This window comes from Mesorhizobium sp. AA23 (assembly GCF_001672435.1).
Lineage (GTDB): Bacteria > Pseudomonadota > Alphaproteobacteria > Rhizobiales > Rhizobiaceae > Mesorhizobium.
In genome coordinates, this window is sequence record NZ_LYTP01000003.1 from 56905 (window position 1) to 170440 (window position 113536).

The 113536-nt window shown below is 60.9% G+C and carries 111 protein-coding genes and 1 riboswitch (2 of these 112 running past the window's edge); of the genes, 45 read left to right on the top strand and 66 right to left on the bottom strand.

Translation table 11 applies throughout. The annotated features are described in order from the left end of the window. Positions 1-717, bottom strand: the 5' portion of a protein-coding gene (locus tag A9K66_RS04755) for a Gfo/Idh/MocA family oxidoreductase (protein ID WP_067320331.1). It extends 420 nt beyond the left edge of the window; only the first 717 of its 1137 coding nucleotides appear in the window; it begins with the start codon at positions 715-717; its stop codon lies off the left edge, out of view. Between the two features lie 455 nt (positions 718-1172). Here A9K66_RS04755 and A9K66_RS04760 point away from each other — a divergent pair, with 455 nt between their 5' ends. Next, entirely contained in the window at positions 1173-2057 is an 885-nt protein-coding gene (locus A9K66_RS04760; RefSeq protein WP_067320334.1) for a sugar phosphate isomerase/epimerase family protein, read from the top strand. A 548-nt stretch (positions 2058-2605) separates the two neighbouring features. After that, the gene (locus A9K66_RS04765; RefSeq protein WP_067320336.1) at positions 2606-3262 is read left to right on the top strand and encodes a GntR family transcriptional regulator; all 657 of its coding nucleotides are present in this window, start codon (positions 2606-2608) and stop codon (positions 3260-3262) included. 169 nt (positions 3263-3431) lie between these two features. Here the strand turns inward: A9K66_RS04765 and A9K66_RS04770 are convergent, their stop codons facing one another. From A9K66_RS04770 to A9K66_RS04800, 7 genes are all read right to left on the bottom strand, one after another. Next, complete coding sequence (locus A9K66_RS04770; protein ID WP_067320340.1) at positions 3432-4478, bottom strand: pyridoxal-phosphate dependent enzyme; 1047 nt, start codon at positions 4476-4478, stop codon at positions 3432-3434. A gap of 48 nt (positions 4479-4526) precedes the next feature. After that, a complete protein-coding gene (locus tag A9K66_RS04775; protein ID WP_067320342.1) occupies positions 4527-5615 on the bottom strand; it encodes an ABC transporter ATP-binding protein in 1089 nt (362 codons plus the stop codon). Between the two features lie 179 nt (positions 5616-5794). Beyond that, positions 5795-6703, bottom strand: a complete 909-nt coding sequence (gene kdgD / locus A9K66_RS04780; protein ID WP_067320345.1) for a 5-dehydro-4-deoxyglucarate dehydratase — start codon at positions 6701-6703, stop codon at positions 5795-5797. Between the two features lie 40 nt (positions 6704-6743). Then, positions 6744-7676: a zinc-binding dehydrogenase gene (locus tag A9K66_RS04785; RefSeq protein WP_197507449.1), complete on the bottom strand. Its 933-nt coding sequence runs from the start codon at positions 7674-7676 to the stop codon at positions 6744-6746. 8 nt (positions 7677-7684) lie between these two features. Continuing rightward, entirely contained in the window at positions 7685-8839 is a 1155-nt protein-coding gene (locus A9K66_RS04790) for a Xaa-Pro peptidase family protein (RefSeq protein ID WP_067320348.1), read from the bottom strand. Then, positions 8836-10323: a M81 family metallopeptidase gene (locus A9K66_RS04795; protein ID WP_067320708.1), complete on the bottom strand. Its 1488-nt coding sequence runs from the start codon at positions 10321-10323 to the stop codon at positions 8836-8838. Before A9K66_RS04795 ends, A9K66_RS04790 begins: the two co-directional genes overlap by 4 nt. 26 nt (positions 10324-10349) lie before the next feature. Then, the gene (locus A9K66_RS04800) at positions 10350-10895 is read right to left on the bottom strand and encodes a flavin reductase family protein (protein ID WP_067320712.1); all 546 of its coding nucleotides are present in this window, start codon (positions 10893-10895) and stop codon (positions 10350-10352) included. 210 nt (positions 10896-11105) lie between these two features. On the opposite strand from A9K66_RS04800, the gene A9K66_RS04805 reads away from it, so the two are divergent. From A9K66_RS04805 to alr, 10 genes are all read left to right on the top strand, one after another. Then, on the top strand, positions 11106-12458 hold the full coding sequence (locus A9K66_RS04805; RefSeq protein ID WP_156751008.1) for an ABC transporter substrate-binding protein: 1353 nt from the start codon (positions 11106-11108) through the stop codon (positions 12456-12458). Between the two features lie 114 nt (positions 12459-12572). Beyond that, complete coding sequence (locus A9K66_RS04810) at positions 12573-13511, top strand: sugar ABC transporter permease (RefSeq protein ID WP_067320351.1); 939 nt, start codon at positions 12573-12575, stop codon at positions 13509-13511. Further along, the gene (locus tag A9K66_RS04815; protein ID WP_067320354.1) at positions 13498-14382 is read left to right on the top strand and encodes a carbohydrate ABC transporter permease; all 885 of its coding nucleotides are present in this window, start codon (positions 13498-13500) and stop codon (positions 14380-14382) included. The genes A9K66_RS04810 and A9K66_RS04815 overlap by 14 nt, the downstream gene beginning before the upstream one ends. A 78-nt stretch (positions 14383-14460) precedes the next feature. Then, a complete protein-coding gene (locus A9K66_RS04820) occupies positions 14461-16059 on the top strand; it encodes a GMC family oxidoreductase N-terminal domain-containing protein (RefSeq protein WP_197507450.1) in 1599 nt (532 codons plus the stop codon). Between the two features lie 179 nt (positions 16060-16238). Then, on the top strand, positions 16239-16715 hold the full coding sequence (locus A9K66_RS04825; protein ID WP_067320360.1) for a heme-binding protein: 477 nt from the start codon (positions 16239-16241) through the stop codon (positions 16713-16715). Positions 16716-16772: 57 nt separating this feature from the next. Further along, positions 16773-18032, top strand: a complete 1260-nt coding sequence (locus A9K66_RS04830) for an acyl-CoA dehydrogenase family protein (RefSeq protein WP_067320363.1) — start codon at positions 16773-16775, stop codon at positions 18030-18032. Continuing rightward, entirely contained in the window at positions 18029-19180 is a 1152-nt protein-coding gene (locus tag A9K66_RS04835) for a Xaa-Pro peptidase family protein (protein WP_067320367.1), read from the top strand. Before A9K66_RS04830 ends, A9K66_RS04835 begins: the two co-directional genes overlap by 4 nt. Continuing rightward, on the top strand, positions 19177-19926 hold the full coding sequence (locus A9K66_RS04840) for an SDR family oxidoreductase (RefSeq protein ID WP_067320370.1): 750 nt from the start codon (positions 19177-19179) through the stop codon (positions 19924-19926). Before A9K66_RS04835 ends, A9K66_RS04840 begins: the two co-directional genes overlap by 4 nt. 37 nt (positions 19927-19963) lie before the next feature. Next, positions 19964-21193 carry an amidohydrolase family protein gene (locus tag A9K66_RS04845; RefSeq protein WP_067320373.1) on the top strand — a complete coding sequence of 410 codons (1230 nt, stop codon included), beginning with the start codon at positions 19964-19966 and terminating at the stop codon, positions 21191-21193. 106 nt (positions 21194-21299) lie between these two features. Next, on the top strand, positions 21300-22463 hold the full coding sequence (alr, locus tag A9K66_RS04850; protein ID WP_067320376.1) for an alanine racemase: 1164 nt from the start codon (positions 21300-21302) through the stop codon (positions 22461-22463). A 168-nt stretch (positions 22464-22631) separates the two neighbouring features. Here alr and A9K66_RS04855 read toward each other — a convergent pair whose 3' ends face one another. After that, a complete protein-coding gene (locus A9K66_RS04855; protein WP_067320718.1) occupies positions 22632-23645 on the bottom strand; it encodes a Gfo/Idh/MocA family oxidoreductase in 1014 nt (337 codons plus the stop codon). Between the two features lie 425 nt (positions 23646-24070). Between A9K66_RS04855 and A9K66_RS04865 the strand changes: the two genes are divergently transcribed. The 4 genes from A9K66_RS04865 to A9K66_RS04880 all read left to right on the top strand — a co-directional run bounded on the left by A9K66_RS04865 (position 24071) and on the right by A9K66_RS04880 (position 28034). After that, entirely contained in the window at positions 24071-25330 is a 1260-nt protein-coding gene (locus tag A9K66_RS04865) for an ABC transporter substrate-binding protein (protein ID WP_067320387.1), read from the top strand. Positions 25331-25453: 123 nt separating this feature from the next. Continuing rightward, positions 25454-26356 (top strand): sugar ABC transporter permease, encoded by a 903-nt coding sequence (locus A9K66_RS04870; RefSeq protein ID WP_067320721.1) that lies wholly within the window; start codon positions 25454-25456, stop codon positions 26354-26356. Further along, the gene (locus A9K66_RS04875; protein ID WP_067320391.1) at positions 26346-27230 is read left to right on the top strand and encodes a carbohydrate ABC transporter permease; all 885 of its coding nucleotides are present in this window, start codon (positions 26346-26348) and stop codon (positions 27228-27230) included. Before A9K66_RS04870 ends, A9K66_RS04875 begins: the two co-directional genes overlap by 11 nt. 93 nt (positions 27231-27323) lie before the next feature. Further along, the gene (locus A9K66_RS04880; RefSeq protein WP_067320394.1) at positions 27324-28034 is read left to right on the top strand and encodes a cytochrome b561 domain-containing protein; all 711 of its coding nucleotides are present in this window, start codon (positions 27324-27326) and stop codon (positions 28032-28034) included. A gap of 109 nt (positions 28035-28143) precedes the next feature. On the opposite strand, the gene A9K66_RS04885 is transcribed toward A9K66_RS04880, so the two are convergent. Genes A9K66_RS04885 through A9K66_RS04895 form a run of 3 tightly spaced genes read right to left on the bottom strand, consistent with a single transcriptional unit; the run spans position 28144 to position 32642 of the window. After that, a complete protein-coding gene (locus A9K66_RS04885) occupies positions 28144-28869 on the bottom strand; it encodes a ribonuclease activity regulator RraA (RefSeq protein WP_067320397.1) in 726 nt (241 codons plus the stop codon). A gap of 13 nt (positions 28870-28882) precedes the next feature. After that, entirely contained in the window at positions 28883-30526 is a 1644-nt protein-coding gene (locus tag A9K66_RS04890) for a hydantoinase B/oxoprolinase family protein (RefSeq protein ID WP_067320399.1), read from the bottom strand. Further along, positions 30510-32642: a hydantoinase/oxoprolinase family protein gene (locus A9K66_RS04895; protein WP_067320402.1), complete on the bottom strand. Its 2133-nt coding sequence runs from the start codon at positions 32640-32642 to the stop codon at positions 30510-30512. Before A9K66_RS04895 ends, A9K66_RS04890 begins: the two co-directional genes overlap by 17 nt. A gap of 318 nt (positions 32643-32960) precedes the next feature. Here A9K66_RS04895 and A9K66_RS04900 point away from each other — a divergent pair, with 318 nt between their 5' ends. Continuing rightward, positions 32961-34457, top strand: a complete 1497-nt coding sequence (locus A9K66_RS04900) for an aldehyde dehydrogenase family protein (protein WP_067320404.1) — start codon at positions 32961-32963, stop codon at positions 34455-34457. Positions 34458-34470: 13 nt separating this feature from the next. After that, positions 34471-36123: a choline dehydrogenase gene (locus tag A9K66_RS04905; protein WP_067320413.1), complete on the top strand. Its 1653-nt coding sequence runs from the start codon at positions 34471-34473 to the stop codon at positions 36121-36123. Here A9K66_RS04905 and A9K66_RS04910 read toward each other — a convergent pair. Beyond that, positions 36116-36568 carry a RidA family protein gene (locus A9K66_RS04910; RefSeq protein WP_082953710.1) on the bottom strand — a complete coding sequence of 151 codons (453 nt, stop codon included), beginning with the start codon at positions 36566-36568 and terminating at the stop codon, positions 36116-36118. The genes A9K66_RS04905 and A9K66_RS04910 overlap by 8 nt on opposite strands. Before the next feature lie 194 nt (positions 36569-36762). On the opposite strand from A9K66_RS04910, the gene A9K66_RS04915 reads away from it, so the two are divergent. The 4 genes from A9K66_RS04915 to A9K66_RS04930 all read left to right on the top strand — a co-directional run bounded on the left by A9K66_RS04915 (position 36763) and on the right by A9K66_RS04930 (position 41181). Further along, positions 36763-37500, top strand: coding sequence for a FadR/GntR family transcriptional regulator (locus A9K66_RS04915; RefSeq protein WP_067320416.1), 738 nt, complete (start codon positions 36763-36765; stop codon positions 37498-37500). Positions 37501-37649: 149 nt separating this feature from the next. Continuing rightward, the gene (locus tag A9K66_RS04920) at positions 37650-38741 is read left to right on the top strand and encodes an ABC transporter ATP-binding protein (protein ID WP_067320419.1); all 1092 of its coding nucleotides are present in this window, start codon (positions 37650-37652) and stop codon (positions 38739-38741) included. Positions 38742-39090: 349 nt separating this feature from the next. Further along, positions 39091-40089 (top strand): Gfo/Idh/MocA family oxidoreductase, encoded by a 999-nt coding sequence (locus A9K66_RS04925; RefSeq protein WP_067320422.1) that lies wholly within the window; start codon positions 39091-39093, stop codon positions 40087-40089. Positions 40090-40143: 54 nt separating this feature from the next. Then, positions 40144-41181 (top strand): pyridoxal-phosphate dependent enzyme, encoded by a 1038-nt coding sequence (locus A9K66_RS04930; RefSeq protein ID WP_067320429.1) that lies wholly within the window; start codon positions 40144-40146, stop codon positions 41179-41181. 11 nt (positions 41182-41192) lie between these two features. On the opposite strand, the gene A9K66_RS04935 is transcribed toward A9K66_RS04930, so the two are convergent. The 3 genes from A9K66_RS04935 to A9K66_RS04945 all read right to left on the bottom strand — a co-directional run bounded on the left by A9K66_RS04935 (position 41193) and on the right by A9K66_RS04945 (position 44074). After that, entirely contained in the window at positions 41193-41942 is a 750-nt protein-coding gene (locus A9K66_RS04935; RefSeq protein ID WP_067320431.1) for a FadR/GntR family transcriptional regulator, read from the bottom strand. 304 nt (positions 41943-42246) lie between these two features. Further along, the gene (locus A9K66_RS04940; RefSeq protein ID WP_067320435.1) at positions 42247-42912 is read right to left on the bottom strand and encodes an SGNH/GDSL hydrolase family protein; all 666 of its coding nucleotides are present in this window, start codon (positions 42910-42912) and stop codon (positions 42247-42249) included. A gap of 79 nt (positions 42913-42991) precedes the next feature. Next, the gene (locus A9K66_RS04945; protein ID WP_082953711.1) at positions 42992-44074 is read right to left on the bottom strand and encodes an extracellular solute-binding protein; all 1083 of its coding nucleotides are present in this window, start codon (positions 44072-44074) and stop codon (positions 42992-42994) included. Positions 44075-44613: 539 nt separating this feature from the next. Here A9K66_RS04945 and A9K66_RS04950 point away from each other — a divergent pair. From A9K66_RS04950 to A9K66_RS04960, 3 genes are all read left to right on the top strand, one after another. Further along, positions 44614-45696: an ABC transporter ATP-binding protein gene (locus A9K66_RS04950; RefSeq protein ID WP_067320728.1), complete on the top strand. Its 1083-nt coding sequence runs from the start codon at positions 44614-44616 to the stop codon at positions 45694-45696. Continuing rightward, entirely contained in the window at positions 45693-46574 is an 882-nt protein-coding gene (locus tag A9K66_RS04955; protein WP_082953713.1) for an ABC transporter permease, read from the top strand. The genes A9K66_RS04950 and A9K66_RS04955 overlap by 4 nt, the downstream gene beginning before the upstream one ends. A gap of 77 nt (positions 46575-46651) precedes the next feature. Next, positions 46652-47362, top strand: coding sequence for an ABC transporter permease (locus A9K66_RS04960; protein ID WP_082953728.1), 711 nt, complete (start codon positions 46652-46654; stop codon positions 47360-47362). Positions 47363-47567: 205 nt separating this feature from the next. On the opposite strand, the gene A9K66_RS04965 is transcribed toward A9K66_RS04960, so the two are convergent. Continuing rightward, positions 47568-48437, bottom strand: coding sequence for an NmrA/HSCARG family protein (locus A9K66_RS04965; protein ID WP_067320441.1), 870 nt, complete (start codon positions 48435-48437; stop codon positions 47568-47570). A gap of 119 nt (positions 48438-48556) precedes the next feature. On the opposite strand from A9K66_RS04965, the gene A9K66_RS04970 reads away from it, so the two are divergent. Continuing rightward, the gene (locus tag A9K66_RS04970; protein WP_067320736.1) at positions 48557-49450 is read left to right on the top strand and encodes a LysR family transcriptional regulator; all 894 of its coding nucleotides are present in this window, start codon (positions 48557-48559) and stop codon (positions 49448-49450) included. Between the two features lie 1280 nt (positions 49451-50730). Here A9K66_RS04970 and A9K66_RS04975 read toward each other — a convergent pair. From A9K66_RS04975 to A9K66_RS05025, 11 genes are all read right to left on the bottom strand, one after another. Further along, positions 50731-51480, bottom strand: a complete 750-nt coding sequence (locus A9K66_RS04975) for a hydroxymethylpyrimidine/phosphomethylpyrimidine kinase (protein ID WP_067320444.1) — start codon at positions 51478-51480, stop codon at positions 50731-50733. Beyond that, positions 51471-52076, bottom strand: coding sequence for a thiamine phosphate synthase (locus A9K66_RS04980; RefSeq protein WP_067320447.1), 606 nt, complete (start codon positions 52074-52076; stop codon positions 51471-51473). Before A9K66_RS04980 ends, A9K66_RS04975 begins: the two co-directional genes overlap by 10 nt. Beyond that, positions 52073-52846, bottom strand: coding sequence for a thiazole synthase (locus A9K66_RS04985; protein WP_067320450.1), 774 nt, complete (start codon positions 52844-52846; stop codon positions 52073-52075). Before A9K66_RS04985 ends, A9K66_RS04980 begins: the two co-directional genes overlap by 4 nt. Positions 52847-52849: 3 nt before the next feature. After that, positions 52850-53047, bottom strand: a complete 198-nt coding sequence (thiS, locus tag A9K66_RS04990) for a sulfur carrier protein ThiS (protein ID WP_067320453.1) — start codon at positions 53045-53047, stop codon at positions 52850-52852. After that, the gene (gene thiO, locus A9K66_RS04995) at positions 53044-54012 is read right to left on the bottom strand and encodes a glycine oxidase ThiO (RefSeq protein ID WP_067320455.1); all 969 of its coding nucleotides are present in this window, start codon (positions 54010-54012) and stop codon (positions 53044-53046) included. The genes thiS and thiO overlap by 4 nt, the downstream gene beginning before the upstream one ends. Further along, on the bottom strand, positions 54009-55829 hold the full coding sequence (thiC, locus tag A9K66_RS05000) for a phosphomethylpyrimidine synthase ThiC (RefSeq protein ID WP_067320460.1): 1821 nt from the start codon (positions 55827-55829) through the stop codon (positions 54009-54011). Before thiC ends, thiO begins: the two co-directional genes overlap by 4 nt. Positions 55830-55941: 112 nt before the next feature. Continuing rightward, a riboswitch (TPP riboswitch) is annotated at positions 55942-56053 on the bottom strand. Between the two features lie 281 nt (positions 56054-56334). Next, complete coding sequence (locus A9K66_RS05005) at positions 56335-58470, bottom strand: beta-galactosidase (RefSeq protein ID WP_067320463.1); 2136 nt, start codon at positions 58468-58470, stop codon at positions 56335-56337. 28 nt (positions 58471-58498) lie between these two features. Continuing rightward, entirely contained in the window at positions 58499-59644 is a 1146-nt protein-coding gene (locus tag A9K66_RS05010) for an ABC transporter ATP-binding protein (protein WP_067320467.1), read from the bottom strand. A gap of 49 nt (positions 59645-59693) precedes the next feature. Continuing rightward, positions 59694-60545, bottom strand: a complete 852-nt coding sequence (locus tag A9K66_RS05015) for a carbohydrate ABC transporter permease (RefSeq protein ID WP_067320470.1) — start codon at positions 60543-60545, stop codon at positions 59694-59696. Then, positions 60545-61429 (bottom strand): sugar ABC transporter permease, encoded by an 885-nt coding sequence (locus A9K66_RS05020; RefSeq protein WP_067320472.1) that lies wholly within the window; start codon positions 61427-61429, stop codon positions 60545-60547. The genes A9K66_RS05015 and A9K66_RS05020 overlap by 1 nt, the downstream gene beginning before the upstream one ends. A 65-nt stretch (positions 61430-61494) precedes the next feature. Continuing rightward, entirely contained in the window at positions 61495-62763 is a 1269-nt protein-coding gene (locus tag A9K66_RS05025; RefSeq protein ID WP_067320739.1) for an ABC transporter substrate-binding protein, read from the bottom strand. A gap of 114 nt (positions 62764-62877) precedes the next feature. Between A9K66_RS05025 and A9K66_RS05030 the strand changes: the two genes are divergently transcribed. After that, entirely contained in the window at positions 62878-64077 is a 1200-nt protein-coding gene (locus tag A9K66_RS05030; protein ID WP_067320474.1) for an ROK family protein, read from the top strand. Between the two features lie 218 nt (positions 64078-64295). Here A9K66_RS05030 and A9K66_RS05035 read toward each other — a convergent pair whose 3' ends face one another. The 5 genes from A9K66_RS05035 to A9K66_RS05055 all read right to left on the bottom strand — a co-directional run bounded on the left by A9K66_RS05035 (position 64296) and on the right by A9K66_RS05055 (position 69540). After that, the gene (locus tag A9K66_RS05035; protein ID WP_067320477.1) at positions 64296-64757 is read right to left on the bottom strand and encodes a phasin; all 462 of its coding nucleotides are present in this window, start codon (positions 64755-64757) and stop codon (positions 64296-64298) included. Between the two features lie 365 nt (positions 64758-65122). After that, a complete protein-coding gene (gene otnK, locus A9K66_RS05040; protein WP_067320480.1) occupies positions 65123-66400 on the bottom strand; it encodes a 3-oxo-tetronate kinase in 1278 nt (425 codons plus the stop codon). Further along, on the bottom strand, positions 66397-67206 hold the full coding sequence (otnI, locus tag A9K66_RS05045) for a 2-oxo-tetronate isomerase (RefSeq protein WP_067320483.1): 810 nt from the start codon (positions 67204-67206) through the stop codon (positions 66397-66399). The genes otnK and otnI overlap by 4 nt, the downstream gene beginning before the upstream one ends. Positions 67207-67234: 28 nt before the next feature. After that, on the bottom strand, positions 67235-68194 hold the full coding sequence (ltnD, locus tag A9K66_RS05050) for an L-threonate dehydrogenase (RefSeq protein ID WP_067320485.1): 960 nt from the start codon (positions 68192-68194) through the stop codon (positions 67235-67237). A 32-nt stretch (positions 68195-68226) separates the two neighbouring features. Beyond that, complete coding sequence (locus tag A9K66_RS05055; protein WP_067320488.1) at positions 68227-69540, bottom strand: MFS transporter; 1314 nt, start codon at positions 69538-69540, stop codon at positions 68227-68229. Between the two features lie 220 nt (positions 69541-69760). Between A9K66_RS05055 and A9K66_RS05060 the strand changes: the two genes are divergently transcribed. Further along, the gene (locus A9K66_RS05060) at positions 69761-70762 is read left to right on the top strand and encodes a LacI family DNA-binding transcriptional regulator (RefSeq protein WP_067320491.1); all 1002 of its coding nucleotides are present in this window, start codon (positions 69761-69763) and stop codon (positions 70760-70762) included. Then, a complete protein-coding gene (locus A9K66_RS05065) occupies positions 70759-71424 on the top strand; it encodes an aldolase (protein ID WP_067320494.1) in 666 nt (221 codons plus the stop codon). Before A9K66_RS05060 ends, A9K66_RS05065 begins: the two co-directional genes overlap by 4 nt. A gap of 181 nt (positions 71425-71605) precedes the next feature. Here A9K66_RS05065 and A9K66_RS05070 read toward each other — a convergent pair whose 3' ends face one another. Beyond that, the gene (locus A9K66_RS05070) at positions 71606-72124 is read right to left on the bottom strand and encodes a MarR family transcriptional regulator (protein WP_067320497.1); all 519 of its coding nucleotides are present in this window, start codon (positions 72122-72124) and stop codon (positions 71606-71608) included. A 146-nt stretch (positions 72125-72270) separates the two neighbouring features. Between A9K66_RS05070 and A9K66_RS05075 the strand changes: the two genes are divergently transcribed. Then, positions 72271-74010, top strand: a complete 1740-nt coding sequence (locus A9K66_RS05075) for a hypothetical protein (RefSeq protein ID WP_197507452.1) — start codon at positions 72271-72273, stop codon at positions 74008-74010. Positions 74011-74204: 194 nt separating this feature from the next. Here the strand turns inward: A9K66_RS05075 and A9K66_RS05080 are convergent, their stop codons facing one another. From A9K66_RS05080 to A9K66_RS05100, 4 genes are all read right to left on the bottom strand, one after another. Then, complete coding sequence (locus tag A9K66_RS05080; protein ID WP_067320502.1) at positions 74205-75575, bottom strand: TRAP transporter large permease subunit; 1371 nt, start codon at positions 75573-75575, stop codon at positions 74205-74207. 3 nt (positions 75576-75578) lie between these two features. Beyond that, positions 75579-76679: a TRAP transporter small permease subunit gene (locus A9K66_RS30045; protein WP_067320504.1), complete on the bottom strand. Its 1101-nt coding sequence runs from the start codon at positions 76677-76679 to the stop codon at positions 75579-75581. A gap of 60 nt (positions 76680-76739) precedes the next feature. Then, positions 76740-77858 carry a TRAP transporter substrate-binding protein DctP gene (dctP, locus tag A9K66_RS05090; protein WP_067320507.1) on the bottom strand — a complete coding sequence of 373 codons (1119 nt, stop codon included), beginning with the start codon at positions 77856-77858 and terminating at the stop codon, positions 76740-76742. Between the two features lie 581 nt (positions 77859-78439). Then, entirely contained in the window at positions 78440-79012 is a 573-nt protein-coding gene (locus A9K66_RS05100) for a DUF1003 domain-containing protein (protein WP_067320513.1), read from the bottom strand. Positions 79013-79194: 182 nt separating this feature from the next. On the opposite strand from A9K66_RS05100, the gene A9K66_RS05105 reads away from it, so the two are divergent. Together A9K66_RS05105 and A9K66_RS05110 are read left to right on the top strand one after the other, a co-directional pair. Beyond that, the gene (locus tag A9K66_RS05105) at positions 79195-79827 is read left to right on the top strand and encodes a hypothetical protein (protein ID WP_067320519.1); all 633 of its coding nucleotides are present in this window, start codon (positions 79195-79197) and stop codon (positions 79825-79827) included. 256 nt (positions 79828-80083) lie between these two features. Continuing rightward, positions 80084-81058, top strand: coding sequence for a nucleoside hydrolase (locus A9K66_RS05110; RefSeq protein ID WP_067320522.1), 975 nt, complete (start codon positions 80084-80086; stop codon positions 81056-81058). Between the two features lie 160 nt (positions 81059-81218). On the opposite strand, the gene A9K66_RS05115 is transcribed toward A9K66_RS05110, so the two are convergent. The 10 genes from A9K66_RS05115 to A9K66_RS05160 all read right to left on the bottom strand — a co-directional run bounded on the left by A9K66_RS05115 (position 81219) and on the right by A9K66_RS05160 (position 87434). Continuing rightward, positions 81219-82118, bottom strand: a complete 900-nt coding sequence (locus A9K66_RS05115; RefSeq protein ID WP_067320525.1) for a DUF3618 domain-containing protein — start codon at positions 82116-82118, stop codon at positions 81219-81221. Next, on the bottom strand, positions 82115-82507 hold the full coding sequence (locus A9K66_RS05120; protein WP_067320528.1) for a phage holin family protein: 393 nt from the start codon (positions 82505-82507) through the stop codon (positions 82115-82117). The genes A9K66_RS05115 and A9K66_RS05120 overlap by 4 nt, the downstream gene beginning before the upstream one ends. Beyond that, complete coding sequence (locus A9K66_RS30650; protein WP_197507453.1) at positions 82504-83340, bottom strand: hypothetical protein; 837 nt, start codon at positions 83338-83340, stop codon at positions 82504-82506. The genes A9K66_RS05120 and A9K66_RS30650 overlap by 4 nt, the downstream gene beginning before the upstream one ends. Then, the gene (locus A9K66_RS05130; protein ID WP_067320531.1) at positions 83306-83635 is read right to left on the bottom strand and encodes a hypothetical protein; all 330 of its coding nucleotides are present in this window, start codon (positions 83633-83635) and stop codon (positions 83306-83308) included. Before A9K66_RS05130 ends, A9K66_RS30650 begins: the two co-directional genes overlap by 35 nt. A gap of 2 nt (positions 83636-83637) precedes the next feature. Then, positions 83638-83997 carry a hypothetical protein gene (locus tag A9K66_RS05135; RefSeq protein ID WP_067320534.1) on the bottom strand — a complete coding sequence of 120 codons (360 nt, stop codon included), beginning with the start codon at positions 83995-83997 and terminating at the stop codon, positions 83638-83640. Then, a complete protein-coding gene (locus A9K66_RS05140) occupies positions 83997-85217 on the bottom strand; it encodes a divalent metal cation transporter (protein WP_067320536.1) in 1221 nt (406 codons plus the stop codon). Before A9K66_RS05140 ends, A9K66_RS05135 begins: the two co-directional genes overlap by 1 nt. Beyond that, positions 85214-85645: a hypothetical protein gene (locus A9K66_RS05145; RefSeq protein ID WP_127239686.1), complete on the bottom strand. Its 432-nt coding sequence runs from the start codon at positions 85643-85645 to the stop codon at positions 85214-85216. Before A9K66_RS05145 ends, A9K66_RS05140 begins: the two co-directional genes overlap by 4 nt. Positions 85646-85738: 93 nt before the next feature. Next, positions 85739-86713 (bottom strand): alpha/beta hydrolase, encoded by a 975-nt coding sequence (locus A9K66_RS05150; RefSeq protein ID WP_067320539.1) that lies wholly within the window; start codon positions 86711-86713, stop codon positions 85739-85741. 89 nt (positions 86714-86802) lie between these two features. Continuing rightward, positions 86803-87057: a hypothetical protein gene (locus tag A9K66_RS05155; protein WP_067320542.1), complete on the bottom strand. Its 255-nt coding sequence runs from the start codon at positions 87055-87057 to the stop codon at positions 86803-86805. A 113-nt stretch (positions 87058-87170) separates the two neighbouring features. Then, positions 87171-87434, bottom strand: coding sequence for a hypothetical protein (locus A9K66_RS05160; RefSeq protein WP_245307389.1), 264 nt, complete (start codon positions 87432-87434; stop codon positions 87171-87173). Between the two features lie 230 nt (positions 87435-87664). On the opposite strand from A9K66_RS05160, the gene A9K66_RS05165 reads away from it, so the two are divergent. After that, a complete protein-coding gene (locus A9K66_RS05165) occupies positions 87665-87904 on the top strand; it encodes a hypothetical protein (protein WP_067320547.1) in 240 nt (79 codons plus the stop codon). A gap of 56 nt (positions 87905-87960) precedes the next feature. Here the strand turns inward: A9K66_RS05165 and A9K66_RS05170 are convergent, their stop codons facing one another. The 3 genes from A9K66_RS05170 to A9K66_RS05180 form a co-directional block, all read right to left on the bottom strand. Further along, entirely contained in the window at positions 87961-88353 is a 393-nt protein-coding gene (locus A9K66_RS05170; protein ID WP_067320551.1) for a low affinity iron permease family protein, read from the bottom strand. 276 nt (positions 88354-88629) lie between these two features. Beyond that, positions 88630-89151: a ferritin-like domain-containing protein gene (locus A9K66_RS05175; protein ID WP_067320554.1), complete on the bottom strand. Its 522-nt coding sequence runs from the start codon at positions 89149-89151 to the stop codon at positions 88630-88632. 109 nt (positions 89152-89260) lie between these two features. Beyond that, positions 89261-89563, bottom strand: a complete 303-nt coding sequence (locus A9K66_RS05180; RefSeq protein ID WP_066994825.1) for a DUF982 domain-containing protein — start codon at positions 89561-89563, stop codon at positions 89261-89263. Positions 89564-89964: 401 nt separating this feature from the next. On the opposite strand from A9K66_RS05180, the gene A9K66_RS05185 reads away from it, so the two are divergent. From A9K66_RS05185 to A9K66_RS05195, 3 genes are all read left to right on the top strand, one after another. Continuing rightward, positions 89965-90954: an SDR family oxidoreductase gene (locus A9K66_RS05185; protein WP_067320745.1), complete on the top strand. Its 990-nt coding sequence runs from the start codon at positions 89965-89967 to the stop codon at positions 90952-90954. Positions 90955-91154: 200 nt separating this feature from the next. Next, on the top strand, positions 91155-91337 hold the full coding sequence (locus tag A9K66_RS05190; RefSeq protein WP_067320556.1) for a hypothetical protein: 183 nt from the start codon (positions 91155-91157) through the stop codon (positions 91335-91337). After that, on the top strand, positions 91334-91561 hold the full coding sequence (locus tag A9K66_RS05195; protein WP_067320559.1) for a DUF768 domain-containing protein: 228 nt from the start codon (positions 91334-91336) through the stop codon (positions 91559-91561). The genes A9K66_RS05190 and A9K66_RS05195 overlap by 4 nt, the downstream gene beginning before the upstream one ends. 39 nt (positions 91562-91600) lie before the next feature. On the opposite strand, the gene A9K66_RS05200 is transcribed toward A9K66_RS05195, so the two are convergent. Further along, on the bottom strand, positions 91601-91909 hold the full coding sequence (locus A9K66_RS05200; RefSeq protein WP_067320562.1) for a hypothetical protein: 309 nt from the start codon (positions 91907-91909) through the stop codon (positions 91601-91603). Between the two features lie 196 nt (positions 91910-92105). Between A9K66_RS05200 and A9K66_RS31000 the strand changes: the two genes are divergently transcribed. Next, positions 92106-92696 (top strand): KTSC domain-containing protein, encoded by a 591-nt coding sequence (locus A9K66_RS31000; RefSeq protein ID WP_245307390.1) that lies wholly within the window; start codon positions 92106-92108, stop codon positions 92694-92696. A 94-nt stretch (positions 92697-92790) separates the two neighbouring features. Here A9K66_RS31000 and A9K66_RS05210 read toward each other — a convergent pair whose 3' ends face one another. Beyond that, positions 92791-92976, bottom strand: a complete 186-nt coding sequence (locus A9K66_RS05210) for a DUF3606 domain-containing protein (RefSeq protein WP_067320751.1) — start codon at positions 92974-92976, stop codon at positions 92791-92793. A 973-nt stretch (positions 92977-93949) separates the two neighbouring features. On the opposite strand from A9K66_RS05210, the gene A9K66_RS05215 reads away from it, so the two are divergent. Further along, on the top strand, positions 93950-94177 hold the full coding sequence (locus tag A9K66_RS05215) for a hypothetical protein (RefSeq protein ID WP_067320564.1): 228 nt from the start codon (positions 93950-93952) through the stop codon (positions 94175-94177). A 332-nt stretch (positions 94178-94509) separates the two neighbouring features. On the opposite strand, the gene A9K66_RS29080 is transcribed toward A9K66_RS05215, so the two are convergent. Continuing rightward, entirely contained in the window at positions 94510-94833 is a 324-nt protein-coding gene (locus A9K66_RS29080) for a hypothetical protein (protein ID WP_082953717.1), read from the bottom strand. Between the two features lie 1407 nt (positions 94834-96240). Between A9K66_RS29080 and A9K66_RS05220 the strand changes: the two genes are divergently transcribed. Both A9K66_RS05220 and A9K66_RS30655 read left to right on the top strand, forming a co-directional pair. After that, on the top strand, positions 96241-96450 hold the full coding sequence (locus A9K66_RS05220; protein ID WP_066994857.1) for a hypothetical protein: 210 nt from the start codon (positions 96241-96243) through the stop codon (positions 96448-96450). A gap of 358 nt (positions 96451-96808) precedes the next feature. Then, positions 96809-96913 (top strand): putative RiPP precursor, encoded by a 105-nt coding sequence (locus tag A9K66_RS30655; protein WP_197507455.1) that lies wholly within the window; start codon positions 96809-96811, stop codon positions 96911-96913. 705 nt (positions 96914-97618) lie between these two features. Here A9K66_RS30655 and A9K66_RS05225 read toward each other — a convergent pair. Together A9K66_RS05225 and A9K66_RS05230 are read right to left on the bottom strand one after the other, a co-directional pair. Beyond that, a complete protein-coding gene (locus A9K66_RS05225; RefSeq protein WP_067320567.1) occupies positions 97619-97831 on the bottom strand; it encodes a hypothetical protein in 213 nt (70 codons plus the stop codon). Positions 97832-98229: 398 nt separating this feature from the next. Beyond that, positions 98230-98673 carry a hypothetical protein gene (locus A9K66_RS05230; protein WP_245307392.1) on the bottom strand — a complete coding sequence of 148 codons (444 nt, stop codon included), beginning with the start codon at positions 98671-98673 and terminating at the stop codon, positions 98230-98232. Positions 98674-99037: 364 nt separating this feature from the next. Here A9K66_RS05230 and A9K66_RS05235 point away from each other — a divergent pair, with 364 nt between their 5' ends. Next, positions 99038-99952, top strand: a complete 915-nt coding sequence (locus A9K66_RS05235) for a YihY/virulence factor BrkB family protein (RefSeq protein ID WP_067320570.1) — start codon at positions 99038-99040, stop codon at positions 99950-99952. 225 nt (positions 99953-100177) lie between these two features. On the opposite strand, the gene A9K66_RS05240 is transcribed toward A9K66_RS05235, so the two are convergent. Continuing rightward, positions 100178-100615, bottom strand: coding sequence for a CBS domain-containing protein (locus A9K66_RS05240; RefSeq protein ID WP_067320757.1), 438 nt, complete (start codon positions 100613-100615; stop codon positions 100178-100180). A 325-nt stretch (positions 100616-100940) separates the two neighbouring features. Between A9K66_RS05240 and A9K66_RS05245 the strand changes: the two genes are divergently transcribed. From A9K66_RS05245 to A9K66_RS05260, 4 genes are all read left to right on the top strand, one after another. Continuing rightward, positions 100941-102041 (top strand): chemotaxis protein CheB, encoded by a 1101-nt coding sequence (locus A9K66_RS05245; protein ID WP_082953718.1) that lies wholly within the window; start codon positions 100941-100943, stop codon positions 102039-102041. A gap of 28 nt (positions 102042-102069) precedes the next feature. Beyond that, positions 102070-105588, top strand: a complete 3519-nt coding sequence (locus tag A9K66_RS05250; RefSeq protein WP_067320573.1) for a CheR family methyltransferase — start codon at positions 102070-102072, stop codon at positions 105586-105588. Continuing rightward, the gene (locus tag A9K66_RS05255) at positions 105585-105989 is read left to right on the top strand and encodes a response regulator (protein WP_067320576.1); all 405 of its coding nucleotides are present in this window, start codon (positions 105585-105587) and stop codon (positions 105987-105989) included. The genes A9K66_RS05250 and A9K66_RS05255 overlap by 4 nt, the downstream gene beginning before the upstream one ends. Positions 105990-106351: 362 nt before the next feature. After that, positions 106352-106915 (top strand): sigma-70 family RNA polymerase sigma factor, encoded by a 564-nt coding sequence (locus A9K66_RS05260; protein WP_067320579.1) that lies wholly within the window; start codon positions 106352-106354, stop codon positions 106913-106915. A 9-nt stretch (positions 106916-106924) separates the two neighbouring features. On the opposite strand, the gene A9K66_RS30660 is transcribed toward A9K66_RS05260, so the two are convergent. The 9 genes from A9K66_RS30660 to A9K66_RS05300 form a co-directional block, all read right to left on the bottom strand. Beyond that, positions 106925-107101, bottom strand: coding sequence for a hypothetical protein (locus tag A9K66_RS30660; RefSeq protein WP_082953720.1), 177 nt, complete (start codon positions 107099-107101; stop codon positions 106925-106927). A gap of 183 nt (positions 107102-107284) precedes the next feature. Next, positions 107285-107503: a hypothetical protein gene (locus tag A9K66_RS05265; protein WP_067320582.1), complete on the bottom strand. Its 219-nt coding sequence runs from the start codon at positions 107501-107503 to the stop codon at positions 107285-107287. A 64-nt stretch (positions 107504-107567) separates the two neighbouring features. Beyond that, positions 107568-108422 (bottom strand): methyltransferase domain-containing protein, encoded by an 855-nt coding sequence (locus A9K66_RS05270; RefSeq protein WP_245307396.1) that lies wholly within the window; start codon positions 108420-108422, stop codon positions 107568-107570. 50 nt (positions 108423-108472) lie between these two features. Beyond that, positions 108473-109465, bottom strand: coding sequence for a GNAT family N-acetyltransferase (locus A9K66_RS05275; RefSeq protein ID WP_082953721.1), 993 nt, complete (start codon positions 109463-109465; stop codon positions 108473-108475). Then, positions 109462-110526, bottom strand: a complete 1065-nt coding sequence (locus A9K66_RS05280) for a glycosyltransferase (protein ID WP_067320587.1) — start codon at positions 110524-110526, stop codon at positions 109462-109464. The genes A9K66_RS05275 and A9K66_RS05280 overlap by 4 nt, the downstream gene beginning before the upstream one ends. Positions 110527-110548: 22 nt before the next feature. Then, on the bottom strand, positions 110549-111481 hold the full coding sequence (locus tag A9K66_RS05285; RefSeq protein ID WP_067320763.1) for a beta-xylosidase: 933 nt from the start codon (positions 111479-111481) through the stop codon (positions 110549-110551). Further along, positions 111474-112235, bottom strand: coding sequence for a TIGR04290 family methyltransferase (locus tag A9K66_RS05290; RefSeq protein WP_067320589.1), 762 nt, complete (start codon positions 112233-112235; stop codon positions 111474-111476). Before A9K66_RS05290 ends, A9K66_RS05285 begins: the two co-directional genes overlap by 8 nt. Before the next feature lie 2 nt (positions 112236-112237). Beyond that, positions 112238-113041: a sugar phosphate nucleotidyltransferase gene (locus A9K66_RS05295; protein ID WP_067320592.1), complete on the bottom strand. Its 804-nt coding sequence runs from the start codon at positions 113039-113041 to the stop codon at positions 112238-112240. Beyond that, on the bottom strand, positions 113041-113536 hold the end of the coding sequence (locus tag A9K66_RS05300; RefSeq protein ID WP_067320593.1) for a glycosyltransferase. Its footprint extends 605 nt past the window's final position; the window shows 496 of its 1101 coding nt (coding positions 606-1101); its start codon lies off the right edge, out of view; it ends in the stop codon at positions 113041-113043. Before A9K66_RS05300 ends, A9K66_RS05295 begins: the two co-directional genes overlap by 1 nt.

Genomic DNA, 113536 nt, shown 5'->3' on the forward strand with positions numbered 1-113536 from the left:
CAGCAACATATTGACGTGGTCGTCGAGCGGATTGCGCAAGCTGGCCAGATCCGCAGCGAGCGCTTCGACGCGAAGCCCGCTGACATATTCGGCCAAATGGAAGGCGTGCGTCCCAAGTGACGCGACAACACCGAGCGCCCCTGCCTTGGTCTGGTCGTGCTGCCATTCCTTCTTGCCGAAGGCCTGCGTCTGGTACTGATGGGCGTATTCCACCTGGACGGATAAGACCTGGCCCAGTCTCCCCTCGGCTATCATGTCTCTTGCCATCCGCACCATGGGATAGCCCGAGTAGGTGTATGTTACGGCAAGAACTCGGCCGGTCTCGGCCACTCTTGCGCTCAGCGCACTGGCATGCTGTCGGCTGACCACCAAAGGCTTGTCGCAGATTACGTGGATGCCCTTGGCTAGGAACGCATCGGCAATTTCATAATGGGTTTCGTTGAACGTGCAGATCGTGACAGCGTCGATGCCGTCCGGGCGCTCGGCCTCGCGCGCAGCCATTTCCGCATGGTCTGAATAGGCCCTTTGAGGATCGATGAAGTGGTCTCTCGCGACCTGTCTGCTCCGCTCAGGATCGCGCGAGAACACGCCGGCGACCAGCTCCCAACGACCGTCCAGGCGCGCTGCCGAGGCATGGCTGGGACCGATCGAATTGGTGCCGCCACCGCCCACCATGCCAAGCCGCAGCCTTCGGCCTGCTGCATTCGTATTCGCCATCGGGACCTCTCCAGTTGGATTTGCTATCGCGATTTCTTGAGAATGGTCACCGGCGCTTGCGCCGGTGACGGATCGCCTTGACTAGTCAGGACCGCGGCTATCACATCTATCAAGCCCGCAATGGCCCTTTCCAACCCTGCGGCACTCGAAGTGCTTTAGCGTGAGAACTCACTATCGGCTTGTGGCGTCAGAAGATGCAACGGAGCCGCAGCATGTGAATTCAGTATTCAATCGCATCCGGCGCTTCTGTCAAGCCGCAGTTTAATCGGACACTCTCTTTCGGTACGCTAAATAGGGGATTTACGGGCATTTCAATCGCGTATGCGAGTGTTGACAGTGGGAATCAACAAATTGCATACTGAATACCACATAAGATCGCTGATCAGATATGCGAGCTACGTGGTGCGACCCGAATGAGGGCGCTCCCGCCGAATTCTGGAGTTTATGGGAGCGACATGACCAAGAAGAAGAACAGGCTAATCTTGCATTCGTCAGTGGCCTGGGACGTGCCCCTGATAATGGATATCGATGTCGCGCGAACGATCGGTTTCGACGGCATAGATCCGTCGACCAGGAAGCTGCAGGGCTTCCTGGATGCCGGGTTCACCGAAGAGGAGCTGGTCGCCAGGCTCAACGGAATCGACATACCGGGGTTCGGCGCCGTCTTCGATATTGAGAGGCGAGGCGCGTCAGAAGCCGATTTAATGACGGAGGCAGAGTCTACCTTCAGCCTGGCACATCTCGTCGGAGCAAGGGGCATCCAGGTGATGACGGGCCCGGTGGATGTCCGGGCAACGATCGCGCACGCCAAGGGTGAGCACACCGATCTCTACAAAGGGATGCTTGGCTTCCCTCGCCAAGAGCAGATCGCGGTCACCGTGAAGAACCTTTCTCGCATCGCCGACTTGGCCGCGCAGTTCGATCTGCTTCTCTATCTCGAGCCGATGTCATGGACGCCGTTGAACAGAATAGCCGACAATGTGGAGCTCATCGACCGATCCGGCCGCGACAATATTCGATTGATTGTCGATTATTGGCATTGCTTTACAGCCGGGGACACGCCTGACGTAGTCGCCAACCTGAGCAAGGATCTGCTCTACGGCGTTCACATAAGCGACTCGCGTCCATTCGCCGGTGGCATCCCGATCGAGGACGATCTGCGCGACATTGAATTGGGATCTGGTGTCATCGATCTGAAATTGTGGACGGATGCTGTTAAGGCGACAGGATATGACGACTGGTGGGGCTGCGAGTCCTTCAGCCGGAAATGGCATCAGGAAAATGCCTACGAGATCGGACGAAAGGTGCACAGGCAGATGAAGCAACTGGTGCAAGGCTAGCGCTGTGTGGCTCCGTATGGAATCTCCCTTCCGCGACCAGCCATTCCCCCACAATCAGGTGACTGCGCTGCGGAGTAAAGGTCATCTCGTTCCTCCATCTGTGAGGTGGCTCCCAAACCGACCTGCGCATTGGCTAGACCGCAGTGAGCGCGCGGCGAAGCCAAATTCTGAATGCTGCCGTCTGGATGCAATCTGATCGTGGTGGTAATGTCGCTCCGACCAGGTTTTGGAGGCAGAAATGTCGAGGCTGCTGGTAACAATGGCCTTCGTCCCGGGATCATACGATTTCGATAATTACGGCCATGAAAGGCTCTGGGATGAAGTTCCGGCGCGTTGGAAGGCGTCTTTGTCCGCGATTTTCGCGATTTTTCGATATCGCCGTGGAAAGGCTTAGTGGACGACTTTTGAACGGCGCTGCTCGGCTGATCGCGAATTGCGCATTGCCTCGCCACGTGATCAACAAGTGCATCAACCAGGACCTTGCCAGTATTCTCTAGCCTCACCATTATTCTTCGAACGATTCGAGGCTTCGACCGAAAAGGAAAATCATGCAGGAGGTTGAGCGCAATATACCCTTGGGCGAGCGGGTCTACGACATCATAAAGAAGATGATCACCGATGGCGAACTACCCCCCAACCAGGTGGTGCCTGAGAGTGTTTTGGCAAAGCAACTCGGCGTGAGTCGCTCCCCGGTCAAGGCTGCACTGACGCGTCTGCAGGAAGACGGGCTAGTTGTAGGAGAGGCATGGAAAGTACCTTACGTCGCTCCGCTTGACGCGAAATATGTCAGCAACGCCTATCAAGTCCGTAAAGCTTTGGATTCCCAATGTGCGATTCAGGCTATAGGCAACATACCGGCCGCGCGAATCGATGAATTCGGCGTTTTGCTCGACAAGGCGCAGCAATCGTTAGAAACCGATCCTTCGCCAGTGAGGGACGCTTTTTTCTTTCTGCAGAGTATGTTGCGTGAATACTGCGACAATGATCTGCTCCGAAGCATGCAGGGTAAGTTGAATGATCATCTGACCCGCATCCGCAAGGTCATCCATTCGACGAATGATGGCGAATGGTTGAAGATTGAATATTGGATGCTCAAGGATCAACTCGAAGCGTTGAGATCCCGAGACTCCGCTCGTCTCGTGGCAGCCTTGAACAACCAGCATGATCAGTTCGTGCGGTGGCTGTTCAAGAATTGGAGCCTTTAACGGAGGTGTCGGGCGATTGCTGGCGTGGCTCACATCGTCTAACATGCCGTTGCTGCTGGCTCATCCCTTCAGGCGAGCTTTTCCCGCGCCGGGCTCGACGTCATAAACACTTGCCTTGCTCTTGAGCGCGGTCGGCTGTTCGCAGCGCCACAACTAAGTGAATTACGCTTTAATCACTTTGCCCAATATCATGGTAACTTGAAGCATATGAGAATATTGCTGGCAATCCGCCCGTGTGCAGGAAAATGACCCGGTCGGATTTGTCGAGGCGCCCGCTTTGAATGTCGCTCACAAGGCCGGAAAAGCCCTTTCCTGAATAGATAGGATCGACGAGAATACCCTCTGTTCTGGCAAGCAACGCGGCGGCATACTGCGCGGCCGCCGCGGGTTTGCCGTAGTCCTCTCCGACGAATTCTGTAGAGTTGCTGATGCGCTCCGGACCGAGGTCCAGCTTGAAGCCGAGGAATTCGGCAGCCGCGCGGCATCTGCTGGCGATTTCATCGGGGGTTTCATAGGCCTCGTTACGTGCATCCATCGGATTGATGCCGCAGATCTTCACGCCATGGCCCAACAATTCGGCGCCTGCTTGAAGGCCGGCTTGGGTGCTGACTTGAGAAGTGACGTATATATGGGTGGGCAGAGGTTCGCCCAGAGTTTCGAACTGTTCTACGAGCTCAAGATAAGCTCCGATATAGGCGACCGCCGCAAGGGTCAGTGCGCGCTCGGCACCCATGCCGAGGATCATCGGCCTGCGGCCGCTGGCCTTGAGCCGCTCGGCCATGTCCTGCTTGGCCTGCTTGGTCGATGCGCTGGCTTCGATCGGGATAATCGTTGCTCCGAACTGACGCGCGATCAATTGATTGCCCTGCACATGCTCGAATTGCGTGTCTTTGCGCGGCATCAATATGCATTCAATTCCAAGGCGAGCCGCAGCGGCAGCCAACTGGCGCGACTGGTTCGACTGTGAGGCTGCCCCCTGGATAACCACGTCCACGCCGCGGCTCTCCGCGTCGCCCAGGATGTATTCGTGCTGTCGGACCTTGTTGCCGCCAAAGGCCAGGCCCGTACAGTCGTCGCGCTTGAGCCAGATTTTTGGGCCGCCCAGTTCGGCCGCCAGTCTCGGGCAAGGATCCAGCGGCGTGGGGAGATGCGCAAGGCGGGCGCGCGGCAGTTGCGCCAGCGCTTTGGCGATATCGTCTCTTGAGACAGTCGGCATCGGTTGAAACCCCAATCGAGAAACGGAAAATCGGTGGTGATCAGCAGGTCACGAAAGCCGGACGCCGGTCGCGGGGTCAAAAAGACTCAAGCGCGATGCGTCGATGCGCAGTCGCGCCGGACCAGGCTGCGGGATCGAGCCCGCGCCAAGAAGTGCTGACTGTTCGACGCCACCATGGTGGAAGATCACAACGTCATGGGCGCCAGTGGGCTCGATCAGAGTGACATCGACTTCTATGTCAATTTCCGCGTCCCCGACGTCGCCGATCGCGAGCGCAATGTGCTCGGGCCGAAATCCGACGGTCACCTGGCGTTGCTGCGCCCTGGCCGCAGCGCGGAACTCTTCGGGAACCGGAAGCTGGGAATTGGCGCCTTCAAGCAGAAGTCGTCCACCGCCTATGACAGCGGGCGCCAGGTTGATTTTTGGGCTGCCGATAAAGGTCGCAACAAAAAGGTTTGCGGGTTTGTTGTAGACCTCGCTGGGCGTGCCGAGCTGCTGAACAGTTCCCTTTTCCAGAATGGCAATCCGCGTGGCCAGGGTCATCGCCTCTATCTGATCGTGAGTTACATAGACAGTGGTTCGACCCATGCGTTGGTGCAGCTTCTTCAGCTCAGTTCGCATCTCCACCCGCAGCAGCGCATCGAGGTTGGACAACGGCTCGTCGAACAGGAAGAGCGCCGGGTCGCGCACCAGCGCGCGGCCGATTGCAACGCGTTGGCGCTGACCGCCCGACAGTTGGCCCGGTTTGCGATCGAGCAAATGGCCAATCTGTAGCAGGCGTGCGACTTGCTCTACCGCATCCTCGCGCCCACGGCGCGGCAGCCTGCGCATCTCCAAGGGAAAGGCGATGTTCTGGCGCACCGTCATCGACGGATAGAGCGCGTAGGACTGAAACACCATGGCGATGTCACGGCTCTGACACGGCACGTCGTTGAGTACGCGAGAGCCAAGCCTGATCTCGCCGGAGTTGATCCTGTGGAGTCCGGCGATGGCATGCAGCAAAGTCGACTTGCCACAGCCTGACGGTCCAAGCAGGACCAGAAACTCGCCCGAGGCTACCTCGATGTTGATGTCCCGCAGGACATGCAACTGAGTGCCATAGTGCTTGTTTACCTTGTCGAGAGTGAGCGAAGACATCGGCCGTTCCTCAAATTGGGCCATGACGATGATCGTACGAGAGGCCGGGCTTCAGCCTCAACCCAGGCGCGACCCGCTCAAGCGGGCGCCGTTGCCTCGATAGGCTGAAACGCGTCGGCAACCGTGAGAACGTGGCGCCGGCGCTGGATTGTTGCTGACGGCACATCCTTTCAGGTTCGTCACTGCAAGGTCTGTCTGGCGATCAGCGACGCAAGCATGTCTTGCTCTTCGCCGGATAAATCGGTCAGTGGCGGGCGAACCGCCCCTGCATCGAAACCTTTCAACCGGACCCCGGCCTTGATCGCCGCTACCGCATAGCCTTTGACGCGATTGCGGATTGCCATGAACGGATAGAAGAAGTCGTTGAGCAGGGCTTCGCATCGGGCGCGTTCGCCGGCGCGCAGGGAGCGGTAGAAATCTTGCGCGAGGGCCGGAACGAAGTTGAATACCGCGGAAGAGTATGTCGTGAAGCCCGCGCCAAGATAGGCTTCCGCAAAAAGTTCTGCCGTGGGCATGCCGCCAAGGTAAGTGAGCCGGTCCCCCAGCCTTGCGGTGATCTGCCGGATTGCGCCGATATCGCCGGTGCCATCCTTGAAGCCGATGAGGTTGGGACAGGCATCGCAGAGCCGCGCCAGCGTGTCGGCCTGAATGACGGAGTTGTCACGGTTATAGACCATCACACCAATATCGACCGACTGACAGACCCTGCGAACGTGGTCATACAGTCCTTGCTGTGGCGCATCGATCAGGTAGTGCGGCAAGAGCAGGATGCCATCCGCGCCCGCCTTCTGTGCGGCCTTGGCGATGGTGAGGGCGATCTCGGTGCCATAGCCGCATCCTGAAACAATGGCGGTGTCGCCCGCCGCTTCTTTGGCTGCTCGAACGACTTGGGGGATCTCGTCAGGCGTCAGCGAGAAGAACTCGCCGGTGCCGCCTGCGGCGAAAAGCACCGGTGCGTTGAAGCTCGAGAGCCAAGATACATGCGATTTGTAGCTTTCGGGAGCGAAGCGGCCCTGAGCGTCGAAGTGGGTGACTGGAAAGGACAGCAGACCTGAACCCAGGGCAGCCTTGATCTCGATTGGCCTCATTGCATTCCTCTTTTTAGATCGCTGGTGTTGAAGAAGATGGTTATGGAAGCGGCCAGTGGGCCGCATCGGCGAATCCTGTGACGTCGAGCACGGCCTTGCCGTGGAAGCCGGGCCGCAAAACGGCCGCGGCCGCAGCAGGCAGGCTCTCCCATGGTTGACGCATCTGGATGGAAGTCTTGAGTTCGCCGCGCTCTAGCAGCGCGAGCAATTGTGTGAGCAGCATCCCGACGCGGCGTTCGCCAATGGCGAAACCCTGAATGGTGCCGCCGGTTCTCATCAGATCGTCGAAATTGGCAAAAACCGCAGCCTGACCTGCGCTCCAACCCACGGATTGCAAACTCCCGCCCGCATTAAGCAGGCTCGCTGCCTCCACCAGCGACGGGCCGCCCAAGGTTTCGATGATCAGATCTGCGCCTTTGATGTTGCCAAGGTCGGTGAAAACATCATGGGCGCCCAGCGAGACAAGAAGCGCGCGATCGGCTTCAGAGCGCGTTACGGCGTTGACCTTGGCGCCCGCCAGGCGGGCCAGTTGAGTAGCAAATTGTCCGACGCTGCCCGATGCGCCGGTGATCGCCACCGTTCGCCCCAAGAGGGAACCGCCGCGCGATAGAACGGCTAAGGCAGTCGTCGCAGCAGTGGCCAGCGTTGCGGCATGACCAAGATCGACGTCGGTAGGAATAATGGCGACATCCCTGCAATCAGCGATGCGACATTGCGCCCAGCCGCCGCAGAGAGCGCGGGCAACGACTCGCGCCCCAATCGGCAGGCCTTCTACCCCAACCCCAACCTGGCTGATCACGCCTGCCGTATCCCAACCGGGGACAAAGCCTTCTACAAATCCCCCATGAACCGCGCGGCGCGATTCACCGCGATTGAGGGCGATTGCGCCAACATCGATGACGACTTCGACCGGACCCGGACGGCTTCGATGCGACAATCTCAACCCGGTTGGTGTCGCTTCATAGGCGAGCATGGGGCGCATCACTCCGACAGGATGGCCCGGGGCAGCCACGAGAGGCGCTCAGGGCCGGCTTCAGTCACGACGATTGTTTCGCTGAGAGCCAACTGCGGCGTGTGCAGGACGACATGGAAAACCATGTTGGGCTCGAACGCCCAAGTCTGGCCCGGCGCCATGATCCTGGTGTGGTCGCTGACTCGGGGCACAGCCTGATAGCCAAGCGTATAGCCGGTGATCTGGGTAAAGACGGCCTTGAGCCCTTGTCGCAGCACCTCACGGCGGCAAATGGCGTCCACATCGCCCCCCTTTGCGCCTGGAACCATTGCGGCAATCTGGCGGTCCTGGATCTCGACCATTTGCCTGGCCAGTTCCAGGTCCGCGGCGGTCGTCTTGCCGACCAATGCTGGCCGGACAAGGCGTGCGCTATAGCCGCGAAATTGCGGCGTGGCCTCTACAAACACCCGCTCGCCCTCGGCCCACGGTGCTCCCGTCACCCCGCCTATCAAGGCGTCCACGCCGGTCATGCGCCCCAGGATGGCGGCCCGGGTATTGTCGGCCCCGTGATGAATGGAGGCCTCGCACATGGCGGCGAGGCTGTCGCGGTCGCTCACTCCGGCTTTGATCGAGCCGGCGCCGGCGGTCACAATGTGATCGGCGATGTCGGCAGCGCGGCGGATATAGGCCAATTCGGCGGGCGACTTGATCAATCGCTGTTGCCAGATCACGCCGGAGAAATCGACTATCTCCATGCCCGGATTGCCGGCACGGATCTGGTGCAGCCGAGCGATCGTCAGGATGTTGCTGTCTTTCTCCACCGCCAGGCTTTTCGGGGCCAGCCGGGCGATGGCGCTGGTCACCCGAGCGTGCGAATCCTCGTCGTCGGCGAATGTTTCGTAGGACCTTGACCAGGACTGGTCGAGGAAGGTGCCAAGATCGAGTTCGCGAATTATCAGCCAGGGCTCCCCTTTCACCGGGATCAGGGCAGCTTGGTAGCGGGCCGCGGTCGCGAGATAGCCAAACAGATAGGCCAGATGATCTATCTGGTCGACAAGGAGCAGCTCTGCGCCGCGCAACTCCATCTCAGACTGTATCGCACGCATGCGGGCGTGGTACTCAGCCTGGTCAAAATCCAGGGGTCCGCGCGTCGCGTAGGCCGGCCCGGCCGCCTGCTTGTTCATGCGGGCTCCTGTCTAGATCGATGCTCAGCTTGATAGTCCACGTCCGCAATGATGGGCCACATTGGCCGTTGCAAACGACGGCGATGCAACTTTCTCACGTCGACGGGCGAGAGCCCCGGTGGGTCTGCGGTGATGATGCGGTCGAATCGCGGCTCGAACCAGGCCTTGAAATGCTGGCTCGATTTCAGCGCCACGATTGGAAATTGCGCGAGATCGACTCCGGCTTTGATAAAGGGGCCGTCATCAAGTGTCTGGCGGCGCCCACTGGACACGACGACGTCGACACTGCCAATGCGCAATGTCGCCAGCAAACCAAGATCTATCGTCTCCCCGGTTCCCATCGGGCTCTTTACCCGGAAGAGCCCGTTGTTGAGGCCAAGAACCTCTGCCACGGCTCTTATTGGGAGGCCGAGAAGCGTATTGGTGTGTCCACCTAGCTCGACATTGATGTGCGCGCCGACCCCGGCGGCGGCGGCCCGCGCTACCGTGCCAGGGTCGAAAATGTGTGAAAAGCAGGACCGCGCGCCCGCGGCGATGAGAGCCGACAGAAGGTGAGTCCCATCCCCTGGGCTGCCGGCTCCGGTGTTATCTGAAAACTCATTGAGGACGACAGTGCGCCCATCTCGCATTGCTTCTTGGATCGCACCTTCAGGCGGTAGGCTGTCCACCTTGATCTGGTGCCTTCGCTCCCAAAGGGCGCCGGCGATCCGCTGCGCCAGTCGGTGGGCATCATTGGCTCCATTGCGGCGAGTCACCACGACCACCGATGCTCCAATGTGAGGCACGTCTACATAGGGGAAGCCGTGCATGATGCGGGCGCACGCGACGCCCTCCAGCTTTTCGATTTCGGTGCAGAGGCGGTCGAGTTCGACAAACGCCGGCAAGCTGGTTGGAACGGGCGGGAACAGCATCGGCACCTGTTCGATGGCCGTTTCGAAGTCAGCTCTCGAGAGCACGATGTCGCAAAGGCATCGCGCCGCTTCCACTCCACGCTCATACTGGTCGACGTGGGGATTGAGCCGCACCGGAAACAGCGCCGAGCAAAAATCGCCTAGGCGCTGGCGGACGTTGCCGTGGAGATCCAACGTGGCCACGATCGGAATTCTTTCGCCGAGACGCTGGCGTAGCGCGGCACACAAGTCCTCCTCGAGACTGTCGATGCCCTCCACGATGCCCGCGCCATGAAGTGACAAAAGAAGCGCGTCCAGATCCGAAGCCGCCGCCTGCTCGACCAATTCCTCACGCAACGCGACATAAACCTCGCGCCGGATCGTGCCCGATGGTGTGGCTTCAGCGTAGAGCAACGGGACGGCATCGAAACCGAGCGCGCCGGTCTCATCAATCAGACCAGCAAGATAGGTGCGGGCGCCGTGGCTGAACGAAGATATCTCAACGCCGCGCAGCACCTGAAAACCGGTAAGCCCCGTGGGAACAGCAAATGTATTGGTTTCATGAAAAATTCCGCCGATGCCGACCCGAGCCATGCTGGCCATCCCTCGTTGCGACCAACTCAGCTGGCGAGTTTGTAAACGAGGTCGACGTGCTGGCGACTGCAGTAGGTCAAAGGACGATCCTCTGTCACCGCGCCCGACAAGATGCGACCCACAATGATCGGATGGTCTCCGGTCTCGATGACGCGAAAGACGCTGCATTCGGCGTGGGCGCGAACGTCTTCAAGCACAGGCGCCTCCACATGCGGGCTCTTGCCCCAAGCAACGGCAGAAAACTTGTCCTGGTTGCCGAATGCGAAGCTGTCGGAAACGTCAGACTGGCTGCTCGCCAGAAAGTTAACTGGGAAGGCGCCGCGAGACGGAATTGCCTCCAATGTATGATTTGCGTTCGGTGGGCAAACGGCCAGCGGGGGTGGCGCGAGCGAAGCCGACATCACGGCGCTCACTGTGAGGCCCACCGGGACATCTGTTTCATCCAGTGTGGTCACCACTGTTACGCCGCTTGGAGGCCCTGAGAACATGTCCCGGAACATGGCTGGATCGAGGCATGGCTGCGGCGAAGGCTCGGTCGGGATAGCCGCATCGGCTTGAAGCTCGAGGCTCACGGGTCGCTCCTCAGATTGCATACTGAACACAATATCGCGAAGCCGCCGGCTTGCCAATGGCCATTCTGGGTTTGGGGGCTGGATTTGGGGCGGCATGGCTAGAGATCAGCGAAATTTTCAAAAAAACAGCCATTCTGCAAGGAAACCGAGCCGTTCTCGTGCGAGATAAATAAGAGAGGGACTTGACAAGCTCGCAGCCAACTCGACAAAGTGTCGCCTGAACGCTGTCGCCACTTTGGTTGCGAAACAGCCGTGCAGCATCACTTGAGCAAAGCAAAAAAGGGGAATGCTATGACCAAAAACAAGCAGGGCTACATGGCGCGCGCGCTTCTGGCCGCAACGGTGTTGTTCTCCGCGGTTACGACGAGCCTCGCGGAGGAAAAGAAGCTTGAGGTGCTGCACTTCTTCACGGCAGGGTCGGAGGCCGCCGCCATCGGCGTCATCAAGGATGCCTTCACGGCCAAGGGATATGGCTGGGTGGACCTGCCTGCGACGGGAACAGACACGCTCAATCAGGTGCTGCGTTCCCGCGTCACGGCAGGTTCGCCGCCGAACGCGGTGCTGATGCATTCAAACGAGGTCAAGCAGTGGGTCGACCAGGGCGCGCTCGTTGACCTGTCGCCAATCGCCACCAAGGGAGACTGGGATAAGGTGATGTCAAAGGGCCTCATTCCCCATCTGAAGCTCAACGGCGCATTCTACGGCGTCCCGACCACGGTGGAGCGCACGAACTGGCTTTGGTACAACAAGAAGGTGTTCGACAAGCTTGGTCTTGAGCCGCCGACCACCCTCGACGAGTTCCACGCCGCGGCCGACAAGCTCAAGGCCGCCGGTGTGATCCCGCTGGCGATCGGCGGCGTCAACTGGCAGGAGGCCACCCTTTTCGAGACGGTGCTGGTAGCTGTTGGTGGCCCCGACTTCTATCGCAAGGCGATCGTGGAGCAGAACGAAGATGCGCTGAAAAGCGACACCATGATCAAGGTCTTCGATGAATTCCGCAATATGAACAAGTATGTCGACCCGAACTACCCCGGCCGCGACTGGAACATCGCCGCCAAGATGGTGATGACCGGTGAGGCCGGCATGCAGGTGCTTGGCGACTACGTAAAAGGCGAGATGGTGCTGGCGAATCTGAAGCCGAACGTCGACTATGGCTGCGCACCGCCTCCCGGCAACGCGCAGACCTATCTGACCGTGTCCACCGCGTTCGTCTTCTTCAAAAGCAAGGACGCCTCCGTCGAGGCCGCGCAGGATGCTTTGGCCGAGACCACGTTCGATCCCAAGGTTCAGCTCGGGTTCAACTTGAAGAAGGGGGCCACGCCCGCACGCAGCGACGTCGACGCCGCCGCGCTCGATTTTTGCGCGCAGGCTTCCTACAAGGCCCAGGTGGACGCGGCCTCTCGCGGCCAGTCATTCCCCGCCATTTCGCATTTCGAGGCATGGAGCCCGGCCAAGAGCGGCGTTTTCATGGACGTCGTCTCGACCTTCTTCGAGCAGCCCTCAATGACCTCGAAGGCCGCAGTCGATCAGCTCGTCAACGGCCTGAAGACGATCTCTGAATAATCGACGCGCTCCCAAGCGGTCGTGCCGCGGCTGTTGGCCCCACGGGTCCGGCCGCGGCATGGGTATCGGCCAGGTACAAACTTCTCATCTGGAGTGGCGGCAAGGCGAATGGGAATGCTATCGCTGAAGTCGGAAGTTTTTACGGCGCGCCCGTCTCTCGAGACCGGGCGTGCGCGGACGTTCATCGGCAGATATGCATCGCAAATCGCCCTCGCGCCTTCGGTCGCGATAGCCTCGATATTCGTCTATGGCTTCATGCTGTGGACGGCCTACATATCGTTCAGCGCGTCAGGGATGTTGCCAGACTATCACTGGGTCGGTCTGCGGCAATACTACAGTCTATGGTCCAACCCGATCTGGGTTCAATCGGCCAAGAATATCGTGGTTTTCACGTTCTTTTACATCATGCTGACGACCTTGGTTGGTCTGTTTCTGGCCATCCTTCTTGACCAGAGAATAAGAGCGGAAGGGGCCTTGCGGCTCATCTACCTCTATCCGATGGCCCTTTCATTCATCGTCACCGGAACGGCGTGGAAGTGGATCCTCAATCCCGGCCTTGGCATAGAACATGTCATGCGAAACTGGGGCTGGGAGGATTTCCGGTTCGATTGGCTGGTGAACCCGCGCTTTGCCCTCTACACCGTCGTGCTGGCGGGTGTCTGGCAGGCATCCGGCTTCGTCATGGCCTTGTTCCTTGCCGGGTTGCGCGGGGTAGACGAAGATCTGATAAAGGCCGCCCGACTGGATGGGGCAGGCGGCCCCTCGATCTATCGCCGCATAATCATACCGCTTCTTGGCCCGACCTTCGTGACCGTTGCGGTGGTGCTGGTTCAGCAGGCGCTGCGGACCTTCGACCTTGTCGTCGCCCTGACCAACGGCGGGCCTGCCAACAGCACGCAGTTGCCGGCGACCTTCATGTACAAGCAGACTTTCGAACGCTCGCAGCTTGGCGTCGGGGCGGCGAGCGCAGTGATGATCTTCATGACACTAGTGGCGATCGTGGTGCCCTATCTCTACACCTCAACCAGAAAGGCCTCCGATGAGCACGCATGAGGTGGTGCTGGGAAACGGCCTGGCGCATAGGATCACCCGTATTGTCATCTATGGCGCACTTTTGTTCATGGCCGCCATCTATGTCTTTCCGCTTCTGGTCGTCGTGCTGACCTCGCTGAAACCCTTGGAGGAATTGCGCTCCGGCACAATCATCGACTTTCCCGCCGCTCCGACCATGCAGCCCTGGTATCAGGCCATGTTCGCTGCCTGCATAGGAACGAGTTGCAACGGATTGGCACCATACTTCGTGAACTCGGTAATGATGGTCGTACCGGCAGTGTTGCTGTCGACCCCGATTGGGGCGGTCAACGGTTTCGCCCTGACGCATTTCAAGTTCCCGGGCCACAATTGGGTCTTCGCGTTTCTCTTGTTTGGCGTCTTCATCCCGCTGCAGATCGTGCTCATCCCGTTGGCATATGTGATGGGTTCGCTCGGCATAGCCAACAGTGTCATGGGTCTCATCCTGGTCCATGTGATCTATGGCATTGCCTTCACGACTTTGTTCTTTCGCAACTTCTTCATCACTGTGCCGCACGAGATCGTTGATGCAGCCCGCATGGATGGCGCCAGGTTCCTCCAGATTTTCCGTCGTATCGTGCTTCCGGTCGCCATTCCAACAATGGTGGTGTCGGTCATCTGGCAATTCACCCACATCTGGAACGACTACCTGTTGGCAACCACCTACACCTCCGGCCTGACCTCGCCGGTAACCGTCGGGCTTTACAACATGGTCGCATCGACCACCGGAACGAAGGAATACAACGTGAATATGGCCGCGGTGTTCTTGACCGCTCTGCCAACCCTTTTGGTCTACGTCTTTGCCGGCCGTTATTTTCTGCGCGGGCTTGTCGCGGGATCCGTCAAGGGTTGATCGGGCCAGACCATACGAGAACGACTGCCATGAACTTGACCCCGCCGGGTGTCAGATTTGCTTGCCGTGAGAAATGTCGTGACTGGAATATTTGATTTCATCATCGTTGGTGCAGGATCGGCCGGTTGTGTTTTGGCAAACCGATTGAGCGCCGATCCGGCGGTCAAGGTGCTGCTTCTGGAAGCCGGGCCGAGGGATTGGAATCCCCTGATCCGCATACCGATTGGCGTGAATTACACCGTGGGCAGCCATCTTGATTGGCGGCTGACGAGCGAGCCGGAGCCTGGCGTCGACAACAGGCGCATCAACCTTCCGCGCGGCAAGGTGCTCGGTGGTTCGTCGGCGATAAACGGCATGATCTTTGTCCGCGGCCATGCCGAGGACTTCAACGACTGGCAAAGGGCAGGCGCCACGGGCTGGGACTGGAATGGTGTCTTGCCCTACTTCAAACGCATGGAGACCTGGCAGGGGCCAGCCTCCCAGGATCGCGGCTCATTCGGACCGATAACCGTCAGCTACGGCAACTACCGCACGCCTCTGTTCGAAGCCTTCCTCGAAGCCGGGCGGCAGATGGGCATGCCGGTTGTCGAGGATTACAACACCGGAGACCATGAGGGCTTCGACTGGGTCCAGTACAACATTGACAAGAAGCGCGGCGTCCGCTGTTCGGCTGCGCACGGCTATCTGCGGCCGATCCGCCACCGCAAGAACCTGACCGTCCTCACGAACGCCAATGTCACCGGTCTCATCCTGCAAGGCGCGCGCTGTACTGGGGTGCGCTTCACCATCAAGGGGGGCCAGCACTCGGCCGTGGCCGCGGAGACGATACTGTCGGCCGGCGCCTATATGTCTCCCCATCTCCTGATGCTGTCGGGAATCGGCCCCGCCGAAGGATTGCGCGCAGCCGGCGTCCACCCGATCCTCGATCTTCCAGGCGTGGGCGAGAACCTTCAGGATCACTGCGGCAGTCTTGTGCAATTCGCCTGCACCAAGCCTCTGACCTACTATTCGTTGAAGCATCCTGTGCGTGGACTCAAGGCGGCGGCCGAATATGCTTTCAGGCGCTCCGGACCGATAGCCGTTTTCCCGATGTCGGCTCAGGCGTTCCTGCGCACCAACCCTGCCGAGGAACGTCCGAACCTGCAGGTTCAATTCTATCCCGTGAGCCGCGACCTGAAATCACCCAAGGGCGAGATCGCAACGTTCAACGCCTACACGCTGCAGTTTGGCCTGATGCGGCCGAAGTCGCGGGGCCGGCTCTTCCTGCAATCGAGCGACCCTTTCGTCGCCCCAAAGATCCAGCACAACCTGCTTACCGATCCGGCCGACATCCAAACGTTGACCGAAGGCCTGCGGCTGGCGCGTGAAATCAATGCCCAGGAAGCGTTGCGCGACTTCACCGGGCAAGAGCTAGACCCGGGCCTTCACGTCCAGTCCGACCGCGAAATCCAGGCCTATAATCGCCGCAACCTTTTGAACGAATATCATCCATCCGGCACCTGCAGGATGGGGACCGACGACATGGCGGTGGTCGACCCCGAGCTCAAGGTGCGCGGCATGGCAGGCCTCAGAGTTGCCGATGCTTCGGTGATGCCTGTGGTGACCTCGGGAAACACCAACGCGCCGGCAATGATGATCGGTGAGAAGGCCGCGGCACTCATTCTAGGGGAATATTAACTGCATGCGCTCCGTCCGCACCGGTGACCTGTCGCGGACGAGATATGGCAAGCCAGAACAGGCTTCAAGGCACTGGAATATTTAGGAAATGCTGGCGTGAACGGCGTCGCGCCATACGCTCTTGCTGTGCCTGCGGATAGACCATCTGCATACAATGGAACTGTCAGGGATTGGACCCCATGCACGATATTCGAGACCAGATCGCGGAAATTCAGCGGGAGACGGAGGGCCATGCTTTCTCGGCGTTCAGCCAGGCTGATGCGCTGCGCGTTGGCAAGACGTTGCTCGGTCTGGCGGAAGACGAAGGATTGCGTGTGGCGGTAGGCGTCGACCTCGGCGAACAGGTGATCTTCCGTGCGGCGCTGCCTGGTACGAGCGCCGACTACCAGCATTGGATTGAAAGGAAATTTGCCGCGGTGAGACGCTTTGCCAAGGCTTCGATGCAGCTCGAGCTGCAAGCCAGGCTGGAGCCCGACTTCGCCACTGAGCGCGCGCTCGATCCCAGCCGCTACGTTCTGTGTGGGGGCGCCGTGCCGATCTGCGTGGGGACCGCCATGGTTGGTGCGATCGGCTGCGCGGGCCTCGCCTCCATCGACGACCACCGGCTGGTCATTCGTGCCATCGAAACCTATCGAAAGGCCATTGACGGAAGCTGAGCTGCATTGCATACTGCATGCACTAAAGATTGCAGCCAGCAAGAAGGAAGGGATGCAATGTATCCATTCAAGTCGAACCCCGAAGACGCTCAATGGATCGAAAAGGCTAGAGCCCTCAAGGAGGTCTTTGCCCAGCGCGCCAGACAGGTCGACGAGGCTGGCGGCTGGCCGCAGGAGAACTGGCAAGACATCATCGACGGCGGCTTCCTGAAGCTGGGCGTGCCGAAAGAATATGGCGGGTATGCCAACGAGGATGCCGGCTTCAGCAACCTGTGCCACGCCGTGGTCGAGATCTTCGCCTCTGCCTGCGGCAGCACCGGCTGGATCATCCAAAACCAGTATCACTGCTTTGGACTGGTAGCCGCGCTCGGCAATGAAGAGCAGAAGCGGCGCATCCTGGGCGATGTGGCCCAAAACGGAGTGGGTGTGGCCTCGGTCGGCAGCGAGGTCCAGCCGGGCCGTTCCCAGGTGGTGCCGCACAAGGACGGCAAGATCTCCTTCGCCTCGGATTTGACTCCTACAGAGGGCGGTTTCCTCGCGAACGGCTTCAAGGGTTTCACCAGCGGTGGTGCGGCGTCGAAATATCTCTTGTTTTGGGCATTGGCTCCCGGAACAGATGATCCCGATGTCGGCGCGAGCGTCTTCGTCATCGAGTTGCCCAATCCCGGCGTCGAGTTCGTCTCGGGCTGGGAAGAAGCGATCGGCATCCGCGCATCGCTGTCGGGCGGTGCCAAGTTCACCAATGTCTTCATTCCCTGGAAAAACGTTCTTGGCGAGCCTGGTGATTTCAACCAGAGCCATCCCTACACCTTCGAGCTTGCCTATGCTGCGCATTCGCTTGGTTCGGCGCAAGGCATCTACGAGGAAGTGCGCGATGCAGTCGCGGCAAGAGCTTTCCTGCAGCAGGACGACACCAACATGTACTCGCTGGGCGAGATGGCCTCTGCGATTGCAGCGACCCGTTCGCAGCTATGGTACGCGCAACATCTCTACGACCAGAAGATGTGGGGCGAGGCCTCGCACGCCACTCTCATGGGCCTCCACATGGCCAAGACGACTGTGGGGTTGGTTTCGACCAAGGCCTTCGAGATAGTCGGCACGAGAGCGGTGTTCCGCTGGAGTTCCATTCCGCGGCTGATGCGCGACGCACGCGTCGCCACGCTTCACACGCGTGAAAGCATGATCATGAAGACTGTCGCCAAGACCGAACTGTCGCGGGATTATCACCCCAAGGCGAAATATGGTCGTCGGCTTCCCGAGAGCGAGCGCAAGACCTGGGCCGATCTGGGCTTCCATTTCGACCGGGATGCGGCATGACGGGCAATGCCGCCAAGGCTGACGCGCCGCCCGCTGTGCTGCCCTTCGACCGGGGGGAATTTGGGCGGCGGGTGAGCCGTGTTCTTGCGGAAATGGCTGATCGCGGCGCCGACCTGCTGCTCGTCGACCAGATCGACAGTCTGGCCTACCTGACAGGCTACGCACATTCGGGAGCCCGCTACCAGGGTGCGCTGATCTCACCCTCGGGCGCCGTGACACTGCTGATCCGCTCGGCCGATCAGTTCGGGGCCCAGCGGCAGGCCACAGCGGACGCGTTTGTCACCTTTGACGATCAAGAGGACGAAGTCGCGCTCTTGGCGGGGCTGATCAGTGACAGCGGCGCGAAAGCCTTGGCCGTCGAGACGGACAGCCATTTTCTCACGATCGAGCGATACGAGCGCGTTCAGGCGAGAAATCCCGGACTGACATTCATCGATTTCGGCAAGGTGATTTGGGAACACCGCTTGATCAAGTCCCCAGCCGAGATCGAGGCGCTGCGCCGCGCCTGCGCCATAGCCGACGCGGCGATCCAAGCCGGAACCGACGCGATCGCCGTTGGCCGATCAGAACGCGAACCCGCCATTGCAACATATCGCAAGGCAATCAGTCTTGGGGCCGACAATGGTCGTGTCGCCGTTTTCGGCTACGGCAGCACAGTCGCCAATATGCATGGTCGGCTGGGCGAGCGGATCATGCAGGCGGGCGAACTCTATTTCATCGAGGCTGTGCCCCAGGTCTACGGCTACTCGGGACGCATTGCCCGGCCGATGGCGGTGGGCCACGTCTCTGATCGGCAACGCGCGATTGCGCGGCGTGTGGTCGAGATCCAGGACGAATTCATCGCCGCCATGGTTCCCGGCGCCGTTTCGGGCGAGATCGACCGCGTCGCCCGCGAGACCATGCTTCGCGAGGGCCTCAAGAAGAGCTACCCCCAGGTTTCGGCCTACACGCTCGGTTATCACGCCGTGCCCCGCACGTCCGATCATACCCGCATCTTCATGCCCAACCAGACCTGGGCGCTCGAACCGAACATGGTTTTTCACGTCATCCATTATTCCGAAGGCATGCCCTTCAGCGAGACGGTTCTGGTCACGCAAAACGGACCGGTCCGTCTCACCCGGACTGCCAGGGAGATTGCCGTCAGATGAGCCAAGTCGGACAGCGTGTTCTGGTTATAGGTGGTTCGAGCGGCATGGGCGAGGCAGGCGTTCGCGCGCTTGCCGCCTGCGGCGCCCGCGTCGTCATGGCCGACAGGAAAGCCGCGCCGGACAATCTGGGCGCTGTGCGGGTTCTCGCAATCGACATTGGCGACGACGCGCGTATCGCCTCTGTAGTGGCCGAGGCCGGTGAAATCCTCGGCGGTCTCGATGCTGTTTGGAACAATGCCGGTGTTTGCCACGTCGGCACGCTCGAAAGCATGGAATTGGGTGCCTTCGATCTCAGCTTCGCCCTAAACGTTCGCGCCAATGCTGTGCTGGCACGTGCAGCGCTTCCGCTGCTGCGTAAGGTTGGAGGCGGCAGCTTGCTTTTCACGGCATCGGCAGCATCCATCATGGTGGCCAAGGGTTCACTGCCCTACATCGTTTCGAAGTCGGCGCTGCTGACGATGACCCGGCAACTCGCGCTGGAATATGCCAGCGACAATATCCGGGTGAACGCCCTTTGCCCGGGTTGGGTGGACACGCCCTTCAACGCGCCGGTCTGGGAGATATTTGGCGGGCGGGAATCCTTCCTCCAAAAGGTGCCGGAGCTCGTCCCCTTGCATCGCATGGGGACCGTCGAGGAGTTCGGCGCCATCGTGCGCTTCATTCTCTCGGCCGATGCACGCTTCATGACCGGCCAGGCGGTCGTGGTCGATGGCGGGGAGTCGTTGATAAAAGGCCCGACCCGCTGATGGGTGCGTATGGCCGGCCACACCTGCAGGAGCAGTCATGAGCGATATCGTCATCACCAACGCCAGCTTGCTTGATCCACGAGCCGCAACGTTGCGCTCAGCCCAGCAGATCCGGATCGAGGGTCAAAAGATTGTCGAGGTTGGAGGCTCGGTTGGCGTGCCCCAAGGGGCGACCAGGATCGACGCCGCAGGCCGCGTCGTGATGCCCGGTCTTATCGATGCTCATGTCCACGCGATGGCCTATGTCAACAACCAGATGACGCTGGCCAACACGGCACCCTACCTCGTTGCGGCGCACGCCTCGAAGATCCTTGCCGACTACCTGCGACGCGGCTTTACCACCGTACGCGATTCCGGCGGCGCGGATGCGGCGCTCGCCGATGCCACACGCCTCAACCTCTTTCCTGGTCCACGCCTGTTCGTGCCGGGGCTGGCGCTGGCGGTCACCGGCGGATTGGGCGATTTCCGGGTACGGACCGAACATGAGCAAGGCTGTCCGCATTGTCGCAGCACGCGCAACATCAGCCGTGTCGTGGATGGCGTGGACGCAGTCCGCCGCGCGGTGCGCGAGGAGATCGCGGCCGGTGCTCATCAGATCAAGTTGATGGCCGGCGGGGGCAACTCGGGGAAATCTTCTATCTATTCCCCGCATTTTTCACTCGAAGAGCAACGGGTCGCCGTGCAGGAGGCGGCCGATTTCGGCACCTATGTGATGGCGCACTGTTATGGCGTCGATGTTATCCGACGAGCACTGGAAGCGGGCGTGCGCACTATCGAGCACGCAAACCTGATAGACGAGGATACCGCGCGTCTGGTGGCGGAGAAAAACGCCTATGTCGTGCCCACGCTAGCGACCTTCGAGGCCAGCATCTTCTACGCCGACCAACTGGGCACGCCAGCGCGCATCGTGGAACAGGTCAAGATGATGCTGCGCCGTGGTGTCGAAGCGGTAAAGATCTGCCGCGACGCCGGCGTCAAACTGGGGTTTGGCACCGACCTGGAAGGCGTCATGCATCACTACCAGTTGCGTGAGTTCAAGATCCGCTCCGTGGTTGAAACGCCAGCCCAGACCTTGCATTCGGCCACCATCGTCAATGCCGAGATCGTGCGGCACGAGGGCAAGCTCGGAGAGCTCGTCCCGGGCGCCTTCGCCGATCTCCTGATCGTCGACGGCAATCCGCTCGAAGACCTTGATGTGTTCCAGGAGGACGGCAGTGGCATCCGCGTCACGATCAAGGACGGCCATATCCACAAACGCGATCTGTGAGCGCACCGCGCCTCGATGAGTTGTTCCGGATAAGAGCCACATCGTGGGAACCGCCCAAGGAACATGACGACCACTCCTTCCTCTTCGGCGTCCCCGTCAATTCCCGATGAAGCCAAGCGACGGTCCGGCGATGATTGTCGACCTGGAAGCCATCCGCACGAATTATCGGCTTCTGGCATGCAGATCGCGAGGAACGACTGCGGCCGTTGTGAAGGGCGACGGCTACGGCCACGGCATGCTGAGAAGCGCTCTCGCGCTGCAAGAAGCGGGGGCGCGCCTGTTTTTTACCGCCCGTCTGGATGACGCGTTTTCGTTGCGTGATCACCTCGAGCCCGAGTGCGTCATTTCCGTGCTGGACGGTGCCAACAGTTCGACAATGGCTGAAGCGGTCGCCTCCGGGATCGTGCCGGTGATAAACAGTCATGAACAGCTGTCGGCGGCTGTGTCAGTGGCGCACAAGACGATGCGTCCCCCTCGCGTCTTCGTCCATATCGATACAGGCATGAATCGGCTGGGATTGGCGCATGGTCGCATTTCGGAAATCGTCGACTTGGTCAATTTGCTTGATATTCGTGCCTACCTGACGCACTTCGCAGCCGCCGACGACATGCATATCGCATTTTGCGAGCGGCAAGTCGCGGCGCTGAGGGCCGCAGTTGCAAAGCTGCCGGCCGCCCCGCTGTCGATAGCCAACTCAAGCGGGATCTTCCTGGATCCCTCTTTTCATGGGGATATCACAAGGCCCGGAAAGTCGCTGTTCGGGATCCATCCCCTGGCCGATGGCGACAACCCAAAGTCCGAACCGGCGATCGTCTTGGCTCCTGTCATCCAGGTTCGACAACTCCGCTCCGGCGACCCGGTCGGCTACTCATCGACCTGGCATGCGCCGTCGGATCGGCGCATTGCCGTGATCGCGGTTGGTTACGCGAACGGCTATAGTCGGATCGCATCCAATCATGGGCAAGTTGCGTTCGACGGCAGGTCGGCGCCGATTGTTGGCCGCGTATCCATGGATCTGATCGCCGTGGACATCACCGAACTCTCCGAGACCACGATAGCCGCGGGATCCGTGGCGGAAATTGTTGGGCCGAGCATATCGTACCGCCAATTGGCTGCGATCATGGCGACCAACGAACATGAAGCGCTGATCTCGCTTGGCCGGTCTTGTCCGAGGATTTATCTTGGGCACAAACCGGCGCCATCCAAGGTTGGTGGCGCCCAGCGCTACCGCCTTATTGCTAGTGAATTTGCAGCGCCAAATCTCGGCTAACCTGCTCGGCATCCGTCCGAGCATGGAGCGTGCTTGCCGCTAATTTGATGCTCGCCATCCGATATAACGTTGAGCGCCGAACCGCCGAGGAGATTTCGTTTTAATTCTCGTTCACGTCGAGAACCGGATGGCGCATGGGCAGTTTACGAATTGTCGCGCAATCGGGCCTCACACTTGCCCAATCAAGACTGTCTGACCTGTGGCGGCCGATTGCGCCACCGCCTTTGCCAACTTCACGCTCCAAACACCGTCCTCGCCCGTCGAGGAGGGCTCACCCTCACCTTGAATAGCGGCCATGAAATCGGAAACACCGCGGTCATAAGTGACCTTGAGTTCAAGAGGTATGTCTTGCTCACCGTTACATGTTCGCAAAACGACCCTGCCGCCAGGGGCCTGTGACATGACGTCGATGCCAAGAATGCTGCCGGCCGAGCCATGGATTTCAACGCCGCGCGGGCCATAACCGACGACAAAGCTGTCATGGCATTGCACCAAGATGTCGCCTGAAAATTCCCATACCGACATGACGCTGTCCTCGATGCCGTTGGCCCCTTCGCCAGACGCGGTCGCCAGCGCGGTGATCTTTGTGGGATTGCTGTCCAGATAGAACCGAAGGAGATCTGCATCGTGCACGGTGATGTCGTAAATAACCCCCGCGCCCGCGCTTTTGTCGAAGAGCCTCCAAGTCTTTAGGCTCTCGGGGAGCGATCCCGCATGGAAGATGCGGATCGAGTTGATTTTTCCTATCGCTCCCTCGTGCAGGAGCCGCTTTATCGCTCGGTGGCTCTCCATGTTGCGCAGATGGTGGTTCGTACCGAGTACCACGCCCTTGCGTTCGGCGGCCTCAACGATCAGTTGCGCGTCTTTCGGCTGCAGAGCCAGCGGCTTTTCACAAAGCACGTGCTTGCCGGCTTCGATGGCGGCCAGTGCCTGCGATAGGTGCTGATCGTTCTTGGTGCTTATGTAGACCGCGTCGATTTCTCGATCGCTCAACATCGGCATAAGCGAGCCATAGGCGTCAGGTATACCCTTCTGGTCCGCAAAAGCTTGGGCGCGGCTCGGATCGCCACTGACGACAGCTTTAACCTTACCCAGCGGATGCTTGCGTATGGAGTCGACCATCCACTCGCGTGCGATGGTGCTGGCGCCGATCAGGCCCCAAGAGACTACTTTCCCGTTCATCGCGATGACTCCTTCACTCCCTGGGTGCGGGACCAGCCGCATGCTGATAATTTGTCTGACCAAAATATTATTTGTCAACCTGCTGCGAGGCCGAAACCATCTGAGAGCGACGGTCTGATTTTCGATTTTATCGCGCTTTAACGGGGTCTTAGCTCCGGTTCGCGCCTGCATGCGATGCCGGCCACGGTTCGAACTCGGAGTCGTGCCCCTGATTGTAGATTGACATATATGTCATAAAAGCTAACGATAAGTCGGACATCTGAAGCCGGGCGGCCTGTAGTGGCGAGTCTGAACGGTTGGCAAGGCGGAGGGTGTCGGCGTCGGTAAGGGCGGCCCGCATGATGCCAAGAAGAAGGCGACAGACGCCCGGAAGACCGTAACGAACAACCTTGTTTCGCAACCGTAGCTACAAAGGGGAATGAGAAATGCTTAATCGGAATCTGGTCCTCGCGACGGCCTTGTTGCTGTCCGGTTCGACAACGATGGCGTTGGCGGGGAGCCCGAACGTGGAGGTCATGCACTACTGGACCAGTGGCAGCGAGGCGGCCGGGCTGAATGTGCTCAAGAAGCTCCTTGAGGAGCGTGGCGTCACCTGGAGCGACTCGCCGGTGGCCGGCGGCACCGGGATGAACATGGTGCAGGTTCTGCGCGCCCGCATCGCATCCGATACCGCGCCAGCCGCGGCACAGATGCACGCCCAGCAGGTCCAGGCCTGGGCATCCGAGGGCGTGCTAACCGACCTGACGGATCTCGCCGCGAAGGATGACTGGGCCAAGGTGATTGCGCCGGAACTTGTTCCTCTCATTTCGCATGACGGGTCGTATGTCGCGGTTCCGGTGAACGTGCACCGTTCGAACTGGCTCTGGTACAACAAGAAAGTCTTCGATTCCGCGGGCCTGCAGCCTCCGACGACGTGGGACGAATTCAACGAAGTTTCCGAAAAGCTCCTCGCCAAGGGCGTGACGCCGCTGGCCCTGGGTGGTCAGCCCTGGCAGGAGTTGGACCTCTTCGAGAATGCTGTCCTTGGCATCGGGGGCGCCGACTTCTACCGCAAGGCTGTCATCGATGAGGATGAAGCCGCGCTTCGCAGCGACACGATGGTCAAGGTTTTCGATCAGCTGCGTAAAATCAACAAATATGTCGATTCCAATTATCCCGGCCGCGACTGGAACCTTGCTACCCAGATGGTGATCAAGGGTGAGGCCGGAATGCAGATCATGGGAGACTGGGCGAAGGGCGAGCTGTCGCTCGCCAACCTGCAGCCCAACGTCGACTACGGCTGCGTACCCGCCCCGGGCACCAAGGGAAGTTACGTCTGGCTGACCGACAATTTCGGCTTCTTCAAGACCAAGGACAAGGACAAACAGGCCGGCCAGCTCGCCATGGCGTCGGCAATCCTGGACAAAGGGTTCCAGGAGGCGTTCAACATCAAGAAGGGCTCGATCCCGTCGCGACTCGACGTTTCCATGGACAAGTTCGATTTCTGCGGAAAGGCCGCCTTTGCGGACCGGGCGGAAGCCCAAAAGAGCCAGAAATCGCTGCCGTCACTGGCACACAATGCCGCGGCCGGAGCAACGAAAACAGGCGTCTTCACCGACGTCGTCTCAACTTTCTTCGAAACGCCCAGCGTCACCTCGCAGCAAGCGATCGACCAACTCGTAACCGGCCTTAAATCCGCGCAGTAGCGGACCAGATCGAGGTCAGGCGACGATCGCGGCCGCCCCAACCAAGCTGCGATCGTCGGCCTTCGTGAGACGAAAGGATTCCTGGTGTCAACGACTTTCCCGGTCCAGCAAACCGCGAAGCGCGTGCAATGGCGTGAGGGTTCCGGCGCCAAGCTATGGCTTGCCCGCAACGCATCCCAACTGGCGTTGGCTCCGTCGGTCGCTATTATCCTTCTGGCGGTCTATGGCTTCATGGTGTGGACGGGGGTGGTGTCGTTCACAGCATCCAAGATGCTGCCATCCTATGAATTTGTCGGCTTCGATCAATACTGGCGCCTCTGGAGCAATCCGATATGGCGGATCGCGGTCGATAATATCTTCATCTTCGCGATCCTGTTTATCGCGATCGCATCGATTATCGGAATGGCGCTGGCGATCCTGGTCGATCAGAAGATCCGCGCCGAGGGCCTCTTCCGAACGATATATCTCTACCCGATGGCGCTGTCGTTCATCGTGACGGGAACCGCCTGGAAGTGGATCCTCAATCCGGGTCTCGGCATCGAGCGAATGGTACGGCTATGGGGCTGGGATAGCTTCCGGTTCGACTGGTTGGTGGACCCTCGGTTTGCCATCTACACGCTCGTCATTGCAGGGGTCTGGCAGTCATCCGGATTCGTTATGGCCCTGTTCCTGGCGGCGCTCCGAGGAATTGACGAGGATATCACCAAGGCCGCGAGGCTTGATGGGGCCGGCAGCTTTCAAATCTACCGGCGCATCATCATACCGCAACTCGGGCCAGCCTTCTTGACTGTATTCGTCATCCTAACGCAGCAGGCAGTGAAGAGCTTCGACTTGGTGGTGGCGCTAACCGCCGGAGGCCCTGGAAACAGCACACATCTTCCTGCGACTTTTATGTACATGCAGACATTTGGTCGAGACCAGATGGCAGTGGGCGCCGCGAGTGCCATGATGATTTTCATGACAGTTACCGCGGTCGTGGCACCTTATCTCTATTCCGACGTGAGGAAACAACGCGATGACGCATGACAGCATCGTTGTCGAGAGGGGAGGGCGCTATCATCTCAGGCGCGCATTCATCTATTGCTGCCTGATCTTCATCGCGGCTGTCTATCTGCTGCCGCTCGTTGTCGTGGTATTTACGTCTCTCAAGAATATCGACGAGATACGCAACGGCTCGTTGCTTTCGCTGCCGGAGGCGCCAACCCTGGAAGCGTGGCAGCAAGCCTGGTCCGAAGCTTGCATTGGCCTTCAATGTTCAGGTTTGAAGGGCTTCTTTCTGAATTCGACGATCCTGATCGTTCCCGCTGTCGGGTTGTCAACCGCGATCGGAGCCATAAACGGCTTTGCGCTCACGCATTGGAAATTTCGTGGGTCCAACGTTGTATTCGCCCTGCTCCTGTTTGGCGTATTCATTCCATTTCAGATCATCCTCATCCCAATGGCTCGTTCGCTTGGCGCAGTTGGCCTGGCGAACACTATGCCCGGCCTTATATTGGTTCACGTGGTATATGGGATCCCGTTCACAACGCTTTTTTTCAGGAACTATTTCGTCTCCCTGCCTGCAGAATTGGTCAAGGCCGCAAAGGTCGATGGCGCCGGTTTTTATCAAACCTTCTTTCGGGTCATCCTGCCGATTTCGATCCCTTGTATCGTCGTTGCGGTGATCTGGCAGTTTACCAATATCTGGAATGACTTCCTCTTTGGCACGACATTTACGTCCGGCAACAACGTTCCGGTAACGGTGGCCCTGAACAATATTGTCAACACGACCACTGGAGTGAAGCGCTACAACGTCGACATGGCCGCAGTCGTGCTGACCGCGCTGCCAACTATCGCCATCTACGTTCTTGCTGGGAAGTACTTCCTTCGCGGCCTAATGGCCGGTTCCGTGAAGGGGTAGGGGCCCCCGCGGGTTTTTGGGATCCTCGCCACTGGCGTCAGCAACGGCTCCGAGGTGGCACGATGGATAGCGCGCGACACGGATGAGCAACATATGGACACTACTACGACCTTGCAATTGCCCTTAGGCTTCGCACTCGAAGCGCATTGGGAATATCACGCCTGGCTCATGTCCACGATCTGGATCGTTCTAGTCCCTGGCATTGTTCTTCTCACCCGGTACGGCAAGCCGCCGCCCTCTCGCGAAGGCATACCGAGGGGAAGTCCTAAACTTGGTCGCAAGCTCTATTGGTTCACCGTTCATCGCCTGGGACTTTCCTTTCTCGCCTTCTGCAGTTTTTGTGGAGGGTCGATCGCCTTGCTGGCGAACGGGGGCTTGAGTGCCACGATCCACGCGGTGTTTGGCATTGCGACCGTCATCCTCGGGATCCTCCAGCTTGTGAGCGCGCGCCTTCGCGGGACCCATGGCGGCCCCGATGCATCCACCCAGAGCGCCACGGGCGCGACCGTCGGTCGGGGCGATCATTATGACATGAGTCCGCAACGCCGATGGTTCGAAGCCTACCATAAGATCGTCGGGTACTTCACCGTGGCCCTGGCGTTGGGCGCGGTGGTGACAGGCCTGTCGCAATACTGGATCTCGAGCCTAGCCGTCGGCCTCGGCCTCACCCTTATCATTTGGGTGGTGACCATGGTCGTCCTGGAGGCCAAGGAATTCCACTACGACACATATCTGTCGAACTTCGGCACCGGAGCTCGTCATCCGTTCAACAAGCTTCGGATCGATCAGATGAATGGTGACTAAGACCGGGGCATCGGCCGTTCGCTGTCGCGACAGTCAAAAAGATGGCGGGCCGCGGAGGGAGGATCGCAGCCCGCCAGGCCGGCCCCGGGAGGACGGGGCGGCTTTAGGTCTAGCGTCCTGCCTTTTTGCGCCAGGCTTCATATTTTTCCTGGTTTTCCGGTTTTGTGCAGGGATAGAGCCCGATGATCGACGCGCCGCCACGGACCTCCTCCAGAACGAAATCCTCAAAGCTTTCCATCCCGGTGCATTCCTCAGCAATCTCGTCGGCGAGGTGAGCTGGGACCACCATCACGCCATCCTTGTCCCCGACCAGGACATCGCCAGGGAAGATGGGCGCATCCCCGCACGAAATCGGCACGTTGATGTCCAGTGCTTCATGATGTGTCAGGTTGGTTGGCGCGGACGGCCTGGCGTAGTAGGCGGGCATCTCCAGCGCGCCTATGCCTTCCGCATCGCGGAAGCCCCCATCCGAGACCACGCCCGCTGCGCCGCGCAACGCCAGCCTCGTGATCAAAATAGAACCCGCGGTCGCAGCCCTGGCGTCCTTGCGCGCGTCCATCACGAGGACATGGCCGGGTGGGCACGTCTCCATCGCCACGCGCTGTGGATGTTCTGGATTGCGGAAGACGGTGATCGGATTGCGATCTTCGCGCGCGGGAATGTAGCGCAGTGTGAATGCCGGGCCGACCATGTTGTCCTGTTTGGGCGCAACCGGAACGACGCCCTGAATGAACTGGTTGCGGAGCCCTCGCTTGTAGAGCGCCGTTGCGATGGATGCGGTGGATATCTTCTTCAGCTTCGCTCGCGTTTCGTCAGATAGGTGATGTTCGCTCATGCTTTCCTCGAGTTCACTTGATTAGACCGTTTTGGCGATCGGCCGTAAGGCTGCCGGCATCGCGCTCGTCGGCGGGGCCATAGCCGCCCCCACCGGGTGTTTCGACGACAAGCCTGTCGCCCGCCGGCACCAACTGCTTGCCTTTGCCCTTGAGGGATCCGCCTGACTTCAGCGCGACTTTTCCGGCAGCACCGTTTTCGCCACCGAAGCGGCCGCGTGCGGGGTTCTCGATACGGTCGAGGGCTGCATAGATGTAGAACGGATGGCCTTCGCGATGTCCGATCTCGATGCTTTGCCCGAGACCGCCACGAAATTTCCCGGCCCCGCCCGAACCGGCACGCAATTCCTTGCGCCAGAAAATGAGCGGTGTCAGGGTCTCGAGTATCTCGACGGGAACGCCAGAAACTCCCGACGGGAATGCCGTCGCATTGAGCCCATCAAGCCGCGAGCGAGCTCCGGTGCCGCCGGTCTGAACCGACAGCGCCGAGAAGCGTCGCGTCGCTGCGATACCTTGGGTGAGGCACGCGTCATGCGCGTCTTCAAGGATGAGATTCCACAGAGCTGACGCACCCTCGGCCAGAACGTTCTCGGGAACCAGTTGCGCAAGACAGCCATAGACCACGTCGGGCAGCATCTGGCCGATGACGTGTCGCGACGACACCGGGGCAGGGCGTTGGGCGTTGACGACCGTTGCTTCGGGAGCCGTGACGGTCACGACGGAAAGCGAGCCCGAATTGTTCGGCACATCAGGGAAAAGCGCGCAGGCGACGGCGTAGGTCGAATAAGCCTGGGCATAGCTGATGGGCACGTTGATGCCGCGCGCCGAAAGTCCCGACGTGCCAGTAAAATCCACCGTGATGTGGTCTTCAGCAATCCGGGTGGTTGCCTTCAAGGTCACCGGCCGGTCGTAACCGTCGATCACCATTTCAGCTTCGGCGGTGCCTTTCGGAATTGCGGCGATCGCCTTCAGAGCTGCGTCGCGTGAGCGCCTGACAATCTGATCGCAGAGCGCTGTCAGATCGGTAAGATGAAATTCCTCCAGCATGTCGGCCAGCCGGCTCACTCCGATCTGATTGCAGGCCGCAAGGGACATTAGATCGCCTTCGAGTTCAGCCGGGTAGCGTGAATTCGAGCGCGCGAGGGTTATCAGGGTCTTGTCGATTTCGCCCGCGGCGATCATTGCCAGCGGGGGGACATAAAAACCCTCCTCGAAGACATCGCGGCCGTCCGGGCCAAAGCCAATGCCTCCGACGTCCATGAAATGGCAAGTCGATGCAAAAAGTCCAACCAGATGGCCTTTATAAAAGGCGGGCGTCACCGCGACGAAGTCATGCAGATGGCCTGTTCCCATCCAAGGGTCGTTGGTGACATAGACATCACCCTCGCGCATCGTGCCTGCGGGATAGCGATCCAGGAAGTGCAGGACCGAGGCGGCCATCGTATTCACATGTCCGGGCGTGCCTGTAACCGCCTGCGCGATCATGCGGCCGTCCGGGTGGAAGTAGCCGGCAGAAAGGTCGCCCGATTCGCGGACGATCGGGCTGAATGCCGTGCGGCGCAAGGCCTGGGCCTGTTCCTCGACGACGGCAATAAGGCGGTTCCACATTATCTGGAACTCGATCTCCCCAATCTGCTGGATTTCAGGGCTGACGGCCATTTGTGGCTCCCTTGCGTTCGGACGGTCGCGCCGCTTGTGCGGCAAGATTGGTCAGGACCAGGTGGCCGAACCTATTGCATTCGACACAAAAGTCTCTCGGAACAACCGTGTTGGTTTCGCGCTCGGTGATGACGAGCGGCCCCTTCAGGACGATGCCCGGGTCAAGTTCGGAGCGCTCATAGACAGGAGCGTGGATCGTGCTGCCATCGACTTCGGTGAAGGGGGTCTCGCCTGACGGTTCGATTTTCCGACAGCGGCCAATTAAGGCCTCATCTGCCGGCAGGGCGGGTTGCGCAGCAGATGCGGTTACCGTCCACGTGAGAACCTCTACTTCGTGATTGGGCAGGAAGCGACCGAAGACCTCTTTGTATCGCTGATCGAATGCCTCCTTCAAAGCCGCGCCGTCGATCCCGCCATCTGCTGCGAATGGCAGATCGACCTCGAGCTCGTGGCCCTGCCCAACATAACGCAGGAACGCTGAGACATGCGCCTTGACGGGTTGGCCCCCAGCTGCCGGAGCAACCACGGCGCTGGCCTCCTGCTTCATCTGTGCGATGAGGTCGACAATGGCGGCACTATTGACGCGGTCCATCCGGCTATGGCGGCTTCTAACGACCTCGTAGGCCAAAGGGGCCTCCAGGAAGCCGATGGCAGATCCGACGCCAGCTCCCTTGGGCACGATCACGATGACCAAGGACAATTTTCTTGCCAATTGCGCCGCGTGCATCGGAGCGGCGCCGCCAAAGGCGATCATTGCGCGGCGCCGCAGGTCCTTGCCGTGCTCGGCGGCATGGACACGGCTGGCGTTTGACATGTTCTCTTCGACGATTGCGGTGACCGCGGCGGCCGCCTGGACGGGCGTCACACGCAACTTATCCCCTACCTCGCTGGATAGCGCTTGCTCTGCCAGGTCGCGCTGCAAGACCATGCGGCCGTCCGCGAATTTTCGGGTGTCGATTCGTCCCAGCACGAAATCACCGTCGGTGACAGTCGGCCGACGGCCGCCAATTCCGTAACAAGCCGGCCCCGGCTCCGAAGAAGCACTTTCTGGACCGACCGTGAGGCGCCCCATGCTGTCGACCTGGGCGATCGAGCCACCTCCTGCGCCGATCTCGACCATTTCGATCACGGGTATCCGGACCGGCAGGCCCGAACCCTTGAGGAACCGCTCGGTCCGATCCACCTCGAAGCTGCGCGATTTCAGCGGCTGGCCATGGTCGATCAGACAGATCTTGGCGGTCGTTCCCCCCATGTCGAAGGAGACGATGGCTTCAAGATCGCATTCCTTTGCGATCTTGGCTGCAAGGATTGCCCCACCGGCCGGGCCAGACTCGACCAAGCGGATCGGGTAATCGGCGGCCTGGTCGACGGTCGTGAGACCTCCGCCCGAGGTCATAAGCAGGATCGGCGCGTTGAGCCCTTTTTGCACCAACTCGGATTTGAGCCGGCCAAGATAACCGGCCATGATTGGACGGATATAGGCGTTAGCGACTGTGGTAGAGGTGCGTTCGTACTCACGAACTTCAGGACACGTCTCGGACGAAATACAAAAATAGACGTCAGGCATCATAGCCGACAGGATTTCCCGCACACGCCGCTCATGTGATGGATTCGCATAGGAATGGATCAACGAGACGGCGATGGATTGAACGCCTTGCTCCATCAATGAATGCGCGAGCGCGACGACATCTGTGTCGTCGAGCTCAAGCAGGACGCTTCCATCGGAGGCGACCCGCTCTGGTATGGTGAAGCGCAGGCCGCGTCCCACCAACGGCTGCGGCTTCTTGATGAAAATGTCGTACTGGTCATGGCGACTTTCCGAGCCAATCTCGATCGTGTCGCGGAAGCCCTGCGTGGTGATCAATGCTGTCTTGGCACCACGGCGTTCGATGATTGCGTTTGTCGCCAACGTGGTGCCGTGGAGGAAGACGTCAAGGTCACCCAATCCAAGCCCCTGCTTTTCCAGCAGTCCCTGCACGCCCTCGATAACAGCGCGTTCGGGCGCCTGATGGGTGGTCAGGATCTTGGTCGAGGCGCGGACGCCGCCGATCTCGATGACGATATCGGTGAAAGTGCCGCCGATGTCGGCGGACGCTCTGTTGATGCGGGAAACCATCACCACTCCATTATCGGCAGGCAGTTTCCATATTTGTTAGTTTTCTGATTAATTGTCAATCAATCTTGCATGCAGACTGACGCGCTGTCCTCTGCCCGGGCCCGTTCGGAGCCGGCCCATAGCGGGTTTTGCTGCCTTTTTAGCAATTGCGAGCCCATGAAACGTGCGGCCGACCGTTTACATTCAGTTGATTTTTGGAAATGTGGCCAGCGAAAAGAGGTTGACAAATATGTAATTTTGTTGCCGCTTTGGGCGGAGTTTAGGCGCGCTTCGACAACTTAGGCCAAGGCGACGCAGACAGGAACGCTGGGATTTGGGATGACTTCTGGTTTTATTCCGCCGAAAGCGGTCAGACAATTTGGAAGCTGGATCGACGGCGCGTGGTCGTTCAGACAGGGCGCGCAGATTATGTCGGTCAACCCGGCCAACGGCACGCGGGTTTCGCTGTTGCATGAGGCAGGGGAAGGCTTGGTCGATCAGGCCTGTGTGCGCGCTCACGCTGCCTTCGAGGCCGGATGGCGCCTGTCGAGCGGGGAGCAACGCTCCAACGTGTTGATGCGAACCGCCGGTCTTATTCGCGAAAATGTGGATGAACTTGCCTGGTTCGAAATGGCCGAAAGCGGCAAGCCGCACAAGCAGGCGAGGCTCGAGATCGAGCGCTCGGCCATGCTGTGGGAATTTGCCGCAACGCAGGCCAGGTCTCTCACAGGTGACAGCTTTGGTGGCTTGGGTAAGGACTATTTGGCCTTGACACTGCGCGCGCCGGTCGGCGTGGCCGCAATCGTAACGCCCTGGAACTTTCCGTTCTTGATCGTCAGCCAGAAGCTGCCGTTTGCCCTTGCAGCCGGCTGTGCGGCTGTCGTGAAGCCATCGGAACTGACCTCCGCCACGACGCTGCTCTTGGGCCCTATCCTCAAGCAGGCGGGCCTGCCAGATGGGGTGTGCAACATCGTGACGGGCAGCGGTCGACTAACCGGGGAGGCTTTGCTCAAGCACCCCCTTACGCGAATGATCTCCTTTACCGGATCGACCGCGGTGGGCAAACACGCCATGGAAATCGGCGCTCGGATGTTGAAGAAGGTTTCGCTCGAGCTAGGCGGCAAGAACGCCCATATCGTGATGAATGATGCCGATCTGGGAGCCGCGCTCGACGCCGTCTTGCATGGAGCCTTTCTCAACGCCGGGCAATCGTGCAATCAAGGCGGTCGCATCCTGCTTCAGAACGGCATCGCCAAGGATTTCACGAGAAAGTTCATCGAGGCCGCAAGGTCCATCCCCGTCGGCGACACACTGCGCGACGATGTGCTGATGGGACCTATCATCAGCGAAGCGCAGTATCGCAAGATTCTAGGCTACATCGAGATCGGCAAGGCCGAGGGCGCGACGCTCGCCCTTGGCGGCACGTGTCGGGAAGAGGCCGGAGGGCGCTACATCGACCCGACCGTTTTCACCGAGGTCGCATCCAGCATGCGGATTGCCCAGGAGGAAATATTCGGTCCAGTCTGCACTATCCAGAGCTTCGAGACGCTAGACGAGGCGTTCGCCATCGCCAACGGCACCGACTACGGCTTGTCGGCCGGCATATGGACGCGCGACACAGCCGCGGCGCTGAAGGCTGCGCGGGAGCTGGAGGCGGGAACCGTTTGGGTCAACACCTATCTCGACGGGCCCGCTGAACTACCGTTTGGCGGCCTCGGCGCGAGCGGGATCGGACGCGAAGTTGGTCGCGTCGGATGCGAAGAGTTCATGGACATCAAAACTGTCCAATTGCGCAGCGGCGGATATCAGCCGCGTTGGATCGGCAAGGCCATCTGAGGGGAAGGTGAGGATGGACAAGGAATATGACTTTATCGTTGTCGGCGGCGGATCGGCCGGCTGCGTCGTGGCCTCGCGCCTGAGCGAGGATGCCGGCTCACGCGTGCTTCTTGTCGAGTTCGGCAAGAAGAACGACGGTCCGCTGGTCCGCTGGCCAGCGGGCTACGCCAAACTCCAAGGCCCGAAGTTTCGCTACGAGTGGCAAACGGTTCCGCAGCCGGCTCTCAACAACAGGCGCATGCTTTTCCCGCAGGGCAAGGTTCTGGGCGGGGGGTCCTCGGTCAACTCCATGGTCTACATCCGAGGCAACCGTCGCGACTACGATCAGTGGCGCGACCTCGGCAACGAGGGATGGGGCTATGATGATCTGTTGCCCTATTTCCGCAAATCCGAGGACAATGAGCGATATCTTGACGATTACCATGGTCAGGGCGGGCCGCTTGGCGTGTCTGACCAGCGTTCGCCGATCGACCTGACGCGGGTCTATATCCGCGCCGCGCAACAGGCTGGCTACCCCTACAACACCGATTTCAACGGCGCTCAACAACACGGGGTCGGTTATTATCAGGTCACTCAGCGCGCGGCGCGTCGCTCGAGCGCCGCGCAGGCCTTTATCTATCCCAATGCCAATCGCAAGAACCTGACCGTGCAAACCGAGGCTCACGTGCTTCGGGTGTTCGTGGAGAACGGCCGCGCGACAGGCATCGAGGTCGCAATGAAGGGACAGACAAGCCGGATTGAGGCCCGATCCGAAGTCATACTGTGCGCGGGCGCAATCAATTCTCCGAAAATCCTGCTTCTTTCAGGGGTCGGACCAGCCGCCGAACTCAAGCGCGCGGGCGTGAGAGCGGTTCATGACCTGCCAGGCGTCGGCAAGAATTTGCAGGATCATCTGGACGTCTATTGCTGTGCCAGCCTCAAGGAACCGGTATCCTATAACGGCCACGACAAGGGTCCTATGGCCGCTTGGCACACGCTGCAATTCCTGGCCTTCGGCACTGGCCCGCTCACGTCGAATGTCTGCGAGGGCGGGGGCTTCGTATCGACTGAAGGGAACACCGATTGGCCAGACATCCAGATGCACTTCCTTCCCGCCTACGTCATCGATCATGGTCGCGTGCAGGTCAAGGGCCACGGAATGACCCTCAACACCGCCTATCTTCGACCCGAAAGCCGCGGAGAGGTGATGCTGGCCTCTGCTGATCCGGCGGCCGAGCCGATCATTGATCCTAAATACATGACGCATGAGCGCGATTGGGCGCATACCGTCAACGGGTTCAAGATTGCTCGTGAAATCCTGTCACAGCCCGCCTTCGCCAAGATCTACAAGGCCGAACACTTGCCCGGCGCGCAAAGAACGAGCGAGGAGGATCTGCGTGCCTATGTTCGAGAATGGAGCAAGACCGACTTTCATCCTGCCGGGACCTGCAAGATGGGTTCCGACGAAATGGCCGTCGTGGACACCGACCTCAAGGTACACGGCATCGACGGACTGCGCGTCATCGACGCCTCGATCATGCCCACGCTGGTCTCTGGCAACACCAATGCTCCGTCAATCATGATCGGCGAGCGTGGCGCCGATGCGGTGAAAGGGCGCAAGTTGCCGCAGCAGCACACGGTCGCTCGACAGATGCAGCAAAAGTATCCGGATCACGCGCCTACCTGACGGCAGCGACAAGTTCGATTTCGACGCTGGAGTTGCGCGGCAGTTCGGCAACGCCAACGGCAGAGCGCGCGTGATTGCCTCGTCCGCCAAGCACCTGACGCAGCAAAAGGGTTGCAGCGTCGGCCACGCGCGGCTGGAGATTGAATCCGGGCGCCGACGCCACAAAAACAGTGATCTTCAGTATCTGCACGACATTGTCCAGACCGCCGACGGCATGCGCGAGAGAGGCAAGCGCGTTGCGCATTGCCAGTTCAGCTGCTTCCTTTGCCTGTTCGAGCGTGACGTCCGATCCGACCTTGCCCGGGTGGAGATCCTCATCGCCGGTCTTGGGCACATTGCCGCTGACCCAGGCCTGGCCGTCATGCACCAGAACTGAAGTGTAACCATAAGCGGGCGGTTGGTAGGCCGGGATCTCGTACCCGTTGTACGTAAAGGCACCTGTCATTTTGTCGTTTCTCCTTTGGAACTCCGGGATGCATCTGGCCCGTCTCTCCCGAGAGCACGGCCGAGATTTGCAACCGCGCCGAGTTGCTGGACTTATTGCGGAAATGTCGGACATTTGGCACAAAAACAGCTTGCTGTAAAACAAATTAGCTGACAGATTACAAATATGTGCAAATCCCAAGTCCCGGCAGAGCGATGAAGCTCAAACTGGCAGACCAGGTCTATGGCGCTCTTCGGCAATTCGTCGAAGGCGGTGAGTGGCCGGAGGGCACACGAATCCCTCCTGAGACCGAGCTTGCAAAGAGCTATGGCGTCTCGCGGCCCGTCGTGCGGGAGGCTTTGATCAGGCTCAGGATGGAGGGCATGATCGGAGCGCGCAAAGGCTCCGGGAACTTTGTGATCGGCAAAAATGGCCTGGACTCGGGTGGCTACAGGCCGATCGAGAACATAGCCGACCTCATCCAGGCGTTTGAATTTCGATTCTCCGTGGAATGCGATGTGGCTGCTTTCGCGGCGCTGAGGCGGACCGAAGAGGAGTTGGACGAAATTCGCATTGCCTCCGCCATCGTCAGGAACCAGTCGAACGAGGAGACCTTCGGCGATGCCGATTTCGGGTTCCATCTCGCACTGTCCCGAGCAAGTCGAAACGCAATGTATGAATCCACGCTCAGCATGCTGCGCACGCAGATCGTCTTCGGGATGCGCCTCGTCGGAGAATTCTCTCAACAACAAGCGGCAACCCGGTCCGAGGCGATCTTCGAAGAACACGAGATGATCGTCGATGCCGTTCAGGCCCGAGATGCGGACCAAGCCCAGTTGGCAATGCGTCGGCATCTCATGAACTCGCGGCGCAGGATCCTCGGCTTCGAGATCGCAAGTGATTGGCAACCGACATCGGGGACCGAACCATCGATCAGAAAGGCGCAGAATTGAAGCGGCCCGTCCGTCCGTGCCTGCGTTCTTGCCGACCGCGATCGGCAGTGCATGGCGCTCCCTCGATCGCCGATCTGTTTACCCAGCCCGCTTTTTCCAGCGCGATTTCGGTCGCCGCCCGATCCGGCGCCCTGTGAGAGGTTTAGCTCATGTCTTCGTTGTCCATCGATAGCGTTTACAAATATTACGGCCCCAACCTGTGCGTCTTGAAAAACATCAACATCGACGTCGCATCCGGCGAGTTTCTCGTTCTTCTCGGACCATCGGGCTGTGGCAAGTCGACGTTGCTCCACGCGATCGCCGGCCTTCATAGGATCAACGCCGGCGAAATCCGGCTTGGCGAGCGCGTCCTCAACGAAGTCCCCTGTCAGCACCGCGATATCGCGATGGTGTTCCAGTCCTATGCGCTCTATCCCTCGATGACCGTCAGGCAAAATATCGCTTTTCCGCTGGAAATGCGAAAACTGCCAAAGCCGGAACGTGACAAGGCGGTTTCGGACGTCGCCAACTTGCTTCAGATCAGCCATTTGCTGGATCGAAAGCCGGGACAACTGTCTGGCGGGCAGCGGCAGCGGGTAGCAATTGGCCGCGCATTGGTGCGAGAGCCAAGCCTTTTCCTTTTCGACGAGCCACTATCGAACCTCGACGCTCTTCTTCGTGTCGAAATGCGGACCGAGCTGAAGAAGCTGCACCATCGGATGGGTCGAACCACCGTCTACGTGACACATGACCAGATCGAGGCGATGACGCTGGCAAACCGGATCGCCATCCTGGACAAGGGTGTCGTTCAGCAACTTGGAACACCAGGCGAGGTCTACAATCGACCTGCCAATCTCTTTGTCGCAACATTCATTGGCAGCCCGCGCATCAACCTTTTGCCGGCGGTGAGCAAGGGGGGCAGGGTGGTGCTGGAGAGGTCAGGGACAATCCTGCCGGCCCCGCAGGAATTCGCTCCGGCTTTGCGCCAGGATGGCCGCAGGGTCACGGTGGGAATCCGGCCGGAGCACTATGGCCTGGCGGAGGGCAACGCCACCAGCGAGAAGACCGTAGACATGGACGTCGACGTCAATCTGATTGAGCCGACGGGATCAGACGATGTCATTTTGTTTCAGCATTCCGGCGTGGAACAGCTGGCCCTGCTGCGGGCAGGGCATGTGAGCCAAAGCGGCAGGGCGCGGCTGCGCGTCGATACGTCTCGCATAAGCATCTTCGACAGCGAGTCCGGCGAGCGCCTTCAATGAGCCTGGATCCAAACATCTGCGTGGCAGGCTTCCGGCCCGGAGACGCATCCGTCGCCCTGTCACCATGGTGGCAAATCATGCGCCGCACCGGGTGCCCATCGGCATCTGCCCAAGCGATCTGCACTACAGGCGCCTGGCTTCAACGCGCAACCGAGCGAGCTCGCCCGCCCCTGCGTTTTGTCCCCGAATTCAGCATGCGCAAAGCGCGCGAAGTCCAAAGGCCGCATGCCGCTGATCGATCCTTCTTTCCGCCGTCCAGGGCAGTCGACCTCGCATTCACGATAGCAGCCCAAACCATGCGCTTAGGCGACCGGCTGGCATCCATCCTCGTTCATCAGGAATCCGCGCAGTGACAAAGCAACTTCGATGGGGACTCGTTGGCGCAAGCCGCATAGCCGCCGAGTGGATCATCCCCGCGATCAGAGCGACGCCAGGAAACGAAGTGGTTGCCGTCCAAGGCGGCAACCCGGCGCGTGTGAGCGAATATGCCCGGGCCAATGACATACCGCTTTCCTGCGGGTCGCTCGAGGATCTGCTCTCCGCCGGCGTCGATGCGGTCTACATCTCCAACACCAACGAAAAGCATGCCCCTTGCGCCATGGCGGCACTCAGTGCGGGCAAGCATGTCTTGGGTGAGAAACCGATGGCCATGACCGAGGAAGATGCGCGGGAAATGGTTTCGTTGGCTAAAGATAGAAATCTTGTCTTGGCGATCAACCATCATTTGCGCGGCATGAATAGCCACCGCAAGCTACGTGAACTTGTCGAAAGTGGCGTGCTCGGCGACCTCGTCGCGGTTCGAGCCATGTTCGGTGTTCTGCTGCCCCAGGACAATCGCGGATGGCGCACCGAAAGCACTTCGGCCGGAGCAGGTGTCTTCTTTGACCTAACCGTTCATGACGCCGATACCCTGCACTTTATACTGGGTGAGAAATTTGTGCGCGTTGCTGCTTTTACTTCCAACAACGGCATCTCTGCCGACGGGATTGAAGATGGCGTAGCCACGATAGCTCAAACGGCATCTGGCCTCACAGCGCAGATCACGGAGAGCTTCGCGATCGAGCATGCGCGCACAACCCTCGAGTTGCACGGCACCAAGGCCTCGGTTTTTGCCGATGACGTGCTGTTGCAGCGGCCCGGCGGAAGGCTGGAGCTAAGCGTGCAAGGAAAGCGCCAAGATATCCCCGTCGAGCATGAAAACGCCTACCCCCGTGTGATAGCGGCCTTTGCCGATGCCGTCAGGGGTGTTGGCCGGCCGCTTGTAGCCGGTGAGGACGGTTTAGCTTCGCTTCGATTTGCACTTGCCGCCCGGACCGCGGCCGCAACAGGTCGAGTGATCGAAATCTGACCGCTTCGCGTACGCGGATCGCGCCGGGAGCATCATCCAAAGGATCCAATCCGAATGACGAATGTTTCACAGGCCGAACTCAGCTCTGCGCTCGAAGCGCTCCCGCGTGCGCGGCTGGCGCATCTTCCGACGCCCATCGACTACTGCCCCAAGCTTACAAAGCGGCTTGAGGGGCCAAGGATCTGGATCAAGAGGGATGACTGCACCGGTGTTGCCTTTGGCGGCAACAAGGTTCGGCAACATGAATTCATCCTCGGCGACGCGGTTAGTCGCGGTGTCGACGTGGTGATCCAGGGTGCCGCATCCCAATCAAATCAATCGCGCCAACTCGCCGCAGCTGCCGCGCGGCTTGGTCTCGACTGTATCCTGATGCCTCGTAAGGACGCCCACTACGATCAAGTTCAAGGCAATCAGCTTATATCCAGGCTTTTTGGTGCAAAGATCGTGCCCGTGGACGCGACGGCTTCGGTGAAGCGGGCCAAGCAGGATATGGCGGCCAGGCTGAAACGCGAAGGCCGAAACCCAACTATCCTCGGCATGGGATCGGAATCCGCGCTGAGCTTGGCGGCGGTCGCCTATGTCAACGCGTATCTGGAGATATCTGCTCAGTTCGAAGCGCTGGGCGAAGCGCTGCCCACTCACATCTATGCGACCTCTCAGGGAAGCACGCAGGCCGGCTTGCAGGCGGCGGCAATGCTGCTTGGGCACCCGACTCAAATCCGCGGCATCAACCCGATGGACAGCCGCAACGAGGCCTACGAATTCCCTTCCGCGATTGCCGGTCAGTGTGAGGCGGCGGCGCGTATCCTCGGGTTCGATTTGTCGGTGCCGGTGGAAGAAATCAGCAACTCCACCGATTGGGTGGGCGATGGCTACGGCCTTCCCTCGGCTGATGCTCAAGAGGCGTCTGCCTTGCTCGCCCGAACCGAGGGTATCCTTGTCGACCCGGTGTATTCGGGAAAAGGGTTCTCCGGCTTGCTTGCCGATATAAGGGCTGGCCTTCTGACGGCGAAGGACCGCGTGGTGTTCATCCATACAGGCGGTCTGCCAGCCATTTTTTCTTACGCCGACACCATTCTAGCTTGCAGGTAGAAGAATGGCCGTCAAGAAGCTGACGTGCTGGTGTTGACCGGCCCCAGCCTTTGCCAATTCGGTGGGACGTCAAAGCCAAGGATACGATGGCGCGACTGAAGCAGATGGCTCCGCATCGCGTCAAAAGCGGCCTGCGCGTCACCCGACTTGATTGCATCGACGATCAAGGCGTGCTCGCGATAAACGGTCTGGGCTCTAGTGGTGCTGCCGATCAGCGAAAATTCGCCCACCAGGCGCATACCCAAAAGTATCTGGGGATTGAGCATCGATAGCGTCGCTTCGAAGAGTTTGTTCCCAGTGCCCTTGGCGATCGCGATGTGGAATGCCAGGTCAAGATCGCCGAAATCACTCTCGCTCAGATCGCTTTTGAACTTCTCATGCGCCGAGATGATGTCAGCCAGATCCTGCGGCTTGCCTCGCAACGCGCTGAATGCCGCAGCATCGCATTCAATCGTCAATCGGAACTCGAACGCGCTGATGAGGTCTGCAACATTCTCGATAGGGCTGTAACTGCGCCTTGGTGCCTCGTTGGCGGCTATGACCACGCTGCCTGAACCGCGGCGGGAGTCGATTATCCCCTCGCTGCGCAGCTGCACCAGGGCCTCGCGCACGACGGGGCGTGAAACGCCAAAGCTTGCTGCCAGTTCGGTCTCGGTAGGCATGCGGGTGCCTTCGCGCCACTCACCCTCGTCGATCTGGCGACGCAAGCCATCATAGACGCGCTTCGACAGCTTGATGCGCTCATCGTTTGGAGCAGCCATTCGCAAAATCCGCGTGATTCTCCAGTTGTCTTACAAATCTAACCAAACAAGCGCGGAAAATCCATGACTTGAGCCCTGAAAGCAATCGAGCACATGTTCGCATTCTGCCGACGTTTCGTGGGCCGATCCAGCTTTAGCGCCGGTCGGTATTTGCCTAGCGCGCGCGGCGGTTTGGCTGACCCTTTGCCGGGCGACGTAGTGAAGCACCTTCCTACCGCTCAAGCCAGGTACGGCGCAGTCCCCAAACTCAATTCAGCAAATCACCGAGGTGGCTGATCGGCTCCCGTCATTTTCGCAACGGGGACTAGAGTTCCTTCCCCATGCCAAACATTGTCAGCAATTTGCCGGCTATCGCTTTTCCAAGGACGGCATGATCATGGAGGTCCAGGTGGATACCATCCACCGGGCTCACCTTAATGAACTCTGCGGCATTGAGATATTCGGCGCCAAAATGGGCTGCGACGGCTTTGTATTTTTCAGCAAGCTGGCCCGATTTGACGGCTCCGCCGGAAAAGATCTCGCCGAGAAACCCGACTTCCTCGATAGGGGCGGGAGCGATGACCAAAATGCGGGGATCGGTTCCTGCGGGACCCGATTTGCCGGACAAGATCAGCTCGATCAGCGCGACCAAACCTCGAGCAATGTCTTCCGAAGTAAGGCTGAAGCGTGTCTTCAGATCGTTGGAACCGAGCATCACCACGATTGTGTCCAACGGACGGTGGCTATCGACGCAGGGCTCGAGGTAGGTCAACCCGTTGCGCGAGGCGCCTTCGATAGGATCGTCGAGAGTTGTTGTTCGACCGGGAAGGCCCTCTTCGATTACGCGGAAGCCCTTACCCAAGGCTTCCGTCAGAACGCCTGTCCAGCGTGCGGTCTCGTCGAACCGCTGACTGTCGTACCAACTCCTGGCGGGAGCCGAGCCATGGGTGTTGCTGTCGCCGTAGCATAGAATTCGCCTTACTCTTGTCATCGATGTCGGACCCTTTGCTACGGCGGCAAGTTATTACTCGAGGAAGCCCGACCGCATCACATGACACGGCCGGCCGATGTCATGGCGTCGCCTTGACCTGGTTCCAAAGATCAGTGCGCTTGGTTGGATCTTCATCCGGCTGCATCCAGAAGATCTTGGTTCCCGCTGGTATGGTATCGGTTGACGTGACCGAATTGGCGTAGCCGGATTTTTCGGTCAGCTCTGCGGCAATCTTCTTGCTGATCACGAAGTTGATCCACTTCAAGGCTAGGTCGTAGGAATCGCCCTTGGCTCCGCTGGTGACCGCCCACGTATCCACCCAGGCGATGACACCTTCTTTCGGATAGGCCTGCTTATAATTCAGGCCGCCAGCAGCAAGCGCCTTGATCTGCTGATCCGCGTAAGCGCCGAAAATGATGGGCGCATCATTGTTCTGCGCCAACTGAACTGAATCCTGAACGAACGTGTAGAAGCTCGCGGAATTATGCTTCAGGTCTACCAGCTTCGGCATGGCATCCTTGAATTGCTGGTCGGTCAGATGAAAGGGCGTCTGCACGCCGTTCATGATTGCCGCTGTAGCGAACGCGCTTTCGCCGTCGTCATAGAGCAATACCTTACCCTTGTACTGAGGATCCCACATCACCGACCACGAGGTGGGCGCCGGATTTACCTTTGCGGGGTCATAGATGAGCGTCATCGGGCTGAAGGCATAGGGAATAAGATAGGTCTTCCCGTCGTGAACCGCGCCGGCAATCTTGGAAAGATCCTGGAACTGAGGCAACTGCCCGGCATGATTTGGGATCTTCGACAGATCGATCGGCTGGAGGAGGCCTGCCTCATAGTATCTCTGCATACCAGCTGCAGCTGTCGCAAAGATGTCGAAATCCTTGCCTTGGCTACCCTGGATCTTGGCCCACATCTCGTCGTTAGATCCGGCAAAAACCACTTCGACGGTCGCATCATTGTCTTTCTCGAATTGCGCGACCCAGTCCTTGTCGGCGTAGCCATCCCACGTCAGGATCCGCAGCTTGCCTCCGGCCATGGCCGGGCCGGCAACGGCAAGCGCAAGAACAGACGATACCGCCAGCAGCTTTCCAATTTCGCCAAATAGCTTTTTGTACATTCTCATCTCCTCTGGAATGGTTCCGGCATCGTTGATCATTTGAGTTTAGCCGGGTTTGGTTCGAGCTGGTCTGGTCCCTGTCGATTATGACGTTCCGTTGTCGAAGGTGCTCCAACTCGGCGGCCTGCCTTTACTCCGGCTCCGCGGCTCCCTCGTCGATGGGGCAGGGCATTTTTCAGGGCGCAAACCGTAGTGCATGCAGCGTGCAATCGGCAATGAGTGGAGTCAAGAGGTCCCGGCGGTTTTTTTGAATCGCGGAATCATCTGCCGATGTTGCAAATTTTTGTGAACGGCCGGTCGATCCGACGAAAACGATTGGGAGTAGCAAGCGCCAAACGCGCGCTAATTAAGGTGCTGAGACAGAACATTGTCGACGCCGAGGATGAGATGAGGCAACTGCGTCCGGGTCGGCGCGAATGCGCTGTAAGACAGAAATGGGAACAACTGAAGCGAATTACCGGTATTGCGTTCTGCATGCAACTTGGTGTAGGTGCGGTCCCTGACGGTGGCGGCATCGCTTACTCGCAATCCGCTATAAGAATGGGTGGAACAGCCCAACCGGCTAATGGGAAATGCTCATGACCGACCTGCCTCTTATTGAGATGAGAGATATCGGCAAGACCTATGGCAGCCAGACGGTCCTGCGCAATGTCAACCTTGAGATCGGCCAGAACGAGTTTCTCGTGGTGGTCGGCCCATCGGGGTCCGGCAAAACCACTATCCTTCGCATGATTGGCGGATTTGTCGAACCAACGAGCGGCGACATTCTCCTGAACGGAACCCGGATCAATGGCATTCCGGTCAATCGCAGACCGTTCAACACCGTCTTCCAGGACTATGCACTTTTCCCGCACATGACGGTGGCCGCGAATGTCGGCTATGGGCTCCGGGTCAAAGGGTTGCCGTCCGACGAGATCAAGAAGCTGGTTGCGCAGACGCTCGATCTGGTGGGCCTCGGCCAGCTTGGGCTGCGCTATCCAGCGCAGATGTCCGGCGGACAACGGCAACGGGTGGCCCTGGCGCGCGCCCTCATTTGCAAGCCGCGACTGGTCCTGTTGGACGAACCGCTCGCCGCGTTGGACGCCGGCCTTCGCCACCAGATGCAGACCTTTCTCAAGTCAATCCAGCGTGAGATCCAAACCTCATTCCTGTTCATCACTCACGATCAGGAAGAGGCCATCAGTCTGGCCGATCGCATTTGCGTCATGGATCATGGCGAGGTTGTGCAGGTCGGCCAGCCGGAAGAGGTCTATTATCGCCCTTGCAATCGCTATGTCGCGGATTTCTTCGGCGACAACAATCTTGTTGAAGCTAAGGTGAGCACCATCAACCGCGACGGGGTCGCTGTGGAGACGCCATTTGGAACGGCCGTGGCCCGGGGCGATCAGGGCATGCAGTTCAATGCCGGCGACACGGTGACACTCGCTGTGAGGCCAGAGAACGTAGAGCTTGCCGGGGCAAACGGATCGGCACCCGCGGCATATGTCAAATCAGTCTCCTTCGTCGGGCCTATGTCGCTTTTAGAAGTTGAAGCGGCGAAGTCGCCCGGTGCGACCCTGCACGTTAAACAGCTCAGCAGCCAGTTGGCTGCTCCGCTTGAAATCGGCGCCGGCGTGACAGTCTCGTGGAAGGGACAAGAGACGTGGGTCATCCGCAAGTGAACTCCACGAAGACCCCGCAGCTGGGATCCACCGGCGAGGCCCGGCTCATCAACAGCCTTGTCGTCATCGCCTATGTCTTGCCGATCATCCTGATCCTAGGGCCGTTTTGTATTTTTTTCGTCGTCAGCTTCGGGCGCGTCGAGGCCTCCACTGTCGTTATTGACTTCAACCTGTCGAACTACGTTCGAATTTTCGCGGACTCGACCGTCCGTATGGTCATTGGGCGGACCCTCGTTATAGGGGTCGCTACAGCCCTTGTCTGCACGCTGATCGGCTTTCCGGCTGCGTATCTGATGAAGGTTCTTGGCCCGACGCGGCGCTCTCTGCTGATGGTGGCATTTGCTGTGCCCTTGCTGATGAGTTACGTCATCAAGATCTACACGGTGCGCAATCTTCTTGGCACCAATGGCGTCATCAACCATTTCCTGACGGCTTCGGGCCTTGTCTCCCAACCGCTCGAATTCTTCACGCTAAGCTACTACGGGGTCTTCCTGACACTGACCTCCGTATTGCTGCCGTTTGCGGTTTTTCCGATTTTCCTGTCCCTTGATCGCATCCCGGCAAGTCTGGTCGAAGCGGCCGCCGACCTGGGCGCAAGCCGCCCGCGCATCTTCTGGACGGTGATCTTTCCATTGAGCCTGTCGGGAGTGGCAGTCTCGTTGACATTCACGTTTGTGCTGGCGATCGGTGATTTCATCACCCCGGAACTGGTTGGCGGGCCGAACGGATTTACACTCGGTCGCATCATCTTCAGTCAGTTTGGTCTCGGCTTCAATTGGCCGTTCGGTGCCGCGCTCTCGACCTTCATGATGATGATCGTCACGGTGGCGTTGGCATTGGCCACCCGCATCCGTCCACCTGGAAAGGTGACATTTTGAAGCCAGCACGCTCCACGGTCGTCTTCCTTTGCGTCGTAACCGCACTAATCTTGGCCATCCTTTACGGCCCGATTCTCATGGCCATCGTTACCGCGTTCGTGCCGATCCGCGGTGGCGTATTCCAGTGGGATCAGGTCTCCGTCGTGGCGTTTGAGAGCATCAATGGCGATATTGTCGATGCGCTGAAATTGACCCTGATCGTCGGGCTTGTCGCTTCCACGATTGCGCTGGCGATCAGCACCGGACTTGCTCTTTACTGCGCACCGGGATTCGGCTTGGGCAGAAAGTTCATTGAGTTCCTGATCTTCCTCCCGTTTGTAATGCCTCCTATCATCACAGGGCTCGCGCTCCTGATTTCCTTCCGGGAGGCGGACGTCCCGAGGTCGCTTCTGACTGTCTTGATCGGCCATGTCACGATCTTGCTGGCGATCGCCTATCGGACCATCGTGACGCGGCTGCGTGAAATGGGTCCTTCACTGGTCGAGGCGTCGCTCGATCTGGGCGCCAGCCGGCTTCAGACCTTCTGGTGGGTCGTGCTACCTAACCTCAGACCGGCACTGATGGCGTCATTCGTCCTGTGCTTTGCGCTATCGTTCGACGAGACCATGGTCACTTTGCTTCTGACCGGTGGCCAAAGTACTTTCCCGGTTCGGCTTTGGGGCATGATGCGTCTTGGGTTCTCGCCCTCGATCAGCGCGTTGGTCGTCTACATCCTCGCCGTCAGCACGGTATTGAGCCTCTTCCTCATCAGGCTTTTTATCCCCGAGCGCTCCAAGGCGGTCGCGTAGAAACGAGCTTGGCCATTTGAGTCCGGTTGCCACTGTACAGGCACCTGGCCAGGAGGCCTTGGTGGCCGCGGAGGAGACCTTCGGTCCGCACGCACCACCCTTCCGCTTCCAGGACGAGACGGACGTTATCGCTCCAGCCAACGATATCAGATTCGGACCTCCCCCCTAAGTCTATGCCAAAGATCTTGGCGGCTGGTTGGCGGCCTTAGGCCGCGCTCGCTATCCTGGCCGCAAAGTCGCGATAGGTGTGCAGGGGGCGGCCCAAAATACTGGTCAGCCGTACAACGTCACAGGCCTCCGGGATCATGCCGTCGCTGACATAGCGCTCGGCCATCAGGCGCATCTCGTAGGCCGTCCATTTTGGCATGAAGCTCGCCATGTTCTGCTCGAACGCGCCGGGATCGTCGCCGCCATAGACCACCGGGCGACCCAGAAGGTCCGACCAGATCCTGGCCACGTGGGGGCCGGTCAGCGTGTCGGGCCCCACCACGTTGATGGTCTCGACCGGCAGCTTGCCGGGCGCGGAGTCGCGGCGGATCAGCTCGATCGCGGCTACTTCGGCGATGTCACGGGCGTCGACCATGGCTACGCCCTTGCTGCCAATCGGCATCGGATAGACGCCGTGCTCCATAATGACGTCCTTTACCATCGACTCGTTGTCGATGAAGTAGGTCGGACGCAAGATGGTGGCGCTGAAGTCCATCTGCACCAGCATGCGCTCGGCGCCGAACTTCACGGCGAAGTGCGGGACGTTCACCGCCCGATCGGCTTCGAACACCGAGAGATAGACGACATGGTCGACGCCCGCTTCGCGAGCAACGTTGAGTGCGATGATCGCCTGGGCAAATTCGTCACCTGTGACGGCATTGAGTAGGAAGAGGGTGCTCACGTCTTTGAAGGCGCTGCGCAGCGCATCGACGTCGAGGAGATCACCCTTGGCGACGTCCACACCGGTCGGAAAGCTGGCTTTCGCCGGGTCACGGGTTAGCACACGCACCGTCGCGCCGCGCTGAAGGAGTTGGTCGACGACATGGCGGCCGACGCGGCCGGTGGCACCTGTAACAAGTATGGTCATTGGGATTCACTTTCTGTTTTGAGTTAAAAGGCACGCTCAAAATGAGTGATCCACATACATCCCGATAGATGGTATGTTTGGACAGGTCGTCTCATAGATGGAACAAAAAGAACAAGATCGTGGATATTCTCGCTCTTGCCGACTTCAACTTGGTGGCCCGCCACGGCGGGTTCGGAAAGGCCTCGCGCGCCGCCGGCCGGCCAAAGGCCACCCTTTCCAGACGCGTGGCCGATCTCGAGGCAAGTCTTGATCTGCGCCTCTTCGAACGTGGTGCGCGGACGCTCAAGCTCACGGAGGAGGGACGAGCCCTGTTTGAACGAACGGGCTTTCTGCTCACAGAACTTGATGAGACGGCGAAAGCGATCGCTTCGGGCGGCCGTAGCCCGCGTGGTCGGCTACGCATCAGCGCGCCACTGCTCTTTTCTCAGACCGCGGTCGGAAAGCTCGCGGCCGGCTTCGTCCTTAGATATCCGGAGGTTCGGTTGGAGATCACCACGGAAGACAGGGCGGTGGACATGATCGAAGAAGCCTACGACCTCGTCATCCGGGTCAATCCGGAGCCGGATGCCACCCTTGTTGGGCGAGTGTTCCTGCGCGATCGGCTGGTGGTGGTGGCCAGTCCGCACCTGACGCCCCCAGCCTCTGGGCGTCCTGTTCCCGCGATCAGTCGAGGCTCGTTGAACGAGTCCGAAGCCTGGCAAGTCACGACCTCGTCCGGCAAGTCGACGATTGACGCCAAGCCAGTGCTCAGCCTGGCGTCGTTCGTCATGGTCCGGGATGCGGTGCGCATGGGGCTCGGCGCCGCGCGCCTCCCGTTGTCGCTTGCCAGCGGCGATTTGGCTGCCGGCAGGCTAGTGCATTGGGGGGATGTGTCAGGGCCCGAGACGGCGCTTTGGGCCCTTTATCCCTCGAGGCGTTTGCTCAGCCCCCGCGTGTCAGCGTTCCTCGACTACTTGAAAGAAGCCTTTCCGCAGGGGACGGCTGATGAATTGGCAGGCTATGTCGCGGACTGAACATCCGGCCACCCTTCCCTAGGAACCCAGCTCTGCTTCGATCAAAACTGCGAACAAGACAAGCGGAGTATCATCATTAACGAAAGCCTCCGACTGCCCCATAGTCAATGATTTTTCTGACCCCGTGCAAGCGATGTGAGGGGCAGCAGATCAAGCCGGCGGTACTTTTTGGCGGGACTCAACGTCCAGAAAGTACCGCCCGTTCTCGGCCTGCCCCTTTTTGCAGGCCAATCTGAAAGCGCTCCCGATTGAGATCGGATGCAAGTGAAAAAAAGCTGCGGAGCAATTAAAGCAGGCGTTCTGGACTGTTTGCCTACCAGGGTGGAGTCTGGCGCGCAACGCTTGAGCTTCAGCCGGAACTAAAATGGCATTGCCCTCCGATTCAGATTTCCACGCCCGCGAAACGCTCCGCCTGATCGGCCCTGATCCGCAGAACTGGGTGTTGGATCGGGAAGGCATCGACCACAGCAGCACAAATCTTCGCCAGTCCCTCGATCTGCCTTCTGGAAGCGTTAGGCCAGAGTCACGATCGGTGTCGACCAAACGAGGTCGTACAGTTCTTGTCTGGTGAAGGTGCGTTGCATTTTTGGATATCACGGGGGATTTGGTGGGGTTGCGACACCCCAGTCGCAACGCTGCTCAAAGGCAAGCAAGGGTGCACAGTTCTGGCCCCCGACGCCAGCACTGTTCCCTGTTAGGCTGAGTTCATTTCCCTGATATGCCGGTAGGGAATTCTCCGCCAGAGCATTGAAACTGCGCAAGGATTTCACGTTCGAATTCCCGCGCGAGGCGAAAATGACCGAAAAATTCGCTGTTTTTCAGCACCTAACAGGGAAAATGGGACAGAGACCGGTTCGCAGGTGACTGCCAGCACCACCATAACCTTTGATTTCGTTGCCGAAAATTGAGCGAGGCCAGAAACTTCCGGGCCCGTTGACGGGCTGGGCAAAAGGCGATCCCCGCGTTTGCTCCCGTCAAGTTGGAGGCGCAGCACCATCGAGTGACTAACCACCATTGCCCGGACGACACAAGCCTACACTGCCGCTGCATGCCCATGCTGGAAGGCCAAACTCGGGGCCGCCACTTGTTACCTTTCGCTTCCGGCCGCTGCTCCAGATTGTTGGGGCAGCATCTTATGAAGCGAGGTGAATAGCAGACGGTAACGAGTTGATGCCATTGACCTCCAAGGTTTATTAGATCGCCGGCTCGGACCTGGAGGGCATGCGCCTCTGACCTCCTGGGAATCGGTCAAGATGCGCATTGCGCTCGTCCGTTCAACGTCATCGCGCCCCACGAAGGAGCTCAAGAACATAGGTCTTGGCGCCCCGTACCGCCGCCTCCAACGGCAAACCTTGAGCTAACGATGCGGCGATGGCGCTGGACAGCACGCAGCCGGTGCCACGCATCCCCCCATGGACGCGAGGCGCTTCGACCCGAACGGCGCGACGGTCCGGCTGCATGAGAAGGTCATTGGCGTGATCTCCGTGCGCGTGCCCGCCCTTGACGAGCACGGCGGTCCGCACCGTCGCCGACAGGTCCTCGCCTTGAACGCAAGCGCCTTCTTCGTCCTTCGCAGGGTCTGCTCCCACCAACGTTGCCAGCTCAATCAGGTTGGGGGTCACGAGCCGGCAGAGCGGCATCAGATCACGGCACAACACGTCGACGGCATCGTCCTCCAGCAACACGCGTCCCGAGGTCGAGCCAAGCACAGGGTCGAGGACCACCGGCACCTTCGGATGGGCCGCCAGGACAGAGCCGACCGCCTCAATAGCTACCGCCGTCCCCAGCATGCCGATCTTGACGGCTGCGACCGGATTGGCAGCAAAGGCAGCGCGCATTTGGGCGGCGATAAGCTGCGGCGGCATCTGCTCGATGTGTTCGACGGCCGAATGCGTCTGGACGGTCACGGCCGTGACGGTGAGGCAACTGCGCAGCCCAAAGGCGGATACGGTCTCGACGTCTCGGGCTGTTCCGGCGCCGCCACTTGAATCGCAGCCGGCGACGATCAGCACATGCGGCGTCAACGCCATTGGGCTGTCGCCGCCAGCCATTCAGCCGTCCGCGCCTCGGGGTGCGTGTTGCGGGTGATGTCGGTGACGACGGCCGCACTTTGGGCGCCGTGCGCGAAGACACCGGCTACGCGCTCGACGGTGAGCCCGCCGATGGCCACAAGCGGAAGTTCGCCTACGCGCTGCTTCCAGGCGGCGATGCGGTCCAGCCCCTGCGGATCCCATTTCATCGCCTTGAGAATGGTCGGGTAGATCGGTCCGAGCGCGACATAGTCCGGCTCGGCTTGGAGCGCGGTTTCGAGTTCGGCGCCGTCGTGAGTGCTGAGGCCCAGCCTCACGCCCGCCCTGCGGATCGCCTTCACATCAGCCTCCGCCAGATCTTCCTGGCCGAGGTGAACGAAATCGCAATCTTCCTCGATCGCAAGGCGCCAGTAGTCGTTGACGATGAGCTGGCAGCCGTGGCTGTCACAGACTGCCTTCGAGGCGCGAATTTCTCGGCGCAGCGAAGCTTCGTCCTGGTCCTTAGTGCGCAGCTGCACCAGCTTCACGCCGAGCGGCACCAGACGTTCGATCCAAGCGGCGGAATCGACGATCAGGTAAAACGGATCCAGCTTCATGAGAATGCTGCCATGCCGATGACGGGGGTGGAGGGAACGGCCATGTCGCGCGGCTCGAGCAGGCCGGCGCAATAGGCCTCGCGGCCGGCCTCGACCGCCTTGCCGAAGGCCGCGGCCATGGCGGCGGGATCGCCTGCCCTGGCGACGGCCGTGTTGAGCAACACCGCGTCGTAGCCGAGCTCCATCACGGCCGCGGCATGCGAGGGCCGGCCGATGCCGGCATCGACGATCAGCGGAATGCCGGGGAAGTGGCCTCGCAGGCTTCGCAGCGCATTGGGGTTCTGCGGCCCGCGTGCGGAGCCGATCGGCGCGCACCAGGGCATCAGGAGCCTGCAGCCGGCGTCGAGCAGGCGCTCGGCGACGATGAGGTCGTCGGTCGTATAGGGAAACACCTCGAAGCCTTCGGAGGCAAGGATCCTTGCGGCTTCGACCAATCCGAAGACGTCGGGCTGCAGCGTGTCGTGGTTGCCGATCACTTCGAGCTTGATCCAGTCCGTGCCGAACACCTCGCGCGCCATCCGCGCCGTGGTGACCGCTTCCACCACCGAGTGGCAGCCGGCGGTGTTGGGCAGCACGCGAACGCCGAGCGACTGGACAAGCGACCAGAACTGGCCGCCGGCTTTGCCGCCCGATGTTTCGCGGCGGAGCGACACGGTGACGATCTCCGTGCCGGACGCTTTCACCGCCTCCGCCATGATGGCAGGCGAGGAGTAAAGCGCGGTGCCCAGCAGAAGGCGGGACGCGAGTTTCTGTCCATAGAACTCGAGCATGGATCAGCCTCCCTTCATCGGTGAAAGGATTTCGATGCGGTCGCCATCTTTGAGCCGGCAGCGGTCGCGCTCCCTGGCCGGTACGACGTCACCGTTCAGCGCGGTTGCCAGCCAGCCGCCTTGGAAATCGAGTTCGCTGAGCAGCGCGGCAAGCGTTTCTGCCGCGACTTCATGGGCTTGGCCGTTAACGGTGAGCTTCAAGGGCAAACTCCTTTGCTCCAGGATTCCAGGATGAGGTCGGCTGCCCGCCGCGCCATGGCCGGCGCGAGCAGGAAGCCGTGGCGGTAGAGGCCGTTGATGCGAATATTCCCCCCGTCGCGCTCGACGCGAGGCAAGTTGTCGGTGAATGCGGGACGCACGCCAACACCGGTTTCGACCAGCTCGGCTTCGCCGAAGGCCGGATGCAGCGCATAGGCGGCGCCGAGCAGCTCCATGGTCGAGCGCGCGGTGATCGGGCCTTTGGCATCGCATTCGATCATCGTCGCGCCGACCATGAACAGGTTTTCCGCGCGGGGCACTACATAGACCGAGATGCGCGGATGAAGCAGCCGCACTGGCCGGGCCAGCGAGATCTCGCCCGTTCGCAGCATAAGCATCTCGCCGCGCACGCCGCGCAGTTCCGGTCGCCTGTCACCGCTGCCGGTGCAATCCACCTCAATATCCTGAGATGCGGGCGCCGAGCTGCGGCCGAACTCGACGCGCGCGCCCATCCCGCGCAGCTTGTCGCGCAGGGAAAGCAGCGCCTTGCGCGGGTCGAGATGCGCTTCCTCAGCGAAGAACAGACCGCGTCCAAACCGGCCGTCGAGCGCCGGCTCGAGTGCCGCGATTTGGCTGGCGTCCAACTGCCTGAAACCGGATGTGCGGCGGCCGAACCGATCGAGTTCGCCGGCATCGCGGGCAGACGCCAGCACCAGCGTGCCCTGGCGCGAGACATGGCCGGGCAAGGCGGCGTCCCACCAATCGGCTGCGTCGCGTCCGAGCGTCAGCACGGTCTCCTCGGCGCTCTCGCGCTCGCACCAGGGCGCGAGCATGCCGCCAGCGTGCCAAGAGGCATTGCCGGCGATCTCGAGGCGTTTCTCGACCACGGTCACATCGGCGCCGCGCGTTGCCAGCTCGTGCGCGAGTGTCAATCCGGCGACGCCAGCGCCGCGAATGAGCACCTTCATGGCGTGTCCGTGCGCTCGGGGGTGCTGTCGACAGGCATGTAGAGATCGCCGCCGTCGCGGTACTTCGCCGCCATGGCCGCGAGCCCTTCCTTCTGGGCTTCGGCGCGGATGTCGTGCGAGATCCGCATCGAGCAGAATTTGGGGCCGCACATGGAGCAGAAATGCGCCACCTTGTGCGCCTCCTTGGGCAGGGTTTCGTCGTGGAAGGCGCGCGCCGTCTCCGGATCGAGCGACAGGTTGAACTGGTCTTCCCACCGGAACTCGAAGCGCGCCCGCGACAGCGCGTCGTCCCTGATTTTGGCGGCTGGATGGCCCTTGGCGAGGTCGGCGGCGTGGGCCGCGATCTTGTAGGTGATGACGCCGGTCTTGACGTCGTCGCGGTCGGGCAGGCCGAGATGCTCCTTCGGCGTGACGTAGCAGAGCATCGACGTTCCGAACCAGCCGATCATCGCCGCGCCGATGCCCGATGTGATGTGGTCATAGCCCGGCGCGATGTCGGTGGTGAGCGGCCCGAGCGTGTAGAACGGCGCTTCGCCACAGACCGCGAGCTGCTTGTCCATGTTTTGCTTGATCTTGTGCATCGGCACGTGGCCGGGGCCCTCGATCATCACCTGGCAGTCCTTGGACCAGGCGATCTTGGTGAGCTCTCCGAGCGTTTCCAGCTCGGCGAACTGGGCCGCGTCATTGGCATCGGCGATCGAGCCGGGGCGAAGGCCGTCGCCGAGCGAGAACGCCACGTCATAGGCCCGGGCGATGTCGCAGATCTCCTCGAAATGCTCGTAGAGAAAACTCTCCTGGTGGTGATGCAGGCACCACTTGGCCATGATCGAGCCGCCGCGCGACACGATGCCGGTGACGCGGTCGACGGTCAGCGGGATATAGGGCAGGCGCACGCCGGCATGGATCGTGAAATAGTCCACGCCCTGCTCGGCCTGCTCGATGAGGGTGTCGCGGAACACCTCCCAGGTCAGTTCCTCGGCGACGCCGCCGACTTTCTCCAGCGCCTGGTAGATCGGCACCGTGCCGATCGGCACCGGCGAATTGCGCACGATCCATTCGCGGATGTTGTGGATGTTGCGCCCGGTCGAGAGGTCCATTACCGTATCGGCGCCCCAGCGGATCGCCCACACCATCTTCTCGACCTCTTCGGCCATCGACGAGGTGACGGCGGAGTTGCCGATATTGGCGTTGATCTTGACCAGAAAATTGCGGCCGATGATCATCGGCTCGCTTTCCGGGTGGTTGATGTTGGACGGGATGATGGCGCGGCCGCGCGCCACCTCGTCGCGCACGAATTCCGGGGTGACGAAATCGGGGATCGCGGCGCCGAAGCTCTCGCCATCGCGCTGGAGTTTCGAACGCAACTGCTCCCGGCCGAGGTTCTCGCGGATGGCGACGAACTCCATCTCAGGCGTGATGATGCCGGCGCGCGCATAGGCGAGCTGGGTGACGGCGCGGCCGCTGGCCGCGCGCAACGGTCTGTTGCGAACCGGGAATTCCGGCGTCAGGCGATCGGCTGAGACGAAGCCGTTGTCTTCCGGCTTGATCGTGCGGCCCTCGTAGCGCCCCACGTCTCCGCGCGCCTCGATCCATGCCTCGCGCAGCCGTGGCAAGCCACACTCGATGTCGGTTTTCACCGTGGCGTCCGTGTAGGGGCCGGACGAGTCGTAGACAGTGACCGGCGGCTCGCCGGCGCTCGGGTGGACCGAGATCTCGCGCATCGGCACCCGCAGCTCCGGGTGAAGCTGACCGGATTTGTGGACCTTCTTCGAAGCTGGGAGTTCGCCGACGGTGACGGTCGGGGTGTGGGCATTCATGAGTGAGCCTCCTTGCTCGAGTGCAACGGAGACCCAGTCCACGCGATGAGGAGGAAGTGACGCTTCGCTTAGAATGCGGGCACTGCCCGAATGCCGAAGCCGGATTGCCGACCCGCGAAGCCTCGCACCGTCCCTACGCCAGTATGAACTGGATCAGGTTCAACGGGTCACTGCGCGCGATAGCAGTATCTCAGCCCCTTGCCGGGACTCCCCTGGTGAGGCGCCTAGGTTGGACGATGCGACGCTATCCTGTCAACTCGACTTCATGACTTCTCCAGCCTCGAACAAGCGACGAGAAGTGGCGCAGCCACGCAGCTTTGGTCGAGCATCTCTTACATCGACGCCCATTGAGCCACGACCTTGCGCGCGTCGAGCTGGCAGTCGGGGCCCACTTGTCATCCGCCAAGGAAACGCTTTTGCGATCCCTTGTGGCGGCGGATTGAAGAACGCATTTTTCGCCTCGAAGAGCATCTGTTCGGCGTCTATGGACGCTGGTTCGATTTGTTCAGGACCGAATTATTGCGCAGCCGTAAGGGTCGAGTTGCAGCGTTCCTTCAACGGCCTTGCCCGTCAGCAGGTCGAGGCCCTTTGGGACGTCGGTTACGATCACGGCGACTTCCGTGGTGTTCAGCACGAACATCAGCCGGCGGTCGTCGGCTTCCCTGACAGAGACCTCCACCCCGGCAGGCAGGTCGGGCAGCAAAGGCGCTATACCGGCTTTGGCCAGCACGACATCGACAAGCTTCTCCGTCAGTTGCGGTGTGAGATACGTGCCGACATAGACAACCCGACCTTGCCCGACCTTGCGGGCGGTGATTGCCGGAGAGCCGGCGGCGAAGCGGTTCGACCAGACGCCGAGCACCTCGGTGTCAGGCGCTACGTCAAGCACCTCGTACAAATGCGCAGCCTGGAATTCTTCATTGCCAAGGGTGAACAGGTATTTGCGTTCCGCGGACGAGGCCGGGAGGGGCGGCGGTGCATAGGTGCCCATCGGAGCCGGACGAAACAGCGGAAACAGGCCGCTGGCGCCTTCGGGAACGACGCGGCCGAACTCCGCCACCCTGACGCCGCTCAGGGCTGCAAGGGCCTTGCCGGGGGCCTGCTCGCGAATGATGTGGTTGTTCTCGTCCCTCGTCCCGCTCAATGCCGACAGGATCAGCGTACCGCCGTGGCGGACGAAGGTTTCGACAGCCTCGTTCCATTCATCCTTCCACATCACCCAATGCGGGACGTAGAGCGCCTTGAGCCGCGAAAGATCGTCTTCGGGATGAATGAACCCGCATGCAATGCCGTTCTGATAGCAGTGGCGATGAAACAGCGTCGCGTCTTCGAGCGGACTGGGGAGGCCGATCGGATAGGTCTTGTGAGCCTCCTGGTTATCGAAGTCCGCGCCGGCGATGCCGAGGTCCATGCGCACTGCGGTGCCAAGAATCTGCTCCTTCGCGGCGGCGATCTCATGGAAGAAGCGGCTCGCCTCGTCATAGCGGCGGCGCGGCACGTCGTCGTGATCGATGACGCCCATCCAGTAGATCTCGGCGCCGAAATGCGCGGGACGCCAACGAAAGAACATGACACCGTCGGCGCCGCGCGCCACCGAAGTCATGGCCATGCGACGCATCTCGCCGGGCTCCGGCGTCATCGTCGAGAAGCCGGGCTGGCTGCCGAAGCCCGAGGCCTGCTCCGGAACGATGAAGTTGCCGGAATAGGCGCGGCATATATCGAGATGGAGGGCCTGGGTCGCCGCATGCCCGCCGGTTCGGCGCATCTCGTCATAGAGCATCGGATAGATGTCGAAGCCGATGAAATCGAGGTCCTGTCCGAACTGACCGCGGAAGTCGATGTCGGCAAGCTGGCCAAGATTGTGGAAGATGAACCAGTCCGGATTGGCGGCGCGCAGGATCTCGACCTGGTCGTGTTGGAAGGCCGCGGTCGCGGCGGCCAGAAAGCGATGGTAGTCCTGCACGTGGCCGGGGCTGGGGTAGGACGGCATGAGCGGTCTCGGCAGGTCGATCTGCGAGAAATCGTCGTAGGCCGTCGCCCAGAAGTGGCCGCCCCAGGCGAAGTTCAACGCCTCAATGGTGCCATAGGCCTTCTGCAGGTATTTCTGGAACTCCAGCCTTGTCGAAGGCGCGAACGATTCCGACACCGTGGTGTTGAGCTCGTTGTCCGTCTGCCAGCCGATCACACGCGGGTTGTGCCGATAATGCTCGGCCATGGCGCGGGTGATGCGGCGGCTGTGGGCGCGGAATACCGGGCTTGTGGTGTCGGCATGCTGGCGCGATCCGTGGCTTGAGGCCCGCCCGTTCATGTCAACGCGCAGCACTTCGGGATAGTTGACGGTGAGCCAGCGGGGAGGGGTGGCTGTCGGCGTGCACATGATCGTGTCGATCCCCGCGCGGCCGAGAAGTTCGATCGCGCGATCGAACAGGCCGAACTCGAACTTGCCTTCGCGGGGCTCGAAAATGTGCCAGGCGAACTCTCCCATACGCACTGTGTTGACGCCGGCGGCAGCCATGCGCTCGGCGTCACGCTGCCAGCAGCCTTCGTCGACATGTTCGGGGTAATGAGGTGCTCCAAGCAGAAAGCGGTCAAGATTGAGGGGCCGCCATACGGATAGCGGAGCGGGCTCTTTGCGGTTCATGCGTATGGGACTTTCGAAATTTCGAGGTTCAGACTGAGGCGAGGGGTTTTCTTGGCGTGAGCGTGCGGCCATCGGGGCCGAAGAGGTAGGCGTCGCCGGCTTCGAAGCCGACCTGCAACGCGGCGCCGACGCCGAGGGTAGAAACCTTGTTGAGCTGAAGCGTGAAATTGCCGGTGCCGCTGTCGGAATTGGTCGTCTGAAGCGGAGAGCCGTCGACGTAGAGGACAGTTTCGCGCCCCAACTGCTCGACCAGACGGACCTGGCTGGAGAAGGCCGGCATTACGTCGTCGCTTGGCTCGACGACACGCAGAGCCTCCGGACGGATGCCGATGGTCACGGCGTCACCAGCCGAAAGGCCGCCGGCGTCGATGCCATCCAAGGTGATGGCAGGGAGGCCGGCGGCGGCTACCGAGACGCTGGATGCCTCGACGCTCACTGCTTTCGCTTCGATGAAATTCATGCGTGGCGCGCCGAGGAAGCCCGCGACGAAAATGTTGGCAGGGTTGGCGTAGAGCTCCAGCGGCGAGCCGACCTGCTCGATCCGGCCCTTGTTGAGGACCACGATTCGGTCGGCCATGGTCATCGCCTCGACCTGGTCGTGGGTGACGTAGATCATCGTCGATCCAAGCTGCGCGTGCAGGCTCGAAAGTTCCACTCGCATCTGAGTGCGCAGCGCGGCATCGAGGTTCGACAGCGGCTCGTCGAACAGGAACACCTCGGGAGAGCGGGTGATCGCGCGGCCGATCGCGACGCGCTGGCGCTGCCCGCCCGACAGTTGCTTCGGGCGCTTGTCGAGCTGCTCCTCCAGACGCAGGATCCGTGCTGCGCGTTTGACGGCGACGTCGATCTCGGTCCTGGGCCGGTGGGCCATCCGCAGGCCGAAGCCCATGTTCTCGGCCACGGTCATGTGTGGGTAGAGTGCATAGGACTGGAAGACCATTGCGATGCCGCGGTCGCCGGGTTCTTCCCTGGTGACGTCTCGCCCGTTGATCACGATGTGGCCGGAGTTGATGGTTTCCAACCCGGCGATCGTCTTCAGCAATGTCGACTTTCCGCAGCCGGAGGGGCCGACCATGACGACGAACTCGCCCTTTTCGATCGTCAGGTCGACCGTCTTCAGGGCATGGTAGCCGGCATAGTGCTTGTCGACTTTTCGCAATTCCACGCTGCTCATATCGAGGCGCCTTTCCGTGCGTGTCGGGTGCGGCAGGGTTCGCGGCGGATCATCCCTTGACGGCTCCCATGGTGAGGCCGGCGACAAAGTGCTTCTGCATCATGAAGAACATCACGACCGGGGGCAGGGCGACGAAGATCGTGGCCGCCGAGACGATGTTCCAGGCCGATGTCCATTCGCCGCGCAGATTGTTCAGGCCTGCGGTAACGGGTTTGACCGCATCACTCTGGGTAAGGACGATCGCCCAGAAATAGTCGTTCCAGACGAAGGTGAAGGTGAGGATCGCGAGTGCCGCCAGTGCAGGCCGGACCAGCGGAATAACCACGTGGCGCAATGTCTGGAACGGCGAGGCGCCTTCGGCGCGCGCCGCCTGGAACAGTTCGCCCGGGAGAGCGGCGATGAAGTTGCGCATGAAAAGCGTGGCGAAGCCGGTCTGGAAGGCAATGTGGAAAACGATCAGCGCATAGACGGTGTCGTAGAGACCCAGCCTCACCATCAGGTCGCGGACCGGGATCATCATGATCTGCGCCGGCAGGAAATTGCCGCCGACGAAGAGGGCGAAGATGAGGTTGGAGCCACGGAACGGGTAGCGCGACAAGACGAAGCCGGTCAGTGTCGACAGGATGAGAACGCCGATGACGGATGGGATGGTGATCAGCAGGCTGTTGAGGAAAAAGCGCAGCATGGCGGTCTGGTCGAAAACCGCCTTGTAGTTGTCGATCAGGCTGAATTTCTGCGGCCAGCCCCAATAGTTGCCGGCCATCAGCTCCTCGTTGGAACGGATCGAGGTCAGCATCACGGCGAGCAGAGGCAGCAGCCACAGGATCACGACCAGGGTTACACCACCTAGATAGAGGGCTCGCTGGATCCTGGCGTTTTCGGGAATGGGGCGCGGGTACATCAGGCGTTGCTCCGCTCGGCCTTGATGAGGCCACTGAGATACCAGGCGATGAAGACGATCATGATCACGAACAGCACGGTGGCGATCGCGGCGCCGTAGCCAAAGCGGTAGGAAAAGATCGACTCCTGATACATCTGGTAGGCGAGCACGGTGGACGAGCCATAGGGGCCGCCACTGGTCATGACCGCGATCATGTCGAAGGAGCGCAGCGCACCGATCACCGTCACCGCGATGGCGATGAAGCCGACCTGCGACAGTTGCGGCAGGACGACATGGCGCAACATGCGCCAGCCGCGCGCACCGTCGACGCGTCCGGCGGCGATCAGATCGTCGTTGAGGCTGTTCAGGCCCGCCAGGAACAGGATCATGCAGAACGCGATCTGTGGCCACAGACCGGCGGCGGCTACCGCGAAGGTGACGAAGGTCTCGTCTGAAAGCAGCGCCGGGGCGGTACCGCCAAAGGCGCCGAAGAGAAGCTGCAGCAACCCGAAGTTTGGATCATAGACCCATCCGAACACGACACCGACGGTGACGGTCGCCAGCACAAGCGGCACGAAGAACAGCGACTTGAGGATGCGCATGCCGCGGATCTGCTGATTCACGATCAGCGCAAGCGCCAGGCCGATCGGCGGCGCCAGCATGAAGATCAGCAGCCAGATTACGTTGTTCTTGAGCGAGACGTAGAACTGCGGATCGTCGGCCAGTTCGACATAGTTGGCGAGCCCGACCCAGGTCTTGGCGCCAATCCCATCCCAGTCGTGCAGCGAAATCCAGACCGTCTCGATGGAGGCGGCAAGGATCACCGAGCCGAACAGGATGAGGCCCGGCAGCAGGAAAAGTACCGGCGTCAACCAATGACGATTTCTGCGCCAGACAGGAGGCATGGCGTTCCATCCGAAAAAAGAGAGCCGGGAGCCGCCGAAAGGCGGCGCCCGTCAGCCAGGGAGGATCAACCGAAGATTCTCTTGCGGGTTTTTTCGAGGCGCTTGAGGATCTGCTCACGTCGCTCAGGCTTGACCATGAATTCCTGCAGCCCCGCCATCCCTTCCTGGGCCATGTCCGGATCGGTGTCGCGATCGTAATATTGCGATGTTCCAACCACTTTCTTCAGTTCCTCGACCGCAGCATTGACCAGCGGGTCCTTGCTTGGCGGGCAGTCGTTGCGAGGCGGGATGGCGCCTTCGGCGGCGAGGAATGCGCCCAGATTTTCCGGCTTGTAGAAATAGGCGAGGAAGTCGCGCGCACCCTGCTTGTTCTTCGCATTCGCCGGAACGTGGATGGAGTTGACCGAAAAATCCTCGTAGCGGGCGACGCCGGGAACGATCTCGGGAAATGGCGCGTAGGCAAGCTGAGGCAAATCCGCTTCCGGAAAGGCGGATCGAACGAAGCCGCCCAGGTCCATCATTGCCGCCTTCTTTTGCGCTAGGGCAGCACCCGCCTGCTCCCATCCGAACGAACTGTGGCTCGGCGAGAAGAAGCCCGCCTTGATCAGATCGTTCCATTTGTCGAAGACTGGCGTCAGCATCGGATCGGTGTAAGGAACTTTGCCGTCCATCAGCGCGATGTGCTTGTCGAGCCCGTTGATGCGCAGGTTCATGTGGTCGAACCAGCCACCCGCCGGCCAAAGCTCCTTCGTGCCCATGCTGATCGGGATCATCTTCGCGGACTTTGCCGCCTCGCCGAAGGCGAGGAAGTCGTTCCAGGTCTTGGGCGGCGACCAATTTTTTTCGGCGAAGACGTCCTTGCGATAGAAGAGGCCCCAGAGAAGACCTCCCATCGGCAGGCCATACTGCTTGCCGTCGACGGTGACCGCGCTTGTGGTGGCGCCGAGTACGCTTTTGTAGTTCTCCTTGGCGAACAGATCGGAGATGTCGTCAAAAAGGCCCTTGTTGACGAAGGCCTTCATGCGGTTGCCGGAAAACCAGAAGCAGATGTCCGGAGCGCCGACGACAAGATAGCTGCGGATTGCCGTCTTATGGGCCTCGTGGTCCATGTTGTTGATGACGATCTTGGCGCCTGATTTTGCCTCATACTCGTTCGCCAGCCGCTGCAGGATCTGGCGTTGCTCGACATTGCTGAGGTTGGAAATGATGGTGATTTCCTGCGCCTGGGCCAAGGCCGGGAGGCAAAGACCAGTCGCCGAAGCGGCGAGTGCCGCGCCAGTGCCCTTGAGGAAACGGCGCCTTGTTGTGGTTAACGCGGAAAAGTCGGTGGTCATGGCTTCTATCTCCTCCCTGAGAACAGCCGGATTCCAATTGAACCATGCGAATTCGTAGCGTATGGATGTCAGCATGGTCAATACTTAATTTACAAAATTAATTATGAGGCAGGAATGAAGCTCAAAGGCGATCAGCAAACGGCCCGCGCGATCAACCGGCGGCTGATCCTGAACCTGCTGCGAAGGCAAGGTGCTATAAGCCGCGCCGAAATCGCCTCTGTTACGGGCCTCAGCCCCGCGGCCGTGACGTTCGTCGTGTCTGAATTGCTCGAGGAAAATATTCTGGTGGAAGGGGAGGCGAGTCTTGGCGCGCCGGGACGTCGACCTATCCCGATCAACATAAACTACGCCGGCAGGCTTGTGGCCGGGCTCAAGCTGAAGGTAGGCGGCATCGATTGTGTGCTGACCGATCTTGCCACGACTCCACTTGTTACGAAGCAGGTCGTTGTCCCCGATCTGTCGCCACAAAGTACGGTGGAGGCCTGCGCCTCGGCAGTCGAGGAGCTGGTTTCCGACCGCAGGGCACCGACAGGCGCCCAGCTCAGCGGGATCGGCATCGCTGTACCAGGCGTCATCGATAACGGTGTCTGCCGGTTGAGCCACCGGTTCAATTGGGCCGATGTGCCGATCGCTGCGATGCTTGCCGAACGCGTGCGCGTACCCGTCTGGGCGGACGACGACACCAACGCATTTGCGCTCGCGCAACAATTGTTCGGACTTGGCCGGCATCATCGCACCGTCGGGGCCCTGGCCATCGGGGCCGGCATCAGCTGCGCGGTGGTCATCGATGGCTCTGTCCATCACGGCGCGAATGGCGCCGCGGGCAAGATGGGTCACTCGACATACGATCCGAACGGGCCGCCATGCGAGTGTGGCAGGCGCGGTTGCCTGCAGACCTTCTTCTCGGAACCGGCCCTGGTGCGGCGATGGAAGGAGGCCAGGCGACTCGCTGGTGAAGTGACGCGCCACGACATGCTGAACGCGGCCAAGACTGGAGACCGGGCAGCCATAGACCTGCTGCAGGAGGCAGGCGAGGGGATTGGACGATACCTGGGCGGTTTCTGCAATATCATCGATCCGGAAGTGATTGTCGGCGGGGGCGAAGCCGTCACCTTTGGCGACTATCTGTTCGGGCCAATGCGCGATGCATTGAAGCGTTATGCCATGTGGAACCCGCCACCGATTACACCCGATTGGGCAGACGATTCCTGGGCGCGCGGCGCCGCGGCGCTTGCGACCCAAAGGCTCTTCGACTTCGAAAGCAGCCCCGGAGAAATCGCCGGCACTGGGCTGCAACGATCAATGGTCAAGTAGCTGCAGGACCAAAGCGGCGTCCTCGTCCCGATTTCGGGCCTTCGTCACTGCGGGCCTATTCCGTAGCCAACTGTTTGGAAAAGCGATGCTTGGCCGATAGTTGCGATTTGTGCAAAGGACGCCGGCCGAATGGAAGAAGACCGGCGCGAGTGTGCCGGTCTTGATGTCGTAACGAGCAGAGGAGGTCGGCGACCTCCGGTCCCGGATTGCCTGAGCAGTCAAGCAGCCTTGAGGTTCTTCAAAGCCTTTTCGAAGGCATCCTTGATCGGCTTGGATACGTCTTCGGTGGCTCTCAACATCACCGCCTGCAGGGTCTTGGCTTGCTCGACGGAAGTGTCGATCTGTTTGTTCACGAAAGCGGCCTGCAGCTCGAAGAACTCGGATGGCGACTTCATGGCGGCCAGTGCTTCGAGGTGAGCGAAGCCGGCTTCGGCATTGGCTCGCAGAGCTGCGATCGTCTTCAGCGACGCCTCGTTGCGGATGGTCTTGGCCACCTCAAGGGTCGACTCAAGAGCCTTTTGAGTCGTCTCGGCGTTCGATTCCAATTTGGAAAATGCTTCCTTCGCCTGCTCAACGCCCTGTTCGGCGACAGCGCGGACCTGCTCGGTAACCTTGTACGGCTCGTAAGTAGCGGATTCCGCGTTTTCGATCGTTTCGGTCTTGCCGGGGATCTTGGACATTTTCCATCCTTTTCCAGAGAGTGGCATTACACAAAGCCCCCTGTTTCATCTACGAAATCGACACAACGGATTTATGAAGGGGAGAATTGTCGCTCGAGGGCACCACTGCGGCGGCCGGCGCGCTGCCGGCAGCGATCGGTGCCAACGTGGAAGGGCAAAAGCCTGAACTGCCCGTGCGGGCCGGAGGCAGCCTGGGGTGCCAAACGCGGCCATCAGGCCGAGCGCGATCTTGGCTGTCGTCATTCGGCAGGTCCGCCGGCCGAAATTGAGCATCACCTTCTTAGGAGCGCCTCTTCGGAATCCATCGCTGCCATTCGACCCTGGCGCGACCTTCTCAGTTGTCCTTGTACAGCCAAGACTCCGTCTCATGCCAAAACGGCCAAGGCGTCGGCGAAGAAACGGTCGCCGCCGAAATTGCCTGACTTTAGGGCAAGCAGCAGCTCGCCGTGCGGGCTGCCGAGTGCACGCAGCGCTGGGACACCCGCGGCGATTTCGGGGCCCAACTCGAAGGCGGGAATGGCAAGCTGGTCCACGACGGCGCCGGACGTCTCGCCTCCCGCCACGACCAACCTGCGCACGCCGAGTTCGACCAGACCTTCGGCGATGGTCGCCAACGACTGCTCGATCGCTTGACCGGCAGCGTCACGTCCATGCCGCGCCTGCAGCGCCGAAACCACCTCGGGCGATCCGCTGCTGGCGATGAGGACGGGGCCATCGGCCAAGCGGGCGGCGGCCCAGGCGAGCGCACGGTGCGTCTCCGCCACTCCGCTCATCAGCCTTTCCGGATCGAGCCTCAGCACGGGCATCGTCTCTTCGGCGCGGGCAATCTGCGTCAGTGTCGCCCGCGAACAGCTGCCAGCGAGGCACGCCGCAGGCCCCTCGACCGGCCGGTCCCGCAGCACCGTCCGTTGATGGCGCCGCGCGGTGCCGGCGGCGACCAGGCCGCGGGCGAGACCCAGTCCCAGGCCGGACGCTCCGACCGACAGGCGTTGTGCCAAGGCTGCCGCGCCGATCGCTTCAAGATCGCTCTCGAAGACGGCGTCGGCGATTGCCGCTCCGGCTCCATCTTGGGAAAGCGCCGCGTTGCGCGCGCGGATCGCGTCTGCGCCGCGCGCGACCGTCGCGAGGTCGATCGACCCGACCGCTGCCATGCTCTGCCGGGCGAGTACGCGCACCAGATTGGCATCGCGCATGGGATTGAGCGGGTGATCCTTGAGCGGACTCTCGTTGAGCGGCACCGCGCCGACGAAAAGATTCCCCTGGTAGACGGTTCGGCCGGTTTCCGGAAAGGCCGGCGTCACCAAAACCGATTTCTCATCCACGTCGTGACGCAAGGCGTCCAGCACCGGGCCGATATTGCCGGCATCGGTGGAATCGAAGGTCGAGCAGATCTTGTACATCACATGCGCTGCCCCGCGGGCGCGCAGCCATTGGTCGGCCGCGCGAGCGCGCTCCACCGCCTGCGCTGCCGCAACCGAACGGATCTTGAGCGAGACGACAACCGCGTCGACCTCGGGAAGATCGAGACCTGCGGCCGGAATGCCGATGGTTTGAACCGTGCGAAGACCTTCCTTGGCGAGCGTGTTGGCCAGGTCGGACGCGCCTGTGTAGTCGTCCGCAATTGCGCCGAGGGCGAGGCTCATGGCGAAACTCCGATGCCAGCCTGGGGAAGGGGCTCGCCGGCAAAGGGGGCGAACCAGCCGAGCCCCTCAAGTGTCGTGCCGCTGGGCCGATATTCGCAACCGACGAAACCATCATAGCCCAGCCCGTCCAGTTCCGCGAAGATGAACCGGTCGTTGAGCTCTTCCGAAGTCGGCTCATGGCGGGAGGGCACGCTTGCTATCTGGACATGGCCAATGATCGGCAGCAGCCGGCGCAACGCCATGACGACATCGCCATGCAGGATCTGGCGGTGGTAGACATCGAACTGCAGCTTGAGGTTGGGCAGCGCCAGTTCTCCGATGAGCTGTTCGGCAAAGTCGAAGTCATTGAGGAAATAGCCCGGCATGTCGCGACCATTGATCGGTTCGATCACCAGATCGATGCCGCGATCGGCAAGCTTGCCGGCGGTCCAGAGGATCGCTTTGCGATAGGCATCCATGGCCGCCCTGTCCCCGCGAGCGGCGAGCCCCGACATCAAATGCAGGCGCTTCACGCCCGTGGCCTCCGCGTAGGGAAGGGCAGATGCCACGGCGGCCTGAAGCTCGGCGAACCGATCGGGCAAGGCGGCCAGTCCTCGCTCGCCGGCGGCCCAATCGCCAGGCGGCAAATTGAACAGAGCCTGGGTCAAACCGTATCTGCGAAGGCGCTCGCCGATCACCTCGGGCGTTTGCTCGTAAGGAAACAGGAATTCGACCGCACGGAAGCCGGCATCGGCGGCCGCCTGGAACCGATCCAGGAACGGCCACTCGCTGAACATCATTGTCAGGTTGGCGGCAAAGCGGGGCATGGGCGATCCAGTCTTCCTCAGGCCGATGTCAGGCCGGTTGGCTAGGTTTGCGGGTTGTAGGCAGTTCGGTGCCGGTGATCTTTGCGTAGAGCCGGGCGACGGATGCGTCGTCGTCCCGGCCCATTCCAGCCGCCGAGGTCGCCAGGAACATCTGTAGCGCGGCTGCGGCCACCGGCACCGGGAATTTGGCGCTGCGGGCCATATCCTGAATGATGCCGAGGTCCTTGACGAAGATGTCGACCGCGCTGCGCGGTGTGTAGTCGCCGTCCAGCACGTGCGGCACCCGGTTCTCGAACATCCACGAATTGCCTGCGGAGGCAGTTATCACCTCGTAGACCTTGCGGATGTCCAGCCCTTGCCGGGCGGCAAATGCGATGGCTTCGCTGGCCGCCGCGATATGCACGCCAGCAAGCAACTGGTTGATCATCTTGAAGGCTGCACCAACGCCCGGCTCGTCACCGAGTTCATAGACGTTGGCGGCTATTGCATCCAGTGCCGGCCGCGCTCTGGCGAAGGCGGCAGGGCTGCCGGAGGCCAGAATGGTGAGCGCACCCTCGGCGGCGCGCACCGACCCGCCGCTGATCGGCGCGTCGAGATAGAGCCGTCCCGTCGCTTCGAGCGGCGTGGCAAGGCGGCGCACCGCATCGGGATCGATCGTGGCCGAGGAGACGAAAACCGCGCCCTCGGCCATGGTTTCGGCGACGCCGTTCGTACCGAACAGGATGGCCTCCGTTTGCGCGGCGTTGACGACCACCGACACGACGACGTCGGCACCTTCAGCGGCCTCGGCGGGGCTTGCCGCGCCTCGGCCGCCCGCGTCGACGAGCCGGGCGATGGCCGCGGCGTCCACGTCGAAGCCAGCCACTTCAAACCCGGCCCGCCTGAGCGACATGGCCATGCCAAGTCCCATGGAACCGATGCCGATCAGGGCGGCCCGGTTCGTCCTTGCTCCGGCGGGGTTTTCCTTGCTTCGATCATAAACGGTCATCACGGAGATCCTTATTCGAAACGCAATCCGGTTTAGCGATTGACCAGCTTGGGTGGCGTCGTCAGCACCAGGACCGCGCCGAGCACCAGGATTGCGGCGAGCGCATACATGCCGACCTGCGTTGCGCCGGTCAAATCCTTCAGATAGCCGACGAGATACGGGCTAACAAAGCCGGCCAGGTTGCCGACCGAATTGATGAGCGCAATGCCTGCCGCGGCACCTGTCCCGGCGAGAAATGAGGTCGGCAGCGACCAGAACAGCGGCGCACAGGTGATCGCTCCGGCCGCTGCAACGGACAGGAAGGCGATGGCGATCGTCAGATTCGAGCTGGCGGCCGCGACGACGAAACCGACGGCGCCGAGCAGTGCCGGAACGACCAGGTGCCAACGGCGCTCGCGATGCCTGTCAGCGCTGCGGCCGAACAGATTCATGACCACGACGGCACAGATGAAGGGGATCGCGCTGATCAGTCCGATATTGAAGTTTCCGGTGATGCCGGTCGCCTTGACCAGGGTCGGCATCCAGAAGGTCAGCCCGTACTGGCCCATCACGAAGGTGAAGTAGATCAGGCACATCAGCCAAACTCGGCGATCGCGGAAGATACCGGCTACCGAATGCCCACTCTCCTTGTGACGCTCCTCGCGTGCGATCTCCTCTTCCAGGGCCTGCTTTTCCGTTTCGCTCAGCCACTTGGCCTGACGAATGCCGTTGTCGAGGAAGAACAAGACAGCGATGCCGAGAAGGACGGCTGGAACCGCCTCGATAAGAAACATCCATTGCCATCCGGCGAGGCCGTGGGCGCCATCGAACGAATCCATGATCCAGCCGGAAAGAGGATTGCCCAATATGCCTGAGACCGGGATCGCGGACATGAACACCGCGATGATCTTGGCCCGGCGATGCGAGGGATACCAGTAGGTGAGGAAAAGGATGATCCCCGGGTAGAACCCGGCTTCGGCGACGCCCAGCAGAAAGCGCAACAGGTAGAATGTCGGCGCGGACGTGACGAACATGAAGCCAGCTGAGATCAAACCCCAGGTGATCATGATGCGCGCGATCCACATGCGCGCGCCGACCTTGTGAAGAATGACGTTGCTTGGCACCTCGAACAGGAAATAGCCGATGAAGAAGATGCCGGCGCCGAGGCCGTAGACGGTCTCGCTGAAGCCGAGGTCGGCCGACATTTGCAGCTTGGCGAAGCCGATGTTGACGCGGTCGAGATAGGCAACGACGTAGCACAGCATCAGGAACGGCACGATGCGCCAGAAGACCTTGCTGTAGGCGGTTCTCCTCGTTTCGATTTCAGCTACGGCTTGCGCCGGTAGCGCAGGTGTAAGCACGGTCATTGGTTCCTCCCTTGACTGTGAATGGGGTGTCAGCGCGCCCTCCGATAGCGGCTTTGGCAGCGCTTGCGTAACTGGGTAACATGGATTGGCAGCGCTGCCAACGAAAAAGTGGCAGCGCTGCCAACAATCGTTTGAAAAGGTTGCCGCGACATGGCAAAAGAGGATGGACGGAGGCGAGGACGGTCCAGTGCGACGTCGCGCTCCATCAGGGAGATCGAAAGTGGCCGACGGCACGCCGACGGGGACGACGACCCTTACCGATGTCGCACGCGCGGCCGGCGTCGGCGAGAGCACCGCCTCGCGCGTGTTGCGCGGGCACGGTTCATTTTCGGCCAAGACACGCGAGAGCGTCCTCAATGCCGCGAGAAGCCTCGGCTATGTGCCGAACCGCATCGCCGGCACGCTGGCCTCGACCGGCTCCAAGCTGGTCGGGATCGTGATCCCGTCGCTCAGCAACATCGTCTTTCCGGACATGCTGCGCGGCGCCAACACGGTGCTGGTGGGCTCCGGATTCCAGCCTGTCGTCGCGGTGACGGACTACGAACAGGGCCGCGAGGAAACTCTCATCGAGTCGCTGCTTAGCTGGCGTCCGGCGGGTATGATGGTGGCCGGTCTGGAACACACCGAGCGTACCGTGGCCATGCTCAGGCACGCCCGCATCAGGGTCGCCGAACTGCTCGATTCCGATGGCGATGGCATCGACATCGTCGTCGGTTATTCCAACCGCGAGGCGGGAGGCGCGAGCGCGCGTCATCTGGTCTCGCGCGGCTATCGGCGCATCGGCTATGTGGGCCACGATCTCAGCCGCGATCTGCGCGCGGCCAAACGCTTGGCCGGATTTCGCTCGGCGCTCGCAGAGGCAGGCCTTGAAGTCGCCGCGGAAGAAATCATTCCCTCATCTTCGTCGATCGAGGCCGGGCGCGACGGTCTCGGCCGGCTGCTCGGGCGCGCCCCCGATCTCGATGCCGCCTATTTCTCTAACGACGACATGGCGATTGGCGGTTATTTCCATTGCCTTGCCCGCGGCATCGCCATTCCCGGCCGGTTGGCGATTTTCGGCTATAACGGCCTGGACGTCGCACGCGCGGCGCCGCAACCGCTTTCCACCATCCGGACGCCACGCGTCGCGGTCGGAGAGACCGGTGCTCGGCTGGTCTGCTCCGACGGGCCGCCGACGAAGATCGATCTCGGGTTCGAACTGATCGAGGGAGCCACAACATGAGCGAGGCCAAACTTCGCGAAGAGATATGCCGCTTCGGCCGTTCCCTATTCGAGCGCGGGCTGACACCGGGATCATCGGGCAATATCAGTCTGCGGCTCGATGACGGCGGCTGGCTTGTGACGCCGACCAACGCATCGTTGGGCTTTCTCGATCCGGCTCGCCTTGCCAGGCTCGACGCGCAAGGGCAACTCGTCGCGGGCGATGCGCCGACCAAGGAAATCCCCCTGCATACCGCCCTCTACGAGACGCGGGCAGCAGCGCGTGCGATTGTGCACCTGCACTCCACCCATGCGGTGGCCGTCACCATGCTTCCCGAGATCGATCCCAAGTCGGTCCTGCCGCCAATGACGCCGTACTATCTCATGCGCGCCGGACAGACGGCTTTGGTGCCATATTTCCGTCCCGGAGACCCTGCGGTAGCTGATGCAATCAAAGGGCTCGCCGGACGCTACTCTTCGGTGCTGCTCGCCAACCATGGTCCCGTCGTCGCGGGCGAGACGCTCGAGGCAGCGGTATTCGCTACCGAAGAGCTGGAGGAAACGGCAAAGCTCTATCTGCTTCTGCGCGGCCTCAACCCCCGCTACCTGTCACCGGAGCAGGTCAGCGACCTGGTGCGGACTTTTGGGCTCTCGCTGCAGGAGCATGGTGCGCACGACCACTGAGACCCGATTTCGACCTTCGTGAGGCGCTCCTGGATTGCATAGGTTGGGGGGTATTACCTGAGCATGTTGCTAAGGGCGTGCGCTTGTTGAAGATGTCCTGACGGCCGGCAGCCTTACGAGATACAGGGCTGGCTGCTACCGAGTTGCGGTCGAGATTGCTTCTCTCTCGCGCTGTTCGGCACTAGACGTTCCGGCGGCGGGCGGACATTCGCCCCGGACCGTCGCTGTCTATCGGTCGCGTTGCGGTCAGGCCGGCTTCGATGGATCTGAGAAGCTCAAGCGCGGCATTGAGCTTGCGTGTGTCGCCGCCGGCGGCCTCGGATACGGCAGTTGCCCACTCCTTGCGCACCAGGGCGTAATTGTGGGCTCCCCGCCGGGTGCGATGGACGCTGACGCCCCGGCGATCTTGCGGGTCGACATGGCGCTCGATCAGCCCCTTGCCTTCCAGGTCGCGCAGCACGGTGGAAACATTGGTGCGCTGCAGCCCGGTCGCCGTCGCGATCTGGCTGGGCGTTGCGGAAGCGTGCGCAACCAGGTGGCGCATCACCATGCCCTCCGATTGCGACAGCGACAGCGCTTTCTCGTCCCTGTAACCGCGAAACTGAATCTCACGGGCAATGATGAGGATGAGGTCGGCCAGGTCCGCCCAGCGAACAGCCGGGGGAGCTTTGCGTGCGGACGAGTCCGGATCGGTTTCCATAGGGCGGAGTTTACAGACTTCAAGATCTCCTTGCGCTTTACGGCACCGACGAGCCGCTTCCGCAACGGAGGCTTCTTGCCGCCGGACCGCTGACCGCCGTTCTCGAGGACGGCAATCTGCGGACGATCTGTTTTGCCGGCGTGGAGGTGGTTCGGGCGATCAACTATCTTGCGCGCGATGCGTCTTGGGGGACTTACAAGGCCGAACTGTCCAACACGCGCATTTCCGAGGACGGCACTTCGTTCGAGCTTCGCTATGACGGACTCTGCGCCGGCCCGCAGGGACGTTTCGCCTATCGCATGAAGATTCGTGGCGACGCTTCGGGCGAGCTGACCTTGCAAGCGGATGGCGTGGCGCTCACCGATTTCCCCACCAACCGCACCGGTTTCGTGGTGCTTCATCCTTCAGAGGCGGCGGGCAAAAGGCTGACCATCCGGCATAGCGACGGAAGCATCGAGGAGACGACATTTCCCAAATTGATCAGCCCGGACCAGCCTGCCTTCGACATTTCAGCGCTGACGCACGAGCCAGCACCCGGCTTGGTCTGCACCGTCGCCATGGAAGGCGATGCCTTCGAGATGGAGGACCAGCGCAACTGGACGGACGCCTCGTTCAAGACTTATGTGCGGCCGCTCTCAAAGCCCCGACCTTATGTCATCGGCAAAGGTGTGAAGGACATACAGCGCGTCACGGTTTCCGTGCACGCCGAAACATCGGCGCCTGGACCGGCTATCAGCAATACAGCAACCCTGACCCTTGGCGGACCTGCCGGGCGGATCCCGTCGATAGCGCTGTTCGTCGATCCCGACCAACTGCCGGCAGCCATCGCCGGCGCGGCTTCGCTTGGCCCGGTGCCGGAGATCATACTGCGCTTCGACAGCGCGCGCGGGCATGATCAACGCGTGCTGGAAAAGGCAGCCGAGCTTGCGAGCGCGCTTGGCGCCCGGCTGGCGGTCGAGGCGATCTTTGATGCGATCCACCCCGGGGCCGAGGCCCAGGCCCTTGTAGCTATGGTTCGCTTGGCGGGCGTCGAACCGAGCGCCATTCTGGTTTCACCACGGCGCGAATTCAAAACACGCCCCTCACAACATTTGCCCAACGGTGAGCTACCGATTGACGAGATCGTGCAGGCATTGCGGGCTGTCGGTCTCGCTTGCCCGATTGGGGCTGGTACGCCCTCCCTATTCACCGAATTCAACCGCAACCCGCCGACCGGCAATGCGGATTTCGTCTTCTTCGGCAACAGCGCCATCGTGCATGCCGCCGATGAGCAGTCGGTCATGGAAACCCTGACCGTTTATCCTGCAGTCATGGAGACAGCACGGCAATTGTGTCCCGGAAAGCCGATCTGGCTTGGGCCTTGCACGATCGGCTTGCGGCACAATCCCTATGGGGAGGCGGTCACAGCCAATCCCGGAAATAACCGGGTGCCCGCCGCCGGCACCGACCCGCGTCAGCGGGCATTGTTCGGTGCCGCCTTTGCCGTCGGCGTCGCGGCCCGGGCCGCTGAGACAGCCGCTGCGCGGTTGATATTGGCAGCACCGACTGGCCCCTTCGGTCTCTTGAACGAGGACGGCTCCCGACGACCTTTGCAAGCCGTCCATGCCCAAATCGCTGAGGCCGCCGGCGTCGAACGCTATCGGATTTCGAGTGATTGGCCAGGCGTGGCAGCAATTGCCTTTCGTCGCGGCAACACGATCCGCGTGCTGGCGACCCCCATGCCGATCGCGCTATCCTGGGATGCTAAACTGCTCTGCGTTGTAAATGAGGACACGAAGCCGGCGAAACCCCCGCTGACCGCCCATACATTGGGGCCGTACAACTCTGTCGCTCTTCAGTTTGTCCAAACACCAAGTCGACCAGACGGCAGGCCCAGGAAAAGCTGAACGTCAAGATACGCAATCCAAAGCGGGATGTCTCGTCTCCCAGCTATTTGCGTGGGCGGGATGATGGCGCCCGGCAGGAGCATGGAGTGCGCGGACAGGCCTCAAGATCAGCAGCTTCTGCAGGCGAGCGGCGCCTCTGAAGCGCTGAACCTTCGATTGTTGAGTCGGCGTCGAACCGCCAAAGACGTGTGCGGTCAACCGCCTCCGTACATGAGCTTCGGCAGCCAAATGACGATCGAGGGGAACACGATGCACAACCCTACTCCGATTGCCTGCAGGAATAAGAAGGGAACGGCGGATCGGAAGATCGTCGCCATCGATATCTCCGGTGGCGCGACACTCTTCAAGTAAAACAGTGAATAGCCGAACGGTGGGCTCAGGAACGCCATCTGCATGTTGACCATGAAAATGACGCCATACCACAGCGGCACGTCTTCAGGAGCCACACCGGCTAAGCCGAACGTACCGCCGAATTCGAGGGACTTAAGGATGGGCAGAAATATCGGTACGGTGAGAAGGAGAATGCCCACCCAGTCCAGAAACATGCCCAGGACGAACAGGATGATCATCATCAGAACAAGAATGCCGTAAGGCGCGAATCCAGTTCCGAGAATGGATTCGGCGACGAAGTTCTGCCCGCCCTTCAGGATGAAGAAGCCGACGAACATGGTGGCTCCGAAGAATATCCACATCACCATCGCAGTCGCCTTGAGGGTCGCCACGCCGGCTTCCCGGATCGTGTCCCAGGTCAGGCGGCGATGGGCGGCGCAGACGATGAAAGCACCGAATGTGCCGATGCCGGCGGCTTCAACAGGCGTTGCTATGCCAAGGAAGATGACCCCGAGCACAAGCAGGATGAGCAGAATGGGCATGAACGTGCGGCGCAGAAGCCTCAGCTTCTGCCCAAAGCCGATGCGCTCGCTCGGCGGCAAAGCCGGGCCGAGCTTGGGGTTGATGTAGCAGCGCGCCGTGACGTAGACGACATACATCCCCGACAGCAGCAGCCCTGGGAATACCGACCCGATCAAAAGCTCGCCTAACGACTGTTGCGCGACGACGGCGTAGACGATCGCCATCACCGAAGGCGGTATGAGGATGCCAAGCGTTCCTCCGGCGAGCAGCGAGCCGCAGGCGAGCTTTGCGTCGTAGTTGCGGCGGAGCATCGCTGGCAGAGCGATCATGCCCATTGTCACTTCCGTCGCACCGACGACCCCAACCATTGCTGCGAGCAGGGTGCACGAGATTATGGTGGCCGAGGCAAGTCCGCCTTTCAGCCCACCCAGCCATTTATAGACGACGTCAAACAGCTCCTCGATGATGCCCGCTTTCTGAAGGATCGCGGCCATGAAGATAAAAAGCGGCACCGCCGAGAGCTGATAATCCGTCATGAAGGGAAAAATCCGCGACGGCAGCATGTTCAGCATGGCCGCATTACCGAATAAGAAGAGGAAGAGAACGGCGAGGCTGCCCGTGCAGAAGGCCATTGGCAGCCCGAGCAATAAAAGAACGCCCAGTCCGCCGAACATGAGGATGCTCAGCCACAGGATTGGAAGCTCGAGACCCATGGCTTAGCGGAGCCTTCTTGTTGCGGTCGCGATGTCACGCATCAGGCGAGACACGCCTTGAAGCAGCAGCAGCGCGGCGCCAACAGGAATCGCCAGCTTCACCGGCCAATATTGAATACCCCACTCGGTGAAAGAACTCTCGCCCACCGCCATCGCGTCGCTGGCAAAACGCCAGCCGGCAACGAGCATTGTACCCACGAACAGGAAAAAGAATGCCGAGGTGATGATATCGCAGATCGCCCGGCCACGTTCGGAGAGGTGGCTGTACACGATGTCGACCCTGACATGGGTCTCATCGCGATAGGCATAGGCCCCAGCCAGCATGTATTGCATACCGAACATCAAAAACATGCTCTCGTGCACCCAGTTGGTCGGGGAGTTGAAAACGAAGCGGGCGACCACCTCGTAATAGTACGCCATGACCGCGAGGACCGACCAATAGGCGACGAACTCGCCTGTCACTCTTACAAGCCAGTCGACCGGCCTAAATGGCGCAAGAGGCTGTTTGACGGGCGTCGCGGGCACATCGACGACGATCTCATGGTGGGTTGCGGCGCGCCCAGTCTCACGGGCGCGGGCGCGCCGCACAAGACCGGGTATGAGAAGGGCGTCGCCGACAATAATGAGACCGAGCAGAAGTCCCGCAATCCGGCTGATGCTGCTGTCCCACTCGAGCCCGTGAACGGCCGCCGTCAGATTGTTGCGCGCCGCCGCGGCCTCAGCCTCAGCTTTTGCAAGTCGATCGGCAGCCCCCTGCTTGTTGGCTGCCGTATCTGCCTTGGCACGCGGCAACAGTCTCTCGGCGTGCTCGCTCTGGGATCGCGCGAGTGAAACTGCCTCGCGTCCATCGCGCACCTGCGTGCTTGTCCAAAGTACCGCGATGAAGAACGGGATAAAAATGAATCCCCACCTGCTCTTCAGATAGAAGCGGTGCATGCCGAGGAAGCCGGCTGTGACCAGGAACAGATAGGCAAGAAACAGGTTTGGACGGCCGGGATCACGCTGTGCCCGTTCTCGATGGACAAAATGAACGGCGGCCAGCGGAAAGACCGCGAGGGTTAACCAGTAGAGCCAGTGCGGCAGCACAAATGTTAGGGAAGGCATCGGCGAACGCCTGCTGCAGGAGCGAGCGCCCGTCCGGCTCAGGACGGGCGAAAAGAGGGTTCACAGGTTGATGGTCAGCCCCTGGTACATGTCCGGAGTGACATAACCGACTGTCGGGTTCTCCATGACCTCGAGCTGCAACTTGAAGATGCGCGCTGCGTCCTTGTCCTTGTTGGCCCACTCGAACCAGATGGGCACCGCGATTTCCTGGAACTTCTGGAGGTCTTCCGGTCCAAGCCGATTGATTTCAATGCCGGCATCCAGGAATTTTTGCCAAGCCTCCATATCGGCCTTCTGGATCGAGCCGAAATGGGCATTGGAATAGACTTGGATCTCGTCTTCCACGAACTTCTTGAGGTTGTCCGGGAGTTGGTTCCAGACATTCATGTTGACGGCAAAGTCCATCAGGTCGACGGGCTGGTATACGGACATCAGACCGGCTGGACCCATGGAAATGTACTTGGTCACCTGCTGGAAACCGAGGGCCCAGTTTACGGCCGGACCGGTGTAGTCGGCGGCATCGATCGTGCCCTTTTCCAGCGCGGAGAACACCTCGCCGCCCGGCAGCAACGTCGTCTTGGCACCGGCTTTCGCGAAGGTTTCGGCGATCATGCCGCCCGGTACGCGCAGTTTCAGATCCCTAAAATCCTCGATTGAGCGGATCGGTGTCTTTGAGTGGATGATGTTCGGGCCGTGATGAATGCGGTTGACGTAGTAAAGGCCTTGTTTCGCATAAAGGTCGCGCGCGGCCTGCAGACCACCTTTTGAATAGAAAAAGATATCCCATTCGTGCGGATAGCGTAGCCCCAACGTGTAAGAGGACAGGAACGCCGTAGCGGGAAGCTTGCCGGCCCAATAAAGTGAAAACGAGTTCATCGCTTCCAGAACGCCGTTCTTCACCCCGTCGAGGAGTTCGAAGTCACCAACGATATCCTTTGCCTTGAACGGCTGAAATTCGAGTTGGCCTCCGGTTTTTTCCTTGATGGTGCCACACCAGTTTTGGAAGGTTTCAAGTCCGACACCCGCCGGCCACGAGGTTTGGATTTTCCAGGTGATTGCGTCTGCGGCTCCGGCCCTTCGAACCCAGGGCGCGGTGACCGCCGTCGCCGTTAGCCCAGCGACAAGTCCACTCGTCTTCAGAAACTTTCGCCTTGATTGGGAACGCGATTCTCCGTCCATTGCTTTCCTCCCTGTTCGGCAAGCGGGCAAATGATGGGCCCGTCGCCGGTCTCAAATCGCAAAATCAATGACGCAAAGGATGTCCCGTTCTTGTGGGACCAGAGCTGCCTCCTTTTTCGCAGTCGTTTCCAGCCGGATGCCAACGCCACAAACGATAGCGACAGGGACCGGCGCAGCCTGTAAATAACATAACGCGGCGCAATCATTTTCAACCACTGCGCGCCCGATCCATAGTATGCCTGTGCGGCTGTAATAAATCCATTGGTGAGTCACGCCCAGCGGCTCGTACTGAGCGAGTCCTTGCAGGCCCGCGAGGTCAGTCAGATGTAGGACGCGCGAGTTGCTGGTGATGAGCTGTTCGACACGCAATGCTGAATTGCGCGATTGAGCTGGGGCACACTCAGTCCGAGCGCGTCCGCCATGACTTCCCCATGCGGTATAAACCAGCTCTGGCAAATGGCGTTCGGGCGTCTCCCAGTATTTGCGCAGGCGGGATGATGGCGGCGCCCGGCGGGAGCATGGAGTGCGTGATAGGCCTCAAGATCAGCAGCTTCTGCTGGCGTCCGGTGGATACGGATCGGTCAGTCGACCGTCGCTTGACCCGTTGCCTCCTTAATCTTGTCCAAGACCGCTTCAGGCGCCACGTCGCGCTTCAGCTCCTTCAACTCATTGTCTACTTCCGTCGGAACATCCAGGCGCTTCGCGATCTCCTCGACCAGTTTGATGAGCTTGGTCGTCTCATGCTCGTTGAGCAGGCTCACCTGCAGATCGAGGTCTGCCCGCGCATCATCCTGGGCGGCCATGCGGTTCTGGTTGATCAGTACGAACGTTGAGAGAAAGATCGCCTCGACCGAGGCGAACATGGCCAGAATAACCAGAGAAGGATCCCAGGGTTTGATAAAGTTCACGATCCCGAAATTTAGGCCGATCCAGGCGCCAAAGAAGACGAGGTGGATGTAGACGAACATCATGCTGCCGGCAAACCTGCTGATTGCCGCCGCCGCGCGCTGCTCCAGCGATGCTGCCTTGGCATCGCGCTTCCGCCTCTCGACCAGTGCCTCGATGTTCCGCGCCAGGGCAGGGGCGAGCCCTTCCGCTGCCGGCGTGGTCGGAGTGGCGTAGCCCTGGTCCTCTGGAGCGGCTTTGGGATTCATTGTTGTCTCTCCCGTCTAGGCAGCCTAACTCGCTATTTGGCAATTCGCTCCATTTCACCGCTGTCCAGAGTCCCGAACGAGCGTCTTGTCCGGCGATCCTGCCCGATGCAACAGCGGTTGCTGCAGACCGGTGCAGGCTCGCTTCGCGTTGAGTTCGCAGGGCAGGACTCCTACTTAAGGGGATGCCCGCGAGCAGAAAAATCGATTCGACTGCACGGCTGGTTGCAGAGTGGCCGCTATCACTGGCGGCGACGCTTGGATCGTCGGTGCGGGCGAGGGGCATTTTTCTTGAAATGCACACTCGCCTTCCGACGAACTTGAGAAGCCTGCTCCACAGCGAGTCCCGGGTTCTTACCTTGCGTCTGCCGGAGGGCTCCCATGCCAATGTTGAGGCCGCATCGGCGATCGTGTCCAAAGCCATGCAGGACATCGAAGACCTGCCCGTCATGCCTCGCGAGGTCGAGGACATTCTGACGATCTCGGCGGGCGAGCGTCATCGCTGGCTCAAGGCCGGCCGCTTGCAGAGCGCCGGGACGCGGACCGTGAAACTGCGTGGGCGCGCGAGGAAAATCACCTTCCACGTTTTTGATCCGCGCCTGATCGAGGATGTGCTCGACCGTGACCTAGTTGCTGTCTGGCGCGAGGAAGACGCTGCGAGAGCCGCCGAGAACCGACGCCGAGCCGCTGCAAAGGCGGCGCTCAAGCGCTCGCAAAAGAGCCGCGGCGCGGCCGCAACCGACGACAGCCAAAGCGAGGCAGTCCACTCCAACCTGCGCGGCTGGGAAGACTTCGAGCGCAACGGGCTCCTCCGCTGAGGTAGGGAGCGCCGTGTCATCTTTTGGGCGGACCGCAGCGCCCTTTGAGGACAGCGATGCCGGCCTCGCGGTCCCCACCGGGCGGCGAGGAGACCGGCGCGCCGACGAGAAACACGTCACGCGCGTCACCCGGCGACATATTCACGATACTCTTCGGTGGTGACACTCGGAGCCACGATTCTGTCGGCCTCGCTTCTCGAAGAAGGCTGGCTAAGACAATTGGCGGCAGTGTGGGAAAGAGCGTGACCATAGAGACATGACAAAGCAGAGAATTCTTTTTGATACCGATCCTGGCGTAGATGATGCCCTCGCGCTGCTTTACCTGCACCGTCATCCGAACATCGAACTGCTCGGCATCACAACTGTCTTCGGCAACGCATCGATATCGGTTACAACGCGCAATGCCAGGTTCCTCGCCGAGGCTTGGGGGATCAAAGCGCCCGTTCACGCCGGTGCTTCCGTTCCGCTAAACTGGTCCGGGGCGCCGCACCCCTATCCTGTCCATGTTCATGGCGCGAACGGGCTGGGGGATTATCCTATTGCCCAGGAAGCGCGGGAGGAGAAGGACACTGCCGCGCGATTCATCGTCGATACCGTCCGGCAGAACCCGCGTCAGGTGCGGTTGCTTGCTGTCGGAGGCCTGACCAACTTGGCGCGGGCACTGGAGTTTGATCCGGCGATAACAGATCTGGTGCAGGACGTCGTCGTCATGGGCGGCGCGTTCGAAGTCCCTGGCAATGTGTCGCCCGTTGCCGAGGCCAATATCTACGCAGATCCGAAGGCAGCCGATCGAGTGTTTGCAGCCTCGTGGAGAGTGACCGCGGTTCCGCTCAATCTCACAAATCGAACGGTGATGACGCGACAGGATCTCGCCACGGCCTCGGAAGGTGCCGATGCCGCCATGCAAATGGTAGCCGCACTGTCGCAAGGCTACATCGACTTCTACCTGCAATGGGGCGAAGCGGGTATGCTTGTGCACGACTGCAGCGCCGCAGTCTACCTGACCGACCCGCACTTATTCGCCACCCGATCCGGTTCGATCGTCGTATTGGAGGACGGCCCGGCGGCAGGTATGACCGTGCAGAGACTGGGCGCCGCCAGTTATTCACCGAACAAATGGGATCAACGTCCAATGCAGTCGGTGTGCGTTGGTGGCGATGCTGCAGGAATCTTGGCGAGGATTTACGCTGTCTGCAGGGGAAGTTTCGCGGAGCCATCCCCAAAAAGCTGAAAAGGCTCGCTCCGGCGAGAGAGCCGCGATAGCGCGCCCGAGCCTGTGGCGCGGCTTCTACCCACAGCCATCCAACGGGTCGGGCTCGAATGGTTCACCAGACTTGCCCGACCCGAAATGGTCCCCGAACGCGATTGCAAACCGATCCGGTCTGTTCTGATCAGGACTTGTTCGTTGTCGACGGTTCGGTATCGGACAGCTTCCGGTGCACCGCCTCATCGGCTTTGTCGGCGGCGGACTTGACGACATCGCTGACCTTGTCAGCGAGCGTACCTTCGCTCGACGCCTGCCGTCCTGCTTCGTCGCTGGCCGCCTGGTAGGCTTCGGCTGCAACCTGCTTCACCTGGTCGACGCCCTTCTCGAGCGCGTCCTCGGCCCTTTCGCGAAGCTGTTCGCGATAGCCGCCGAGCCGCTCGTCTTCGAGTTGCGTGTGGGGCAGCATCGCGCCGATCGCCGCTCCGATCGCGAGACCGACAGCAGCAACTGCCAGAGGCTGATCCTCCATCAACTGCTGCGCGGAACGAGTGGCCCTCGTCGCCATGTCGGCCGTGGCTGTCGCCGAGTTCGTCAGCGTCTCCGCCGCGCCGCTTGCCATGCCAGATACGCTGCCGGCTGCGCTGCTGGCCATGTCAGACATGGTGCCGGCCGCACTGCTGGCCATTCCCGAGACAGTGCCGGCCGCACCGCTGGCCATGTCGCCGACAGAGGCATAGGTGTCCGAAGTCATGGCTCCGGTTCCCGCCGTGGATGTGCCGTCATGCCCGTCGGAACCGCGACGGGTCGCGTAGCCGGGCGCGGCGGTTGCGGCGGAAGCGCCGCTGCCCAGCATCAGCCAGGCCAGACCGGCGCCGATTACAGTCAGTGGCAGAGGATTGTCTCGCACCTGAGCCTTCAGGTTGTGGAGCATGTCGGAGCCTGCACCGCCGCTGAAAATACCGGTGAACTCATCGAAGAGCTGGCCGGGCGTCATCTTGCCTCGAATGGACTCGGCGGTCGCTACCACCCTTGCTCGCGTGGCCTCGGCTTCGCGTTCGAGTTCGGCTGCGGATTTGTCGCTCATCTCGCTTGTTCCTTGATTAAGTTCGCGTCACGCTTCAGTTGCTCCTGCGTACGGTCAGGCGCGAGCTCGGAGGGCGACATGCTCGCCATGCCGGTCCGCAGGAGGATGACACCCAGCACGGCAACGACCACTCCGACGAGCAAGGCGGACCAGCCGGCGCCCAGGCCGAGGCGGGTCAGGGCAATGACGAGCGCTTGCAGCAGCACTATCAGCGCGGCGAGAAGACATACCGCGCCGCCCAGAACCCCGACGGCGCCGGCCTCCGCTTTAGTCACGCTCTCGGATAGCTCCGCCCGCAGGAGTCTGGCCTCCGTTTGCACCAGCGTGCTCACCTGCTGTGCCAGGTCGGCGACCAGAGTGCCGAGGCTTTGGTTGTCTTGAGTGTTCATTTCTTTAGCTCCGCTGCATTCCTGGGAGCGCCGCCGTCGACGCCCCAATTGGTCGTCGCGTCATCCCATGGCTCGCTCGCCTGCGCACCAGTCTGCCTGCTCGTTTGCCTACCAGTCTTCCCAGTCTTCCGTGGCGTCGCTGCGCTCTGCCCCGCGCGGCGTGTTTCCGAGGGAGAAGCCTTTATGAACCGTCCGAGCGCCAGTCCTGCCAGCACCGAACCAGCGATCAGAGTGCCGGGATTTTGGCGGCCGAAGTTCTGAATTTCCTCAAGCACCTCGCCGAAGGGCTTCTCCTTCAACGAGGAGGACAGCCTTTCCAGTCCGCCTGCCGCATCCCGCATGAAATTCGACGCCGAGCTCTGGTCGCTGTTGGCCAGATGGTCGCTTGCGGCACGCAGAGCGCCGCCGAATGCCGCCAGGCTCGATCCGATGTCGCGCTGCGTTTCCTCGCCCCTTTCCGACAGGGCCTCCTGTGCTTCCGACGCATAGTCGACTGCCCTGCGAGCAACCTCGTCGCGGGCATCGTGGAGCGCTTCGCCGGCGCTTTGGGTTTCTTTCTTAACTCGATCGGAAACTTCGTTCTTCGCCTTGGCGAAGTCGGCCGGCTCGCGGCCCTGATTATTTTCGCGCTGCATGACGCCTCCTAATGAAAGCCGAGAAAGGAGAGTATCGCGAGCACAACCACGATGAGACCGATAAGATAGATGACACTGTTCATGGCGCAGGCTCCTCCTTGCCTGTTCCAACTTCGCGCCCGCCGCGATGTTCCCTTCGGTGACCAGGATTTTTTGTAAGTAGCTACTTACCCCGATCGGCGCCTCCGAAGCCGGCAAGCTCGTCATCCGAACAGAGCAGCCGCGGCTGCGCCGGATCGGAGATATCGAGCTTGTCCCAAGGTATGCGGTAGAGGCCCTCGCGGCGCCGCAGCGCGAAAAAGTCGAGCAATGCGGTGCCGATGGCCGAGGCCGACAGGCGTTCAAAAGCTGCGAAGATGCCGACATGGAATTCGGTGACAACGAGGTCGTCGCCGTCCTGCTCGGCGATGACCTCCTCGATATGGCCGATGCTCCTGCCGCCCTGCGTGAGAACGCGCCGGCCAGCCAGATGCTCGAGATTCACATTTGGCATCCTCAGGCTCCCGGGATTCGGCCGACGATGCGATCGCGCAGCCAGCTCTGCCAGGCCAAGATCTTGGTCCTGCGCACGTCGATATCGAATTCGATGTCGACGCCGATGTCGCGCACCTTGGTCCAGGCGATGCGATGCGGCCGTGCCTGCTGCTTCCCGCTCAGCCTTGCGGCCAGCCGCGCCGTTAATCGCCCAGGCCGAGCGCCAAGCCGTCGGGCCAGCGCAATCGCGCCAAGCTCGACCGCAACGACCCTCGGCGGCTTGCCCTGCCTCAGCTCGGCGACCAGTCCATCCACCTTGCCGATCTTGACCTGCTCGCGGTCGACGACCTGCTTGTCCAGGATATCGCGCAGCAGCTGCATCAGGTGCCTCCGAATATCTGCAGGGGAATAGTCACCACCGCCAGCACGAAGCCGAGCGCGATGACGAAGATCACGGCGGCATTAGAGATGACGCCGTTGCGGTGCTGGCCGACATAGCGCTCGTCATTCAGCAGGAAGAGGAACGGAACAACCGTCAGCGGCAGACTGGCGGCGGTCAACGCCATTGAGAAGATGGTGAGCCTCAGCGGGTCGAGACCAATCGCTATCGGAACGGCTGCAAGAAAAAGCGTAAGCGTGTAGACGAGGCTGAAGCCCGGATCGTCGCGCGGCTTGAGGTCCTCGCCCCAGGTCCAGCCGAACCCTTGCGCGACGAGATAGGCCTGCTGCAGCGCCACTTCCAGAACGGCTCCGAAACAGGCGATGCCGAGCGATGCGACGAAAAGGACGAAGCCCCAGAAGCCGAACACCGAGATCAGCATCAGCGGGAGCTGGTTGTAGTCGTCCACCTGGTTCACGCCGTGGGCGCCGAGCACAAGCGCGGCCACGATCAGCACGGCCACGGAGATCGTTCCTCCGAAGCTCATGCCGAGACCGGCAATCGCCCGATTGGTGCCGAGATAGCTCTTGTCCCATTGATCCTCGACCGCGCCCGAGGAATAGAACATGAAAAGGTAGGGCGAGATGGAAGCGCCGAGGATGCTGACGGCCATGAACCAGTAGTTCGCCGTATCGTGTTGCGGCAGGCTGGGCACGGCACCGGCAGCCACCTGTTTCCATTCGGGCTTTAGCATCACCGATGCGACGACGAAGCAGAGCGTGATCAGGCCAAGCATCGACACGCCTTTCTCGATGAGGCCGAACGTGCCTTTCCACAGCAGCAGCCATGCGAGGAAAGCCGCTGGCAATGCCCACCATTGAAAGCCGATCCCGGTGGCAAGCTCGGCAGCAATGGCAACCCCGCCTATTTCTGCCGAGAGGACCAGGAAATTGACCAGCAGGACTGCAAGCAGCGGCCAAAGGAAAGCATTGAAGCCGAAGCGTTCGCGGATGCCGTCGGCGATGGTGTGATGGCTCACGGCGGCGAAGCGACCGGCCATCTCGACCAGGAAGATGATGCAGATGGTGCCGAGCACTATCGCCCAGATGAGTTGGAAGCCGAACAGGGCGCCTGCCTGCGCCGCTGTCGCCATCGAACCGACCTCCAGGAAGCCACCAACGCTGGTCACGACGCCAAGCGAAATTTCCAGCAGCTTCTTCATCGTTGCGGCGCGAAATAGCCGCGATAGGCCGTGGCGAGATCCGCCTGCGCGGCGCGAAGCTCGTTGCGTGCCCGGCTGGCCTGCGCCTGCTGTCCGGCCTCGACCGCGCTGTCGGCCCCGCTTGCCGCGGTGGACAGCCGGCTGATCGCCGCCTTCAGCGTGTCTCGCGTCGCAGGATCGGACGGCGAGGCCGATTCCACTTGCCGGCCGGCATCGGCGAGTGTCTCGGCGAAGGATTGTAGGGCAGAGGACGCGTAGTGGGACGGCGCGGCGCCGGAGAGCCAGGCATCGGTGACCAGCACCGCCGCCTGCGCGGTCGAGGCGGCACGCTTCGATTGCTGTTCGACGGTTTCAGACGAGGAGCAGGAAGCAAGTGTCAGTGCAAGCACCTGCAGTAAAGGCAGTTTTCGCCGAGCAATGCTGCGCAATGCTTCCTCTCACTGCTGCTGCTTCGAACATGGAGATAAAGCGGCGTGGATCGGAAGGTTCCCCGCCGTAGGCCGGTTGCACGGCACTGCTGCTTATCGGTCGCTCAGTTGCGCGTCCTCGGTGGTCGAAAGGGCAGCGATCTTGTCGATCATGGCGAGCACCGCCTGCGGGGCTGTCAGGTGCACCATATGCCCGGCATCGGGGACGATATCGACTACCGAGTTTGCGAGATCCGCGTGCAGCCGAAACGCCTCGGCCGGCGCGTCGAAAAGCTGATCGCCGGCGCCGGCGATTATCCCAACAGGAACGAAAATGTCGTTGTGCCGAGGCGTCACAAACGCCGCTGCGATCCACATCAGGAAGGACTCCGCCGCGATCGACCGCAGTTGCGAGGGGCGGCTCGCCAACTCCCTCGTCGTTGCGGTGAATGCCGCCGAGATCGCCGCCGGGCCAAATATCTTTCGCATTGACCAAGCCCAGCCAAGCCTGACCAGCGGCGGCAGCAAGGTGTGGCGGAAGGCCGTTCCGATCAAAGGCAAGATCGGCAACCCCGACAAGGCGAGTTCGAACCTTGGCGATGGATAGTGGTAGCCGGAGACAAGCACGACCCCGGCAACGCGCCCAGGGCGCCGTCGCGCCATCTCGAGCGCAACCGCGGCACCCCAAGAGTGGCCAACAACAATATAGCGTCCAATTCCGAGTTTCGCGGCCGCGGCATCGATCAGATCGGCCTGCGCGGCGGCCGACCAGATCCTGCCGATCGGGCGCGAGCTCCTGCCGAAGCCTGGTCTGTCGAAAGCCAGAACACGATAGTCTGCGGCCGCTTTGTCGACGATGCCGCTTGTCGTGAAATCCTCGGCCGAAGAGCCGTTGCCATGCAGCAACAACAGCGGCATGCCCTGGCCATCCTCGATCAGGTGCAGCCGCGCTCCGTCGACTTCGACGAAGCGTCCAAAACGTCGGCCGCGTAACGCCCGCCGCGCTCGCAGGCCATTGTAGAGGGCAAGCCCGGCCGCTGCCGCGGCAAGGAGGAGGACCACGTCGTTGAACGTGGCGATGTCAGGCATGATCCCGTGCTGCTACGGAGCCATGGCACAAGCCGCTGTTGAGAGAAGCGGCGGATGTACCCAGGCGCTGGCTTCCAAAGAAGGAGCTTTCAGGCCGAGCCCTTCTGAGGCAGCTTCGTCTCCTCATCGACCTGTTCCTGGAGAGCCCTGCGTTCGCGCTCTCTTCCCTCAGCGTCGACCGGTCGATCTTGCCGTTCAAGCTCGCGTTCCACCGTGTCACGCGCGCCCTCGACAGGATCTTCCTGCGGCAGACGCTTATCTGTTCGCTTTGTGCCTTGCTCGCTCGCCCGGTCACTGTCCGATCCCAGTTTGGACGGATCGTCCTTTGCAGAATGCTTCGTCATTGGCTTACTTACCTATCTGGCCTGCCACGTCGGCGGATCACGTGCCGATCTGTTCAGAAGCAGCCCAACAGGCGAGCTGTCTCTTTGTTCCGGATATCCCGTGCGGCAGTCGGTCAGTCCCGATCCTCATGGTCTTCCGCCTGTGCCGGTTCCGACTCCTCGAGAGCTTCAATGACCGGGGCAAGCGAGGTCTCTTTCCGCGGATTTGATTCTGTCGGGTCCTCCTGCTCGGCGGTCATGTCGAGCGCCCGCTCGATTGCATCTTCGATATTGCCGATTTCCTCCTCGCGAATCTCGTGCCCGTAGCCCGCGGCGTCGGCGTCCTGCTCGAACTGTCGCACAAGCACCGGAACGCTGACTTGCGTGTCGGCAGGCAAGTTCCCGACGTTCTCCTCGAGCCAGCTTCGAAAGAACTCCCTGGTTGCACTCATGAGCCGCCTCCTTCGAGCTGAGAACGGCCGCCGTCTGCCAATGTTCCTCTGGCGGAGCTTGCGTTGCCGCGTCTTTCGTCTGAGCGGTTACAACGAGGATCAGACGGGTTGCTCTTGCGCATGTTCGGAACGATCGAATCCAATTGCCATTACCGACGAAAGAACAGGAGGAACCGATGAGCGGACGCAGAACCCATGACCAGCAAGTGCGCATTCTGGAAGAACGTGAGAACACGAAGAACGCGCCCAAGGAATTCGACGCCAAGGCGGAGCTGAAGCAGCCAGCCGCGGAGCGCGAAGCGCGGCGGAAAGGTTCGGACCTCAGGAGCGACACGCCCGACCTCGTCGACCCCGATGATCGCAACATCCTTCGCGGCAAGAATCAGGAAAGCGGCCACAAGCATCGTGGCGACTAAAGCGCGTCACGCATGTCTTGGTCCCGAAGCCGGATTTCACTTTCGGAAGACATGTTTTAGGCAGGGGGGCTTTCGGCGTAAGATGCGATCGTCCCCTTGCTGGCGGTCTTGGTTTGGGCACACCTGGTTCTGAATTCTTGGGCCTCGGCTTCCGTGAGATGCTCGATGCCGATGAAGTCGTTTTTTGCGCGGCCTGAGCGAATGAGCTCATCGAGCTTCGCCTGAATGGCCACGCCGTCGCGGTTCTGGGTGTTTTGAATCAGGAAAACCATCAGGAAAGTAACGATCGTCGTCGCGGTGTTGATGATCAGCTGCCAAGTCTCGGAATAATGAAAGGCCGGGCCGGCAATGGCCCAGAGGACCACCGAAACCACGCACAAGACGAAGGCCCATGCACGGCCCGCGACATGGGCGACAATCTCCGCGAGCCGATTGAATGCTTTTTCCAACTTGAACTCCGGACTTTCACCCTGACGAAATTTCCCGCCAAGCCAGCCTGACGATATCGTACCGGATGAACTGCACCGAGGTGGAGCGGTCTATCCTGTCGGTCGGCGCTGGGTACCGGCAAGAAGTCAACTGAAGGCGACGCGACGCCAAGAAGGCGACCGCTCAGCGTTTCGCGAGGAGGCGGGCCCCGTCATTAATCGCGGCCCCGGTCAAAGAGACCGGGGCCGCGTCGCCAAGTCGACTTTTGGCATGCGAATAAGCGTTTATCGGGCGCCTTACGCGGCCGCCTGCATGGCCCGCTTGTTCGCACCGCTTTCGCCGAGCTTGCTAAGTGTCTCGTCGGTAGCGGATTCTTCCTTGAGGGTGTCGCGCAGCAAGGGGAGGGCGTCTTTCAGGCCCAGTTGCTCCGCCCAGGCAATCAGCGTGCCGTAGCGCGCTATTTCATAATGCTCGACCGCCTGGGCGGCAGCCACAAGGCCCGCGTCGAGCGCCGGCTCGTCCTTGTATTCCTCGAGGATCTCCGAACCCTCTTCAATGATGCCATCGATCGCGGGACACGTCTTGCCGCGCGCCGGCTTGCCCAGCATTTCGAAAACCTGCTCGAGCCGGTCGACCTGAGCTTCAGTCTCGGTGCGATGCTTTTCGAAGGCCGCGCCTACTTCTTCTGACTGCGCCGCCTTGGCCATCTTCGGCAGCGTCTTCAGGATCTTTTTCTCTGCATAATAAAGGTCTTTCAGGCCATCCACGAACAGGCTTTCCAAGCCGTTCGCCGCGCCGGACGAACTTTTCTTTGCCATCGACGTCTCCTTCGTTCGACTTTCTTGACCAAACAAAACCGGTGGGATCGACCGATGTTCCCGCGAAATATTTTTTGAAGCCGGGACGACGAGCCGAGGTGCGCGAGCGTTACTTCGGCGTGCCCTTGCCGTTGCGGGACGAAAGTTGGTCGAGCATGCTGAGCGCTGCACTGGGACCCGCATGCTCCAGCAGACCCTGCTCGGCGGCCGCCTTCTTGAAGGCGGCAAAGGCGATTGCCGGCCGGCAAATCCCGTTGGTCGCGTCTTCCACCAGCCGAACCGCCTTGCGATAGGCTGGTGAGTCCTTGCTCTTCCATTTCCGACCAAGCGCCTTCTTGGCGTCAGCGATCGACGACACCATCATCGTGCCGCCGTTGACGAAGTGGATGGTGAGGGGCAGGAATCTGCTCAAGGCTCTTTCACCGTCCTAGCCATTCGCACGCAGCCCGGGCGGGCCCGACGAAGAGGTCCGCGGTCGGCGCCGCCGCCAAGGGATTATCGGTCCGAAAGGATTTCATGATGCTACCGCCTGTTTGAGATCGCATAAAACGAAGCTGCCGCCGGGTAGTTGCATTCAGCCGGCCCGTGGCGGTCAAAAAACCTGCTCCTACTGATCGCTGTCCCGGCGAGCGGCGCCGGAGGTTGTGGCGGCCGTGATTGAGGTCCCGACGGATGTCGCGACCGATGTCCGGATTGAGAGCCGGCAGCTTCGGAGCGCGGCCAACCTTTTCTGTTCGCGTGCGTTGTCCCTCGAAAGCGAAGGAGACACCGATGCCGACGAAATCCGACAGGATGACCGACTCCGCCACACCGATGAAATCGGCCCCGCGTACCAAATCCACCTCCGAGCAGGCGGCCAGCAAGCAGCGGAGCGTGCAACGCAAGGTCGACGCGACCGATCGCGCCAAGTCGAACGGCAAATCCAAATCAGAAGGCGCCATGCAGGCCGGCGCGCGGGAATACCCAGTGCCGCCTTTCCCGAAGCAGCATCATCCGAAACCCGGCGAGGAATGGGCGATCGAGCCCGCGCCGCTCTACGACGCGCCGTTCTGGCAGGGATCGAACAAATTGGAAGGCAAGGTGGCGCTGATCACCGGAGGCGATTCCGGCATCGGCCGCGCAGTTGCCGTGTTGTTCGCCCGGGAAGGGGCGGATATCGCCATCGCCTATCTCAGCGAGGATCGCGACGCGAAGACGACAAAGCAGGCAGTCGAGGCCGAAGGCAGGCGCTGCATCATCATGCGCGGCGACGTGGCCAGGCGGACCTTCTGCCACAAGGCGGTGGAGCGGACGCTGAAGGCCTTCGGCAGGCTCGACGTGCTCGTCAACAACGCTGCCTTCCAGGTGCATTCGACCGATTTCGCCGACCTCACCGAGCAGCACTTCGACACCACGCTGAAGACCAATCTCTACGGCTACTTCCACATGGCCCAGGAAGCCGTTCCGCACATGAAGCCGGGTTCGGCCATCATCAACACCGGGTCGGTCACGGGCATCGAAGGCTCGAAGGAGCTCGTCGATTATTCGATGACCAAGGGCGGCATTCACGCCTTCACCCGGGCGCTCTCTGGTAACCTGATCAGCAAGGGCATTCGCGTCAATGCCGTGGCGCCGGGGCCGGTTTGGACGCCGCTGAACCCGTCGGAGAAGGAAGCGGAGAAGGTCTCGCAGTTTGGGGCAAAGACCCCGATGAAACGGCCAGCCCAGCCGGAAGAGATCGCGCCTGCCTATGTATTTCTCGCTTCGCCGCAATGCTCCAGCTACATCACCGGCGAGATCCTGCCGATCATTGGGGGCTATTGACCGCGGCCGCCTATATGAAGGTCTTCATGAAGAAGGCGGTTCTCGATCCGCCGGCCGTCTTGGTAATCCCGCCTGACGGCTGCCCAGATAATCTGATTGGCCAAACGGCCGGCCAGGCAGTCGCAGACGCCGGGAAGGATTTTTCGGCACAAGCCTGAACCTGTCGGCCTTTCGGCAGTTTTCAAGGCTAGGAGGTTTCGATGAACGAGCACACCGACAAAGGCGACTCGCATGACGGTGCCGTTGAGATCCTGGCCGGCCGATTGGCCAGGGAGGCAGACATTTCCGAAGAGCAAGCCCGCGAGCTGATCGAGTTGATCGGGACCGATTGGAATTCCCTGCTTCGAGAGGCTCATTTTCTGAAGGCGCGGCATCGCTTATGAGCGAACGCGGGGCAGAATTCTTTGGCGAATGGATCACCGACAATGTGATGCGCGGCAGCGTTGGCGCTGACATCATTTCCGTCGCGGAATTGACGACCAAGCTCTTTGCAGACGCGAAGGCCGTGGGTGTTTCCGAGCACGAGATTGAAGAGGAGATCGGGAGCGCTTACGATGCCATCCTGGCTGCAATCGTTGGATTTGAAGACTCGGGCAAATCCGATTGAAAGCCAAGCAGCCAGCAATTAACCCGGATAGGGGCGCGTTCAGCCCGCCTTATGCGGAACGATGTAGCCCGTCCCTTTCGCGCCGCGGGATCGGCCGACGGACCGATGCTGCCTATGGGCTGCAGGCTCGATCGCCGGCGCTGTTTCCATCTGCGATCGCTCAGCGTCATCCGACATGACAAAGGAGAGCGCGATCAGATCGTCGGCGTCGATGCCGCCGCGACCATTGTCCATATGGTCGGCGACCCTTTGAAATGCCTGCATGTCATCCATGCTCACGTTGGCCGCCCGCAGCCTTTCTTGGAGACCCGTCAACTTGGTGGCCAAGGCGTTGGAAATTTCGATCATAATTGCCTCCGTGGTTCCAATCTTAGTGCCAGACCGAGGATAAGAGCCTCGAACAGTGCGGGGGCCGATGAACAGACTGATTTGCCATTACCTGCTATCGCCCAGCCGCTCGGCCTGCCTGGCAACCTTTGCGAACTCTCCGTCTGTGAGATGACCTCGAGGGTGGCAGGGGCTCATCCTCGCCAGTCGCGACCCAATGAAATTTCTCGCAAGATGTTTCCTGCCCCCGACCTTTGAGTTGGCCCGTACGACATTTGTCCCGCATTCGCTGGGACCGGTGGCCGAGGTCCAGAATTTTAGGGAACGGTCGCTGTCGGATTTTGTTGATTGGATGCCTGCTGCGCACGTTGCCAGGTTTGCGCACTCAGGTACCAACCTCCAGAATACTCAGCCCGCAGGCTCCGGTCTGCGGGCTTTTTCGATGCCATGGAATGCGGCGCTCGCGCTGCCGCTGCCCGTCCGCATCTGGGACGGCGGCGTCGGCTGCGAGACTTGGCTCTCACTCACTAGCTTCGGAAACAAAAGGCCGGCCGGATCGTTCGCTCTATGCCAGACCACCGGGTGCCGCGCCATGCCGTCCACCTCGATCAAGAAAACAAAATACGATCCGGCCAAAGGGACTCTTTCCGTATGGTTTGTGACCAGCGGGAAACGCTACGAGTTCGAGGGGGTGCCGCCGGAGACGTTCGCGGCATTCCGATCAGCCTTTGCCAAGGGCCGCTTTTTCAACGCGCACATCCGCAATCGCTTCCGATATCGTCGCGTAACAAGCGATGACGATGATTGACCGGCTATTCAGCGTCCAGTTCAAGCGGCTCGTGCTGCGCTGCTCATGATTTTGGCGTGGATCCCGGCGATCGCCGCTGCGTTGGAGCTCTTGGTCATCCGCGAAGCTTTTCGGCCTCGCGTTCCAAGGTCTTCCGGTCGTTGCCGTGCTGTTTGATGAGATCGCGAACCTGTTGCGCCGTCAGCCCGACCTTGTTGGCGAAATGCCGGACTTCGTAGTCATCGTCCGCTGATACCCGGTTGCGGTCACCGCCACCACGCTTCCTCTTGTCGTCTGCCATCGCTTGTTCCTCCGGCAGGGAATAACAGCGGCCGCGCAGGAATGTTCCAGGCGCGGCAAGCGGCAATTTTAGGCGGGACTAACAAAAGTTATCGAAAACGGACTGCTCGCTCGTGCAGGATTAACGTCACTCCGCCCGCCACGGCGGAGGATGGGAGGACCGGCCTCAACAAAGCCGAAGGCCGGGTTACTTGGCCCGTTGCGCGGATCCCTTGGGCGCTGCGACGGGCCAAGGTCGCTTGCGTCAGTCTTTCCTCCAGCGGCGCCTTTCTCGCCAAGCCAGCAGTGTACCATTAACATTTGTTACTGCGGACCTGCTAATGAACTGCGTAGATGACTGGGCGGGCGTTGCCCTGGGCTTTGGAGTTGGGTTCGGTTTGCGGCGACAGTGTCACCGACTTGAGAAGCGAACCGATAGCTAGGCCCGTTGTCTAACCTTGGCGGGTCACGGCAACGGGTCTAGCGTTCCTCCGCTTGGGAATGGGATTTCCGGCCGAAGATGAATGTGCCGTCTCTGACGGCGTTCACACTGGCCCCGATACGAGCCCGAAACACCTTCGCGGCATGAGCAGACAGCCCGCCAGCGCTCACAAGGAACTTTAGCGGCATCTAAAAGTTCTCCTCGGGCAATCCCGCACTCCTTGGGTCGAACGATGGCCGAGCTGGCATCAACTTTCGCATATTCATCAGGGCTGACCGGCGATGATATGCTAAGCGCAGTCGTGTCGTTACTGGCCGGCCTGCTGCTCTATAATGTCATGCGCGAACCAAGCCGATAGGGCTCCTGCCGAGACGAAATTCACAGACCGCGCAGTGACGCCGGACAAAAGTTCGGTGGGCGGCCGTTGCTCGGTAGCGCAGCATGGAGGCAATCGGCTATTTGCCCGGGACCTCAGTCCGATCCAATTGACTCGTAGCTGACTTTTTTTGGGTGTATCCTTTCCCCGTTGTGGCGTATCGGGGTGAGGTAAACGATGCGTGGAAGCAATCGCAATGCTGTCCCGCCCAAAAGTGCGGGATGCGGTATAGTTGAACCTGCAGAGGTCAACATTCTGGCCAAGGCGGTGAGTGACTACTGCTCCAGTCACAAAATCGAACGCAAGGACGAGCGGGAAAACGTCGCGGTCAAAGTCATGAGCCTTTTTGGACGCGGTGTAACTGACGCTGACCAGCTGTTGGAAGAACTCGAGAAGGTTCGCTAAAGCGAGCCTGGTGCCCTCGGCTGGAACAAGTCCACTAAAGCCGAAGTTCGCGTAGACGGGTTCTGAGCAAAATGAGCGCGTTCGGAAGAGCTTGTGTGAAATGATCCTCAGGCGATGCAGCACTGGGAGAGCGCTCTAGCCGAGAGACGCAACAGATGCCCGTCATTCCAGGAATGGCGGGCATCTATTTCACCGCTGCCGACGAAGAAGGTGACGCATTTCCTCGCCGGTCCTACCAAATGATGCATCGGGCAAGTTGTTTCTAGCATAACGACCAATGCGCCGGCCTGTCTAACCTCAGTAGAGCGGGAAGAGGTCGTTCCTCGACGGCACTAGTTGGGATCGCCGGACCTCGAGCCCCCATGGGCTCCGCCGCCATAGCTGTCCCCCCGCGACCTTCCGTTGCCGGATCTAAGAAACTTTGGCTTGGGACCGACGTGACCGTGGTTCTTGTCACCCCATCCATTGCCCGGACGTGTTCCTCCCGATTTGGCAATCGCCTTGGAGTTCAAGCTTGTGCCGAGCAGCAATGTAATGGCCGGAGGCGTCACCGCAGCAAAGCGTCCAGCCTGCTTGAGAAAATCGCGGCGCGCGTTGGCCTCTGAAACAAGCTTTTCGGAATTCTTTTCAATAAGCCTTTTGCTCTCATTCGGCATTTTAGCACTCCTTTCCTGCAAGATACTTTAATTGCTGTCTGCAAAGAAAGTAGTTCTCCAAAAGGCGTACACCGCGCCGGTGTCCGGAGCGGCCCGGCTCTCTGGCCGAAAAAGGCCAGAATTGAGCCGGGCCTGACCGGCGGGGGCTCGGAATCGCAACACGGCGCCGGCTGACCAATGAGCATATACCCCTGATTGTATAGCCGGAACGCATTCATAAGGATAAAGCCGAGCCGGATCAGTGCAGCCAATATTACGGCTTCAAGCTGGCGCTAATATTCGAGCAGGCTGATGGAACCCGAACGGTGCGGTCGGGTTGGTAACATGCGACCACACTCGTTTTCTCCCATTCAGGGTGCGGCCGCACTACTCCGTAAGCAACAGAAGCCCGTCGCGCTTGCGCCATTGCGCGACGGGCTTTCTGGTCCACTGAACTTGTAGGTCGATACCCTTCATGTGCGAAGCAGCACCGCGAAGGCGGCTTGACGGCTGAAAACCCAAACAGGTACCCGCCACCCGGGGGAGTGTATGGCGGGTACCTGACCTCTCTCCGCCGACGACTGAAGGATTCCGCCGGCTCTACCAAATGTCGGAACGGGCTTAATGTTTCAGTACTGGGACCAATGCGTTTGGATGTCCGACTTCCGTCCGGAGCGACAATGCTTTCAAATCATTGGTTCAACCAACCCGCACTAGACCTGGGAAGTGCTCGGACTGGTCTATGTTTTCATCAGCGCAATTCGATAGGCGCCTTTGTTCGCCACGCCATCCCAGATGAAGAACGCGGCAAGGGCGGCGACGATCAGCAGGATCGGTCGCATGGCTGGAATTCCCTCAAAGCTCCTCGTACGCGCGTGGCCTGATTATCCGCCTGTTCATCTATGTCTACAAGCAGTTGCTAACGTATTGAGAACTCGCCGGGCTCGCCGCCCCATAGCCCAGCCCCAAGCCCGACGAGTGCCGACCCGGGAGGGTACCGGCATCATCCTATTTGCAAGGCTGATGCCAGCATATTCCGTCCTGAAATGAAACAGAGGGTGTGTCAGCGTGCGCAGGCTTGAACGATGGCAAAGCCTATGCCGATGACAACCGGTACGGAAACACTCCTCCTGCCCGAGACAAACGGATCACCAAGAAAATGTTCCGCCATCGCGGAACACCTCGCATTCGAAGAGGTTTGGGGCGCGGCGGCGCAATTCCCTCCCGATCTGTGCACAGCCGCCGGGCGGAGCCTCCCATTCTCCGCGGGCCCGCTCCCTGGTCCCATCAGGGGCGGGCGTTCTTTTAGATCTCGCGCTAAGGGAACGCTCACGGGAGTTCCATATTGAATCAAATTCGAGTTTCCCCATTGGGGTTCGCATGCGCAAGCCTGCCGGCAGAGCCAGGCACGAATAGGAGTTCACCGCCATGGCGATCCGCCAAAGAGCACTGGAAGCGGAAATTTTCGATCCGGAAGAGCTGGAATTTCTGGCCCGCGTCTTCGACCGGTTGAAATATGATGGCCAAACTACGGAGCAGCGTGAGGCGCTGGCCTCTCGCATCATCGCCAACTTCATGGCGGGTATTGTGGACGAGAATGAACTGGTTTCGCTATCCAGGCTACCTTTAGGGAGGTAACGATCTGAACGGACTGGACTGCCTGCCGCTCGCCTCTTGTGAATATTCGTCATTGTTGCCGCTGGGCTACAGCCCTTTGGGGGCGACTGTATTAGGAAACGCTTGTGCGGGGTTCCCGGAATCGGGCGGACCATCTGGGAAAGGGGCGCACAGTTTTGAGGGAAGATGGCCCGTCGGCTTTGGTCGGCGGGCTTTTCTTTTCTATGGCCTTGACTGTATGGCCTTGTCGTCGATCAGCGCCGCTTTCCTCGTGCTTCGGCCCTTTCGTCGCTACTTCCGGACCTACATCTTTTTTAAATGACGGTCGGGTGCTGCCTCAGCCAGATCGGCGAGCCAACTTCAGCAAGGGGGATTCGCCATGAAGCGCACTTATGAAAAGCCCGTCCTGGTCAAGCGTGACCGCCTGTCCGCCGTTACGGCCGTGATCGTCGTCTCGCTCGTGAACGGCGCAGCGTCCCGATAAGGACGATGCCCGTCACTCCAGGCAGGAAATGGCGGGCATCTATCTAGCTGCTACCGACCAGGAAGGTGACGCACTTCCTCACCGGCTCTATCAAATGATGCAGCGAGGCTTAGGTTTCAGCATGGGGACCAAAGCGTCAGCCTCTCGGACTTCTGTCGCATCGGCGGAAGGGGACATTCTGCCAATCGTCCCGGTTGGGTCGCGCGGCGTGTGCCTCAGCTGAGGTTCACCTCGCCGCGAAAGGCGTTTCCTCAGCGCCCATTCGACCTTCCCAGGCGGGCGGGCTCTTTGTTTGTCTTGGAACAATTCGGTGCCGCTGCAGTTCGCATTCTGGGTGCAGCTCCCGGCAAGAAGAGACGGTCGAGCGCGCCTTGGTCGGGTTGCCCCCGACGCAAAGAGCCCGCCCGCGGAGGAGGTGCGGCGGGCTCTTCTGCTGATCCGGCTAATTCAGCCTGGCCGGCGGCTCGCCGGGATAGCAGTAGTGATTACTATCCGCAGGCCGACCGGGGTATAATCTCCAATGGCCGTTCGGATAGCGGTTGTCCTGGCGCTTCTCGCCGCCTTCGCCTACGGGTTTGCAAAACTCGTAGAGCGGTATGGCGGTGCGGGCAATGATCCCGCATCACCCTGCGGAAAGGTGCCAAGCGTCGATTGCCCGGACCCGAATGCGCCGCCTCCCTTTCCCAAGCCCGACCGGACGGAGCCTCAAAGGCAGTCCGGTGCGTCAAGCCTGAAGGCATATTTATAAATTGCGCGGTTTCCCTCATCGGTCACCCGCACCCAGAAATGTTCATCCCGTCTCGCCAGGACGTCTTTGCCGGTGACTTTCTGAGCAGCCTCCCAAGGGGCATGGGCATTGGCAACGTGATAAGCCACCACCTGGTCGCCAGCCATCTCTTCAACTCGGTATGTCTTCATGATCGCTCCAAACAGCGACCCGAACTTGGAGCGACGAGGGTTGTTCCGGGTCCTCCATTTCGCTGGCCCATAGCGAGCGATTGCACGGCAGCCTTGGGCGCCTCTATCACGGGGCAGGTGGCCCGGTAGCCTTGGGTGGCTATGGGGGTGGCCACCGGGCCTTGGCCGGCAGGGGCTTAGGGAACACGATGCCGGCAAACGAGTATATGCGCATCAACTAATAAATCAAAATTCAGCCAAAAGGCCGAGCTCGCCTTGAAACGCGAACATGACGGCTGGATACTCCAAGCGCCGATCGACGCGGGCATGTCTGCCACGGCCGGCTGCCTCGACTGCCATCGTCATCAGAAGCTCGATTACCGGCGATCCGCGACCGCTTGGGTGAACAGGAATCTGGCTCAATCAGTCCGGTTGGAGAGCCGGTTGAAATTTGTTCGGACCCGGCGGCCGGCAGGTTTGAGTGCCGCGACCATGGACTCCTTCAGAGCACCGCCGCTTAGAAAAGACGGGCTCCGGCCGGATAGAACTTCCGGCCAAAACCTTAGCGCCGATCGTAAGATAACCAATTGCGCAGCGGCCATGCCTTCGGCGAAAGCAAGCGCCTTCTCGTTGACCGCAAGCATCGCCTCAATCCCTTTCGGGGCACGGCTGCTTGCATCCAAAGCAATCAGCGGAAGGCGCATGGCGACGACAGCGGGTGCCAACATCAGGTCTCCACAAAGCGAGAATGCATTTTGGGTGTGGCGCTTCTTGCGAGTTGACATTGTGCCCCCATCTGGACCCGGCTGTTCAGCCAATACGCAGCAATCCGGGGTTTGTTCCTGGAGGATGGCGGCCTTCATGAGTCCGTCATAAGGTGCGAATATATTAGCGAGGCCGGATGTCCCATCATCGGCTCCTACAAAGTCTCCTGCCCGGTTTCGGCCGGGCATTCTTTTAGCCTTCAACGAGCGCCAGCTTCGACCTGATCGCGCAGTCGCGTTCACGACGGCATCGGCAGCGTGAAGGCCCAGCGCGATGTCCAAAAGACCCCGCAAGCGAATAGATCGGAACCTCCCGCCCGCGGCGTCATTGACCTCTGCGGGCCGCGTCAGCCGGACCTGGTGGCAAAGAGAACAGGGTGGTTTTCCGGCTTCACATCCTGGCCAACGAAAAGGCAGTCGAGCTCTTGTCCTACCCGGCCCGCTTCAGTTCGGTGTCGAGCGCATGGCGGAAGACAGGAAATCAAGGACCGGCTGGCTTCAGGAGGCCTGGCTTCTGCTGAAAGAAAGCGTCAGCGGTTATATGGATGACAACGCGCTGAGCCATGGGGCGGCGATTGCCTTCTATGCCACCACCTCTCTTGCGCCGATCCTTCTGATCGTTGTGGCGGTCGCAGGTCTCGTCGTCGGCAAGGACGCCGCCCAGCTCGCGCTCTCGGCCCAGATCTCGGGCGTGATGGGTCCGCAGAGCGCCGACCTCTTGAAGGCGACGATCGAGACCGCTTCGCGTCCCTGGTCCGGCGCGCTTGCCACCATTATCGGGCTGGTGACGCTCCTGATCACAGCCTCCGGCGTCTTTGGCGAGATGCAGCAGTCGCTGAATGAGATCTGGAAGGTCGAGCCAAGGGCCATGTCGCTCTCGCGTTTGGTGCGGGCGAGGGCGGCGAGCCTTGGTCTCGTCGCCGCGCTCGGCTTCATGCTGCTCGTGTCGCTCGCGGCGAGCACGGCCATCTCGCTGTTGGCCGATGTCATCAACCAACACCTGCCGTTCGGCGAACTGATCGTGAGTTCGATCAACACGATCGTATCGTTCGCGTTGATCGCGCTGCTCTTCGCGGCGATTTACAAGGTCCTGCCGGACCGCAGTCTCAAATGGCGCGATGTCGCTGTCGGTGCGCTGGTCACCGCGCTTCTCTTCACCATCGGCAAGTCGCTGATCGGCTGGTACATCGGCAGCAGTTCGATCGCCACTTCCTATGGCGCCGCCGGCGCGCTGATGGTGGTGCTGCTATGGGTCTATTACTCGGCTCAAATCTTTCTGTTCGGCGCCGAAATCACGCGCGCCTATTCGGTGAGCAGCGGAAGCCGGGCCGACCTCAGGCGGGTTATGAAGCCAGGCGTCGGAAAGACGGAGAGGTGACGGTCAAGCAACGCCGGAGAACGCAACACTGCGCGCGACCCTCTGCCTAAAGAGATCAGGCGTTGGGCCAGACAGAGTTGGCATAGGCGGACAGAGAGGGACCATCACCACGGTCGGTCCGCAGGACGTGATCAGGTTGCGAAGCCGCGATGTGGCCGCCGCAACCCAGTCACGCCCGGCGGGCGTCAACCGACGATCAAACAGACCCCGATGTCGTCGTTGTCATCAATGGGCGGTCTGCGAATGAACACCGCCCGGCGCCGAAATGCCGCTCAAAGCCTCTCCAGCCTCCCGTGTTTCACCCTTTCTTGCGAGGTCTCCGAGGGAGATGATGCCAACGAGCCGTTTGTCTCGGTTCAGAACCGGGAGCCGGCGCACCTGCAAGTCTCCCATGTTAGCAAGAACATGATCGACGTCTTCGTCATCGAAGCAATATCTTACCTCTTGGCTCATGACATCGCGCACCCTGGTATCGGGACCTTTGCCCAGCGCTATCCCGCGGATGACCATGTCCCGGTCGGTGATCATCCCCACCAGCCGGTCATTTTCACCGACAGGCACGACGCCGGCGTCGAGCTTGCCCATCATCAGCGCCACCTCGCGGATCGACTGTTCGGGATTCGCGACGGCAACGTCCTTTGTCATGCAACTGCCGACCTTCATGGCTATCTCCCTTTGTTGCGGAGCCCACCCGCCGAACCTGAACTGAGAAAACAAATGCTCGGCGCTATTGGTTCCTTCAAATCTCGCGCGGGAGAGGGCATGGAAAGTTCCGCCGTGGGGCTCGAATGCCAGCCGGACAGGCGACCGGTCCTTGCGCAGGCCCGAGGGAAGCAAGGCCGGCAGCCCATGGCCCGTGTTCGGCCGAGACCCGCTCGTACTGGTGCGATCCCGGTGATCGTTGCTTTCGTTGCGTGCGCGGCTCATGGAACAGAGTCCTGCCTTCGGCCATTGTGTTATGGGCCGGGGGCGACCCGAAAGGGGTGCCATGGCCGACTTTCGAAACCGAATCTCACCTGCCCGCGAGGCCGAGACAAGCTCGCGGCAAGCTAAGGCGCGCAACCGCTCCATCATCGTCATCGGGGCGTCCGCTGGCGGGGTTGAGCCCCTGAAAGCGATCGTGAGCGACCTGCCTGCCGATCTACCGGCGACCGTGTTCGTCGTGGTCCATGTCGGCCAGGTCAGCTATCTGCCGGAAATCCTCGACCGTGCGGGAGCGCTGAAAGCCTCCGGCGCCAAGAACGGCGAGTCCTTAAAGATGGGAAACATCTATGTCGCGCCGCCCGGCTTCCATCTTCTTCTGCATGACGATCACATGATGCTGCGCCGCGGCCCGCGCGAAAACCTCGCGCGGCCGGCGGTAGACCCGCTGTTCCGCTCGGCGGCGCTGAGCTTCGGCGCAAGCGTCGTCGGCGTGCTGCTGTCGGGCGCGCTTTCCGACGGCACCGCCGGCCTGAGGGCAATCAAGGCGGTCGGCGGCCTCGCGGTGGTCCAGCATCCCAAGGACGCGCTGGTGCCTTCCATGGTGGAAAGCGCGCTGCGTTATGTCGACATCGATCATTGCGAACCCGCCGCCAAACTCGGCGGCTTGCTGGGCAAGCTGGCGGCCGAGCCGGCCGGAGAAACGTTGCCGGCGCCCTCCGGCGTGCGGCTGGAAGCGGCCATCGCGGCACAGGAGCATTCGACCATGAAAGACGAAGATCGACTTGGCGAACTGTCGGTGTTTACATGCCCGGAATGCCACGGGCCGCTGTGGGAGATCGAAGACGGTGACATGCTGCGTTATCGGTGCCATACCGGGCATGCCTTCACCGCAGACGCGGTCATGGAGGCGCAGGCGATCGAGGCGGACGAGATCCTGTGGAGCCTGCTGCGGTCGCATCAGCAGCGGGCAGAGTTTGCCCGGCGCATGGCGGAGCGGGAAAAGACGCGGCATCGCTCCGAGCTCGCCAGCGAGTTCGGCAAGCGGGCGAAAGAATACGAAGCGGATGCCTCCGTCATCGAGCGCATCCTGGAAAGCAGGCGGACACAGGTAACAGGCAATGGCGCAGGCGGCGAGGAAGGCAAGCACAAGGAAGGCACGGACTAGCTCGCGCCAGAGCTCGAGAGAGCCCGCCATGTTTCCCGTGATCGGCATCGGCGCGTCTGCGGGCGGCATCGCAGCGCTGCAGAAGTTCTTTCCGGAAGTGCCGGCCGACAGCGGCTTTGCCTATGTCGTGATCCAACACCTCGATGCCGAGCATGAGAGTGTGCTCGCGAGCATCATCCAGCGCTCCACCGCGATCGAAACGCAGACCGCGGTCGAAGGCGCAGAAGTCGAGCCGAACAACATCTACGTCATCCCGCCGGGCGTCTCGGTGACCATCCGGGGACAGCGTTTCAACATGGCCAAGATGGCCGCCACGCGCGCGAAGCGGACGCCGATCGACGATTTCTTCACGTCCCTGGCACAGGATCAAGGGGAGGATGCGGCCGGGCTGATCCTTTCCGGAACCGGCAGCGACGGCACGATCGGGCTCAGGGCAATAAAGGAACATGGTGGCCTAACGCTGGCGCAGCAGAGCGCCGAATATGATGGCATGATGCGCAGCGCCGTGCAGAGCGGCCTAGTTGACATGGTGCTGCCGGCCGAGGAGATGGCTGCGAAGCTCGTCGGCTATTTCAGCCACGCCAACCGCGATGAAAGCGAACGCGACCGCCGCAAGCGCGAAGTGGGCGAACAGCTTTCGCGGATCACGGGGCTGTTGCGTACGCGCACGGGCCATGATTTCAGCGGCTACAAGGACAACACCATCCTGCGGCGCATCCAACGCCGCATGCAGGTGCTGCAGATCGACGATCCGACGGCTTTCTACGAGCGGCTGCGCGACGAGCCGCAGCAGGTCGACCTTCTGTTCCAGGACCTGCTCATCGGCGTGACCAGCTTCTTCCGGGACCCGCAGGCCTTCGATGCGCTAGAGAGCTTAGTTATTCCGAAGCTTTTCGGGGGCCGCAAGCCGGACGAGACGATCAGGGCCTGGGTGCCCGGCTGCGCCACCGGAGAGGAAGCCTATTCGATCGCCATGCTTTTGAAGGAGAACGCGCCGCGGGGCGCCGCTTCTCCCAACCTGCAGATCTTCGCCACCGACATCGACGAGCGTGCGCTGGAAGTGGCGCGCGCCGGCCGCTATCCGGCGACCGTCGCAAGCGACATCACGCCGAAGCGCCTGAAGGAATTCTTCTCGCGCGAGGACGGCACATATCGTGTTTCCGCCGAGTTGCGGGAAGCCTGCCTGTTCTCGGCGCACAATCTGTTGCGCGACCCGCCGTTTTCCAAGCTGGACCTCATCGCCTGCCGCAACCTCTTGATCTATATGGGGCCGGAGCTGCAGGAGAAGATCATCCCGATCTTCCATTATGCGTTGCGCAATAACGGCTATCTCTTCCTCGGCTCGTCCGAGAACGTTACGCGCCATGCGCGCCTGTTCTCGACCATCGACAAGGCGACCCGCATCTTCCAGAAGCGCAGTGAGGTCGCCGCGCAACGCCTGCCGGAATTCCCACTTGCCGCCGCCGCCAGGCAGGCTGTTCCCAGCACGCGCCCGCGGGCAACGACAGGAACCCTGCAAGAAGTTGCCGAACGCTTCCTGGTCGAGCGCTATGCTCCGGCCTACGTGGTCGTCAACGCCGCCGGCGAATTGATGCACAGCTCGGGCGGGACAGGCAAATATCTGGAACTTGCCGCCGGCGCGCCCGACCACAACGTCTTCTCCATGGCCCGTCGCGGGCTGCGCATGGACCTGCGCGCTGCCCTTCACAAGGCAGTCAGCACCGGACAGATGGCGGTGCAGAACAAGATCAGCATCGGCACCAATGGCGGACGCCAGACGATCAGCCTCGCCGTGCAGCCGCTGCCGGTCGACGGCAATTCGGATCCGCTCTACATGCTGGTCTTCCGCGATATCGGCGGGATAAAGGCGGAGGCAGAGGACGAGCCCGTCCACACGACCGACGATGTCGAAAGCGCCAATGTGAGTCAGCTCGAAAAGGAGCTGCGGGAAACCAGGGAACGGCTGCAGATCACGACGGAGGAGCTAGAATCCTCCAACGAGGAGTTGAAATCCTCCAACGAGGAACTGTCCTCCATCAACGAGGAGCTGCAGTCCTCGAACGAGGAACTGGAAACCTCGAAGGAAGAACTGCAATCGATCAACGAGGAATTGCAGACCGTCAATGCCGAGCTCAACATCCGCGTCGACGAGCTCAGCCGCGCCAACAACGACATGTCCAACCTGCTCGAGAGCACGCAGATCGCGACCGTGTTCCTCGACCGCGATCTTTGCGTCAAGAACTTCACGCCGACGGCGCGGGACCTGTTCAGGCTGGTCGAAAGCGATGTCGGCCGGCCGCTCGCGCATGTGCGGCCGCGCTTTGCCGCGGACCGGCTGCAGGCAGACATGGAGCAGGTGCTGCAGCGGCTGGGGACGATAGAAAGGCAGGTGGAAGTCATTGAAAGCGCCAAGCGATACATCATGCGCGTGATGCCCTATCGTACCGTCGACAATGTCATCGCCGGCGTCGTCGTCACCTTCGTCGACATTACCCAGATCGCGCAGGCGGAGGAAAAGATCGGCGCGCTGTCGCACGACCTGCGCAACCGCCTCGAAAGCCTGGAGACTGTTCTGGATCTTGTGCCTGTCGGCATCTTGATCGCCGAAGACGACGACGGCGATGCCATCCGCGCCAATCGCCGCGCGGCCGAGCTCGCCGGCCGGCGCGCCGCGGACGGCAAGCTCAGCACTGTGCCGGCGGTCCTGCCGCTGATGGTGAACGGCTCCGTGGTGGAAACGCACGAGCAGCCGCTGCAGAAGGCGATGCGAACGGGCAAGCCCGTCCCCGGCTACGAAGCCCGAATCGCCCAGGGGGACGGCTCAAGCATCGACGTGATGATGTCGGCCAATCCGCTGTTTGACGAGTCCGGCAGGGTTCGGGGCGCTATTGCGGCCCTGGTCGATGTCTCGAACCATAAGGAGGCCGAGCGCGCTCAGGAGAGGCTGCTGCACGAGCTGCAGCATCGTGTGAAGAACATCCTAGCCACGATCACCGCACTGACCTCGCGCATGATCCGCTCGTCAAGCTCAATGGGGGAATTCGCGACATCATTCCATGAGCGACTGCACGCGATGGCGCGCACGCATGAGGTCCTGTCTTCCCACAATTGGGGCGACGCCGACCTCGAGGAACTGCTGAGGGCGACGTTTTCCCCCTACAGCAGCACGGGACGCCAGAATCTAGTCGTTCACGGCCGGCCGTTCCACCTCGATGCGGCAACGGCGGCGGCACTCGGCATGGTGTTCTTCGAGCTTGCCAGCAACGCCGCCAAATATGGGGCGCTTTCCGTCGAGACCGGACGCATCGAGGTCTCCTGGAACGTGGTGAAGCCGGGCATGCTTTCGATCAGCTGGAAGGAACTCGGCGGTCCGGCCGTGGAAGAGCCATCCCGCAGAAATTTTGGAACCACTTTCATCCAGCAGAGTTTGGAGTACGAGCTGAGGGGGAGTGTCGAATTGAACTTCCGGCCCACCGGCCTGGAGTGCCTGCTTGAAATCCCCCTTGCCCGAACCGAAGCCTTCGAGCCGCTGCCCGGCTACGCATGAACAAGAGCGCTCCATTATCGGGCCTGCGGATCCTCGTCGTCGAGGACGCTTTCCTGGTTGCGCTCGACCTCTCCGACGAACTGACCGATGCGGGCTGCCATGTGGTGGGGCCCGCGCCCTCGGTTCAACAGGCGCTCGAGCAGATCGATGGCGTCGAACTCGATGGGGCGGTGCTCGACGTGAACCTGCATGGCGAACGCAGTTTCCCGCTTGCCGAGCACCTCGCAGCGCGCCACGTTCCTTTCCTCTTCCTCACCGGCTATGACAGCGCAACGGTCTTTCCCGATCAGTTCCGGGATTCGCCGAGACTGTCGAAGCCAGTAGACTCCAAAGTGCTGATCGAGGCGGTCGCCCGATTGGCGAGCGCAGGCACCGAGGCCGCGCGGCGCTCTCGCCTGTAGCAATCGGGCTCCTGCAAGGGTTTCGCAACATCCAATGTAGGTATTGGTCTGCAGGTCTTTTCTACTCCTCCGCTAGTGTTGATCCTTTTGCTGACGAATGATCGCAGGATCACGGGCGGCCGGGTCAATAGTCGGACCACGAACAACCTCGGAGCATAACGAGCGTGGTGATCTTTGCGGCCTCGGCGGATTGGTCGCGAGTTGGTTTCTCTAGCTCGAACGGCGACCCCGTTGGTTGGCCGGAGGCGTTCAAGCAAGTTCGTTTACAACAGGAACGATCATCATCGTCACGCATTCTCCCTAATCAATGCCCATCAACTCTCTCTGCTGGGGTGAGAACCGTGTTACCCAAAGGCCATGCCGTGCCTGACTGCGTACCGGGCGAGGTCGCTGTCGTCGACCTCATTCCTGCCTTGCGTGCTTTTGCGCGCACTTTTTGCCGCTTGCCCGATGACGCCGACGATTTGGTGCAGGAGACCCTGACCAAGGGGCTTGCGAACCTGGACAAGTTCGAGCCGGGGACGCGATTGAAGTCCTGGCTTTTCACCATCATGCGCAATACGCATTATACGCGGGTCAAGGCGGCAGCTAGGGAGGCGCCCGGTTTGCTTGACTGCGCCTCCAGCCGGCCGATTTCGGAAGCCTCGCAGGACTGGTCCGTTCGGACCAAGGAAGTCTACCGCGCCATCCAGAAGCTTCCGATACATCAGCGCGAGGTACTGACGCTGATCGGTGTGCTGGGCGTCAGCTACGAAGAAACCGCGGAGATATGCGATTGCGCGGTCGGGACCGTTAAAAGCCGTCTCAACCGCGCGCGTGCAAGCGTCCTGGAATTCCTTGATGAAAGCTCATCGCAAGCGCTGGTCGAAAGACACGACCATCTCGCGGAAGATCACTGGGACAGAAGCGCTGACAGGCATCGATGAGGCTTGCCGTCAGTTCTCCTTTTTGCACCGGCGCTTCTCGATCAGCGCATTCTGCAACTCGATCGCGAGCTTAGCCAGGCGATCAGGAACTTTTTCCTGCTCAATGGCGGTCAACAACGACGCGATCTCTTGGTCTATGCCCAGGCTTGCCTGGCTGACGGGATCGCGCTGGCTCGGACGAGACATGGCATTCTCTTAGCAAATGTGGCCCCTTCGAGATTCACTTGAGACCATACACGGCCGGAGTTTGCAAGGCGCTTCCAGCCGCCGATCAGCTTCAGCCCCGCAGCAGATCGTGGCGGAGCGAAAACCCTTTGCCTGAAATGATCCGTTGCGCGCCTGCAAAGTCTTGCGATAGTCCCCGCAAGATCAGTTTTCCGGAATCCGGTTTGCCGCGTGGTCTTGATACTGATCGGACTTGATCCGATTGCTGTCGAGGCCGCGTTCTTTTGTATGCTGCTTCTTATCCCGGTTCGACAGGACGTCATTTTCGCCATTCATGTCTTTCGGAACCGTCGTCTTCGCTCCGGTCCCGTCACCTTTGCCCTGACTGCCGCGTCCCATGTGTTTCTTACCGCCGGACGCCATCTTGTTCTCCTGGGTCTTCCAGCTTCTGCGCAAGTGGTTTGGGGCCCGAACTTCGGTCCGTCGGTTATGTTCCGCCGGTACGACGAATAAGAAAGGCGGTGCCGTCCCATCGACGGAAAGGCATCTCACCATCGATGAGGACGTCCATGGCGCATATTCGGGCGAGATGCCCGATGTCCGAGGAATCGGCGGCGGGCGACATCCGGTACGAATAATTCAGGATTGCCGCCATCCCTCCTGGCCGCAACACGCGCGCCACTTCGATAAAGTGCCGCTCGGCGACGCCGGCAAGTACCAGGTAAGGGAAGCTGTCGACCGCCAGCACGCCATCAAAACCCGCATTGACGAATTCGCCAAGGTCGAGGCCGGAGGTCCGGCGGAATTCAACATTGCCAAGACCGGCGCAGCGTCGGCGCGCGACGGCAACCATCCTGGGGGAGATATCGATGCCGACGATATGCTTCGCTCTGGCGTGGAGCGCGCATTCGAAGCGGCCGATGCCGGAGCCGATATCGAGTATTGTCTTGTCCGCGCCGGTAAAATCCTGTCGCTCCAGCCAGGAGACGATTTCGGCCGTTGCAGCCGTAAGCTTTTCCTCGTCGCCAAGCGACGAAAGTTGGACGCTGGCCGCCGGAGAGATGGCGACCGCCTCGTCAAAGCCCTCGGCCAGCCGGCGGATCGTCATCTCACCGGTTTCGCCGCGCAGACGGTCATGACAAACCGAAGCTGCCGTTGACCTCAGACTATCGAAGGCATCTGCCTTGCCTGAAAGAAGCACAGCGATGTCCTCGAGCCAGCCCCTTTGCTCGACAGCGCTTGTACGCATGTCCAATGCGACGTCCGCCAATTCTGGCGCGCGCATATCCGTCTCGACTGCCAATCTGGCGACCGCGACTTCGGCGGACAGGTCGGTCGCCATGCAATCCTCGAGGATATGCCTCGCGGTCGACCTCACTCGCTCTGCTGTGGTCATGGCGAGGCGCTCCGGGTCCAGACCCGTTGTATGGTCCATCGGTCCTTTGCTCCCCAGCTGTATTTGTAGCTCTCCCGGCCGCGTAGAAAATCGAACTCTCGCGCGCCGTCCTGAACGGCTTCGGCGATAGCCTTGCCGATCAGAATGGCGCCGGGGCTCTCCGATGCGTAAGCGGGGTCGAAGCCGCCGAGATAGGCATAGGCGCGGTCGTGGTGATGAAAACCGTAATAGGCGCCGACGACGGCGCCGTCGATTTCCATCAGCCAGCACCGCGCCAAATGGCTCGCGGCGAGACGGGGCAAGGCATTGCGATGAAACTCGATCGCGCTTTGCGTCAGCACGCCGCCGCCCTGTCCGGCCCAGCGGGCGTCGTGCAGGCGGATCAGCTGACCGAGAAATATCTCCGGCGCGGCCTCCGCCCGGTTGATCGTCACCCGGCCTCTCCGTTGCGCGGCTCGCAGCGCGCGACGCAGCTGGCGTCTTCGCCGCGCGGGAACGCACCCTGCAAGCGTCTCGTCGCCAGCCAAGGCAAGCACGGGGCAGGCGGCATGGCCGGTAGATCGGCTCTCGTCGATATCGGGCAGCAAAAGCTCCAGGGATGCGGCTTCACTCGAAAGGTCCGGCAGGATCCATTGCGACCATTCGAGCGAAAGCACAGTCTCGGCAATCAAGATACCGACGGCTTCTTCGAACTTGGGTGCGCAAAGAATGTCGAGATAGTCGCTCAGCGATATTCCGATCGGAAGCAGGCGCAAACCGGAAGCGTGCCGTTCGAGGTAGAGTGGTGCCAGGCCGACGAGATCGTTTCCGTTCCACACGGCGATCGCCGAGAGATCGCCCGGCGCGAATGTCCGCCACCATGGCAGGAGCCAGGCGGGTGACTGGAAAGGCGTAGCAGAGCCGCATTGCGACCAGAGCGACCACCAATGCTGCTCTAGACCGTCGAGCGCATCTTGGTCGCGGATGACATCGGCACGCAGGCCGCTCATCCGGCGACTCCCAAATGTGTGCGGGACTCGCCGAGCTTTGCCAATGCCCGATAGGCATCCATATAGGCCGAAACCATGCGATCGAGCGAAAACCGATCTCGCGCCTCGGCCCGGCATGTTTCGTTGTCGAGGTCGGCCGAAGCGTCGATGGCCATCGCCATCTCGTCGATATCATTGACCAGGAACCCGGTCTTGCCGTGCTCAACGACATTGGGCAGGGCGCCATTCGGGAAGGCCACAACCGGCGTGCCGCAGGCGAGGGCTTCCATGGCAACGAGCGAGCTCGTCTCCGCGGCGAGGCTCGGAATGACCAGGCAGCGGGCGGCGTTGAGAAGGCGCCGCTTGGCGAAAAACCCGAGCGGTCCCAGGAAACGCCGCCGCCTGTCGAGGCGAGGCTCCACCTCGTCGGCGAAATACTGAACATGTGTCCGGTAGGGATATATCTGCCCTCCTATTGCAAGCGGCACTCCAGCGCGCTTCGCGGCGTCGATCGCCAGGTGGATGCCTTTTTCCGGGCATATTCGGCTTAACACGAGTGCGAAATTGCGATGCGACCGGGGGGCGGCAAGCGCATTGACGTCAACCCCGTTTGGGATGGGCGCGATCAGTCTGGATCCGGCCGGCGCGTTTGCTTGCTGCGCCTCCGAGACCGCGTGCAGCCACAGGTCGTCGCGGGCCGGGCTCAGCACTCCGGCCGGATACCAGGCAAGCGGCAGGTGCAGTGTCACGAGCGTGGGGCCGTCATCGGGAAGATAGGCATCGAAATCGATGCCATGCAGATGGACGACATCGATCGGCCAGCGCGCACGCGCGGCTGCGATCGCCACGCGGTGCGCGTCCTGGGCTCGGCTCTTTGCCGTCTCGTCGAGCGCGCCTGTTTCGGCAGGCGTCTCGACCAGGGTCCCGGCCGCGCTGGAGCCCCGGCAGGCGACGACGATGGATTGATGGCCTTGCCTGACCAGTGCGTGATCCAGCATCGACAGCACCTGCTCGGCGCCGCCGACCGCATCGAGGCCGACAGGCGCAAGCGGATAGGCGACGTTGAGCACGGTAAGCGTCATGGCTGATCGAGCCGAAGTGACCTCATGCGGCCGAGACCTGCCGCATCGGCATCGCGGGGTCGCGCACGCCAGGTGCGTAGCGGCGCACCATCTTCGCGCAGAATTCGGCGAACTCTTCGGGCGCCTGTGGCGGGCTGGTGTGATGAGGCTGCAGGCCTCGGTGCTCGGGCGTGAAGCAGAAGGTGATGGTGACGTTGAAGTCTGCCAGAGCTTCCATCTGGCGGTCAAACCAATCGAGGGCATTCGGTCTGAAACTGTCGGCCCAAGAGAGGCCGGTGCGCAGACTGGTGACGCCCAGCCGCTTCATCCAGGCGACGGCGTCGTCCAGTCGGTGGTCCTCGAAATGAAACCACTGGACGAGGCCCATTTCCGGAGTGTGCCGCACGAACTCTTCGAGCGCGGGCTTGGGCGAGCCATCCTCGCGCAGAAGACCCATGTAGAAATGACGGTAATAGGAGGAGCCTTCCACCTCGCGGTGCCGTGTGGTCGCTCCCCAAGCGTGAGGCAAATCATAAAGGCTATACCATTGCACGCGGGGCGCGTTGCCAAGCAGAAGCTCCGCCGTCCGCCGCAGGCCCCAGACCTGGACCTCCTCGGCGCCGAAGCTCGACACGCCGACTTCGCTGATCCAAATCGGCAGATCGGTGACTTCGGCGATCTCGCCGAGCTTTTGCGGCCATTCGTGGATCTGCCAAAGGTTCCAGTCGAGCGGGAAGCCGTGCACGGCGACGGCGTCGACATGGTCGAGGACACCATATCCCTTGATCAGCGACATGAAGCCGGCATCGATCGGCGAAATGCCGCCAAGCACTCTGGTGATCGCCGGGTTTTCAAGCCCGATCGCGTCCGCCGCCATGATCGTCATCCCGGCGAAGCGGCTCCAATCCGGATCGAGCTCTGGGTCCCAATGCGACTTGTTGTTGGGCTCGTTCCAGATCATGGCGGCTTCAATCATCATTTCGTCCTTTCGACGGGTAAACCGCACCTTCACCCGCCGGCTCATCGGACGCGCGGCAGAAGTAGACCTCGTCTTCCGGGTGAAGCAGGATCTGGAAGCCGGCGCTGCGCAGCATCGCCTCGATGCAGCCGCGGTTCGGGATCCACCAGTTGGTCGGATCGTCGGCGTAGCGGTGCTCGATGAAGTGCAGCTTCGGGAACTCGGTTCGATCGAATAGGTCGAGCGTCCAAAAATCGTAGTTCTGTTCGAGCGCGAGGATTTCGCTGCTCCCGCGTTGCATCGACTGGAAGATCATCAAGTCGCGCGCAACATGCTCGCGGATGAGGTCGAGCGCCAGCAACGGGTGGCGTAGATGGTAAAGCACGCCCATGAAGAGCACGATGTCGAAGGTCTCGCCGAGCGCGCCGACGTCGTAGACCGATAATTGCCGGAATTCGATGTCGCACTCGGCGATTTCGGCGGCGAAACGCGCTTGCGTCAGATAGTCCACGTCGAAATCGATGCCGAGCACGCGATCGGCGCCTCGCTTCTTCATTTCAATGGAATAGAACCCGGCGTTGCAGCCGATATCGAGCACCGACTTGCCCGAGAGATCGGCCGGGATCGCATCCGCGAATTTCTGCCATTTCACCAGAGGATAGTTGCCGAGGAAATGGTCGGGAGCGGTCTCCACGCCCGCCAGTTGCATGTTGTGGAACCACGGTCCAAGCGCATCGATGCGGCGGCGAATTTCCGCGTCGGAATGCAGCATGGTCAGCCTCCTTCGCCTGGCAAGGATGGCACGTGCGAGCGGCTCGGCGGCACGAATATCGCTGTGCCATCGTCTTCCGAGGCGTCGTTGTTTTCAAGCAGCCGGAGCGCCGTGCGGTAGCCGTTGAAGGTGCCGACATCGACATAAGCCGAGCCCGCCTTGATGCCCCAGGCTTCACCACCGGCGGCAAGGTAAGCATTGACCAGCGTTCCGAAATACTCGTCGCAGCCGTCCCGCTCGCGCCAAAGCGCCGCGAGCCGCTGAAAGATGCAGCCCGGCATCTTGAACGCGCCCCAGACCCAGTCCGTGGCTGCGTCCTGCTGCTTGACCTGGATCTGCTCGACGCGGCCGTCCTGATCGACGACCACGGCGTCGAAAAGCTCGGGACGGTCTACAGGAAACAGCAGGAATGACAGCCGGTCGTCCGGCAGATGGCAGAAGCCGTCCTCGGGGAACCAGATCGTGTCCGGCAGACCGATCAGGACGGTCTCTTGCGGCGCGACGAGAGGGGCGGCGCGGAAGATCGCGTCGCAAAGACCGACGGGAGAGGGCTGGGCCACGAAAATCGCGGCCGCGCTGTCATAGCCGGCCGCATAGTATTCGAGGATATCGGACTTACCCGAACCGATGATGAAGCAGATCCTGTCGACGCCGTTGCGCACCATTCGGCGCACCAGATACTCGCTGACCGCGCACGGACGCTCGGTTTGCCCGTCCATCCGGCTGCCAACCGGGAGCAGTTCCTTGGAAAAACCCAGCGGTTGAATGCGGCTGCCGCGCCCCGCCGCAGGCACGATACCCAACATCAGACTGTTTCCTTCATCGGTTCGCTTGCTGGCGCGGTGGCGGCTTCGACCAGAATCCGGTCCAGTTCCGCGGCGCGGCGTGCGGATGTGTGTTCGTCGAGGACGCGTTCGCGGGCTCGGCGGCGCAACGCCTCGAGCTCGCCGTCCGACAAACCGAGCGCGGCGACCACATCGTCGGTGGAATGTGCAAGCAGGATTTCGCAGCCGGGCTCGAAGAAGTCGTCCAGACCCGGCCAGTCGTCGGAAACGATGGCGGCGCCGCAGGCAGCCGCTTCGAACAGCCGGCCGGAGGGGCACCAGCCCTTGCGCGCCATGGCCTCGCGGGTGACATTCAGGGTGAGACGTGACGAGCAGAAGAAGGCCGGATGATCGGCAGGCGGCAAATGCCTGACGAAGAAGATGTTGTCGCTCCACGGAAACTCCTGCGGATATTGAGCGCCGCCAATGACGAAACGGCGATCCGGCAGCCGGACGGCGGGCGCGACGAGCAGCTTC

Bases quoted from the DNA above. Each gene is read 5' to 3' on its own strand.
- A9K66_RS04895 (WP_067320402.1), bottom strand. From the start codon at position 32,642: ATGGTTTCCCGCATCAACAGAGCGTCCGCCGACATCGGCGGCACTTTC.
- A9K66_RS05255 (WP_067320576.1), top strand. From the start codon at position 105,585: ATGAACAAGAGCGCTCCATTATCGGGCCTGCGGATCCTCGTCGTCGAG.
- A9K66_RS30045 (WP_067320504.1), bottom strand. From the start codon at position 76,679: ATGCCTTCCCTAACATTTGTGCTGCCGCACTGGCTCTACTGGTTAACC.
- A9K66_RS05055 (WP_067320488.1), bottom strand. From the start codon at position 69,540: ATGACCGTGCTTACACCTGCGCTACCGGCGCAAGCCGTAGCTGAAATC.
- A9K66_RS05185 (WP_067320745.1), top strand. From the start codon at position 89,965: ATGAAATCGGCCCCGCGTACCAAATCCACCTCCGAGCAGGCGGCCAGC.
- A9K66_RS05165 (WP_067320547.1), top strand. From the start codon at position 87,665: ATGAGCGGACGCAGAACCCATGACCAGCAAGTGCGCATTCTGGAAGAA.
- A9K66_RS30655 (WP_197507455.1), top strand. From the start codon at position 96,809: ATGAAGCGCACTTATGAAAAGCCCGTCCTGGTCAAGCGTGACCGCCTG.
- A9K66_RS04905 (WP_067320413.1), top strand. From the start codon at position 34,471: ATGGACAAGGAATATGACTTTATCGTTGTCGGCGGCGGATCGGCCGGC.
- A9K66_RS05120 (WP_067320528.1), bottom strand. From the start codon at position 82,507: ATGAACACTCAAGACAACCAAAGCCTCGGCACTCTGGTCGCCGACCTG.
- A9K66_RS05015 (WP_067320470.1), bottom strand. From the start codon at position 60,545: ATGTACCCGCGCCCCATTCCCGAAAACGCCAGGATCCAGCGAGCCCTC.
- A9K66_RS04840 (WP_067320370.1), top strand. From the start codon at position 19,177: ATGAGCCAAGTCGGACAGCGTGTTCTGGTTATAGGTGGTTCGAGCGGC.
- A9K66_RS05035 (WP_067320477.1), bottom strand. From the start codon at position 64,757: ATGTCCAAGATCCCCGGCAAGACCGAAACGATCGAAAACGCGGAATCC.
- dctP (WP_067320507.1), bottom strand. From the start codon at position 77,858: ATGGACGGAGAATCGCGTTCCCAATCAAGGCGAAAGTTTCTGAAGACG.
- A9K66_RS29080 (WP_082953717.1), bottom strand. From the start codon at position 94,833: ATGCCGAATGAGAGCAAAAGGCTTATTGAAAAGAATTCCGAAAAGCTT.
- A9K66_RS04790 (WP_067320348.1), bottom strand. From the start codon at position 8,839: ATGAACAAGCAGGCGGCCGGGCCGGCCTACGCGACGCGCGGACCCCTG.
- A9K66_RS05105 (WP_067320519.1), top strand. From the start codon at position 79,195: ATGCCCGCGAGCAGAAAAATCGATTCGACTGCACGGCTGGTTGCAGAG.
- A9K66_RS04885 (WP_067320397.1), bottom strand. From the start codon at position 28,869: ATGAGCGAACATCACCTATCTGACGAAACGCGAGCGAAGCTGAAGAAG.
- A9K66_RS05220 (WP_066994857.1), top strand. From the start codon at position 96,241: ATGGCGATCCGCCAAAGAGCACTGGAAGCGGAAATTTTCGATCCGGAA.
- A9K66_RS05070 (WP_067320497.1), bottom strand. From the start codon at position 72,124: ATGGAAACCGATCCGGACTCGTCCGCACGCAAAGCTCCCCCGGCTGTT.
- A9K66_RS04980 (WP_067320447.1), bottom strand. From the start codon at position 52,076: ATGAAGCTGGATCCGTTTTACCTGATCGTCGATTCCGCCGCTTGGATC.
- A9K66_RS05195 (WP_067320559.1), top strand. From the start codon at position 91,334: ATGAGCGAACGCGGGGCAGAATTCTTTGGCGAATGGATCACCGACAAT.
- A9K66_RS05130 (WP_067320531.1), bottom strand. From the start codon at position 83,635: ATGCCAAATGTGAATCTCGAGCATCTGGCTGGCCGGCGCGTTCTCACG.
- A9K66_RS04880 (WP_067320394.1), top strand. From the start codon at position 27,324: ATGGACACTACTACGACCTTGCAATTGCCCTTAGGCTTCGCACTCGAA.
- A9K66_RS04865 (WP_067320387.1), top strand. From the start codon at position 24,071: ATGCTTAATCGGAATCTGGTCCTCGCGACGGCCTTGTTGCTGTCCGGT.
- thiO (WP_067320455.1), bottom strand. From the start codon at position 54,012: ATGAAGGTGCTCATTCGCGGCGCTGGCGTCGCCGGATTGACACTCGCG.
- A9K66_RS04810 (WP_067320351.1), top strand. From the start codon at position 12,573: ATGCTATCGCTGAAGTCGGAAGTTTTTACGGCGCGCCCGTCTCTCGAG.
- A9K66_RS05265 (WP_067320582.1), bottom strand. From the start codon at position 107,503: ATGGCGTCCGGCGGTAAGAAACACATGGGACGCGGCAGTCAGGGCAAA.
- A9K66_RS05225 (WP_067320567.1), bottom strand. From the start codon at position 97,831: ATGAAGACATACCGAGTTGAAGAGATGGCTGGCGACCAGGTGGTGGCT.
- A9K66_RS04975 (WP_067320444.1), bottom strand. From the start codon at position 51,480: ATGGCGTTGACGCCGCATGTGCTGATCGTCGCCGGCTGCGATTCAAGT.
- ltnD (WP_067320485.1), bottom strand. From the start codon at position 68,194: ATGACCGTTTATGATCGAAGCAAGGAAAACCCCGCCGGAGCAAGGACG.
- A9K66_RS05065 (WP_067320494.1), top strand. From the start codon at position 70,759: ATGAGCGAGGCCAAACTTCGCGAAGAGATATGCCGCTTCGGCCGTTCC.
- A9K66_RS05270 (WP_245307396.1), bottom strand. From the start codon at position 108,422: ATGGCGACCGACCTGTCCGCCGAAGTCGCGGTCGCCAGATTGGCAGTC.
- A9K66_RS04795 (WP_067320708.1), bottom strand. From the start codon at position 10,323: ATGGCTCGGGTCGGCATCGGCGGAATTTTTCATGAAACCAATACATTT.
- A9K66_RS05020 (WP_067320472.1), bottom strand. From the start codon at position 61,429: ATGCCTCCTGTCTGGCGCAGAAATCGTCATTGGTTGACGCCGGTACTT.
- A9K66_RS04835 (WP_067320367.1), top strand. From the start codon at position 18,029: ATGACGGGCAATGCCGCCAAGGCTGACGCGCCGCCCGCTGTGCTGCCC.
- A9K66_RS04815 (WP_067320354.1), top strand. From the start codon at position 13,498: ATGAGCACGCATGAGGTGGTGCTGGGAAACGGCCTGGCGCATAGGATC.
- A9K66_RS05230 (WP_245307392.1), bottom strand. From the start codon at position 98,673: ATGAAGGCCGCCATCCTCCAGGAACAAACCCCGGATTGCTGCGTATTG.
- A9K66_RS05135 (WP_067320534.1), bottom strand. From the start codon at position 83,997: ATGCAGCTGCTGCGCGATATCCTGGACAAGCAGGTCGTCGACCGCGAG.
- A9K66_RS04760 (WP_067320334.1), top strand. From the start codon at position 1,173: ATGACCAAGAAGAAGAACAGGCTAATCTTGCATTCGTCAGTGGCCTGG.
- A9K66_RS04855 (WP_067320718.1), bottom strand. From the start codon at position 23,645: ATGAACGGGAAAGTAGTCTCTTGGGGCCTGATCGGCGCCAGCACCATC.
- A9K66_RS04890 (WP_067320399.1), bottom strand. From the start codon at position 30,526: ATGGCCGTCAGCCCTGAAATCCAGCAGATTGGGGAGATCGAGTTCCAG.
- A9K66_RS04910 (WP_082953710.1), bottom strand. From the start codon at position 36,568: ATGACAGGTGCCTTTACGTACAACGGGTACGAGATCCCGGCCTACCAA.
- alr (WP_067320376.1), top strand. From the start codon at position 21,300: ATGAAGCCAAGCGACGGTCCGGCGATGATTGTCGACCTGGAAGCCATC.
- A9K66_RS04985 (WP_067320450.1), bottom strand. From the start codon at position 52,846: ATGCTCGAGTTCTATGGACAGAAACTCGCGTCCCGCCTTCTGCTGGGC.
- A9K66_RS05240 (WP_067320757.1), bottom strand. From the start codon at position 100,615: ATGAAGGTCGGCAGTTGCATGACAAAGGACGTTGCCGTCGCGAATCCC.
- A9K66_RS04785 (WP_197507449.1), bottom strand. From the start codon at position 7,676: ATGCTCGCCTATGAAGCGACACCAACCGGGTTGAGATTGTCGCATCGA.
- A9K66_RS05030 (WP_067320474.1), top strand. From the start codon at position 62,878: ATGAAGCTCAAAGGCGATCAGCAAACGGCCCGCGCGATCAACCGGCGG.
- A9K66_RS05250 (WP_067320573.1), top strand. From the start codon at position 102,070: ATGTTTCCCGTGATCGGCATCGGCGCGTCTGCGGGCGGCATCGCAGCG.
- A9K66_RS04950 (WP_067320728.1), top strand. From the start codon at position 44,614: ATGACCGACCTGCCTCTTATTGAGATGAGAGATATCGGCAAGACCTAT.
- A9K66_RS05150 (WP_067320539.1), bottom strand. From the start codon at position 86,713: ATGCCTGACATCGCCACGTTCAACGACGTGGTCCTCCTCCTTGCCGCG.
- A9K66_RS05295 (WP_067320592.1), bottom strand. From the start codon at position 113,041: ATGTTGGGTATCGTGCCTGCGGCGGGGCGCGGCAGCCGCATTCAACCG.
- otnK (WP_067320480.1), bottom strand. From the start codon at position 66,400: ATGAGCCTCGCCCTCGGCGCAATTGCGGACGACTACACAGGCGCGTCC.
- A9K66_RS04825 (WP_067320360.1), top strand. From the start codon at position 16,239: ATGCACGATATTCGAGACCAGATCGCGGAAATTCAGCGGGAGACGGAG.
- thiC (WP_067320460.1), bottom strand. From the start codon at position 55,829: ATGAATGCCCACACCCCGACCGTCACCGTCGGCGAACTCCCAGCTTCG.
- A9K66_RS05115 (WP_067320525.1), bottom strand. From the start codon at position 82,118: ATGAGCGACAAATCCGCAGCCGAACTCGAACGCGAAGCCGAGGCCACG.
- A9K66_RS05245 (WP_082953718.1), top strand. From the start codon at position 100,941: ATGGCCGACTTTCGAAACCGAATCTCACCTGCCCGCGAGGCCGAGACA.
- A9K66_RS04940 (WP_067320435.1), bottom strand. From the start codon at position 42,912: ATGACAAGAGTAAGGCGAATTCTATGCTACGGCGACAGCAACACCCAT.
- A9K66_RS05190 (WP_067320556.1), top strand. From the start codon at position 91,155: ATGAACGAGCACACCGACAAAGGCGACTCGCATGACGGTGCCGTTGAG.
- otnI (WP_067320483.1), bottom strand. From the start codon at position 67,206: ATGCCCCGCTTTGCCGCCAACCTGACAATGATGTTCAGCGAGTGGCCG.
- A9K66_RS05100 (WP_067320513.1), bottom strand. From the start codon at position 79,012: ATGAATCCCAAAGCCGCTCCAGAGGACCAGGGCTACGCCACTCCGACC.
- A9K66_RS05175 (WP_067320554.1), bottom strand. From the start codon at position 89,151: ATGGCAAAGAAAAGTTCGTCCGGCGCGGCGAACGGCTTGGAAAGCCTG.
- A9K66_RS05215 (WP_067320564.1), top strand. From the start codon at position 93,950: ATGCGTGGAAGCAATCGCAATGCTGTCCCGCCCAAAAGTGCGGGATGC.
- A9K66_RS31000 (WP_245307390.1), top strand. From the start codon at position 92,106: ATGAAATTTCTCGCAAGATGTTTCCTGCCCCCGACCTTTGAGTTGGCC.
- A9K66_RS05005 (WP_067320463.1), bottom strand. From the start codon at position 58,470: ATGAACCGCAAAGAGCCCGCTCCGCTATCCGTATGGCGGCCCCTCAAT.
- A9K66_RS05285 (WP_067320763.1), bottom strand. From the start codon at position 111,481: ATGATTGAAGCCGCCATGATCTGGAACGAGCCCAACAACAAGTCGCAT.
- A9K66_RS05200 (WP_067320562.1), bottom strand. From the start codon at position 91,909: ATGATCGAAATTTCCAACGCCTTGGCCACCAAGTTGACGGGTCTCCAA.
- A9K66_RS04945 (WP_082953711.1), bottom strand. From the start codon at position 44,074: ATGATCAACGATGCCGGAACCATTCCAGAGGAGATGAGAATGTACAAA.
- A9K66_RS04900 (WP_067320404.1), top strand. From the start codon at position 32,961: ATGACTTCTGGTTTTATTCCGCCGAAAGCGGTCAGACAATTTGGAAGC.
- A9K66_RS05290 (WP_067320589.1), bottom strand. From the start codon at position 112,235: ATGCTGCATTCCGACGCGGAAATTCGCCGCCGCATCGATGCGCTTGGA.
- A9K66_RS04915 (WP_067320416.1), top strand. From the start codon at position 36,763: ATGAAGCTCAAACTGGCAGACCAGGTCTATGGCGCTCTTCGGCAATTC.
- A9K66_RS05280 (WP_067320587.1), bottom strand. From the start codon at position 110,526: ATGACGCTTACCGTGCTCAACGTCGCCTATCCGCTTGCGCCTGTCGGC.
- A9K66_RS05210 (WP_067320751.1), bottom strand. From the start codon at position 92,976: ATGGCAGACGACAAGAGGAAGCGTGGTGGCGGTGACCGCAACCGGGTA.
- A9K66_RS30660 (WP_082953720.1), bottom strand. From the start codon at position 107,101: ATGTCTCGTCCGAGCCAGCGCGATCCCGTCAGCCAGGCAAGCCTGGGC.
- A9K66_RS04875 (WP_067320391.1), top strand. From the start codon at position 26,346: ATGACGCATGACAGCATCGTTGTCGAGAGGGGAGGGCGCTATCATCTC.
- kdgD (WP_067320345.1), bottom strand. From the start codon at position 6,703: ATGAGGCCAATCGAGATCAAGGCTGCCCTGGGTTCAGGTCTGCTGTCC.
- A9K66_RS04965 (WP_067320441.1), bottom strand. From the start codon at position 48,437: ATGACCATACTTGTTACAGGTGCCACCGGCCGCGTCGGCCGCCATGTC.
- A9K66_RS04935 (WP_067320431.1), bottom strand. From the start codon at position 41,942: ATGGCTGCTCCAAACGATGAGCGCATCAAGCTGTCGAAGCGCGTCTAT.
- A9K66_RS04845 (WP_067320373.1), top strand. From the start codon at position 19,964: ATGAGCGATATCGTCATCACCAACGCCAGCTTGCTTGATCCACGAGCC.
- A9K66_RS04830 (WP_067320363.1), top strand. From the start codon at position 16,773: ATGTATCCATTCAAGTCGAACCCCGAAGACGCTCAATGGATCGAAAAG.
- A9K66_RS05235 (WP_067320570.1), top strand. From the start codon at position 99,038: ATGGCGGAAGACAGGAAATCAAGGACCGGCTGGCTTCAGGAGGCCTGG.
- A9K66_RS04930 (WP_067320429.1), top strand. From the start codon at position 40,144: ATGACGAATGTTTCACAGGCCGAACTCAGCTCTGCGCTCGAAGCGCTC.
- A9K66_RS05140 (WP_067320536.1), bottom strand. From the start codon at position 85,217: ATGAAGAAGCTGCTGGAAATTTCGCTTGGCGTCGTGACCAGCGTTGGT.
- A9K66_RS05275 (WP_082953721.1), bottom strand. From the start codon at position 109,465: ATGAGCGGCCTGCGTGCCGATGTCATCCGCGACCAAGATGCGCTCGAC.
- A9K66_RS05080 (WP_067320502.1), bottom strand. From the start codon at position 75,575: ATGGGTCTCGAGCTTCCAATCCTGTGGCTGAGCATCCTCATGTTCGGC.
- A9K66_RS05110 (WP_067320522.1), top strand. From the start codon at position 80,084: ATGACAAAGCAGAGAATTCTTTTTGATACCGATCCTGGCGTAGATGAT.
- A9K66_RS04765 (WP_067320336.1), top strand. From the start codon at position 2,606: ATGCAGGAGGTTGAGCGCAATATACCCTTGGGCGAGCGGGTCTACGAC.
- A9K66_RS04770 (WP_067320340.1), bottom strand. From the start codon at position 4,478: ATGCCGACTGTCTCAAGAGACGATATCGCCAAAGCGCTGGCGCAACTG.
- A9K66_RS04775 (WP_067320342.1), bottom strand. From the start codon at position 5,615: ATGTCTTCGCTCACTCTCGACAAGGTAAACAAGCACTATGGCACTCAG.
- A9K66_RS05025 (WP_067320739.1), bottom strand. From the start codon at position 62,763: ATGACCACCGACTTTTCCGCGTTAACCACAACAAGGCGCCGTTTCCTC.
- A9K66_RS04960 (WP_082953728.1), top strand. From the start codon at position 46,652: ATGGCCATCGTTACCGCGTTCGTGCCGATCCGCGGTGGCGTATTCCAG.
- A9K66_RS04920 (WP_067320419.1), top strand. From the start codon at position 37,650: ATGTCTTCGTTGTCCATCGATAGCGTTTACAAATATTACGGCCCCAAC.
- A9K66_RS05155 (WP_067320542.1), bottom strand. From the start codon at position 87,057: ATGACGAAGCATTCTGCAAAGGACGATCCGTCCAAACTGGGATCGGAC.
- A9K66_RS05010 (WP_067320467.1), bottom strand. From the start codon at position 59,644: ATGAGCAGCGTGGAATTGCGAAAAGTCGACAAGCACTATGCCGGCTAC.